The sequence below is a fragment of the Gorillibacterium timonense genome (genome assembly GCF_001457415.1).
GTDB classification, from domain to species: Bacteria; Bacillota; Bacilli; order Paenibacillales; family NBRC-103111; genus Gorillibacterium; species Gorillibacterium timonense.
Genome location: NZ_LN881721.1, coordinates 173,014 through 288,356, shown reverse-complemented (window position 1 = coordinate 288,356; position 115,343 = coordinate 173,014). Strand labels below are relative to the sequence as shown.

The 115,343-nt window shown below is 54.8% G+C and carries 95 protein-coding genes and 1 other annotated feature (2 of these 96 only partly in view); of the genes, 36 read left to right on the top strand and 59 right to left on the bottom strand.

The genetic code is table 11. The features are described 5' to 3' along the window. Positions 1-132, bottom strand: a protein-coding gene (locus BN2684_RS24145; RefSeq protein WP_234340144.1) for an IS630 family transposase (it extends 1,009 nt beyond the left edge of the window). Within the gene, positions 1-132 belong to an annotated coding region that runs on past the window's edge; the region does not span the whole gene. 115 nt (positions 133-247) lie between these two features. Between BN2684_RS24145 and BN2684_RS03415 the strand changes: the two genes are divergently transcribed. After that, positions 248-1,336, top strand: a complete 1,089-nt coding sequence (locus BN2684_RS03415; protein ID WP_058300774.1) for a bifunctional 3-deoxy-7-phosphoheptulonate synthase/chorismate mutase — start codon at positions 248-250, stop codon at positions 1,334-1,336. Positions 1,337-1,622: 286 nt separating this feature from the next. After that, entirely contained in the window at positions 1,623-2,231 is a 609-nt protein-coding gene (locus BN2684_RS03410; protein WP_058300773.1) for a hypothetical protein, read from the top strand. Positions 2,232-2,354: 123 nt separating this feature from the next. On the opposite strand, the gene BN2684_RS03405 is transcribed toward BN2684_RS03410, so the two are convergent. Genes BN2684_RS03405 through BN2684_RS03365 form a run of 8 tightly spaced genes read right to left on the bottom strand, consistent with a single transcriptional unit; the run spans position 2,355 to position 14,213 of the window. Next, positions 2,355-2,585: a tautomerase family protein gene (locus tag BN2684_RS03405; RefSeq protein WP_058300772.1), complete on the bottom strand. Its 231-nt coding sequence runs from the start codon at positions 2,583-2,585 to the stop codon at positions 2,355-2,357. Between the two features lie 41 nt (positions 2,586-2,626). Next, entirely contained in the window at positions 2,627-3,481 is an 855-nt protein-coding gene (locus BN2684_RS03400) for a diguanylate cyclase domain-containing protein (protein ID WP_058300771.1), read from the bottom strand. Position 3,482: 1 nt separating this feature from the next. Then, a complete protein-coding gene (locus BN2684_RS03395) occupies positions 3,483-5,732 on the bottom strand; it encodes a cellulose biosynthesis cyclic di-GMP-binding regulatory protein BcsB (protein WP_058300770.1) in 2,250 nt (749 codons plus the stop codon). A gap of 26 nt (positions 5,733-5,758) precedes the next feature. After that, complete coding sequence (locus BN2684_RS03390) at positions 5,759-7,009, bottom strand: glycosyltransferase family 2 protein (protein WP_058300769.1); 1,251 nt, start codon at positions 7,007-7,009, stop codon at positions 5,759-5,761. 10 nt (positions 7,010-7,019) lie between these two features. Then, on the bottom strand, positions 7,020-8,486 hold the full coding sequence (locus BN2684_RS03385; protein WP_058300768.1) for a hypothetical protein: 1,467 nt from the start codon (positions 8,484-8,486) through the stop codon (positions 7,020-7,022). After that, complete coding sequence (gene wsfD, locus BN2684_RS03380) at positions 8,483-10,021, bottom strand: glycan biosynthesis hexose transferase WsfD (protein WP_058300767.1); 1,539 nt, start codon at positions 10,019-10,021, stop codon at positions 8,483-8,485. The genes BN2684_RS03385 and wsfD overlap by 4 nt, the downstream gene beginning before the upstream one ends. 24 nt (positions 10,022-10,045) lie before the next feature. Next, the gene (locus BN2684_RS03375; protein ID WP_159065756.1) at positions 10,046-11,185 is read right to left on the bottom strand and encodes a glycosyl hydrolase family 8; all 1,140 of its coding nucleotides are present in this window, start codon (positions 11,183-11,185) and stop codon (positions 10,046-10,048) included. A gap of 46 nt (positions 11,186-11,231) precedes the next feature. Continuing rightward, the gene (locus BN2684_RS03365) at positions 11,232-14,213 is read right to left on the bottom strand and encodes an EAL domain-containing protein (protein ID WP_148449872.1); all 2,982 of its coding nucleotides are present in this window, start codon (positions 14,211-14,213) and stop codon (positions 11,232-11,234) included. A 173-nt stretch (positions 14,214-14,386) separates the two neighbouring features. Here BN2684_RS03365 and BN2684_RS03360 point away from each other — a divergent pair, with 173 nt between their 5' ends. The 4 genes from BN2684_RS03360 to thrC all read left to right on the top strand — a co-directional run bounded on the left by BN2684_RS03360 (position 14,387) and on the right by thrC (position 18,935). Further along, positions 14,387-15,232 carry an MBL fold metallo-hydrolase gene (locus BN2684_RS03360; RefSeq protein ID WP_234340143.1) on the top strand — a complete coding sequence of 282 codons (846 nt, stop codon included), beginning with the start codon at positions 14,387-14,389 and terminating at the stop codon, positions 15,230-15,232. Between the two features lie 1,018 nt (positions 15,233-16,250). Continuing rightward, on the top strand, positions 16,251-16,703 hold the full coding sequence (locus tag BN2684_RS03355) for a DUF948 domain-containing protein (RefSeq protein WP_058300763.1): 453 nt from the start codon (positions 16,251-16,253) through the stop codon (positions 16,701-16,703). A 27-nt stretch (positions 16,704-16,730) separates the two neighbouring features. Further along, on the top strand, positions 16,731-17,183 hold the full coding sequence (locus BN2684_RS03350) for a YtxH domain-containing protein (RefSeq protein WP_159065755.1): 453 nt from the start codon (positions 16,731-16,733) through the stop codon (positions 17,181-17,183). A gap of 363 nt (positions 17,184-17,546) precedes the next feature. After that, a complete protein-coding gene (gene thrC, locus BN2684_RS03345; RefSeq protein WP_058300761.1) occupies positions 17,547-18,935 on the top strand; it encodes a threonine synthase in 1,389 nt (462 codons plus the stop codon). 407 nt (positions 18,936-19,342) lie between these two features. Here thrC and BN2684_RS03340 read toward each other — a convergent pair whose 3' ends face one another. The 3 genes from BN2684_RS03340 to BN2684_RS03330 all read right to left on the bottom strand — a co-directional run bounded on the left by BN2684_RS03340 (position 19,343) and on the right by BN2684_RS03330 (position 23,019). Further along, on the bottom strand, positions 19,343-21,433 hold the full coding sequence (locus tag BN2684_RS03340; RefSeq protein ID WP_058300760.1) for a CotH kinase family protein: 2,091 nt from the start codon (positions 21,431-21,433) through the stop codon (positions 19,343-19,345). A gap of 219 nt (positions 21,434-21,652) precedes the next feature. After that, positions 21,653-22,480 carry a CPBP family intramembrane glutamic endopeptidase gene (locus BN2684_RS03335; protein ID WP_058300759.1) on the bottom strand — a complete coding sequence of 276 codons (828 nt, stop codon included), beginning with the start codon at positions 22,478-22,480 and terminating at the stop codon, positions 21,653-21,655. After that, complete coding sequence (locus BN2684_RS03330) at positions 22,477-23,019, bottom strand: PadR family transcriptional regulator (RefSeq protein ID WP_058300758.1); 543 nt, start codon at positions 23,017-23,019, stop codon at positions 22,477-22,479. Before BN2684_RS03330 ends, BN2684_RS03335 begins: the two co-directional genes overlap by 4 nt. A gap of 174 nt (positions 23,020-23,193) precedes the next feature. Between BN2684_RS03330 and BN2684_RS03325 the strand changes: the two genes are divergently transcribed. Further along, positions 23,194-23,814 (top strand): RNA polymerase sigma factor, encoded by a 621-nt coding sequence (locus tag BN2684_RS03325; RefSeq protein WP_234340142.1) that lies wholly within the window; start codon positions 23,194-23,196, stop codon positions 23,812-23,814. After that, positions 23,771-25,360 (top strand): DUF4179 domain-containing protein, encoded by a 1,590-nt coding sequence (locus BN2684_RS03320; protein WP_058300757.1) that lies wholly within the window; start codon positions 23,771-23,773, stop codon positions 25,358-25,360. The genes BN2684_RS03325 and BN2684_RS03320 overlap by 44 nt, the downstream gene beginning before the upstream one ends. 125 nt (positions 25,361-25,485) lie before the next feature. On the opposite strand, the gene BN2684_RS03315 is transcribed toward BN2684_RS03320, so the two are convergent. Then, positions 25,486-27,168, bottom strand: coding sequence for a sigma-70 family RNA polymerase sigma factor (locus BN2684_RS03315; RefSeq protein ID WP_234340141.1), 1,683 nt, complete (start codon positions 27,166-27,168; stop codon positions 25,486-25,488). A gap of 237 nt (positions 27,169-27,405) precedes the next feature. Between BN2684_RS03315 and BN2684_RS03310 the strand changes: the two genes are divergently transcribed. Beyond that, a complete protein-coding gene (locus BN2684_RS03310) occupies positions 27,406-28,098 on the top strand; it encodes a TetR/AcrR family transcriptional regulator (protein ID WP_058300756.1) in 693 nt (230 codons plus the stop codon). Continuing rightward, positions 28,095-28,892: a 4Fe-4S binding protein gene (locus tag BN2684_RS03305; protein WP_058300755.1), complete on the top strand. Its 798-nt coding sequence runs from the start codon at positions 28,095-28,097 to the stop codon at positions 28,890-28,892. Before BN2684_RS03310 ends, BN2684_RS03305 begins: the two co-directional genes overlap by 4 nt. An 89-nt stretch (positions 28,893-28,981) precedes the next feature. Here the strand turns inward: BN2684_RS03305 and BN2684_RS03300 are convergent, their stop codons facing one another. After that, complete coding sequence (locus BN2684_RS03300) at positions 28,982-29,386, bottom strand: DUF4279 domain-containing protein (RefSeq protein ID WP_148449870.1); 405 nt, start codon at positions 29,384-29,386, stop codon at positions 28,982-28,984. A 393-nt stretch (positions 29,387-29,779) separates the two neighbouring features. After that, positions 29,780-31,036 (bottom strand): stalk domain-containing protein, encoded by a 1,257-nt coding sequence (locus BN2684_RS03295; RefSeq protein ID WP_058300753.1) that lies wholly within the window; start codon positions 31,034-31,036, stop codon positions 29,780-29,782. Positions 31,037-31,145: 109 nt separating this feature from the next. On the opposite strand from BN2684_RS03295, the gene BN2684_RS24410 reads away from it, so the two are divergent. Next, positions 31,146-31,469 (top strand): hypothetical protein, encoded by a 324-nt coding sequence (locus BN2684_RS24410; protein WP_148449868.1) that lies wholly within the window; start codon positions 31,146-31,148, stop codon positions 31,467-31,469. Positions 31,470-31,752: 283 nt separating this feature from the next. Here the strand turns inward: BN2684_RS24410 and BN2684_RS03285 are convergent, their stop codons facing one another. From BN2684_RS03285 to BN2684_RS03275, 3 genes are all read right to left on the bottom strand, one after another. Beyond that, positions 31,753-32,532: a DODA-type extradiol aromatic ring-opening family dioxygenase gene (locus BN2684_RS03285; protein WP_058300751.1), complete on the bottom strand. Its 780-nt coding sequence runs from the start codon at positions 32,530-32,532 to the stop codon at positions 31,753-31,755. Positions 32,533-32,859: 327 nt separating this feature from the next. After that, complete coding sequence (locus tag BN2684_RS03280; protein ID WP_058300750.1) at positions 32,860-33,522, bottom strand: alpha/beta hydrolase; 663 nt, start codon at positions 33,520-33,522, stop codon at positions 32,860-32,862. Between the two features lie 5 nt (positions 33,523-33,527). Beyond that, positions 33,528-33,926, bottom strand: coding sequence for a DoxX family protein (locus BN2684_RS03275; RefSeq protein WP_058300749.1), 399 nt, complete (start codon positions 33,924-33,926; stop codon positions 33,528-33,530). Positions 33,927-34,099: 173 nt separating this feature from the next. Here BN2684_RS03275 and BN2684_RS03270 point away from each other — a divergent pair, with 173 nt between their 5' ends. Next, complete coding sequence (locus tag BN2684_RS03270; RefSeq protein ID WP_058300748.1) at positions 34,100-34,651, top strand: helix-turn-helix domain-containing protein; 552 nt, start codon at positions 34,100-34,102, stop codon at positions 34,649-34,651. Between the two features lie 101 nt (positions 34,652-34,752). Here the strand turns inward: BN2684_RS03270 and BN2684_RS03265 are convergent, their stop codons facing one another. Further along, entirely contained in the window at positions 34,753-35,970 is a 1,218-nt protein-coding gene (locus tag BN2684_RS03265) for an MFS transporter (RefSeq protein ID WP_058300747.1), read from the bottom strand. Positions 35,971-36,177: 207 nt separating this feature from the next. Between BN2684_RS03265 and BN2684_RS03260 the strand changes: the two genes are divergently transcribed. After that, on the top strand, positions 36,178-37,038 hold the full coding sequence (locus tag BN2684_RS03260; RefSeq protein ID WP_058300746.1) for an AraC family transcriptional regulator: 861 nt from the start codon (positions 36,178-36,180) through the stop codon (positions 37,036-37,038). Between the two features lie 106 nt (positions 37,039-37,144). Here BN2684_RS03260 and BN2684_RS03255 read toward each other — a convergent pair whose 3' ends face one another. Together BN2684_RS03255 and BN2684_RS03250 are read right to left on the bottom strand one after the other, a co-directional pair. Beyond that, the gene (locus BN2684_RS03255) at positions 37,145-38,161 is read right to left on the bottom strand and encodes an SDR family oxidoreductase (protein WP_058300745.1); all 1,017 of its coding nucleotides are present in this window, start codon (positions 38,159-38,161) and stop codon (positions 37,145-37,147) included. 183 nt (positions 38,162-38,344) lie between these two features. Then, positions 38,345-38,725 carry a winged helix-turn-helix transcriptional regulator gene (locus BN2684_RS03250; RefSeq protein WP_058300744.1) on the bottom strand — a complete coding sequence of 127 codons (381 nt, stop codon included), beginning with the start codon at positions 38,723-38,725 and terminating at the stop codon, positions 38,345-38,347. Positions 38,726-38,850: 125 nt separating this feature from the next. Between BN2684_RS03250 and BN2684_RS03245 the strand changes: the two genes are divergently transcribed. Next, a complete protein-coding gene (locus tag BN2684_RS03245) occupies positions 38,851-39,369 on the top strand; it encodes a DJ-1/PfpI family protein (protein ID WP_058300743.1) in 519 nt (172 codons plus the stop codon). Between the two features lie 92 nt (positions 39,370-39,461). On the opposite strand, the gene BN2684_RS03240 is transcribed toward BN2684_RS03245, so the two are convergent. Continuing rightward, positions 39,462-40,049, bottom strand: a complete 588-nt coding sequence (locus BN2684_RS03240; protein ID WP_058300742.1) for an NAD(P)H-dependent oxidoreductase — start codon at positions 40,047-40,049, stop codon at positions 39,462-39,464. A gap of 121 nt (positions 40,050-40,170) precedes the next feature. Between BN2684_RS03240 and BN2684_RS03235 the strand changes: the two genes are divergently transcribed. Beyond that, positions 40,171-40,599 carry a MarR family winged helix-turn-helix transcriptional regulator gene (locus BN2684_RS03235; protein ID WP_058300741.1) on the top strand — a complete coding sequence of 143 codons (429 nt, stop codon included), beginning with the start codon at positions 40,171-40,173 and terminating at the stop codon, positions 40,597-40,599. A 70-nt stretch (positions 40,600-40,669) separates the two neighbouring features. On the opposite strand, the gene BN2684_RS03230 is transcribed toward BN2684_RS03235, so the two are convergent. Next, the gene (locus BN2684_RS03230) at positions 40,670-41,731 is read right to left on the bottom strand and encodes an LLM class flavin-dependent oxidoreductase (RefSeq protein ID WP_058300740.1); all 1,062 of its coding nucleotides are present in this window, start codon (positions 41,729-41,731) and stop codon (positions 40,670-40,672) included. Positions 41,732-42,428: 697 nt separating this feature from the next. Here BN2684_RS03230 and BN2684_RS03225 point away from each other — a divergent pair. Together BN2684_RS03225 and BN2684_RS03220 are read left to right on the top strand one after the other, a co-directional pair. After that, a complete protein-coding gene (locus BN2684_RS03225; RefSeq protein WP_058300739.1) occupies positions 42,429-43,580 on the top strand; it encodes a Leu/Phe/Val dehydrogenase in 1,152 nt (383 codons plus the stop codon). A 120-nt stretch (positions 43,581-43,700) separates the two neighbouring features. Then, positions 43,701-44,618, top strand: a complete 918-nt coding sequence (locus BN2684_RS03220) for an aldo/keto reductase (RefSeq protein WP_058300738.1) — start codon at positions 43,701-43,703, stop codon at positions 44,616-44,618. Between the two features lie 1,018 nt (positions 44,619-45,636). Here the strand turns inward: BN2684_RS03220 and BN2684_RS03215 are convergent. From BN2684_RS03215 to BN2684_RS03200, 4 genes are all read right to left on the bottom strand, one after another. Then, positions 45,637-46,755 (bottom strand): IS110 family RNA-guided transposase, encoded by a 1,119-nt coding sequence (locus BN2684_RS03215; RefSeq protein WP_058300737.1) that lies wholly within the window; start codon positions 46,753-46,755, stop codon positions 45,637-45,639. A 432-nt stretch (positions 46,756-47,187) separates the two neighbouring features. After that, positions 47,188-47,952, bottom strand: a complete 765-nt coding sequence (locus tag BN2684_RS03210; protein WP_058300736.1) for an SDR family NAD(P)-dependent oxidoreductase — start codon at positions 47,950-47,952, stop codon at positions 47,188-47,190. Between the two features lie 156 nt (positions 47,953-48,108). Then, positions 48,109-50,454: an S-layer homology domain-containing protein gene (locus BN2684_RS03205; protein ID WP_058300735.1), complete on the bottom strand. Its 2,346-nt coding sequence runs from the start codon at positions 50,452-50,454 to the stop codon at positions 48,109-48,111. Positions 50,455-50,670: 216 nt separating this feature from the next. Next, positions 50,671-52,935, bottom strand: a complete 2,265-nt coding sequence (locus tag BN2684_RS03200) for an FAD-dependent oxidoreductase (protein ID WP_058300734.1) — start codon at positions 52,933-52,935, stop codon at positions 50,671-50,673. 124 nt (positions 52,936-53,059) lie between these two features. Here BN2684_RS03200 and BN2684_RS03195 point away from each other — a divergent pair, with 124 nt between their 5' ends. From BN2684_RS03195 to BN2684_RS03185, 3 genes are all read left to right on the top strand, one after another. Then, the gene (locus BN2684_RS03195; RefSeq protein WP_058300733.1) at positions 53,060-53,830 is read left to right on the top strand and encodes an AraC family transcriptional regulator; all 771 of its coding nucleotides are present in this window, start codon (positions 53,060-53,062) and stop codon (positions 53,828-53,830) included. A gap of 366 nt (positions 53,831-54,196) precedes the next feature. Beyond that, entirely contained in the window at positions 54,197-55,000 is an 804-nt protein-coding gene (locus tag BN2684_RS03190; RefSeq protein WP_058300732.1) for an AAC(3) family N-acetyltransferase, read from the top strand. Positions 55,001-55,406: 406 nt separating this feature from the next. Further along, positions 55,407-60,647, top strand: coding sequence for an S-layer homology domain-containing protein (locus BN2684_RS03185; RefSeq protein WP_159065754.1), 5,241 nt, complete (start codon positions 55,407-55,409; stop codon positions 60,645-60,647). A gap of 105 nt (positions 60,648-60,752) precedes the next feature. Here the strand turns inward: BN2684_RS03185 and BN2684_RS03180 are convergent, their stop codons facing one another. From BN2684_RS03180 to BN2684_RS03130, 11 genes are all read right to left on the bottom strand, one after another. Continuing rightward, positions 60,753-61,937 (bottom strand): pyridoxal phosphate-dependent aminotransferase, encoded by a 1,185-nt coding sequence (locus BN2684_RS03180; protein ID WP_058300730.1) that lies wholly within the window; start codon positions 61,935-61,937, stop codon positions 60,753-60,755. Positions 61,938-62,019: 82 nt separating this feature from the next. Then, entirely contained in the window at positions 62,020-62,988 is a 969-nt protein-coding gene (locus BN2684_RS03175) for an ABC transporter ATP-binding protein (RefSeq protein ID WP_058300729.1), read from the bottom strand. Continuing rightward, complete coding sequence (locus tag BN2684_RS03170) at positions 62,985-63,971, bottom strand: ABC transporter ATP-binding protein (protein ID WP_058300728.1); 987 nt, start codon at positions 63,969-63,971, stop codon at positions 62,985-62,987. Before BN2684_RS03170 ends, BN2684_RS03175 begins: the two co-directional genes overlap by 4 nt. 36 nt (positions 63,972-64,007) lie before the next feature. After that, on the bottom strand, positions 64,008-65,078 hold the full coding sequence (locus BN2684_RS03165; protein WP_058300727.1) for a M24 family metallopeptidase: 1,071 nt from the start codon (positions 65,076-65,078) through the stop codon (positions 64,008-64,010). A 58-nt stretch (positions 65,079-65,136) separates the two neighbouring features. After that, positions 65,137-66,051 (bottom strand): oligopeptide ABC transporter permease, encoded by a 915-nt coding sequence (opp4C, locus tag BN2684_RS03160; protein ID WP_082651759.1) that lies wholly within the window; start codon positions 66,049-66,051, stop codon positions 65,137-65,139. Between the two features lie 28 nt (positions 66,052-66,079). After that, complete coding sequence (locus BN2684_RS03155) at positions 66,080-67,045, bottom strand: ABC transporter permease (protein ID WP_058300726.1); 966 nt, start codon at positions 67,043-67,045, stop codon at positions 66,080-66,082. 34 nt (positions 67,046-67,079) lie between these two features. Beyond that, positions 67,080-68,252, bottom strand: a complete 1,173-nt coding sequence (locus BN2684_RS03150; RefSeq protein ID WP_058300725.1) for a M24 family metallopeptidase — start codon at positions 68,250-68,252, stop codon at positions 67,080-67,082. Beyond that, entirely contained in the window at positions 68,249-69,550 is a 1,302-nt protein-coding gene (locus BN2684_RS03145; protein WP_058300724.1) for a M20/M25/M40 family metallo-hydrolase, read from the bottom strand. Before BN2684_RS03145 ends, BN2684_RS03150 begins: the two co-directional genes overlap by 4 nt. 14 nt (positions 69,551-69,564) lie before the next feature. Beyond that, positions 69,565-70,752 carry a M24 family metallopeptidase gene (locus BN2684_RS03140; protein WP_058300723.1) on the bottom strand — a complete coding sequence of 396 codons (1,188 nt, stop codon included), beginning with the start codon at positions 70,750-70,752 and terminating at the stop codon, positions 69,565-69,567. A 2-nt stretch (positions 70,753-70,754) separates the two neighbouring features. Further along, positions 70,755-72,086 carry a M20/M25/M40 family metallo-hydrolase gene (locus BN2684_RS03135; RefSeq protein ID WP_058300722.1) on the bottom strand — a complete coding sequence of 444 codons (1,332 nt, stop codon included), beginning with the start codon at positions 72,084-72,086 and terminating at the stop codon, positions 70,755-70,757. A gap of 182 nt (positions 72,087-72,268) precedes the next feature. Continuing rightward, positions 72,269-73,978 carry a peptide-binding protein gene (locus tag BN2684_RS03130; RefSeq protein WP_058300721.1) on the bottom strand — a complete coding sequence of 570 codons (1,710 nt, stop codon included), beginning with the start codon at positions 73,976-73,978 and terminating at the stop codon, positions 72,269-72,271. 283 nt (positions 73,979-74,261) lie between these two features. Here BN2684_RS03130 and BN2684_RS03125 point away from each other — a divergent pair, with 283 nt between their 5' ends. From BN2684_RS03125 to BN2684_RS03105, 5 genes are all read left to right on the top strand, one after another. Then, on the top strand, positions 74,262-74,918 hold the full coding sequence (locus BN2684_RS03125; RefSeq protein WP_058300720.1) for a Crp/Fnr family transcriptional regulator: 657 nt from the start codon (positions 74,262-74,264) through the stop codon (positions 74,916-74,918). 101 nt (positions 74,919-75,019) lie between these two features. Continuing rightward, positions 75,020-75,237: a binding site (T-box leader), on the top strand. Between the two features lie 47 nt (positions 75,238-75,284). Beyond that, on the top strand, positions 75,285-77,144 hold the full coding sequence (locus BN2684_RS03120) for an arginine--tRNA ligase (protein ID WP_058300719.1): 1,860 nt from the start codon (positions 75,285-75,287) through the stop codon (positions 77,142-77,144). 173 nt (positions 77,145-77,317) lie between these two features. Beyond that, a complete protein-coding gene (tlp, locus tag BN2684_RS03115) occupies positions 77,318-77,527 on the top strand; it encodes a small acid-soluble spore protein Tlp (protein ID WP_058300718.1) in 210 nt (69 codons plus the stop codon). Positions 77,528-77,736: 209 nt separating this feature from the next. Then, a complete protein-coding gene (locus BN2684_RS03110; RefSeq protein WP_058300717.1) occupies positions 77,737-78,591 on the top strand; it encodes an AraC family transcriptional regulator in 855 nt (284 codons plus the stop codon). Between the two features lie 89 nt (positions 78,592-78,680). After that, positions 78,681-79,535: an aminoglycoside 6-adenylyltransferase gene (locus BN2684_RS03105; RefSeq protein WP_058300716.1), complete on the top strand. Its 855-nt coding sequence runs from the start codon at positions 78,681-78,683 to the stop codon at positions 79,533-79,535. Positions 79,536-79,671: 136 nt separating this feature from the next. Here BN2684_RS03105 and BN2684_RS03100 read toward each other — a convergent pair whose 3' ends face one another. The 4 genes from BN2684_RS03100 to BN2684_RS03085 all read right to left on the bottom strand — a co-directional run bounded on the left by BN2684_RS03100 (position 79,672) and on the right by BN2684_RS03085 (position 82,681). Next, positions 79,672-80,298, bottom strand: a complete 627-nt coding sequence (locus BN2684_RS03100; RefSeq protein WP_058300715.1) for a nitroreductase family protein — start codon at positions 80,296-80,298, stop codon at positions 79,672-79,674. Between the two features lie 128 nt (positions 80,299-80,426). Then, positions 80,427-80,852 carry a DUF1801 domain-containing protein gene (locus tag BN2684_RS03095; RefSeq protein WP_058300714.1) on the bottom strand — a complete coding sequence of 142 codons (426 nt, stop codon included), beginning with the start codon at positions 80,850-80,852 and terminating at the stop codon, positions 80,427-80,429. Positions 80,853-80,898: 46 nt separating this feature from the next. Then, positions 80,899-81,564: a YdeI/OmpD-associated family protein gene (locus BN2684_RS03090; protein WP_058300713.1), complete on the bottom strand. Its 666-nt coding sequence runs from the start codon at positions 81,562-81,564 to the stop codon at positions 80,899-80,901. Positions 81,565-81,658: 94 nt separating this feature from the next. Beyond that, positions 81,659-82,681, bottom strand: a complete 1,023-nt coding sequence (locus BN2684_RS03085; protein ID WP_148449884.1) for a YeiH family protein — start codon at positions 82,679-82,681, stop codon at positions 81,659-81,661. A 190-nt stretch (positions 82,682-82,871) separates the two neighbouring features. Between BN2684_RS03085 and BN2684_RS03080 the strand changes: the two genes are divergently transcribed. Further along, positions 82,872-83,750, top strand: a complete 879-nt coding sequence (locus BN2684_RS03080; RefSeq protein ID WP_058300711.1) for a LysR family transcriptional regulator — start codon at positions 82,872-82,874, stop codon at positions 83,748-83,750. A 12-nt stretch (positions 83,751-83,762) separates the two neighbouring features. On the opposite strand, the gene BN2684_RS03075 is transcribed toward BN2684_RS03080, so the two are convergent. The 4 genes from BN2684_RS03075 to BN2684_RS03060 all read right to left on the bottom strand — a co-directional run bounded on the left by BN2684_RS03075 (position 83,763) and on the right by BN2684_RS03060 (position 90,031). Continuing rightward, entirely contained in the window at positions 83,763-86,147 is a 2,385-nt protein-coding gene (locus BN2684_RS03075; protein WP_058300710.1) for a GH36-type glycosyl hydrolase domain-containing protein, read from the bottom strand. Between the two features lie 231 nt (positions 86,148-86,378). Beyond that, the gene (locus tag BN2684_RS03070) at positions 86,379-88,562 is read right to left on the bottom strand and encodes a carbohydrate-binding domain-containing protein (protein WP_082651720.1); all 2,184 of its coding nucleotides are present in this window, start codon (positions 88,560-88,562) and stop codon (positions 86,379-86,381) included. Positions 88,563-88,614: 52 nt separating this feature from the next. Then, positions 88,615-89,295: a DUF4956 domain-containing protein gene (locus BN2684_RS03065; RefSeq protein WP_058300709.1), complete on the bottom strand. Its 681-nt coding sequence runs from the start codon at positions 89,293-89,295 to the stop codon at positions 88,615-88,617. Then, positions 89,288-90,031 (bottom strand): polyphosphate polymerase domain-containing protein, encoded by a 744-nt coding sequence (locus tag BN2684_RS03060; RefSeq protein ID WP_058300708.1) that lies wholly within the window; start codon positions 90,029-90,031, stop codon positions 89,288-89,290. Before BN2684_RS03060 ends, BN2684_RS03065 begins: the two co-directional genes overlap by 8 nt. Positions 90,032-90,295: 264 nt before the next feature. Here BN2684_RS03060 and BN2684_RS03055 point away from each other — a divergent pair, with 264 nt between their 5' ends. From BN2684_RS03055 to BN2684_RS03045, 3 genes are all read left to right on the top strand, one after another. Further along, positions 90,296-90,973: a response regulator transcription factor gene (locus BN2684_RS03055; protein WP_058300995.1), complete on the top strand. Its 678-nt coding sequence runs from the start codon at positions 90,296-90,298 to the stop codon at positions 90,971-90,973. After that, positions 90,970-92,328, top strand: a complete 1,359-nt coding sequence (locus BN2684_RS03050) for a sensor histidine kinase (protein WP_449404107.1) — start codon at positions 90,970-90,972, stop codon at positions 92,326-92,328. Before BN2684_RS03055 ends, BN2684_RS03050 begins: the two co-directional genes overlap by 4 nt. A gap of 159 nt (positions 92,329-92,487) precedes the next feature. Further along, complete coding sequence (locus BN2684_RS03045) at positions 92,488-92,961, top strand: DUF2798 domain-containing protein (protein ID WP_058300707.1); 474 nt, start codon at positions 92,488-92,490, stop codon at positions 92,959-92,961. 129 nt (positions 92,962-93,090) lie between these two features. Here the strand turns inward: BN2684_RS03045 and BN2684_RS03040 are convergent, their stop codons facing one another. The 7 genes from BN2684_RS03040 to BN2684_RS03010 form a co-directional block, all read right to left on the bottom strand. Next, a complete protein-coding gene (locus BN2684_RS03040) occupies positions 93,091-93,348 on the bottom strand; it encodes a helix-turn-helix domain-containing protein (RefSeq protein ID WP_058300706.1) in 258 nt (85 codons plus the stop codon). Next, complete coding sequence (locus tag BN2684_RS03035; protein ID WP_058300705.1) at positions 93,345-94,007, bottom strand: sigma-70 family RNA polymerase sigma factor; 663 nt, start codon at positions 94,005-94,007, stop codon at positions 93,345-93,347. The genes BN2684_RS03040 and BN2684_RS03035 overlap by 4 nt, the downstream gene beginning before the upstream one ends. A gap of 490 nt (positions 94,008-94,497) precedes the next feature. Then, on the bottom strand, positions 94,498-94,908 hold the full coding sequence (locus BN2684_RS03030; protein WP_058300704.1) for a YjdF family protein: 411 nt from the start codon (positions 94,906-94,908) through the stop codon (positions 94,498-94,500). A 269-nt stretch (positions 94,909-95,177) separates the two neighbouring features. Then, a complete protein-coding gene (locus BN2684_RS03025; RefSeq protein ID WP_262360867.1) occupies positions 95,178-96,038 on the bottom strand; it encodes a phosphotransferase enzyme family protein in 861 nt (286 codons plus the stop codon). 254 nt (positions 96,039-96,292) lie between these two features. Then, the gene (locus tag BN2684_RS03020) at positions 96,293-98,071 is read right to left on the bottom strand and encodes an ABC transporter ATP-binding protein (RefSeq protein ID WP_058300702.1); all 1,779 of its coding nucleotides are present in this window, start codon (positions 98,069-98,071) and stop codon (positions 96,293-96,295) included. Next, positions 98,061-99,818 carry an ABC transporter ATP-binding protein gene (locus BN2684_RS03015; RefSeq protein WP_234340160.1) on the bottom strand — a complete coding sequence of 586 codons (1,758 nt, stop codon included), beginning with the start codon at positions 99,816-99,818 and terminating at the stop codon, positions 98,061-98,063. Before BN2684_RS03015 ends, BN2684_RS03020 begins: the two co-directional genes overlap by 11 nt. A gap of 708 nt (positions 99,819-100,526) precedes the next feature. Continuing rightward, positions 100,527-101,651 carry an SGNH/GDSL hydrolase family protein gene (locus BN2684_RS03010; protein WP_058300700.1) on the bottom strand — a complete coding sequence of 375 codons (1,125 nt, stop codon included), beginning with the start codon at positions 101,649-101,651 and terminating at the stop codon, positions 100,527-100,529. 215 nt (positions 101,652-101,866) lie between these two features. On the opposite strand from BN2684_RS03010, the gene BN2684_RS03005 reads away from it, so the two are divergent. The 6 genes from BN2684_RS03005 to BN2684_RS02980 all read left to right on the top strand — a co-directional run bounded on the left by BN2684_RS03005 (position 101,867) and on the right by BN2684_RS02980 (position 106,632). After that, the gene (locus BN2684_RS03005) at positions 101,867-102,325 is read left to right on the top strand and encodes a MarR family winged helix-turn-helix transcriptional regulator (protein WP_058300699.1); all 459 of its coding nucleotides are present in this window, start codon (positions 101,867-101,869) and stop codon (positions 102,323-102,325) included. A gap of 3 nt (positions 102,326-102,328) precedes the next feature. Continuing rightward, positions 102,329-103,033 carry a DUF2461 domain-containing protein gene (locus BN2684_RS03000; RefSeq protein ID WP_058300698.1) on the top strand — a complete coding sequence of 235 codons (705 nt, stop codon included), beginning with the start codon at positions 102,329-102,331 and terminating at the stop codon, positions 103,031-103,033. After that, positions 103,030-103,449: a pyridoxamine 5'-phosphate oxidase family protein gene (locus tag BN2684_RS02995; protein ID WP_058300697.1), complete on the top strand. Its 420-nt coding sequence runs from the start codon at positions 103,030-103,032 to the stop codon at positions 103,447-103,449. The genes BN2684_RS03000 and BN2684_RS02995 overlap by 4 nt, the downstream gene beginning before the upstream one ends. 150 nt (positions 103,450-103,599) lie before the next feature. Next, entirely contained in the window at positions 103,600-104,235 is a 636-nt protein-coding gene (locus BN2684_RS02990) for a response regulator transcription factor (RefSeq protein WP_058300696.1), read from the top strand. 100 nt (positions 104,236-104,335) lie between these two features. Continuing rightward, complete coding sequence (locus BN2684_RS02985) at positions 104,336-105,136, top strand: hypothetical protein (protein WP_058300695.1); 801 nt, start codon at positions 104,336-104,338, stop codon at positions 105,134-105,136. 53 nt (positions 105,137-105,189) lie between these two features. After that, positions 105,190-106,632, top strand: a complete 1,443-nt coding sequence (locus BN2684_RS02980) for a TolB-like translocation protein (RefSeq protein WP_058300694.1) — start codon at positions 105,190-105,192, stop codon at positions 106,630-106,632. Positions 106,633-106,774: 142 nt separating this feature from the next. On the opposite strand, the gene BN2684_RS02975 is transcribed toward BN2684_RS02980, so the two are convergent. Both BN2684_RS02975 and BN2684_RS02970 read right to left on the bottom strand, forming a co-directional pair. Next, on the bottom strand, positions 106,775-109,159 hold the full coding sequence (locus tag BN2684_RS02975; RefSeq protein ID WP_058300693.1) for a phosphoketolase family protein: 2,385 nt from the start codon (positions 109,157-109,159) through the stop codon (positions 106,775-106,777). A 336-nt stretch (positions 109,160-109,495) separates the two neighbouring features. After that, entirely contained in the window at positions 109,496-110,224 is a 729-nt protein-coding gene (locus tag BN2684_RS02970; protein ID WP_058300692.1) for a GntR family transcriptional regulator, read from the bottom strand. A 519-nt stretch (positions 110,225-110,743) separates the two neighbouring features. Here BN2684_RS02970 and BN2684_RS02965 point away from each other — a divergent pair. Beyond that, positions 110,744-112,132 (top strand): glycine--tRNA ligase, encoded by a 1,389-nt coding sequence (locus tag BN2684_RS02965; RefSeq protein WP_058300691.1) that lies wholly within the window; start codon positions 110,744-110,746, stop codon positions 112,130-112,132. Positions 112,133-112,282: 150 nt separating this feature from the next. On the opposite strand, the gene lgt is transcribed toward BN2684_RS02965, so the two are convergent. From lgt to BN2684_RS02945, 4 genes are all read right to left on the bottom strand, one after another. Beyond that, on the bottom strand, positions 112,283-113,068 hold the full coding sequence (gene lgt / locus BN2684_RS02960; RefSeq protein WP_058300690.1) for a prolipoprotein diacylglyceryl transferase: 786 nt from the start codon (positions 113,066-113,068) through the stop codon (positions 112,283-112,285). Positions 113,069-113,159: 91 nt separating this feature from the next. Continuing rightward, positions 113,160-113,960 carry a M56 family metallopeptidase gene (locus tag BN2684_RS02955; RefSeq protein WP_058300689.1) on the bottom strand — a complete coding sequence of 267 codons (801 nt, stop codon included), beginning with the start codon at positions 113,958-113,960 and terminating at the stop codon, positions 113,160-113,162. After that, complete coding sequence (locus BN2684_RS02950) at positions 113,957-114,388, bottom strand: BlaI/MecI/CopY family transcriptional regulator (protein WP_058300688.1); 432 nt, start codon at positions 114,386-114,388, stop codon at positions 113,957-113,959. Before BN2684_RS02950 ends, BN2684_RS02955 begins: the two co-directional genes overlap by 4 nt. A gap of 75 nt (positions 114,389-114,463) precedes the next feature. After that, positions 114,464-115,343: the 3' portion of a serine hydrolase domain-containing protein gene (locus BN2684_RS02945; RefSeq protein WP_058300687.1), read on the bottom strand. Its footprint extends 47 nt past the window's final position; 880 of the gene's 927 nt are visible here — the last part of the coding sequence; its start codon lies off the right edge, out of view; the stop codon is at positions 114,464-114,466.

Below are 115,343 nucleotides of genomic sequence, written 5' to 3'. Positions count from 1 at the left end.
ATTCTTATCGGCCGCCAGCAGAATGTGTGCCCGGCGGATGGCACGAGCGCTTGCCTTTCCTTTCGATACCACCACGGTTAACTGGTTTCGCTCTTCTTCGGACAGTGATATCGGATAGCTTATCGGTCGCATCGTATTACCTCTTTTTGCCACTACTTTACCACAGATTGCATTTTCATACTATTAGAATTGAAGAGCTACTAGCGCAAGCTTTTGGCCCCATACAATCGATAAGGAGGCGTTACGAATGGAAAACCTGGAAGCGCTCCGGGACCAGTTGGACGGCGTCAACAGCCGACTGCTCGGCCTGCTCAACGAACGTGCGGCGATCGTCCGCGAAATCGGCAAGATCAAAGAAGAAATGGGTGTTCCCAAGTTTGATCCGGTTCGGGAGCGGGAAATGCTCGACGAGCTAGTGCGGCAAAATCAAGGCCCGTTCGAGGACGCCGCCATTAAACATGTATTCAAAGAAATCTTCAAGGCCTCCGTCGGCCTTCAAGAGAAAGACCATAAGAAGCATCTGCTTGTCAGCCGAAAGAGCCAAGAGGAGAACACGGTCGTTACGGTAAAGGACGTCGCCATCGGCGGCCCGACCCAGGTGATGATCGCCGGACCCTGCTCCGTGGAATCCTACGAGCAGGTTCGCACGGTCGCTGCTGCTTTGAAGGCAGCCGGGGTTCCGATCATGCGCGGCGGAGCCTTCAAGCCACGCACCTCGCCGTATGACTTTCAGGGACTCGGAGAAGAGGGCCTGCGGCTTTTGAAGGAAGTGGCCGACGAGTTCGGCCTCGTCACGATCAGCGAGATCGTGAATCCGGCGCATATGGAGATGGCCGCCAAGTACATCGACATCGTGCAGATCGGTGCCCGCAACATGCAGAACTTCGAGCTTCTGAAGGCTGCTGGCGAAGCCCGCGTCCCCGTCGTGTTGAAGCGCGGGCTGTCGGCCACGATGGAGGAGTTCATCTTCGCGGCGGAGTACATTTACTCCAGCGGCAACGACCGGATCATCCTCATCGAGCGCGGCATTCGAACCTATGAGAAATGGACGCGCAATACGCTCGACATCTCCGCTGTGCCGATTATGAAGCAGGAGACGCATCTGCCGGTTCTGGTCGACGTCAGCCACTCCACCGGACGCAAAGATATCCTCGTCCCCTGCGCCAAGGCGGCGCTCGCGGCAGGAGCCGACGGCATCATGGTGGAGGTCCATCCCGACCCTCAGACGGCATTATCCGACGCCGATCAGCAACTCACGATCGAGCAGTTCAACACCTTTTACAGCCAGGTTCTCGCCTCCGGCCTCATGAAAACGGCAGCCGCGACGACGAGGTAAGCTCTGCAAGACGGTACTTCGAGGGGCAACGTACAGCTTCTCATACCCATTGACGCCGATTCATATCCACACGATTAGGGCTATCAGCGTACAAGTGCAACCTCCGACAACTGCCGTTTGTTTAGTATAGAGACAGGATAGAATGACAAGCCTCGCCACTCAGATGGATCTGGCGGTTTCTGCCGGAACATCCGCTTTCGATGCGGTGTGGCGTTGCACTTTCCGCTTAACTCGTAACGGTTGAGTCATCTTCCTCTCTATTATCCATATGATGGAGGTTGCGCACTTGAAAAATCACAAGCGGGTCCTCGTCTTAACCTTATGGACATGCATGCTAGTCGTTAGCGGATGCACCGTCCAATCGAATGCCACTCATACTCCCCTGAAGGAAGAAGCCAAAGCTAACCATTTTGTCGCTCAAGAGAAACTCACGCAAACCGCGCTAGTCGAATATCCGTATTATGAAACTCCTAGAGATCTGTATAATTCTGCAGATGTTATTGCACTTGTGACCGTTAAAGAGGTAGCTTCAAAAGAATTGAACATCAGCGCCAATAAACAGTCCCCTCATTATCTGGTCTATACCGTGTCGCGCGTAAAAGCCGATCAGATCATCAAAGGAGACAAGGAGAAAACCGAATTCTCCGTTAAGCAATTGGGAGGGGACGATGGGAAAACTCAATTGATCGTCGACAACATGATCTATTTGGAAAAGGACAAGCAATACCTGCTTTTCTTGGAGAGCTATCCGGATGACAAGCCTATGGCTCTTCTGAACCCTAAGCAGGCGTTTATCGAGGTATCGGGCGACGCGATCGTTTATAAAGATCCCCTGTTCCCGGATTTAGACCGTGACGACTTCATGGAATACATCGCAGCCCTTCCCCATTACTAGCAGCCGCACAGGGACGCCCTCATTCCCACCAACACAAAAAGCCCAATGGTTCCAGAGCGATTCAGCTCGGGGAACCATTGGGCTTCTATTGTTGCAAAATCATGGAAACGGTCATCTCTGCGGCTACTGAGCGGATTCCCCCGCTCCTTGTTTACCATGTCCGGGTTCAAACTTGATCGAATGCAGCGTCCCTCCAGTGGCCCAATTGTCCCGCTCGTACTCATCAAAAATCAAGGACACCCACTCTTCCCGAACGCCCAGATGCTCTGCGGCCGCCCGGGTCACGGCTTGGGCAAACCGCTGTTTTTGCTCTACGCTCCGTCCTTTGGTGAGCTTGACTTGAATAATGGGCATATCGATCAGCCTCCCTCCTTCGGGCGACCATCATCGCCCTTTTACACATCATACTCCAACTGCCGCTGAGCTTGCGAGACGAAATCGAGCGCCGACTCTACCGAGTCCTTATGGTACTCGACCGCTCCGATCTTCAGGTTTAATTGCACCTTGTACTTATCAGCGAAATCCTGGGTATTGAATTGCGAGAGCCCCGATCGGATGCGATCCATGACCACTTTGGACCCTTCTCGATCGGTAAAAAGCAGGAGGCCCCACGTCACGTTTTCCTTGTCGAGCAGGTAAAGGGTATCGTTCGTGCGGATACTGGCCTGGCTGATCTTGGTGATATCGAGCACGGCGTCGGCAAGCTCCTCGGCGCGGATGAAGCGCCGCATCTCGTTCCAGAACTTGACTTTGATCACGACGAGGGTAAGCGGAATATCGTACCGCTCGGAGATGCCCGCGAAGACCGACAGATCCTTCTGGAAGGCGAGGCTCGTCTTCAGATCCGTGCTTTCATCCAAGGTGGCCAGCCGTTCCTTTTGCTGCTTAAGCTGGTCATTCTCCGTTTGGAGCTGCCGGCTCGACCAGGTAAACACCCACACCGCGAGGGTGAGAAGAGGAGCAAGAACGATCCAGAAATAAGCGCTCGTCTGAATCGCTTCTCCGCCGGTGACCGTACGGTACAGGATAAAAGCGCCATAGGCAAAAATAAACGCCACATTGAGCACAAGTCCCGCCGTCACCGTTGTGAAATAGGTGATGATCGCAAGCAGGAAGACGATGTTGAGCAAAAACAGGTTTTGCAAATAGCGGTCCGGATCCCCCGCGAGGTAGAGAATGGTCACGTAACACAGAACCAGAAAGGCCAGAAAAGCTACATCGGACCACAGACTGCTGCGGTTTCTTCTCATGCTATCTCCTCCTCTTCTTCCCGTGCTTGCGGATGAGCAGCAGAAGCGCGATGATCGCGAGAACCAACACCGTGACGACCGTTAAGGTAAACGCAAGGGCATCGGGCCGGTGGAGAATATCTTCCACCAAGGTAGACTCTTCTTCGTTTGCTTGCTGCTTGAAGCGGAAGGCTTGAACCGTACCGTCCTTATCTGTCAAAACCCCATCGCCGTAGATGCGCCAGCGCGATTGGTCACTCCCCAAGAGCTCCGCTGCGAGCCTGTAGCCTTCCGGCTTCGGTCCGGTCACGGCGAGCATTCCCTTGCCCGCCCCATAGGGAGAAGCCAGCAGCTGCAGCGTGCCGACGGTTTGCCCGTAGCTCTCTTCAATGCTCAGCTTCTCGTTGGAGTCGATTCTCGTCCCATCTTCGCTAAACCGGAAGTACAGCTTGTCATTGCTGCTGCGGATCACGGGATTATCCCCGTAGGTACCTACGGCAATGAGATTGCGATCCTTCAGCTCTTCCGCCGTCGCACCCGGACCAAACACCTTCACATCCCCCGTATTTCCTTCGGTATAACGGCCAAACAGGTGGATCAGGTCGGATACGGCCTGGTAGAGCGTTTCGCTTCGCTCGGAAGGAAGCACGAGCCCCACCTGGTTATACACTCCGTCCCGCAAGAAGGGGTTCGGATAATTGTTGAACAGAAGCTCCGTGTTGTCCTTGGTATGCAGCAGCAGCTTCGAATCCTTCGTGAGATAAGCCCACGGCATCTGCTGCTCGCCCTTGATGCAGGAGGAGCCCTTAAGCTCCAGATCGAAGGCTACCGTTACGGTGAGATTGCCGGACACGTTCAGATTCTTCGGGACAGACAAGGTTGCGGTATCCCCATCCGCCAATTCGGCTGTCAGCTTCTTACTGCCGATAGGTGTTCCATTCAACAGCACCGTCACCATCGATCGGTCGAAGTCAAGATTCTTCGCATAGCGGAAATCGAGCAGAATCTTCCCCGAATTGGCAAGCGTCCGCCCTGCGGGAAGCGGAACGTAATAGGACAGCTCCTGGTGTCGGCTTCCCTTCACTTGATCGCCAGCAGCGGTCAACGTCACGGTCTTGCTGATTTCGACCGCGGGGGTCTCCACCTTGGTATTCGCGTCAACCTGCACCGAGGACGAAAGCGTCTCCTGCATCAGCTGTGGATTGCCGAGGAAGCGTCCCGCCTTCACCAGCAGCTCCGGGCTGCGGGAAGTGGCGACGAGCACCGACCGCTGCCCTTCGCGAATCAGCTGAATGCGGGCCGCCTGCTCCAGTCCGCTCCCGTCGATCCGCACCTGCCATTCGGCCGGAAGCTGATCGTAGAGGGCGATGAGGACGGTATTCTCCGCCGTCTTCTCCTTGTCAGTCGCGTAAGGGCTAAGCGGGATGGCTTTGTCCGCGCGAGTGTCCGACCGGGAGAACCCGGAGAGGGCGTGAACCGCGGCTTCCCACTCTTCCGCGCTCTCCTTGGAGGAGACGAGGACGAGGCTCTTTCCCGCCTCCAGCTTGTCGAAGCCCGTGAGGCGGGTATAAAAATCGCGGATCGATCCCTCCGGGGCCGTCTCGCGATAAGCGATGCGCAGCGTTGAGGTCGGATACAGATGGATCCATTCCGCCGGAGAAGCCTCCTCGTCAAGACAGATCTCTTCGTTTACCTCTGTCCGCAGGACGCCCTCCATTCTCAACAGATTGTCTCCGGTGACGAGAAGCTCGCGAGGAATCGTCACCGTGAGGCGCTGCTTGCCGGTGGCGGCCTCCTTCGGCCGCAGGGAATAGAACGGGTGGCCGTTAATCGACAGGGTGAGGCTGGTCTGTTCGGGCAAGGCCAACTGGGTAATGCGGTAATCCAGCGAGAGGGTGACCGTGTCCGGCTGCCAATAGGCGGGCAGATAGAAGTAATCCTGGCGGATGCTATCGGGTCCCTTCATGGAGACGTCCGCCGTCAGGAACTGGCTATCCCGGACGAGAACCGGATGGTTCGGATCGGGTTTCCCAACAGGCGAAGAGCCGGTAACGCCGTTCTCGCCGGGATTATCCGCTTGGACCGGGGTACCCGTCGGAGCGGGACTTGGAACTGCCGAAGCGGCAGGCGCCATTTGGAGCGTGGAGCCAGCCGAACCCGACGGGCTCGCTAGGGCCGACGGACTTGCTTGAGCCGCCGGTTCCGCAGAAACCGGAAGCGTCGGATACACAATTGCTGCGGAGAGAATGACAACGAGCAACTTTCTGATCATGGTGCTCCCCCTTATCTAGGAGCGGCTTAATACCGCTCGGTCTTGTACCACTTGATTTCGCGCTTGAAGATGGCGTCCTTGATGTACTGGTAGAGGCCGTTAGCCGCCACCACCATCCAGAGCTGGCAGTAGGAGATGTACATCAGCACGATGAGCCACAAATTGGACAAGGTCATTTCGCCTTTTTCGGTTGTGACCGTGACGAAGGTTCCTACCACGAAGAGAATGATGGCGAGCAGCCACAGGAAGGTGCTGAGGCCTGCGATGGAGGTATGGACATAGCCGAGCGCATGAAGAACGAGTAGGGCATCCGACGTCAGGAGTGCCGTGACAAGCAGGAAGTAGATCGAGACGTAGTACAGGATGTCGAAGCTGATCCGGCGAGCCGACCAACGGAAGAGAAGCGGCAGGTTTTTGACGATGACGTAAATGTTTCCCTTCACCCAGCGCGTCCGCTGCTTGAACCACACCCGGAGCGTCTGCGGCTCCTGCTCCCAAGTAACGGCATGGGGCTGGAATTTGATGCGGTAGCCCATCAGATAGATGCGGAAGCTGATCTCCGTATCCTCGGCAATGGCCTTCGTATCCCAGCCGCCGATGCTCTCGACAATCGACCGCCGCATGATGAAATTGGTTCCCGGTATGGTGCAGAGGCGGAACAGCTGCCACCTTCCCGCCTGCGCCATCCATTGATACGACAGCGTCTCAATGTTGATGAAACGAGTGAGCCAGCTTGCGTCGCGGTTGCGCGTCCGGAACTTGCCGATTACGGCGCCCAAGGTGGGGTCAGCGGTGATCTCTCCGACGAGATAACGGAGAGCAGGTCTCTCCGGGGTGTTATCGGCATCGTAAATCGCGATCAGCTCGCCTCGGCACTCGGCGAACCCGAGGTTCAGCGCGTTTGACTTCCCCTTGCCCCCGGTAACCGTGTCTGTGTTCAGGACGATGAGCTGCCGCCCCGGATTCTTCTTCTGGATGGTGCTTAGCAGCTGCGCGCTGTTATCGGATGAATTGTCGTTGATGACGATGATCTCATAGCGATCATGAGGATAATCGAGCGCAAGCAATGCCTCGACCGTCTGCCCGATCACCTTGCCCTCATTGTGGGCGGGCACCAGGATCGAGACAAACGGGGTTTCACCGGTTATCTCCGGCGGGCGCTCCCGCTCGCAGCGGATATAATAGAAGTATCCAGCAATGATGAGCGCCACATTCACGAGCAGTAGCGACCAGATGCTGATGACGGCAATGACCATGAGAAGGTCTGCGATTTCCATCCTCTCCACCTCATTTCAGGAATTTCCTCCGGTACAGCCGGCGACCGATCCCGATCAGCGCCACAAATGCGATTAGGGCCGCCACGATGATGACCAGGAAGAAGCGGTTCTGTGCGCGGAACAACCGGGCGAAGCTCACCGGGTCCTTGGTCGCGTATTCGAAATCCGCGCTCACCTGCCGCGGCACATAATCGATGCTGACCGGCTGTCCATCGAGCGTAAGGATCCCATCCGCGGAAGAAGCGATTCGACGCTCCGTCCGCACCGTATGAGCCTCGTTCTTGTAATCGGAATAATCCAGCCAGGAGGCCTTTAGCTGCCGAAGCAGCTCCTCCATCTCCTCCCTCGTCTCGGGCAGGTCATAAGCGAGGGCGGTATCGACTGGAAAAGTCGGAAGGTTCGCCTGGGATAGCTCCGACAGCGGCAGCTCCTCGGGAGAAAAGGTATACAGAGAGGAGGCAAACGCCTTCGAGCTCGGCAGGCGTTCCATATAAACCGGATTCACGTCCGGGAGGAGGGCAGCGGAGTCGAAGAAGCTCAGACCGCCCTCCGCGAATTCCCGATCATACGTCCAATACGCTTCCGATACGACTCCGAGCGGGACGATCCCTCCGTTCATCAAGGTATCCAGAAAGCCGTCCATCTTCGAGCGCAGGGTAGTGTCCGCCCGGGTCGCTGCCAGCTTGACTACCGGGGTCTGGACCAGGATGGAGCCCCCGCGGGACTGAACATATTTTAACGACTCCAGGTATCGGAGCATGGCCGGATATTCGGTATTGCTGAAGACCGGGCGCGTCGCAAGCAGGAACGGGATGCCCGCTTCGCCGAGCCGATCGGCGAATTCCTCCAGCAAGTCCAAATCGGAGAAGGGATATGCCTCCTTAATCAGCAGGTAAACGTCCCCTTCTTTCTTCACCCCGAACCACTCTCGCAGCGCATTCGCCAGCTTGAGCGTTCCATCTGCGCCCGTCGGGAGCTGCGAAACCCGACTCTCGGCCCATGTTGCGAGCGGATCGGCGGCGGAGCCTTCACCTGTGCGCGAGGCGGCTGCGCTTCCGAACAACGCGAACCGCTTTCCGGCGTACTGGTTCAGCTCGGCCAGGACCTCCTCCGATGGAGCAAGATCCGGCCGGTTCCTCAGAAGGATGGTGCGGGGATACTCCTCCAGCATTCCCGACTTGTACCGGTCAAGGCTGACCGGTGTCACGGACGATCCGAATGCGGAGAGCAGACGCTCCACTACCGGAAGAGTGCGCTCGTCCGCCGTCCCTTTTGCCAAGCTGTCATAGAGCAGCAGCACGGATTCCGGAGCGGGGGCTTCTCCGGCTGGAGCAGCTCCTGACGATGGGGCAGCGAAGACAACCATTCCGGCGCTTCCCGTGAAAGCAGCGGCGAATAGGAGCAATCCGACAAGAAGAAGCTTTCCTACCCGCAGTTTCGCTCCTTTCGGCAGCCGCATACCATTCCGAATGTTCATGTCGTCTCCCCTCCTTTCGGAGAGGCCTCTGGGCTCACGCCCGCCGCTTCCACCGTCGACCTGCCTGGACGCAGCAGTTGGCGAGAGATCGCATCCGCTACCGTGATGAAGGTCACGAGATCGAACGCGAGCGTAAATAAGAATTCATGCTTGGACAAGTCGGCGTCTCCCGCTCCGATGATCGAGACCAGGATTCCGGAGAAACCGGCCAGAAGTAAGGCGACGATCAAGAACAGCTTCTGCATCTGCCTGAAGTCCCGCTTCTTCCACGCCTGGACAAAACCGGGCAGATGCAAGCCGAGGTTGAGCACCGCCCACAACGCGATGAACCCGAACGTTTTGGGCGCTCCCTGCTTCTTGATCAAGCTGTAGGCCGAGAAAAAACGGGTTTGCGTCCCGAAGCCTTTGCCCGCCGACATCTCGTAATTTCCCATAGCGGCCGGGCGGATCGAGAACGCCTGCTTGGCGGCGACATTCAGCAGATTGCCAAGCTTGTCCGGATGAGACAGGTAATAGCCGAGAACAGAGCCAAACCCGTACTGGCTGTAGAAGTCCCGTTCGAGCAGAGGCGAGTCGACGTCGACCGTCGAGTACTGCTCATAATAGATGCTGTCCTTGAGAATGGCATACTGCTCGTTGATGTCGAACGAGCGAAGCGTCTCTTCCGGGTCCGTCGAGCCGAGAAGTACCCCCCGTGTCATCGCATGGTACTGGTTAATATGTACGAACTCCTGCGGAATGAGCACGTACGTACCCACCCCCGCGACAAAAAGCCCAACAAGCGACAGCATGACCAGAGGTCGGTAGGGGCGGCCGCGCCGCAGGAACAGAAGAGAAAGACCGAGGATGGCAAGGAGGATGCCGACAGGGGCATTTTGCTGCTTGGAGGTGGTGAGAAGCAGAGCGGAGGCTACAAACAGGCCGAGCATCACATAATCATTGAATCTTCTCCTGCACAAGAGAAGCCAGGAAGCCGCAACAAAGATCAGCGCCACCAGCATGACGCTTTCTCCGAAGAACGATTGAAAGTAGGCCGTATAAGCGGTATCCCCGAAGATAAACACGGCGAGAGCGGCGATGATCCACCCTCGCCGGCGGGATACTTTATAGGTCAAACCCTCCACCAGGAGATAGATGCCGACCGTATAGAGCACCGTGAAGATCGCAGCCTGAAAGCGCAAGTCGAAAACCTCTCCACTGTACAGCAGCTTGTTGAGAGCGAGCGCCGCACGGATGAAGAGCGACTGCGAGGTGAACACCATCGCGGAATTCTCGTTGTAGTATTGGAAGATCCCGTACGTGCGGACAAAATAGCCGAAATAACGGCTGTCATAATCGGGCAGGTGGAAGAAGAGGCCGTTCGGGTACAGGATGCGGAAGTAGTCTCCGTTGTCGGCCATTCCGATGTACGGAGGGATGAACAACGCCCATCCGGTTACGATGAGAACTCCGAGTGCGGCCAGGAAGGAAGGGGAGGCGATTCGATGCAGGAGAGTGAACCCGATCCTCTTGAGAGCTCCAATGCTGTTCATCATGCTGTCCCCTCCCTGATGTCGGTTTCAATAGGTGTACGCCAAGAGCGCCATCAGATTGTCGAAGGAATAAGCTTCCTTCGTTGTTGCATTGCCAAACCCTCCGAAGAGCGGGCTGGCCGTGTCCGTTACTCGGAACGCTTCAAGCCTTCGGAGGCTGGCCTCGTACAGCTGAGCATCGCCCCGTTCTGCCCCGATCATCGCGGCAATGGCGTAGATCGCGGTCGATTCCACTTGATTCATGGGCTTCCCATCCCGCGTATATTCGCCGTAAAGCGCCCCCTTGAGCGTCTGCTCCTTAATAAAACGGATGCTGGCTTCCCGCTCTCTGCCTACCTCGGTCAGGTGAAGGATCGTCAAAAGCGATTCCACAGTTCGAATCGACTCCGATTCATACCGCTTGTCCTTATAGTCATATCGTGTTTCATAGAAGGGAAAGTCGTCGGACAAATATCCCTTCTCTACCGTAGAGAGCGTATTCTCCAGCAGGGACTGCGGCTTCGCCGACGCAGGCAGCTGCTGCAGCGTCCGAAGATCAGCATAACACAAAGTTAGGAACGTGTTCGTCTTATGCGAAACCGAGTCATAGAAATCGCGCAAGCTGCCCGCGCTCACATTGTACTGGGCGAAGCGTTCTCCGAGCTTGTCCGCTTCCCGGGAATAGGCGGGTTCTTGAAAGGCTTCTCCCGCTTCGTATAAAGCGCGAATCATCCGGAGATCATCCACCGAAGCGCCCATGGCGTACGCCTTGTTCTGCTTGGGGCTATAGCGGTAGCTGAAGCCCCACTCCTGTTCGAACGTGTCTCGGGCCGTCCGCCACGCCGCCTCAAACCGCTCCCTCTGGCCGGTTCGGGCCGCAATGCGCATGGACAAAGAAGCGGACTCGCTCAGCACCTCATGCCCCGATGCTAGCTCTCCCGCCTGATTCGTCTCCAAGTAATTCGTATAAATGCCATATGGACCGGTCATGGCCCGCTGAAGAAAAAGATCGGTTGCTTCCCTTCCGCTATTCGCGTCCAGGCTTCCCGTATGAAGTCGTGACGAAAGAAGCGGACTCGGTTCAGGTAAGTGTAGGACCTCCGCTTTCTCCCTGCAAGCAGGCAGAGTCAGGAGAAGGAGCGCAAGGAATGCGGTTTTCCATCGGATTCGGATTTTTCTGGAACGCACGAAATCACGCCCTCAACTGCCGGTCCCATCCCCTCACGCGCCTGCATTATCCGGCTTGAGTCCCGTCATGAAAGGCGCTGTTGACCAAGAGCCAGTTGTGTACTTCCTCTTCGGGTATGGGCCGGCTGATGTAATATCCTTGTATTTTATCACAATTCATCCGTTTCAAGTCTTCTAATTGCTCTCTAGTTTCTACCCCTTCCGCCGTCACTTCAATCCCCAAATTGTGGCCGATGGAGACGATCGATTCCGCGAGCGACTCTCCCGCTTTCTCTTCTCTCAGTCCGCTAATGAAGGATTTGTCGATTTTGAGTGTCGTGATCGGCAGCTGTTTGAGGTAGCTGAGCGAGGAATAGCCGGTTCCGAAGTCATCCAGTGCAATGCTTACGCCAAGACCTCGGAGAAATTCCAGCTTGCTGATGATCGCTCCAAACGATTTCATCAAGACCGATTCGGTGATTTCAATCTGCAGCATCGAAGGAGTCAGCCCCGTCTGATCCAGAACCCGAACAACCATCTCGTTAAAATCGTCCTGCATGAGCTGAATCAACGAGATGTTCACGGAGATGCGGCAATCCTTGTTACCCCGCTCATGCACGGAAGTGATGAAGCGGCAGGCGGAGGTAAGCACCCATTCGCCGATCGGAATGATCAGGCGGCAATCTTCTGCAATCTCGATGAACTGGAAGGGAGAGACGAACCCCAGCTCCGGGCTGTTCCAGCGAAGAAGCGCCTCAAAGCCCCAAATCTGATCGTTCCCGATCACAGTAATGGGTTGATAATACAAGAGCAGCTCGTCCTTCTGCAAAGCTTCGCGCAAATGCCGCTCAATCCTCATCCGCTCGTCGAAAACCTGCTGCATCTCCTGCTCGTACAGAGCATAGACGCCTCTCCCCGCCTGCTTGGCTCTGTACATGGCCACATCGGCTTTTTGAAGCAGCTCCTCCACGGTTGTTCCGTTGTCCGGGTAGCAGGCGATCCCAATGCTGACGGAGACATGGAGCAGGCTGTCATGCAGCGAGAACGGCTCCTTGACGGCCTCGATCATGCGCTCGGCGTAATCGAGCACTTCTTTCTTCGACTGGATGTCCTTGAGGAAGATGACATACTCATCCCCGCCAAACCGGAAGTGTTCGTCGTTCGGTCCGGAAAGGCTGATCAGCCTGCTGCTGAAGGCGGCAAGCAGTTGATCTCCGAAGGAATGGCCCATCGTATCGTTGATGTATTTGAAATTATCGATGTCCAGGAACAGAAGAGCCGCTGCCGCTCGTTTGTTCTCCTCGGTGAACCGGGCCAGCGTCTCCACGAGGGAGCGCTTGTTGGGTAATCCGCTGAGCGTATCGTTGTAGGCGAGCTCGCGGTATTTCTCTTCGCTTTGGATGAGCATGGTCTGATTCTCCACCAGACGGTTGTACTGCTCAAGAAGCTCGGCCTGCACGGCCGTCAGCTCCTCGTACGTTGACTCCAGCTCCTGGTAGCTATCCTGCAGCTTGACCTCGAAATCCTTGCGATCCGTCACATCGGTCATGGAACCCGCGAACCGGATGGGTGCTCCTTGCGCGTCGCGGAGCACCATCCCCCTCACTTGAAACCATTTGTACGAACCGGATTTCGTCAGCAGCCGGTACTCGCAAAAGTAATACGGCTTCTCGCCGCTCATATGCTCACGCTTGTTTTTGGCTTCGGCTTGAACGTCATCCGGATGAATGATCGTTCTCCACCCCCCGAACTCTTCATTCAGGTCGCCGCGCTCATAGCCAAGCAGCTCGTACCAAATATCCGAAAAATAATATCTCTGACTCAGCATATCCATATCCCAGATAACTGCCGCAGAGCCATAGGTTGCAAGCGAAAACCGCTCATTGCTCTGCTCCAGCTTCTTGCGGATCCGCCTGACCTGATCGACATAGAAAATCAGGATGGCGATGAACAGGATCAAGACCGCAAACGCAGCCGCCGTCCCGATTACAAGCGAACGGTACGTGCGGTAAAAGGAAAACGGCCGGTTGATGACCTCGCTATCCTTTGGAAGCCGATTGAATGGAATCGAGAACCGTTTCAACTCGTTATAATCGAAGGCGAGTCGGGTGGTGTCGGCTGCGTAGAAGGGGATGTTGTCGACCCTTTCCCCGTTCAGGATAAGCAGCCCCAGATTCGCCGCTTCCTCTCCCTGGAGAGTGCCGCTGGCCAGGCTTCCACCAATCCCTCCGTTGTTCAGTCCGAAATTGAACAAATGATAGACGGGTACCCTGCTCTTCGTGCTCAGTTCCTTGGAAAAGGCGTCGAACTCCATCGTTTTGCCGGAGCTATCCTGAAAGTAGGTCGTCATGAGGAAGATGCTGTCCTTCATCAGCGTTCCGGCTAAATCCAGAATCTGTTCCCGCGTGAGCTGGTTCATGGGGATTCCGGTCAGCCCAGGAAAATCCGATCGAATCTTCTCCATCACGATTCTTCCGGTGGAAATTCCGCTCTCGGAATTGTCGAAGAGGACATACACCTTTTTCAAATTCGGATTCAACTGAAGGGCCGCCTTCAACGTGCCCCCGGGTTCCAGCGTCTCAAGAACCCCCGTTACTCCATGCTGACCCTTCGTCAGACGCTCCGCGCTGACTTCGTTCACGCCGCAAAAGACGATCGGTGCATTGCCCAGCAGATCATCTCGATGCTCAAGGGCGAACTCCAAGGCCATGTCGTCCGTCGTGATGACGAGATCGAACTTCACGCCTTCATATTTCGCTTTCACCCGTTCATAAAAGTGCCGGATGTTTGTCTCGTTGGGATATCTTTTCCAATCCATATACTCGGTGTATAGGGTCGTATAGCCCCTCACTTCCTTAATCCGGTTCGTGATTCCCTCCGTCTCCTCATCCGTCCATTCCATTCCCTTGTGGTAGGAATTCAGAATCAGGACCTTCGATGTAACAGGAGGTTCCGAATCGGCGGCAACAGGCAGCGCCAGGATGAGCTGAAGCAGAAGCAGACCGGCGAACAGACAGGCCAAACGACTTTTGTGCAGGTTCCTCTTCACTCCGAACAACCCCCCCCCGGTGCAGGTTCCTGCTTGCGCGCAAAAACCGTTTCTTTTCGACAATATTCTTAATTCGCTACCCTTTCTTTTCCTCCTCCCTTATTGGAAAAAAATATCTTTACATGGGTTGTGACCTTCTCGCCACAGCAGCCTACTGGGAGACGAGCAAACCCATGCTCTTATTGGCTCTGTCCTCAATTGGAACGGATGCGATGACGGCTGCCCGCTCATCCTATAGCGGAGGGGGACTCGACATGAACCGAGAAGCGATGCCAATCCATATCGACTATATGAGGACTGCCGCTTCCAATGTCATCCTGATCGGAGAGAGCGCTGGGGCGGATTGGATTCTGATCGATGCCGGCATGCCCGGCTTCGCAGCCGCGATAGCGGGCAAGGCGGCCGAGCTTTTTGCGGGACGGGCGCCGCTGGCCATTGTGCTCACTCACGGCCACTTCGACCACGTCGGCTCCCTTCCCGGCCTCTTGCGGCGCTGGGATGTCCCTGTCTACGCGCATAAGCATGAGCTTCCGTTTCTCACAGGGAAAGCCGACTACCCGGCAAGCGTCCTCGTCGGCGGAAGCGGACTCCTCTCTCGCATCGTGCCTCGCCACCCCCATAAGGGAATCGATTTGGGGGAACAGGTTCTGGCGCTTCCTCCCGACGGGTCGGTACCGGGGCTGCCGGAATGGAGATGGATCGCCACTCCCGGCCATTCGAAGGGCCATGTCTCGCTGTTCCGAGAGGATGATCGAACCCTGATCGCCGGCGACGCCATCCTTTCGGTGAAGCCGGAAGCGGCCTTCACGGTTCTTGCGCGCGAAGAGGAGGTTCACGGCCCGCCCGAGCCCTTTACCGACGATTGGAATCGCGCTGGCGAATCGGTGCAGAAGCTCGCCCGGCTGAAGCCGGAGGCCCTGTTCTGCGGCCACGGCCTGCCGATGGCTGGCGTAGCGCTGCGGGACAGCCTTGAGCGGTTCGCCGCTAACGGGCTGCCCTGCGGCTCTTCTTCCGATTAGGCCCACCCTTTTTCTTGGCAGCTATCTCAGGCTCGCCTCAAGCTCGCCGCATAGCCGTCAATGCGATAAACAAGCCAGGCATGAAGGATTTCGATTTTGTGAATCTATCCCGAGTCAATCCTGTGTCTATCCCAGGTTCGAGTTCAGTTCATCTTGTGTTCATTTCTAAGCTTGATCCAACTCAAGTCTGAGTTCGTTTCGCGGCATCCTAAGTTCGTCCATGTTCAAGCTCATCTCGCGTTCATTCCGAGTCATCTTAAGTTCGTCCATGTATCTCGCGTTCATTTCGTGGCAATCCCATGCTCATCACAAGTGTAAGCCGCTGATGGCAATGAACCAACCCGCGTTTTTCGTGTTTTGTCTTTGCGCGTTGCGCGCATTCTTATTGATGGCCTCAAGAAAGCCATTCTCAGAAATGATGACATTTATGCAACATTTCCTTTTAAAAGAGGGCTTTCTCCTTCGAAATAATGCACTACATGCAACATTTTCGCTCAATATGACCTAAAAACGTTAAAAATGTTGCATTTATTGCATCATTTTATGAATTCACTCGTTCATTCAACCGAAATCATGCATTTTGTGCAACATTCCTCCTCCTTATGCATGTTGTTCGAACGTACATATCTGATCCTCAGAAGGAAATGGATTATCCTTGACCGGAGCTGTCCTCGGCTACATTCCCTAACCAAATGTCCCGATCCAAGACAGGAATAATCGTCTCATCCGATTCGACTCATCCCATAGAGTTCTCTTCTGAGCCTGAGCCTGAGCCGCGCCCTAACGATGTTCCTTATTTGAAACGCTCTTTATATATCAATGGCAATCTGATTCAGTCATCCATAGATGACCCATTTTAAACACTCCGGAAGGTTTTCCCTGGCGCTCTACCTTTTTTTCGCCCAGAATGACTCCTATTTCCATTCCTCTCCGTAAAAAGAGGGAAGCGACGCCTCGCGGCGAATCTTATTTCGAGAGAAGAGAATGGATCGTTCATGGAAAGGAGGTGGACTTGCCAATGATTGCCCAAATTAGTGCCGCAGTCGCTGCCCTCAGCTTGCTGGCGGTATCCTGGTTCCTCATCGGCCTCCTCAAGCAGGCCAAGAGCACGATCAGCCGGATGGAGCAGACCGTCGGCGCTCTGGAGCAGCAGGTCGGCCAACTGAGCGAGGAATCGGTCAAGCTGCTGCAGCAATTCCAAGGCATCAGCGACAATGTCCAGGCCAAGCTGAACGCGGCGGACGCTTTGTTCCAATCCGTGGAACAGGTCGGCACGGCTGTGCAGCAGGTGGCAGGAACCGTTCGCCAAGCCTCGGTCACGGTATCGGACACGATTCAAGAGGCGGAGCGCAAGGTCCGCACAAATCGCAGCCGCTGGACGGAGGCTTTGGACTGGACCTCCACCGGCGTCCGCCTATGGCGGAACTGGCAGGAAGGCCGTAAATCGCATTCCGAAAAGTCGCAGGCTTGATCCATAATGAAGAGGAGAGTGGCAATGATGACAGAAGAGAAAAAAACAGGCGGTAACGGATTTCTACTCGGAGCCGTGATCGGAGCGGCGGTCGGAGCTGTTTCTGCGCTCCTGCTTGCTCCGAAGGCAGGCAAAGAGCTGCGCAAGGATATATCGGATACCGCCCACACGGCAGGCGCGAAAACCAAGGAGCTGGCTGGCGCAGCCGGAGACAAGGCTAAGGAAGCTGCCAAGCAGGTGAAAGAAACGGCCGGCGATTTGGGTGGCAAGGTTAAGGAAACGGCAATCCATGCAGCTGAAGCCGCCTCGGCCGTGAAGGACAACGTTCAATCCTGGGTTAAGGATCTCCGGGCACCCAGCATGATCGACATCACCGAGACGCGGACGGTTGAACCGGTACTTGCTTCGGTGGAGCCTCCTACGGAAGAGGCTCCTGTAGAGCAGTCACCAGAAGCAGAAGAACCGAAGGCTGCCGAGTAAGGAAAATGGAATGGAAACTCGTAATAGTCCCAAGCTTCTCCTGAACAGGAGGAGCTTTTTTTCATCGGGCACAATTGCTTCTCCTATGCTTCAAGAGTGCATTTTCGCATCGGACGCAGTTGTTTCTCTTGCTTCAAGAGTGCTTTTTTGCATCGGACGCAACTGCGTACCTGCGCTCTCACCCGCTCCCGCCAACACCTCCTTATCAGCGTGAGTTCGCCGGTGCCGATTGCCCGTTTTGATGATAGACCCGATAAGAATTGCCTATCTCGTTTCCTCCCTTGTTAGGATGTCGAAGGGTACCCGCACATGATGCTTTCTGCTACAATGATGAAAAAAGATGTGGACTAGGGGGCTGTCAGCATGAAGTTCAAAAGCACGCGGGGCGGAATCGCGGGAATCGGATTCGTCGACTCCGTCCTGATGGGGCTCGCCGATGACGGCGGATTGCTCGTACCGGAATCCATTCCTCAGGTGGATGCCGGAACGCTGAAAAAATGGCAGGAGCTGAGTTATCCGGAGCTTGCGCTGGAGGTTTTCTCGCTCTATGTGGGCGATGAAATTCCTCGTGCGGATTTGAAGGAGCTGGTAGACTCCAGCTACGGAACCTTCCGCGACGAAGCGGTGACGCCGGTGAAGCGGATTCGGCCGGACCTCGCGGTGCTTGAGCTTTTTCACGGCCCTACCTTCGCATTCAAGGACATCGCCCTGCAGTTTCTGGGCCAGCTCTACGCCTATATCTCCAGGAAAACCGGCTCGGTCATCCACATTCTCGGAGCGACCTCCGGCGATACGGGCGCTTCGGCGATTGAAGGCGTCCGCGGCAAGGAAGGCATTCGCATCTGCATTCTCCATCCCCACGGCAAGGTGAGTGAGGTTCAGGAGCTGCAGATGACGACTGTGGATGACGCCAATGTGCTGAATCTCGCTGTCGAGGGCACCTTTGACGATTGCCAGCGAATCATCAAGGAGCTGTTCGCAGACGTTGATTTCAAGAGAAGCTATCACCTTCGGGCCATCAACTCGATCAACATCGCCCGCATTCTGGCCCAAACCGTTTACTACTTCTATGCCGCACTGCAGCTCGCAAAAGAGGGCGAACAGAGCGCTCCTAACTTCAGCGTCCCCACCGGCAATTTCGGCGATATCTTCGCGGGTTATTTGGCTGGGCGCATGGGACTGCCCATCGGCAAGCTGATCCTCGCCACGAACGAGAACAACATCCTCGAGAGCTTCGTGCAGGAGGGCGTCTATCAGCCGGGCGAGTTCCGCAGCACGTACAGTCCGTCGATGGACATCCAAGTGGCGAGCAACTTCGAGCGCTTCCTCTTCTACTTGTACGAGGAAGACGCAGAAGCCACGAGCTCGCTCATGGCCACTTTGAAGACGGATGGTCGCATCGTTATTCCGGCAGACAAGCGCGCCGCTGTGCAGAACACATTCGCAGCCTATGGCGTAAAAAATGCGGAATGCCTCGAAGCCATCCGAGCCTGCCACGAAAGCACCGGCTATCTTCTTGATCCGCATACCGCCTGCGGGGTGGCGGCCAGTGAGAAACTCGCGAGCGAAGGCGAGCTCACCGTGACGCTGGCGACTGCCCATCCAGCGAAGTTCGATGAGTCCATTCGGCTTGTCGGCATCGGCCAGACGTATCCGGAGCCGATCGCCGCTCTCTTCGAAAAGTCCCGCCACGTCACGCGCGTGGACGGTTCAACGGAAGCAATCAAGAGCGAGCTGCTGCGATTCTTTTGACAAGGGTCGATCTGGCCGCGCCTTGTGCTCCGGCGATAACTTGGCCACGGCCAGTTCCAGGGCGAATTTCCCGGGTAAAATTTCCAGTCCGGATTCCGTGGCCGGACAGTGGATAAGCACGGAATCGACGGTTCTGGAGTGGAAAGCACTCTGGAGCGAGTCTCCCCGTATAGACAAGAAGAAAAACCGTTCCTCTCGAAGAATGGACACGCGTCCATGCATTCGATAGAACGGTTTTTCTTTAGATCGGACAAGTAATGAGCGAGCAGTTGAGGTTCAACCGCAGAGACTGCGGCCCTTCAGCTACGGAGGGCCGGTTCAACCGCAAGGACTACGCGGCCTTTCAGCCACGGAGACCTGATGGTTCAGCCACAGGACCGCGGCTGTTCAGCACAAAACCTTGGCAGTTAAGCCGCCGGTGAAGCCGCAGCAGCGGGACTGCTGATCCGGACGGTGGAAGTAGCGTTGTCCCAAGTGATCCGGTATCCGAGCTGCTCCACCAGGAAAGCGACGGGGACCATCGTCCGATTGCCGGTAAGGGCAGCCGCCTCCGCCATGGTCACCTTCCGGCCATTCACATCGACGGTCGCGCTGCCGATCGTGAAGGTGAGCGTTTGGTTATCCTTGACCACGGTTGCGGTCTTGTTCGAAGAATTCCAGGTGACCTTCCCGCCAAGCTGCTCCAGCAGAACGGCGACCGGTACGAGCGTGCGTTGATTGTGAAGATAAGGCTGCTGATCGGGGAAAGTCAGCTTCTTGCCATCCAGGGTTACCGAAATGCCGGAATTACCCGTCGTGGATGGCGTTCCCGGATTGCTCGGCGTAGTGGAGGTGCCCGCGCCCGCCGTCGTGCCGGAAGCGTTCGGCAGCTCCGTAACCGTCAGCCCCAGCTGCTTCTGCAGATTGACGAGACGGTTCCATGCAAAGGTCATGATGGAGCCAGCCTTCATCGTCCCCATCCCTTGTCCGCCGCCACCAGCGGGGAACTGCCCGTTCGCGGGCTCCCCGCCTTGGCTGCCATCGGGCCGTTCGGGAGGATTGGCTCCAGTAGGCGCACCGGCAGGAGGTGTTCCCGTTGGTTGTGTTCCAGTCGGAGGTGTTCCCGTCGGAGCATTTCCATCCGGAGGCGTCATCCCCGCTCCGCCTTCCGCTGCGCCGGTGGGAGGCGTGCCGCCCATGCCGCCGCTCTGCTGCTCGTTCGCCGAATAGGTGATGCTCGCTTCGAAGTCCTCCATCGTATAGAACTTCGTCGGGTCCGCTTCGACCGAAGGGCGAATCAGATCCGCAAGCTCCTCGATGCGTTCGGGAACGCCGCTGAGGAATTGCGTCAACTCCTTCACGTACTCCAAATAGCGGGTTTTATACTCCGGCACCTTCAGCAAATTGTTGATCAGCGGAACCTGGTCCATCTCAATTCCGAGAACCGGAAGGTCAACCGCCGCCGTGACCGCATCCGTATTTTTGGTGGACGTATTAGTTGGCGTATTAGTGGACGTGTTGGTGGCGGTATCCGTAGCGGTTCCCGCATCTTGTCCGCCGGGTCTTCCTCCCCCGCCGCTGTATCCGTTGAAGGACATGTTGAAGTCCCATGGGACAACCGTAAATTTGCCTTTGGCGTCACCATAGAGCATGTAGTTATGGCCCTTGTCGCCGTTGTAGCTGTCATAGTTGCCAAGAACCGCGTTGGCTGCGATATATTTCAGTGCCGAATCCACATCAAGCACACTCTCGATGCTGCCCTTTTCCCCTGCGGGCATTTCATTCAAGGTTTTGATGAAATTCTGCAAAGCGCTCTTGTTTTCGTCGGTCCCGAGATCCTCCGTAATCGTCTTGTACTCGCCGCTCTCCTCGTATTGAAGATAGCTGCCTTCCTCCGTGTCGTACAAGACCCCGTCCTTGTAAGTGTCCCCGTAGTTGCGGGCCAAATAGCTGTCGTCGATCGACTCGACTCCGACGTAGAAGCCGTATAATTCGCCGTTAATGTACAGATTGGTGAATACCGTCAAGGGTGCATCCATTCCAAGCTGCCGAAGAGCCTCGTAATGCAGGTATTCACGCAAAAAGGACGGGTCGGAGTAGCTGTTGTTGAGCGTCAGCTTATCCAGTCCCAGCAGGGTCTGGTTCTTGTCGTATTTGTCAAATTTCAAGCGGAAGCTGTACCGATCGGAGTCGGTCATGGAAGCCACGGCCTTCAAAGTCAGGTTTCCCTTGGTAGAGAAGCCGACATTGTCTAGCTTGCGCCCATCGACTTCAACCGAGACCTTCTTGTAGTCCTTGTCCAGCGGGCTCTCCAGAATGCTCTGCCAATCGTCGTCGGCAATCGTCACCTTGACATTGATAATCCGGTCGCCGCTAAAAAGGGACTCGTATTCTTGAGCGATGCCTGCGCTTGTTGAGGCGGCCTCAGCGGGAGGGATTCCTCCAAAGCCCAACGCGGCCGTCGCCACGAGAGCCGCCGATGCCGCTACAAGAATGCCTTTCTTCAGGAAGCGAATCAAGTTTTACCATCTCCTTCAAGTAGATTCGTTTCCAGCATAAGGGACAAACCTTTAATGAATCTTAACAAAACCTTTACAATCCATCCCCTGCCTGATGCCTCAACAAAAAAACTCCCGGTTCAAATCACCGGGAGAGGCTTGTAGAGTGGAGCTTGAGAGAGAATGGGCGGAATCATTCGACTGTCTCGCAGGTTGGATATCCGTTGAAAGAGTTGTTTGTTATTCGGAGAGAGTCGGCTTCGTTCCCGGAGCGCTGCCCCCGCTCTTGTCTGAAGAGAAACCGGCCCTCGTGCTTCCGTTCTTTCGAACGTCCAGGATCAGCCAGATGCAGGAGAAGAGCAGAGCAGCGACGACGAGACTGTCGAACAGAACCGACTCGGCGTCTGCGACTAGGAATTGCGTAAAGTCATGCAGGAAATGGAAGGCCATGAGCGGAAGCAAGCTTCCGTGCTTCACGAACAGAAGCGAGAGCGACAAGCCTACAAGAAGCGCGTACAACAATTGAAGTAAAGTTGCAGCCAGGTCCTGCCCGCCCATTAAATTGAGGAGATGCGTGAGTGAAAACAGCAGACTCGACACGATGACGGCGGTACGGGCTCCCTTTTGCAGGAGAATGTTCAAGATCAAGCCGCGGTAGATCGTCTCCTCGACAAAAGCCACCAGGAGAGCCAGGAACAGCAGATAAAGAACATGCGAAGTCGATACGAATTCGAAGCCATTTACGATCCCATTGGTCAGAACAACCAGGATGTCGATCACAAGCGGCAGGTAGAAGAGCAGCTCTCGTCGAGGCACTCCCGCCATGCTGCGAAAGCCATATCTTTGCCAGCGCTTATGAAGGAGCAGGTAAGCCGCGAGAACAATCGCAAACGGAACAAACGCATAGGGGACCGGGGATTGGTCTGTCAGCTCGTTCATCGTGAGGTACGCCCCTGCTGAAAAAAGAGCGAGAAACAAAGCAACTTCGATCAATACGATGGCGAGAATCGGGCGTCTGCCGGTAAATCCTGTTTTTTGCACAGCCTCATGGTTTTGTGAAGGTTTCATTTGCTCCGATTTCCTTTCTCCTGGTGGACTTGTTCAAGATCTTCAACCCATTGCCGGACCATTCCCAAAAAACGCGACCCGTACGTGAGCACCGACAGCCGGTAGACGTAATCCTCCGGATTATCGATTGTTTCGGTTTCCTTATCGACGATCTCCTGCACAGCCTTCAATCGGTGATACTCCCCTTGCAGCTTGGAGTGAAAGGCGCGAAGACGTTCCTTCCGCAAGCCCTCCTCCAAATAATCATAGAAAAAAATCTTGAGCATATGCTCGTTGCGCACTCGGGTGAGCGGTTCCGCCAGCCAGCTTAAGAAGCGTTCTTTTCCTGCCGGGAGGAGAGTATAAATCTTCTTGTTTTTGCTGCTACCGGTCTCCGTTACGGCGATGGAATCCTGCTCGGTCAACCGCTTCAGAGCCGGGTACAGGCTTCCGAAGCTTGCTGTATAGAAGAAGCCCACCGATTGGTCGATCATCCGCTTGATGTCGTATCCGCTCATCGGCCCTTCCATCAAAATTCCCAAGATAATATCATCAATCATAGGTACCTCCATTACAGAGAGGAGATTTTTTTACTCCTCCATTATGTATCAACTCGATATATCAACTTGATATGATTATTGTCGATTTTTTCCTTGCTGTCAATATCCTTTTTATGAAGTTGAAAAACTTCCGGAATCGAGTGAGAGAAATGATGTCGATCAGGGGTCTTAGTAGTGAAATACATAAGTCAGACTGTGAAAGGAGAGGAGTTCGTCGTGGAGCTGACAGACGATCATTCGATCATTGAAGCCGTACTGAAGGGCAATAAGCAGGCGTATGCGGACATCGTCCGGCGCTATCAGAATAAGCTCTACGGATTGTTCCGCAAGATGGGATCTTCCGAAGCGGACGCTCAGGACCTGACGCAAGAGACATTGCTTAAGGCTTACCGCAAGCTGGCCACACATAATCCGACACAGAGCTTTGCCGGGTGGATCTATACGATTGCCGTCCATTTGCAGAAGGACCGGGCCGGACGAAAAGGAGCGGATTCGTTGCGGGACGACCGCTATGAACGGGAAACGCCGGAATCGAAGCTGCTGCAAAAGGAGCTGCGCTCCGAGTTGGACCGCCTGCTGGAGGAACTGCCCGAGCATTATCGGCTCGTCTTGATCTTGCGCTTCACCAACCAGCTTACCCCTAAAGAGATTGCCGATATTACCGGGATGTCGATCCGACAGGTCACCAACACGGTCTTTCGGGCAAAAGCGAGCCTGCGAAAAATCGTAGAAGACAAGGAGGGACAGCGCTATGACTTTCTGGGAACGTACCGAAACAAAAAAAGCCAGTCGTAAGGCGGATAGCGGCAAACCGACGTGGGAGGACAAAAGCTGGGAGCATGCGCTGTTTGCCCAAGATCTACCGGACACGTTTACCGACCGGGTGATGCTGGCATTGGAAGAGATCGAAATCGAGCCGGTACCGGAATCATCTGCGCCTCCTAAGCGGAAAGGAAATAGCGACCCGTACGATTCGTCCATTGCCAGCCAGGTCCAACGCAATCGCACCCGCAAGCGCATGTCACGCCTCAAAGTCGGGGGAGCAACAGCGGCCATCGTCGTGCTGGTGGGCAGTACACTGCTGTATACGCAACCCACCCTCGCCGATATGGTCCGGTCGCTGTTTGCGAAGGATAGCTATGTAGACGATGGAATGAAAAGCGTCCAAAATTCGGGTCTGGTGCAGATTTCGGGCGTCAGCGCCAAGGATCAGGGTTACATCCTGAAAGTCAACGAAGTGATTGCCGACTCCAGCCGACTGATTATCGGGATCGACGCTTATGACAACAAAGGAAATGCCCTGGTCGGAGAAATCGATTATACAACTGCCGACTTCAGTGTTCACGATATCCAAAGAGGCAACTTTGGCGATGTTCCCTATAATCTGATGGTGGGAGGGGGCACGACGACCAACCGAATCGAATTCGACTTTCTACGACCTGTACTGGCCGATAAGCTGCAGCTGAATGCACGTATCCATGAACTGAAGCTCTTTAAGGACACCATGAAGGAAGGAAGTCCCATAAGCACGATTAAAGGGAATTGGGCGCTCATTATCGAGGCGGACCTGTCCAAAGCCAAAGCCCAAACCCTGCTGACGGAGATCAATCAAACCTATGAGACCCCAGGCGGCATCCAAATTCACATGCAGGGGGCTACCCGGACACCGAGCGGCGGCTCGCTCGAATTTACCACAAAGCTGACTCCGGGGGCGGCCGAACGAGCGGTGAATGGACAAAGCGGCTTCCACAAGCTTAACTTTCATCTGGAGGATGAGCAGGGGAACTTGATCGGAACAAGCCTTTCGTTTGATGTCGGTCGCCATTCCGAACTGGAGCGGTGGGGCGGGTTGACCCAATGGTTCTATCCATTCAACAATTTCGCATACGACAAACAGAAGATCCGATTCGTACTGGACAGCTATGTAATTCGGGAAAAAAGAGAAGCGTCCGTCACCTTCGACCCGGAGCAAACGTCGGCCGAGCATCCCGCCATGTTTGAAGACTCGGGCGATAAGCTTCTGCTTGAAGGGGTCAAGCTCGGTCCCAATCAGCCCGCCTACATTCCGCTTGGGGGTACTGCTAATAACGAAATCGACGAGGATACCTGGGTTGTGATCGATGAGAACGGCAAGGAGTATTCTACGTTCTTCGCTGGGGGGTTCTTGCGCGATAAATATGGTTCGGTCGGGTTGTCGGATTCTCGTCTCGTCATCGACGGTCTGGATAAGATGCCCCAGCAACTGACTATTCGCCGACTCATCGTCAACCGCCAATACAAGGATGCCGACTGGTCCTTTGTCCTTCCGCAGACCGGGACGAAAGGCGTCATTCCGGAATAATCTGGACCTGGACCTAAAGAAGATCGCCCTTCACAAGCTTTGGGCGATCTTTTCACCATCTGGGATCATAAAGCCACCCCTATAAGCTGCGGCCAGCGGCTTGATCGGGAATGTGGACGCTGACGCTATCCGCGAACCGGACCGCTCAGCCTGCCCCTATCGACGTCCCATCGCCAGGCAACGGTCCGCCCTTGCAGTTGGACGCCGCCGAACCAAGCGTCGATGCCGCATTCCGCTACGCGGTCCGAACGGCCCGCCAGAACCTCTTGCCCCAGCTCCGTGAGCGCCGCCGCTCCTTCGCCCCACGGGTCTGTTCCCTCCTGCTGCGCATAAGCCGCAGCGGGAGGTCTTCCCGTGAATGTCAGGAGAGGCTGCGGACCTGCGGAGAGGGCCGTGAGAAGATCGCGAAACGCTAAGTCCCCCATGCCAAGCAGGGGATACTGTTCGCAGACCAGTTGGAACAGCTCGCGGGGATCGCTTACTCCGTCCCGAACCCACTCAAGAACCGCCTGCTCGACGGCGCCGAGCCCATTCGTCAGCGACGGATACTGTGCCAGGTGAGCGAGAAAAGCTTCTCGTGCGTAAGGCAAGGCGGAGGTATTCTCGTCAAGTAGACTCTGGAGCGGTCCAGGCTCCGCTGCCGCATAGGCCTGCCATAGTCGGCTACCGAGGCGAAGCTCCTCCCCGCTCACCGCCTGCCAGGTCCCGGACAGCGTCGCAAGCTGAGGTCCCGACAGCTGACCAAGGCCGCGAAAATGCTCGATACCGGGGTATTCTCCGATGCAGAGCAGGCTCAGCTTCGCCTTGCCCAGATCGAGCCGGGACAGCCGGTCAAGCAGTTGGCAGAGCATCGTTTGGTCGAACAGATCATGCTCGAACCAGAGCACGACTTCCTCATAGCTGCTCAGCTTCGCCAGCAAGCGGTCCTGCTCTTCGGAATACCGCAAGTATTCCGAAGCAGGCACCCCGAGCCGCTCCTGCAAATACCAAGCGCGAATCATCCGTAGGTCTTGGTCTGTCAGGTCGGGATAGACAGGTCCGAACGGATACACTTCCCTCCATACGAATATCTCTCCCGGAATTCCAGCCTCTCTCAGCTGATCAGCGGCGTGATCGCCATTCACCAGATGCAGCATCCCTCTTCCTCCTTCATAGAGCTCGTGAAATACGGTCGTGATATCGGTTACCGGCAGCAGCGACCTCTTCAGCCTCCGACGAGCGTCGAAAAGCCGCTTTTTCAAGGTGGGAACGGGGGTGTTGAGCTGCTCCGATACTTCGTGGAGAGAGAGTCCATGGAAGTAAAAGAGATTGACGGCGATCCGAAGAGGAGCGGACAGAGCGGCAGTCGTCTCGTACAAGCGGCTCATCTGTTCCTTCCGGATCGCGAGCTCGGCAGGACTTCTGTCCGGGGAGACCAACTCGCCTGTCTCGTCCAGAGGTACGGTTCCGTGTTTTTTTCGGCGCAGGAGTCTGTAGCATTTCCTCTGCACGATTCTCTTGAACCAGCCTGGAAACGCCTCGGGTTCATGAAGCTTGCCAATCTCCTTGTAGGCCTCCACAAATGCCTCCTGAACCGCGTCCTCCGCCAGATACGGATCGCGAAGCAGCTCGTAAGCAACGGCCTGCGCCATTCCGCCGAACCGCCGGACGATCTCCCCCCAAGCGTCGGCATCCCCCCTCTGAGCCTGCTCGATCCATTCCCTCATTCCCTGCACACCCTTTCCCGTAATCCAAACCACTCGATCCGGCTCATTCCATGTCTTATATCCAGGCCGATCCTTGGCCTCCCGCTCATCCCAAGCCCACATGCCTTCTTATCCCCGCAACAACCTACGACTCCTGCGACTCATCCCCCATCCATCCCCGCATCTCTAAGTGCCACAATGGCCCCTTAACGTTACCTGTACCGAAAAAATAATCCCTGCCACCCTGTTAACGCAAGCCGGAAAAGCCAAGCCCTCATCATGTTCGACAAATCTTCACTAGACCGACCGTCGGTCTATATCATATGATGGAATTGGAAATCAGAGGAGGAATACCCGAACATGACCCGAATCGTGAAAGCCGCACCGGAGCGGCGAGCCGAAATCATGAATGCTGCCGAACAGCTTTTTATGCAAAAGGGATATGACAACGTACCGATCAGCGAGCTGCTGGCTGTGATCGGAATAGCCAAAGGAACGTTTTACCACCACTTTCCTTCGAAGGACGCACTCTTGAACGCCATTCTGGAAAGAACCGTCGAAGGAATTGGAGAACGCGCAGCCGCCATCTGCGAGCATCCGGAGATGAACGCCCCGCAGAAGCTGCACGCCGTCATGGGCGCGATCTTTCAGGGAGGCGATAACCGCCGTGGCGCCTCTCTCGATCCGGACGACGACCGGCATCTCCTGATGCATATGAAGCTCACCAACCGGTTCTACGCCAAGCTGGAGCCGGTGCTCGTGGCAATCACCCGCCAGGGCATCCAGGAAGGTATCTTTCATACCGGAAATCCGGAGGACGTCACGGCGATCCTGCTGCGCGGCATTACCGGCTTCATCAACCGGAATTTCCGGGAGATGGTCGATCCCGGCTTCGCCTCCGCACGCATGGCCAGCATCTCCCTCGTTCTCGCCCGTGTGCTGGGGATGCAGGAGCAGCCGCAGGCGTCCACCCGGCCGGACGCCTCCGGTGCAAGCTCTTCCGGAGCTTCACCGTCTCACCCATCCGACTCTAAAGGGGAATCGTCATCATGACCATGAGGCATCAACGGCTGCGCAGGGCGCTCTTGTGGACCTCGTTTCTTCTCCTCCCGGTTACACTCAATTATTTCTCGCCGTATCTCATCATCGACGGTTTATTCCGCGGCATTCTGGCCGGCTCGTTCCTCGTCTGGGCTGCTTTTTTCGTAACCTCGCTCGCCATCGGACGCGCGGCCTGCTCTTATGTGTGCCCCTACGGTGGTCTTCAGATGACGATGGACCGGGTATTCGGTCGTAAGCTGAAGGAGATCCGCTGGCTGCGCTTTTTCCGTTATGGACTCGGCATCATCTGGGCCGGGCTCATCCTCTACCCACTCATCTTCTCCGCTGTGAAAGGCTCGCTCCAATTCTCCCCCCTCTACCTCACGGAGAACGGAATCTCTGCAGACAATGCTCAGAAGCTGATCTTTACCTATTTTATCGTCTTGATGCTGGCGCTTCTCCCCCTCTTCCTTGGCAAAAGAGCCACCTGCCATTACCTATGCCCCATGTCCATCCTGAACATCGCCGGAAGCAAGCTGAAGAACCGGCTCAATCTCCCCTCCCTGCGACTCGCCGGAGACAAGGACCGCTGCATCTCCTGCCACAAATGCGACAGGGTCTGCACCATGAGCCTAAATGTCTCGAATATGGTGCGCACCGGGCGCACCGATCACACCGAATGCATCCTGTGCGGAGAGTGCACCGCTGCATGCGGAACGGGCGCTGTCACGCGAACGTGGCGTTCAAGAACGACTAGTGCGGACGCGACCGTCAAGCCGGCGGCGAGCCGTTCCCGAACGAGATAAAGGATTCTTTCTCGGAAAAAGACCGCATACCCCAGGACTAGGGATATGCGGTCTTGCCGTAACGCTCGCCGAGGAGGTCGAGCAGATCATTACGAATAAACGTAAAGATCAATATCAATTTCTGCATTTATACAATGTAAAAACTCAATGACTTGCTTATTTAAATACATTGCTGGCTTCTGATTATTCTCAATGTTTATTACTATTGAAATAATTATTTCAAGGTTGTGTATGCGCATTAATTCAATAATTTCTTTTGATTTTCCTTGAATAAGGTCAATAATTTCACTTAATTGATCGTTAATATCTAGCGACTCCTGATATTCTGTATTAACACTCCAACAAGTTTTATTTCGAATAAGTGGCTTTCCAGGAATAGTATCACCTTTAAGCCAATATTTTTTGGGTTGGATATTGAGTTTCTCTGTAATAATTTGAGGATTAAACTCATCACCATAGATACTAAAACCCACCATGACAGTAGTGTTTTCCATTCCTAACCCCTTCACTAATTGATATATTCTCCTACCTGCTTGTATCCACGCTTAGAGGATATTTGTGTATTATTCCCTGACGCTGCCTTTATTGTCACAAGCCCAAATGCTTCCGCGATTCTTTGACTGACCACCTCTTGTTGATAGAGGGCTTCTGCCTGCGTTAAAGTCAATCCTTTAAGGCTGAGATCATAGATGGTTTCATAGCTGGCTATGGTTCCACCATAACCACCATGAGCCTATATTCCGATACTCTCTAGCTGCAATTCTTTAGGCTTTTTCTTGTTTGAGATCGTGTTCGAATCAACAATAGTGATCGTTCGGACAGAGTCGGCCCTTCCAATTTCGCCTCAACAAAAAAAGGGACCAGTTTACGCCCCCCTTTCCCTCCCTCTACTCCTTCCACACCACCGTCTTACTGAGTGCCGACCAGTCCGCTTGCAGAAGGCCAAGCCTCCACAACGCGATACCCTTCAGGCCATATCGCTTGGCAAGGCCCACCTTGGCTCCGATGGTGCTGCTGTTCTCGCTGTCGGCGGAGATGCCCAAGAGCAGCTTGTCCTTCGAGGTCTGTTTCAGCGCGAGTTGAATGGCTTCGTCCACCTTAGCGAGCGGCTCCGGCGTCTTCGTCGGTCCGTAGCTGTACGCCATCAAGATCAGTTGGTCCGCTAAGATGCCGAGCGTCTTGTAATCATAACCGGTGTAGGCACTGTTCAAGGGGTGAAGAACAACCGTCAGCTTCAGTCCCGCTTGGCGAGCCTTGCCAGAGAGATTCTTCACGAAGGCGTTGTAGTCAGTACGGGCTTTGGCGATATCGCCGTTCATACCGAGGCCTTCCAGGTCGAGTGTGATTCCGCCGAAGCCTTTTTCCACCGCCGTATCCACGATAGCCTGGACCGTGCGTTCTTGAAGCGCCGGATCTTCGAGGTTTTTAGTCAGTTCGTTCTGCCCGTCTACGGAATAAACCATTAGCGACGGAAGCGTCCCCTTGCCTGATGCATCCTGAACGATGGATTCCGGCGTAGTCGCTCCATCTGCCTGTGGCCAGCGGTATTCGGCTCCCGAGGTGGTGAATTCCCCGCTGCGGTCGACCCGGCTCCAGCCGAAGGTGACCTCATCGAAGTTCGGCAGGTAGCTGCGCTCGTCATAAGAGGATAAGGCGTAGAAGGCCAATGTGTACATATCTTTGGGCGGAGACACGATGGTGACCGTTTGGGTACTCTGCGTCCAGGAGACGCTTGCGCCGAACTGCTGGCTGAAAAAGCTGAGCGGAATCATCGTGCTGCCCTGAATCACGGTAGGGGCAAGAGCGAGCGGCACGGCCTTGCCGTTCACAAGAGCCTGCTTACTGCCTACTGTAAGTATGATCGTTTTCTTACTGGTGCTATCCTGCTTGACCGCCGTGATGCGGCCCGTCTTCTGCTCCCACTGGACGCTGACCCCAAGCGCCTCCGAGATGGCACGGAACGGGACGAGCGTCGTCCCTTTTATGATGATCGGAGCAACCGGAAAAGGCAGCGGATACCCGTCGAGCAGAATCGTCACAGCACCGACGGAAGCGGAGACCGCTGCACGAGCGGGAGCAGCCACTGGCAGAATTGCTGCCGAGGCCAGCACAAGCGCAAGCATGAATCGTCCAATCCTTTTCATCTCAATCGACTCCTTTATTCTCGTAATCTAGGAAACTCGTTCATTCGGAAAGTTAACGTACGCAACAAAAGCAGAACCCCCATTTACCGAGGGGCTGTCAGTCCCCGAGTTGAAAATGATGCCTTTAGTGCAACATTTCCTCGTTCTGCTCGGTGTTTCACTCGAAATGATGCTTTTTATGCAACATTTCCTCGTTCTGCTCGGTGTTTCGCCCGAAATGATGCCTTTTGTGCAACATTTCCTCGTTCTGCTCGGTGTTTCGCCCGAAAATGATGCCTTTTGTGCAACATTTCCTCGTTTTGCTCGGTGTTTCGCTCGAAATGATGCCTTTTATGCAACATTTCACGACCCATTCAACATCAGGGTTGGGAAAGCTCGTCCGCATGGAGGAACACAGTTAGGTTGGAGTAACTGTACTTTCTACACCAACTAGAGCGGACTTAGACTACGCTTCAAGCGATGTGTGACTCTATCACAATCTGGGCATCACGCTAAGTCTACCATACAAGACGCTGGAAGATAAGGAAGGGTTACACCTGTATAAGTAAAAACAGACCCGGAAAGCCATCGCTTTCCGGGTCTGATCGGTTGAAACATTTCTAGCGCTCGGCTTTCTGCCGCTGTATTAGCCTCGACGATCCAGTCGGGAGTGCGCTGTTGCCCCGTGCATGATCCTGCATCATGCCTATCGCATTACTCCCCGAAGCGGGCCGCCCTCAGCTAAACTGCCAGGCCGTCAGGCTCAGGCTGCCCCATTGGTAGCTGCGGTGCAGAAGCTTCGCTTCGCGGCTTGCATCCCCGCTGCCCATCGCCAAGAGGACCGGAATGAAATGCTCGTTGGTCGGCACGGCCATGCGGGCGTTCGGCGCAAGTTCATCATAGCGGAAGAGTTCGTCCGTGTTCCAAGTGGTCAGCCGTTCCTCGATCCACTTGTCGAATTCCATCGCCCAGGAATCGATGCTGTTCGGACCTGCTCCCCAGGAAATCCGCCGCAGGTTGTGAACGATGCCGCCGCTGCCGATGATCAGGATGTCCTGCTCGCGGAGCTTGCCGAGCGCTTTGCCGAGCTCGTATTGCTGCTTGTTCGTCAGATGGCGGTTAACCGACAAGGCCACCACCGGAATGTCCGCCTCCGGGAAGATCAGCTTCAGCACCGCCCAGGAGCCGTGATCCAGCCCGCGCTCGGTATCCAGGCGATTGGCGATGCCGGAGCCGAGCAGCAGCTCCGAAACCTGAGTGCTCAGCGGCTTATCGCCGGGGGCCGCATAGGTCATCCGGTACATCTCATCCGGGAACCCGGAGAAGTCGTAGATCGTTCCGTAGGAATCCACGGAGCCGATCTCTTGGATCATGCTTTCATAATGAGCGGAGAAGATCACAATTCCTTTCGGCCTCCGGGGAAGCGTACTGGCGAATTGCTTGAGAAAACGCGTGTACTCGTGGTCTTCAATAACGAGAGACGGAGCTCCGTGTGCGAAGAAAAAGGATGGCATCATGAAAATCACTCCTTATGGTTGTTGTTATTCCTTGTATGCTCGTTCATTTCAGCAGCATTTAGTAAGAGCCTGTATTCAAACCAGATTCCGGAAGGTCGGCCAAGAGAGTTACGCCTGATCAAGAGAGTTAAGCCTGATAGGAGCTCTTCGGCTCTTGTTCAAGCCGTGTGAATCGCCCGTTTCGATCCTCTCAGTGGTACGAAACCACGTTATTAATGCGCAGTTAGTTCTACTCGTGTAGATGTGAATTGCGTCAATGGGTATGGGACGATGTGCGGAAACCACGGTTTATTAGCTGACAGCGTACATATCAGTCATCGTCAAGCTCTACTTCTCTGACAGCCCGCTGTCCTGCAAGAGCCATTGCAGCAGATCGCGCTGATTGGCTGCGGTCACCTCATGACCTCCCGGATACAGATGGAAGGTAGTTCTTTCCGTGAGAGTTCGCATATAGGCTGCGGTCTGTTCGCCGATAATCGCCGGGAATACTTGATCGTATTGCCCGTGGGAGACGAATGCCGCTACCTTATCCGTTCCGGAGCCGAGGGGATACTCCGTCTTCACGAAATCGGGAACGTAACCGTTCAGAGCGACGATTCCCTTGAGCTTATCGCCCAGAGCATGGGCCAGCGTGAGCGCCAGGATCGCGCCTTGGCTGAAGCCGAGAACGTAGCGGCGGGAGCTGTCAATCGCATACTCCATGTCAGCGAATTCGATGAAAGCCTCCAGGTTACGGATCGCCCGGTCGAATTGCTCGCGGATCGGATTGCCGAGGCTCTTGAGCTCATAATACTGATAGCCCGGGCCGAGCGGAAGATCGCCGCGGATTCCGATAAGGATGAACTCTTCCGCGAGAGGGCTCACGAGCTGCAACAGATCTTGCTCGTTTGAGCCTTTGCCGTGCAGTACGAAGATCACCGGATAGCTCTTCGATTTGTCATAGGCGTCCGGCAGATGGACAGCATAGGAATAGGGAACGGGATTGGTCATCGGTCTCACCCTCTCCTTCCGAAGATCGCATGATCGAGAGACAACGGTGAGCGGTCCGCAAACGCGAGGTAGAAGGCAACCAGGACAAAGGCCAGATCCAGTTCATAGCCTGCGCCCTGTCCATTGCCGAGGAGTCCCGCCGACAGCTTCGCGGTAAAGATCGCACCGGCAAGCACGGCGATCAGCACGACCGAAACGATGCGGGTGAACAACCCGGCGATGAGCAGAATCCCGCCAACCAGCTCAATCGTTGCCACGATGTAAGCCATAAACGAAGGAACGTGAATGCTCTCAAACCATTGTCCGACGTTGCCGAGGCCGGTTTGGAATTTGTTGATTCCATGTGCCAAGAAGAGAATGCCGAGAACAATTCTCATTATAGTGGTGACAATGTTCATCTTCATGAAGAAAGCTCCTCTCATTTATAAGCAATATAGATTTTTTATTTGTAACAATAAATTAACCCTTTCCCACTAGAATGTCAACAAAAATATTGCTAATATAGAATTGTATTTATTATCACTTATATTCTCTTATCAGTTGATCTCATTCCATTTCTCATAAGAAGGTGAAGCTCATGGATATAGGTTCTGCAATCCGCGCTATCCGTAAACGCAAAAACATCACCATCGCCCAAATCTGCGAGCGAACCGGGCTGTCTCAAGGATTCATGAGCCAGGTCGAAACCAACAAGACGTCTCCCTCCATCAGCACCCTGGAAAATATCGCGCAAGCGCTGGAGGTTCCGCTCGCTTATCTCCTGCTTCGCAAGGACGAGCGAATGAGCGTCGTCCGCAAGGGGGAACGGCGGCAAACGACGAGCGGCCCCGATCAGCTTAGTGTCTCCCAGATCGGCACGACTCGCCACATGCGCATGGTGCTCGTGGAGATCCCGCCCGGGCAGTCGACGGGGGACATCCCTCATGCGCACGAAGGCGAGGAGGTGCATCTCGTCCTCGAAGGCCGCGTCTTAGCCGAGCAGGGCGAAGACCGCACGGAGCTGGAGGCTGGCGACTCCTTCAGCTGGCACGCCTGCACCCCTCACAAGGTCGAGAACATCGGAGAGGAAACGGCGCTCATCCTGATCTCCGTCTACACGGAGGAGCCGCATGATCTGAAGATGGTGTAAGACGCTCATAAGAGCAATCGAACAGCAGAGCAGCAAAAAACAGAGCTGTCTCGGTCACTTTTCGTGATCTCAAGACAGCTCTACTTTTTTTAACACCCTATTTAGTGAATGACAGCGGTTCTCTTGGCGGCTTCCGCATCCGGCTTTCGATTCGTTCGCTTCTTCAGGCGATAGTTGCCGACCGTAACCAGGCAAGCAATCAGCGCAAGGAAAGCCGCGGTCCAGGAGAGATGACTTACTCCGAACGTAGTGACCACTACCCCGCCTATGGATGACCCGATCGCAATCCCGATATTGGCGCCTACCGGAAGAAGGGAAGAAGCGAGGTCTCTTGAAGCCGGAGAATGCTCGACTGCAAGCTCAACAAGGTTCAACTGAGCGGTTACGTTATAAACACAAGAGAACAAGGAGATGGCCGTGAGAAGAAGCAGCCCGGCTGCGGGAATATCGGCCGCAAAGGAAAAGACGAGATAGATGACCGCCTGGGCAAGAAAGACTCCTCGCAGCTTGCCGACCGCATTGCCGGAAGCCAGCCTTCCCCCCAACCAGTTGCTGCCGATGGCCGCTATCCCATACAGCAGGAGAACCAAGCTGATCGAATAGAGAGGAAGCCCCATCACGTTCTTAATGATAGGGGTGATGTACGTGTAAAAGCTGAAGACGGCCGCCGTTCCCAGAACGGGGATAAGGAAGGCAAGCACGATCCGATAATTCGTCAGCAACCCAGCCAGCTCACTCCAGGACCCTTTTTGCTTGGACAGGTTAGACGGAATATAAAGCCCAACGAAGACGAGCACAACGATTCCGATCACGGAGTTCAGAACAAATGCGGCCTGCCACTCCAGGTGCTGGCCCACAAAGGTTCCGATCGGCACCCCCAGCACATTGGCAATGGAAAACCCGCTCAGCACCCATGAAATGGACTTGCCGACGTTTTTGCGGTTTACGGCTTCATTAAGCACAGACAGGGAAATGGAGAGGGAGGTTCCGCATAAGACCCCAGTTAAGATCCGAATCGCCAACAGAAGCAGGTACGAGCCGGATACGGCGCCGACCAAGTTTAATGCGACAATCAGGGCGAGAATACCCAAGATCGCCGTTCTCTTGGAAAAGCGGCTCAGCAGCACCATGAGGATGGGGGTGCCGACCGCATAGGCGATGGCGAATCCGGACACGAGGCTACCAGCTGCAGCAAGGGTAATGCCAAGCGAGCTTGAGATTTCGGGCAGAAGCCCGACAATGATATATTCCGTGGTGCCCAAGAAAAAGGACATGCATGTAAAAGCAAGGATAAGGGCACGTTCGTTGAGTGTGCGCATGATGCCTCCTGTAGTAAGCACCGAATCGGAATCGAGCTTAATAATAAATGTTGTTTCATGTCGAAATTCATCATAAGATTTAGGTATAAAAATCACAAGTAACGATGTTGGCTTTCTTTTGCAACATGTGATAGATCTTGCTTTATTGGCGCGTAAGCCTGGGAGCGAAGGAAGGGGGCGATTCGAATCAAGGACGGTAGTCCCAATTTGTTGTACATCGGCAAGCTCAAAGAGGACCCTTCCTGGAAGTTCCCCAACCATAAACATGAGAATGTTAGCGAGATTATCTATGTTCTCCATGGAGAGGGAACCGTAAGAATCGACGGTCAGATGTACACCGTTCAATCCGGCGATCTGCTCATCTATAATCAAGGAATCCTGCATGAGGAGTCCTCGTCTTCTCTCCATCCCCTGGAAATGTACTATTGTGGTGTGACCAATGTCTCTCTAGAAGGAAATGAGCCTAACAATCTCATCCCCGAAGGAGCGACCCCCTGCATCACGGCCAAGAGCTATGCCCATCAGATCGAAGCCTTATTTTCGATGATGTATGAAGAATCCCTGCTGCAGAGCACGGGCTATGAGACCGTGTGCAGCCGTCTTCTTGAGGTCCTGCTCATCATCATCCAGCGTCTCGCCCAAGCGCCGAAACGGTCTGCCAAGCAAAGCTCCGAGGCTCTCGCCGAACAGATTATGGATTACCTGGAGCAGAACTATTTATGCCATCCATCCTTGAAGGACCTCTCCCGAGCTTTTCATATGAATCAGTATTACATTCTCCATACATTCAAGAAAAAGTATAACGACTCCCCCATCAACTACATGCTGCAAAGAAGAATGGGAGAAGCGAAGCAACTGCTGATCAATACGAACATGAAAGTAAAGGATATCGCGAAGCAGTTGGGTTACGACAACGCCAATTACTTTACCGTGATTTTTACGAGGACGATGGGAGAATCCCCTCTGGAGTATAAGAAAACCACGAAGAAAGAGCGTGTCAATCTGTTTGAAGCCAAGCCGCAGCGAAACCGTTCCTCAAGCCAAAAAGAGGCGCCCCCCAAGCAGTAGAACTGCTCAAGGTGACGCCTCTCTTCTATTTGCAAGACGAGGAAGCGGAATGCTGGCGCTCGCTATCGAAACCCCTATCGGGGCCATTGAGCGTTATCCCTTCACGTTATCCCTTGACTGCAGCAGCAGCCGCTTCCAGCGCCGACACGACCTTGTCGCACCACTCGTCGAACTCCGGATCATCCTTTTGCAGCTCGGGGTGGGCCAAGATATGGGCGACGGTTTCCTTCAGCCCTTGATCAAAGCGGGTGGTAGCGGTGAAGCCGGGAACGAGCCGCTTCAGCTTGGAATTATCGAAGACGACGGTGTTTGCCTTGTCTCCATGCAGCGGACCCCAGAAATCGCCCTTCCAGCAAGAGGCGAGAAAATCGGACGAGACATGAACGGCGTTCAGCTTCACGCCAAGCGCATCCGCGAGGATCGCGTAAATTTGGTTCCAAGTGAGGGATTCGTCCGAGGTAATCTGAACCGCTTCGCCGATCGCATGGATATTGCCCATGAGGCCGATGAATCCTTTGGCAAAGTCGCGGCTGTGCGTCATGGTCCACAAGGAAGTGCCGTCTCCGTGGATGAGGATGGGCTTGTTGGCGAGAAGCCGCTTCGCTACCTGCCAGGAGCCGTTGTCCCCATGCAGCCCGAGCGGAATGGAGCGTTCACTGTAGGTATGGCTCGGACGCACGAGGGTCACGGGGAAGCCTTCCTCCCGGTACAGCTTCATCAGATAATCCTCGCAAGCGATCTTGTTTCGCGAATATTCCCAGTAGGGGTTGGATAGAGGCGTTCCTTCGGTGATGCGGTAATCGGACAGCGGCTTCTGATAAGCCGAGGCCGAGCTGATGAAGAGAAACTGCTTCGTCTTGTTCTTGAACAAGCGGTAATCCCGCTCCAGATGAGCCGGTTCGAAGGCAATGAAATCCGCAACCACATCAAATTCGAGCTCGGCGATAAGTGCCGCAATCTCTTCTTCCTGATAGATATCTCCGGTTAAGATATGAACTCCAGCCGGAATGTCTTCCGTACGATTGCCGCGATTCAGAAGGTACAGCTCCCAGTCCGTGTCCGTCAGCTGACGGGTAATGGCCGCACTGATCGTTCCGGTGCCGCCGATAAATAACGCTTTCATCGATCCACCTCCGTAGGGTATGCCGCTTCCGCCTTTTAGCCGGGTCATTCAACCCGATATGCGCCAGGCAGAATCGCTGCTTTCTCCCCCTAACGATAGCATGGACCTGCGTGGAAAGACAAACGAGGATCATGAGGTCCTGCGTGGAAAGACAAACGAGGCCAGCTTTCGCCGACCTCGCCTTCAGGCTTCCTGCTCTATCTGCCGCTTGATGTCCGCCATCCGCATCTTTCCCCACTCGTACATCATCTCCACGATTGGCAGCAGCGTCATTCCCAGCTCTGTCATGGAATATTCCACTCTCGGCGGAACGTCGGGATAGACCTCCCGATGCACGATCCCATCCTCCATCAATTCTTTCAGCTGGTTCGTGAGCATTTTGTGCGAGATTTTGGGGAAGAGCTTCTGAAGCTCGCTGAACCGGTGCGGCCCTTCGACTCCCAGATGCCAAAGAATCACCACCTTCCACTTCCCGCTCAGAATGGACAGGGTCAGCTCCTTCTCACAGTTGAAGTCTCCGTTTACGATCTTTTCTTTGATTTCTTCTCTCAGCTTATCCGTCATTTCGTTCGCTTGCCTCCGGACCTTACTTACCTGCCGGTAACCTTCTTACAAAGAAGTGCATTCTTCACAGAGCTGCTGACAGGAAGTACGATGATAGTAACCCAAGTGTACAGGAGGAATGGAGAATGAGCAAAAAAGCACTTTTGATCATCCCGCCCGAGCGGTTCAACGAGGACGAATTGGTTAAGCCGAAGGAAGCTCTGGAACAAGCCGGGGTGGCCGTCACGATCGCCAGTACCAAAGTCGGTGCAATTACGGGAGACTATGAAGGCAAAGCCGTGGCTGAAAAAGTGTTCACCGACACCGCCGCTTCAGACTATGACGTCATCTCGATCATCGGCGGGGCCGGCCCGAACGATTATCTGTGGGGTAATGCCGAGCTGCAAAGCTACATCCTTAAAGCGCATGAGGACAACGTTCTCGTAACGGGAATCTGCGCCGGCTCCGTCGCAATCGCGCAAACCGGACTGCTCTCGGGAAGAGAAGCGACCTGCTACCCCATCGACCTGCAAAAGGACCAGCTCCAAGCAAACGGCGTCACCTATGTTGAGAAGCACACCGTTGCGCACAAAGACATCATCACCGGCGACGGTCCGCAGGGAGCCGAAGAATTCGGCAAGGCGCTGGTGAACGCTCTCTCGTAAGAGACGGCTCGGCAGAACCGCCGCTTCGTTCCTTTATCAGCGGCAAGGACAACGGAGGCATGCCATTCAGCCGGAAGAGGAAGTCAGGCCCATTACCGCGCTACGGTCCGGAAATACTTCCGGATGCGGGCCAGTTTGGCAGCATGACGCCCCTTCCGGCTTTCCATGCTTCCGAACTCGAAGAACTTGACCGGCCGAATCCCGACATAGCCGAGGAGCGCCCTGCGCATGAGCACCTTATGGGCATTGTTCAGCCAGAGGAGCGGGTAATGGGCCGGCCCCTTCATGACGGAGATGATGACGGCGGACTTCCCCTTCAGGAGCCCTTCCGGCACGAGCCCCCCTTTGTCCCGATAAGCAAATTCAGAGGAAAACATCTGGTCGATGTAGCCCATCAGCATCGCGGGCGGCCTTCCCCACCAGATGGGATAGATGAAGACGAGCTTATCCGCCCACAGAAGCTGTTCCCGGTAGCGGGCGAAGGCGGGATCGCGGTGCATGTCTCTCCTACGCTTTTCCTTATGGAAGGTCAGCACGGGATCGAACCCCTCCGCATACAAATCCAGCACCCTCACCTCCTGAATGGCGGAATTCTCCCGGCTCCCTTCGAGCACCTCCTGCAAAAAGGCATAGCTCAAGCTTTCGTGATTAGGATGAGTGAAGATGACGAGCAGGTTCATGGGTCCCCCTCCATTTTATTATCATTTGATAACAAACATCCTACTCCAGGGGCATTTAGTTGTCAAATGATAATTGTATTCGGATAACCAGTTTGTTATGGTAACGGATGAGGTGATTTCAATGGACATGACCGGCCTGTTCCGGAAGTTCGTCGACTTTACGACTGCCGTCCACGATGTGAAGTATACCCTTACGAAAGACGTTAAGGCGGAGAGCCTTCCCGCCGTGCAATACCGGATTCTCGAATACCTGGCGGTCAGCCCGCCGGTTACCCCAAGCGAAATCAGCGAATGCATGCACCTATCCCTGCCCAATACGAGCCGGGAATTGAGAAAGCTGGATGAAGCCGGCCTCTGCGAGCGAATTCCGGATACAGAGGACCGCAGAAAGCAGTACATTCGGCTTTCGGATAAAGGGACCGCGATGATGGAAGAAGCGTTTGCCTGGATTCAGGTCCGGTTTGAGGAACGCACTGGGCCGCTTACCGATGAGGAAAAAAAAGAGATCGAGCGAGCGCTCGACCTCCTGCAGCGAAAAGTTTTTTATTGAGCACGTACCCCTCAGGCCGGATCGCGACAAACGTCGTTTGTCGATCCGGTCTTCGTCTATCTTCTCTCGGTTACTCTGCCCCACCACCAGCCGCTTCCCAGCGGGCGATTTCCTCCCGCACCCGAGGTGCAACTTCCTTGCCGAGCAGCTCAATGGCCGCCATCACATCCTCGTGCGGCATCGTCCCGAGCGGCATGTGCAGCAGGAAGCGCGTGATGCCCACATTCTTGCGCAGATAAATAATCTTCTCCGCCACGGTCTCGGGATCGCCGACATAGAGCGCCCCCTCCAGAGTGCGGGCCGAATCGAACGAGGCGCGGGTATAGGGCGGCCAGCCCCGCTCTCTGCCGATGTGATTCATCCGGTCCTGGGTCGGAGGAAAGAATTTATCCGCGGCCGTCGCGGTATCCCGGGCGAGAAATCCGTGCGAATGCGACGCCACCGGCAGCTTGGCCGGGTCGTGTCCCGCCTTGGCGGCCGCCTGCTTGTACAGCCGGACGAGCGGAGCGAACTGCTTCGGTTGGCCGCCGATGATGGCGAGCGCGAGCGGCAGGCCGAGCATACCGGCGCGAATGACGGACTCCGGATTCCCGCCGCTGCCGATCCACACCGGCAGCGGATTCTGCACCGGACGCGGGTACACGCCGAGGTTGTGGATGGCCGGGCGATGGCCGCCCCGCCAGGTTACCTTTTCCGATTCGCGCAGCTTGAGGAGCAGCTCCAGGTTTTCATCAAACAACTCGTCATAATCATCCAGGTCGTAGCCGAACAAAGGGAAAGACTCGATGAAGGACCCCCGCCCCGCCATGATCTCCGCTCGACCGTTTGAGAGCCCGTCCAAGGTCGCGAAATCCTGAAAGACTCGCACCGGGTCAGCCGAGGACAGCACCGTGACCGCACTCGTCAGCCGGATGTGGGTCGTCTGCGGCGCTGCCGCCGCAAGAACAACGGCGGGGGAAGACGCCGCATAATCTTCCCGATGATGCTCGCCGACGCCGTAAGCATCCAAGCCCACCTGATCCGCTAGGATGATTTCCTCTACTACCTCTCTAAGCCGTTGAGCATGGCTCATGACTTCTCCCGTCACAACGTCCGGCGATGTTTCCACAAATGTGCTGATTCCGATTTCCATGAGCATCCCTCCTCGGTCTTTTGAGACAGCTGCGTTTCTTTTTGCGCCACATGCGGTTCTAGGCTGCGAGCGTCATCGCATGGCGATCCTTCAACCAGAGCGGCGCGCGGCATCGCTTGGCGATCATCAGCTGAAACCGCTCAGCCAGTCGGCCATCGCTATCAGGCATTAGCTATCAACCCCTGCTGCCCGACATCGACATCAGACTTCCGCTGAACTGCATTTTGTGAGTACCTCCCGCTTCCTTTCCTTTAGTCGCTTACCCTCGCTTTCAGTTTACCTGCTTCTTAAGCGTGGATGCAAACCGGATCTCCGACCCGTTCAGTCGATTCATTTGGGCTTCGAGGAGTCGAAAGGTTCAACTACCGGCGATTCTAGTCTGCCCTTTCGGTCCTACAAGAGGGTCGCAAGCATGCTCCAGCCGGAACACCAGCTGATTCGAGAAGCCCTTGCACCGATGGCCCTTCGCACATCCTCAGGCAACCAGAGGCGCGAGCACAAGTACGCTGTTAGCCCTAATCGTGTGGATACGAATCGGCGTCAATCGATATGGGAAGTTGTGCGGAGACCGCGGTGTTAAAGCTGACAGCGTACTAGCCCAACTGCACTTTGCGGCCTCTCGCCTCATACTCTAGGAAAAGGAAGACATGGAGAGACCGGGCATGAAAGCAGCCAAGACAAGGAGGGAGAACGGCGGATGGAAATCTGGGCGGAGATGGAACGCGAGGGCTGCGAGCAGCTCGTCTTCTTTCAGGATGCCGACAGCGGCATGAAGGCGGTGGTCGCCATTCACAATACGAAGCTGGGACCGGCGCTCGGCGGCTGCCGCTTGCGGAGCTATGCATCAAGCGATGAGGCCGTACGGGATGCTCTGCGTCTCGCCAAAGGGATGACCTATAAGTCGGCGCTGGCCGGCCTGCCCTACGGGGGAGGCAAAGCCGTGGTGCTTGAGCTGCCTGACCCGCAGAAGCGTTCAGCCGGGTTCCGCTCCTTTGGCCGTTTCCTTGAAAAGCTGAACGGGACGTATGTGACCGGTCTCGACCTTGGAACCACCGTGACCGATATGGACCTCATCCGCGAGGAAACGGATTATGTGACGGACACGTCCGGCTCTCTCGGCGCAGTCGGCGACCTGACCGCCAAAATGACCGCTTACGGCGTCTTTCTTGCGATTCGCGAAGGCCTTGCTTACCTGAATCGCACATCGGAGAAGCAGGAAGGATCGGACCCTCCCCTTGGTCCCGGCTCCGCGCAGGAGTCACCGATACCCGCCTCAGCCTCCCCGGAGCGAAACACCGACCTTGCGGGGATCACGGTCGCCGTGCAGGGTGTAGGCAAGGTCGGGTATTTTCTATGCCGCTATCTGCACGAAGCAGGCGCAAAGCTCATCGCCTCCGATGTGGATGCGTTCCGTTTGGCTCGGGTCGCGCATGAATTCGGCGCCGTCCCGGTCTGGCCAAACCGCATCTATGAGACGGAGTGCGACGTCTTCGCGCCATGCGCGCTCGGCGGCATCCTGAACGACACCGTGCTTCCCCGACTGCGCTGCCGGTTGGTGGCGGGAGCCGCCAACAACCAGCTGCAGGAGCCGCAGCACGGCGCCAGGCTGCACGGGCGCGGAATTCTCTACGCGCCCGATTATGTGATCAACGCCGGCGGGATCATCGTAACGGCCGCCGAGCTCGACGGCCGCAGCGCCGATTCCGCCAAGCGGCAAGTCGAGCGCATCCCGGACACTCTGCGCCGGGTGCTCGCCAAAGCAGAGGCGTCCGCCATTCCCCCCGCCGAGGCGGCGGACCGGCTGACGGAGCGGATTCTCGAGCGCGGCTTTCACCGGGAGGGCGGGTAACGCCCCCCCTCCACTAGCTTGCTATCTTTTTCCTCCCTATGCGACAATAAGACCGACAACCCGGCCTGTCGCGGTTGAGCTTCGGGCGGACCGGGTACGAGTTAAGGAGGGATACAACACGTGAAAACGATGAAACTCGGAACCAGTTCACTGGAGGTGCCGGTGATCGCCGTCGGCTGCATGCGGATCAACTCGCTGGACAAGCCTCAGGCAGAACGCTTTGTCCAGTCGGCTCTCGATGAGGGCGCTACCTTTTTCGACCATGCGGATATTTACGGGGGAGGGGAATGCGAATCGATCTTCGCGGATGCCATTCACATGAACGCATCGGTCCGCGAGAAGGTCATTCTCCAATCGAAATGCGGGATTCGCAGCGGTTCGTTTGACTTTTCCAAGGAGCATATTCTACATGCTGTGGATGGAAGCCTAAAGCGGCTGAAGACGGATTACCTCGATGTGCTCCTGCTGCACCGGCCGGATGCGCTTGTGGAGCCGGAGGAAGTGGCGGAAGCGTTCGACCTGTTGGCTTCTACGGGTAAGGTCCGCCATTTCGGTGTCTCCAACCAGAACTCGATGCAGATCCAACTGCTGCAAAAGACAGTTAAGCAGCCGCTAGTCGCCAATCAGCTGCAACTCAGCATCACCAACGCCAACATGATCTCGAACGGCATTAACGTAAACATGGAGAACGCGGCCTCCGTGAACCGGGACGGCAGCATTCTCGACTTCTGCCGCCTGAACGACATCACCGTCCAGCCCTGGTCCCCATTCCAATACGGCTTCTTCGAGGGCGTCTTCCTCGGCAGCGACAAGTTCCCGGAGCTGAACCGGAAGATCGACGAAATTGCGGATCAATACTCCGTCACCAATACGACCATCGCGATCGCCTGGCTGCTCCGTCACCCCGCACACATGCAGCCGGTAACCGGAACCATGAACATCGAGCGCTTGAAGGACTGCTGCAAGGCGAGCGAAATTCGGCTCACCCGCGAGGAATGGTACGAGATTTACCGCGCGGCGGGCAACGTGCTGCCGTAACAGAGACAGCATCGGACCGACCCGCCTCATTGAGCCGGCGAGCCGTGAGACCCAACATCTTCTCTCGCGCAAGAAGCGCGCGGTGAGCCGTGAGACCAGCCTCCTTCTCTCGCACAAGAAGCGCGCGGGGAGGCCGGGCAGCATGGTACCCTGGCGTCAGGCTGCCTAGTGAGTAAGAATTGATCGAAAGTCTATTCTGATTGGTCGGCTAAGCTTCGATTCGCTAAACACGAAAATGAGGCTGTCCAAAAAGCCGTTTTCATCGGTTTGGGTACAGTGCCTGATTGTTGGAATAATGATGTAGAGGGGCGAGTCAAGCGGTGGGAGTCAACAGATTGATTCGCTCCCTTTTCGGATCGATTGCTTCCCTCCCGAGCCCCCTTTAGTTGTGCGAAAGCCACTGATCGATAAGGGGAATGCCTACCTAGACATCGTCGGGCTTTCCAATGGCAAATCCAAGGGGTTACTCCAAGGCTGCTCGGGTGCTGTTTTTTCTAATGGCGGCCACCGCTGCTATTTCGCCAATAAGCAGGGGTTTGAAATTCTAACGGAACAGCACGCCACAAATGGGAGCCAATCGCTGATCATCACGTCAAAGGAAGTCCAATAGCTGCATCCATTTCCGTTGCTATGAACGTTTTAGTCAAGCCCTTCATCATTTGCATTTATTCAACTTAAGCACTAAGCGCAGGAGCAAATATGCGAGCGACGGTCGGCACGCTGCTATCCGTGGGTTGGGTACCACATGTAATGCCTTCGTCAGGGAGAGCAAACGCTAGCTAGAAACGCACATTCGACGATGACTCGTCTAGTGCAAACGGAAGTCGCGAATTCTCTCCTGAAACCTTTCATTTGCTCCTGGGCTTAATGCTCGAGTGGGAGCTTGTCAAGTGGATTCCTTGACAAGCGGTTGTTCTGCAGGTAACACTGTCGTTCCTTCCAACAGCTTGCTGTTGGAGGTGCCTCACGGCGAGTGTGGGGGTGCAGGGGGCGAGTCCCCTGCGTTTCCCCTTAAGGGTTAAGCCGTCGGCGATGGTTCCACCGTCCGCGCAACCGCCCATACAAACCCAACCAGTTCTCGCGCAACCGCACCGATCGCTACATTTTTTTGCTTGTTCTTGCCAAACACCAAGTACCGATATTTGCGATGTAATCGTTCCTGTGCTTTCCATGAAAGCATTTGGACTTCACCCGACAGCCCATCCAAGCGTTTCTCAAGCTCCCCTTTTACTGCGGGACGATAGCGGTAACTCCATGCTGCTTCAATGAGGACGCGTCGCAAATGGCTATTGCCCGCTTTGGTCATCGATCCTCGACGTGTGCGCTGTCCGGTTGAATACTCGCGAGGAACCAATCCTAAGTAAGCCATGAGTTGGGCGGGGGAACGAAAACGAGCGAAGGAACCGATCTCTGCCGCAATCGTAACGGCTGTGAGAAGAGCGACGCCGCGCAAAGATTGAAGGACCTGAATGACGGGAGCCTTCGCTCCCTTCGTGGCTTGTACGAGCAGCGCTTTTTCCAAGCGGGCCATGCGCTGATCGACTTCATCGATCGCATGGAGCATTTCCGTAAAAGCAACTTGCATTCCCTCATGCTCGAACGTGAGCTGAGTCAGCCATTCGCGGTACTTTTTTGTCCACCTCCGTTTGATGGTAACTGGCGGATGGATGTGGTGCCGAAGCAGAAACTTCAACAGGCGCTGCCTGGCACGATGGATATCCTCCCTTGCTGCTTCGCGCGTGCGGACAAGGTCACGTAAGGCTTCATCTTCTCTTGTCGGCACGTGAACGGCTGTCAGTTCCCCTGCGCGGAATAGTCGTGCCAGTTGCTCGGCGTCCCGGCGATCTGTCTTAACGTGGTCTCCTGCCCGTTTGGGGATGAGTGAGGGAGCAATAACCGTGCAGCTGGCACCCATGGATTCAATCCAGCGATGGGTTTCGTACCCGGTGGGTCCCGCTTCGTAACAGAACGCCAAGCTATTCGCCGGCCCAAGCTCCTTAAGCAGCTTCCGTATTGCAGCTGGGGTATGCGAAATTGTGCCGTAATAACGGGGGGCTTCTGTTCCCGCATCTGCAATTGCCACCGCTATTTTTTCTTTTGAGACATCTAAACCAATATATTTTGTGGTAAACTTCATGGTATCAGCATCTCCTTTTGCTTGTAGCTCTGAAATGGTGGGGACAACTCCATTTTAACCTACGATTCGAGCAAATTTGGAGGTGCTGTTTTCCTTTACGTTCATCATAGCTAGATGGATGAGAGTACCATTTGGAGCTAATTAGCGGCTACTGCTTCCGTTACAATCATATCAGCCAGATAATAGCAGAAGCTTGAGCGGCTCCTGATTCCATGCTTACCGGACGTAATCCTGGAGATCGGAGAACTTTCCCCTGCCTGCACCTGCTGATGCAAAAACCAAGTAGCTAAGCGGCTTGTTCTCGCTTAGCTACTTTGGTTTCCCTCCAAAAATCACCTTATGGGGGTTCTAAGGGTGTTCCAAGGTTACCTTTTGGGGTATCTTCTTCGTTTATGCCGGTACTTTCGGGTCTTCAGCGTTCCATCTACCTGATCAATTTTTCTTGGCGAGGGACTTGGCGAATTTCGCGGCCGCGCTTCTCGGGATGAATTTCGTTCCGAAGATGCTCAGCCGGTTGAGGGTTCCCGTGATGATCACGCGCTTGCCTGTCTTCATCGCGGCGTATCCTTGACGAGCGACTTGATCGGCTGACATGGCTCTCTTGAACAACCGAGATCCTTCCGCGTTGGCTGCCGCCCCGAATTGAGTCTTCGTCGGTCCTGGGCACAGCGTCGTCACTGTGACAGCCGAACCGGCAAGCTCCTCGGCCAGCGCCTCTGAGAAAGACAGCACATACGCCTTCGAGGCATAATAGACCGCCATCAGCGGTCCGGGGAGGAAGGCCGCCATGCTGGCGACATTGAGGATGCTGCCCCGGTTCCGTTTCTTCATGCCGGGGAGAACCAGACGGGTGAGCTCCGTGAGCGCCCCGATGTTCAGTTGGATCATCTCCATCTGTTGATCGAGCTCCAGTTCATCAAAGGCTCCCATCAAACCGAACCCGGCATTATTGATCAAGACATCCACCTCGATTTGCTGTCGCACCAGCTCCGCAAAGACCTCCTTCGCGGCATGAGGAAGGCTCAAATCCTTGACCAGTATGACGCTTTCGACGCCAAGCCCGCTCGCTTGCAGCTGCTTCAGCTTCTCTTCGCTGCGCGCAACCAGCACGAGGGTATAGCCATCCTTCGCCAGCAGCTTCACGAATTCCAAGCCCAATCCGCTTGTTGCTCCGGTGACGAGAGCCGTCTTGTTCATGGCGATATCGCCCGCTTTCCGTAGGGAGTGTTATTCTTTATTGACTCGAATGCTGAGGTTGCCCCCATCATAGCCGTCCGACCGCTCCCCGTCAACGCGAACAGCCAGTCTCGGATCGCGCAAAGGATCAAGACTGGCTCTGTCTATGAAGATAACCTACATTTCCAGCGTGAGGCCGAGGCTGACGTTCAGCAGGCGCAGCAGCATGACGACCGCTTCGGCGCGAGTCGCAGGGGCATCCGGCTCGAAGCGGTTCCCGCCTTTGCCGTTCACGATCTGCGCTCCGGCGAATGCCGTGATCGCCTTTTCGGCCCAGTGACGGTTTACATCGATGAAAGTCGGCGTGGCCTCTACTCCTTCAACCGTTGCCACTCTCGCCAGCATGGTGACAATCTCCGCACGGGTAATTCGCTGCTCCGGACGGAAGGTTCCATCCCCGTAGCCTCCCGAGATTCCATGTGCAGACAGAGATGCGATGGCGGATTTGGCCCAATGCTTCTGCACATCGGGAAATGCTGCTTTCTCCGCAGACGGAAGCGCAAAAGCCTTCATCAGCATCTGGGCGAACTCGGCCCGCGTCACCCTAGCATCCGGCCGGAAGGTTCCGTCCTCGTAACCCGACACGAAGCCAAGCCGGGCGGCAGTATGAATCGCTTTGCTGCTCCACAGCGTGTCGGGAACGTCCCGGAAGTGTCGCTCGGGTGCGGATGCTGATAATTGAACGGCTGACCGGATGGCATCCTCGCGGGCGACCGTCCCGTTCAGAGAAGCGGGCAATCCCGGTGCAGTTGGCGTAGCCGTAGGGGCGGGAGCTGGCGAAACGGATGTCGGAGCCGAAGGCGTCGGGACAGCGATGCCAGGAAGCGGCGCGGCCGGATATGGCGCGGGAGCCGGGCCGGGTGCGGCGCTCGGGCTCACTGCTGGCGTCGGGCTTGGGCCTGCTCCAGGTGCCGCGCTCGGGCTCACTGTCGGCGTCGGGCTCGGGCCTGCTCCAGGCGCGGCGCTCGCTCCAGGCGCGGCGCTCGGGCTCACCGTCGGCGTCGGGCTCGGGCCTGCTCCAGGCGATGTGCCCGGGCTCACCGTCGGCGTCGGGCTTGGGCCTGCTCCAGGCGATGCGCCCGGGCTCACCGTCGGCGTCGGGCTTGGCGACGAGTTCGAATCTGTTCCGCCCGCCGGAGTGGAGGCAGGGTCTGTTGGGGTGGGGGTTGATCCGCCGCCAGGACTCGGTACCGTGGCGCCTCGGACAAGAACCTCCGTAGTCAGCGTAACGCCTCCATAAGTAAACAGAACGGTGCTCTGCCCCTCGCCTACAAAGTTGACGATTCCTTTGCGGCTCACCGTTACTATGGATTCGTTGCCGCTCTCCCAGAGACCCAAATCGGTGGCATCCACAAATTCTCCGCTGCTCATCCGCGCAACAACCGCAATCGCAATTTGACCGCTACCCACAGCAGCGTCAAGGCGGTCGCGGCTCGGCATGAGCTCCTCAACGTGAAGAACTCCCGGATTCGCCGCTTTTACCGTCAGCAGAAATTCCTTCGTCTCGATAGCCCGATTGTTTGCGATCGTCGCCGTAAAGATGACCGTAACATCAACATCATTCGGAGGAGTAACCGTTCCGTCATCCGCCACGACAGCGGGATTGCTGCTCCGGTAAAAGATCGCGGACCCGTGAGCTCCTTCGGTGATGAGGCCAAAGGAACGGGTGACCGAATGGCTCGTATCCGACTCGACGAAGGCAAGCTCCAGCTCCTGCTTGTCTTGCGCGACCCGGTCGGCATCCGTCTCCTCCAGCTTGAGAACGTTCACGGCAAACGATCGAAGGAGCGGCTTTTTCTGCCCGAGGCTCAAAGCTGCGGTCAAGGTGACGGGCGCATCGCCCAGGAGATAGGCAGGCCGGATGACATGACCCATTTCCGTAACAACTGTGGGATTACTGCTCGACCATTTGATCGATACTTCATCTAGAGAATCGGGCAGCAGAAGATTCTGCGTAACAGCAGCTTCGCTGTCGCCCGAAACATAACCAATGGTTAACCGTTGAGAAGCCTCCTGAAGAAGCTGAGCTTCCGCAGCGTCCGGCTCCGCCAAATCTACATGAACGGAATAATCAGCTCTCAAGCCTTGATAGACGGCTGTGATAACAGAGATCCCGGGAGATACCCCCGTTACGGTCCCTGCCGCAACAGCTGCGACCGCCGAATCGGACGATGACCACTCCACCCAGAAGGGGTCGATCTCTTCGGATGCTCCCGATGCGGAGAGTGTCTCCGGCTTTATGGCTAAGGTTTCTCCTACGGCTAGGGTATTTATATCGGCTGAAAGATCGAGGCTCGTCAAGGGATCGTCCACAGGCGCTTGTTCCTCTGCTTGAGGATGAACTGCAGCGACTCCTTCCTGGGACGGACCGTATGCTGCGGCAACTCCGCCAAAGGCGGTAACGACAAGGGCAAGGGTGAGAAGCTGCGACAACAGACGTTTGATCAATCGGCCTTGCTTCATGGGTTTCGAAATCCTCCTGGTTCGGTGCCTATCTGACACGGCTGCGTGAGACAGCACCATAATCTACCATCATTCTACAAGAGTCAACCGCTCAAACCTGTGAGAAATCTTCCTTTTTTGTTGATTTTGCAAAATTGTCTCGAATTTGTTCGTTTTTGCGCACAAGCGATAGCTCTCCATGCAAAAAGGCACCCTCTCGGGTGCCCACAAACTCGTTCAATCGGTATCCGGTCCGTAAGCCCGGATTTCGATAACCTCGCTGGTCCGGCTGCCGGAAGTCGCCTCCACCAAGAGCCGCAAGGCTTTTGTCTTAACCAGCTGCTCAAGCCGATGAATCACCTTTCGCTTGCGGTTTTCCGCCTCGTGAACGACCTTCGTCCACTCGCCATTCCCATTCAGGTACTCCAGCCGGTATCGGCTCACAAGCTCCGGGATGATGCGAAACGGGGTGACATGATGATGCAGGTTGATCAAGTCGTCATTGACGTCGTCATTGAAGGTGAGGTGGATTTCAGACAAGCTTTGCTCCATCTCCCAGTCCAGCCGCAGCCACTCGGGTTTCCCCTCCTTCATAGGAAGCGACATCCACTGCTGCGGACCTCCATAGGGTCGGTGATAGCCGTTTGTCACATGATCCGCCTGATAAGCGTTGGTAGGCTCGCCCGTACGGAAGCAGAACGGCTGACGCGCCATGCGGCGCATGCCCCAGCGAGTGACGAGCTGATCCGGGGAATAGTCGCCCAGATCCGGATTTTTGTCGGAATCTTCGTTTCGAAAGAAAATCAGAACACCGCTGAGCGGTTCTGTCGAATGGTACAGGCTTAAAGAAGGATTGGCCTTGATGATTACAAAAGCGTTCTGCGGTTCATCCGGCTCCCAGCGGATATCGACGCCAACCCATTGGCGGCTCCCGGCAGCAACCGACACCTTCCGTTCTCCAATAAGGTCGTGGGGAATATAGTTTTCCTTGCGCCCGGTGTCCCACAGCTCGACGATGAGCTCTGTCGCCACCGCCGCGTCGAGCAGAAATTCGATTCCGTCGAGACGCGGATTTACCGGCAGAAGCAGGGCGACGTCGCCCGCGAGCGGACAAGCATCTCCAGGCTGCTCCACGGCGAGCCGGGTCTGAACACTGGAAGCGGTGACCTTAGCTTGCCGGGCCGCGTCCCGCTCGTCGGTGCTGCGCAGGCCGATGATCGAAGCGTCCGCCCTTAGAAGCGTCTGCCGCAGCTCGGCGAGCTTCTCCTGATAGAGCTGCCGGGGAGTCAGCCCATATTGGATGGCAAGAGCGGCCCCAATGCCGGCGGCCTCTCCGATTGCGGCACAGGTAGCCATGACGCGCGTCGTGCCGAAGGCGACATGGGAGGCGCTGATGTCGCGCCCGGCCATGAGCATGTTAGATACATTGGCGGAATAGAGCGAGCGGAAGGGGATGTGATAGATACCGTCCGGCTGCAGATGCTTGGAGCCGCTCGCCTCGGCATACATGCCTTGGGGCGGATGCAGGTCGATGGACCAGCCTCCGAAAGCGACTCCATCCTCGAATTCGCGCTGGGCGACGATATCGTTCTGATTCAGCACATAGTCTCCGGTGAAACGGCGGTATTCCCTTTTGCCCGGCAGAGAGCCGACCCATTCTAGCGTCAGATTGTCCGCGTCAAACTGACCCGAGTTCTTGATGTAGTCCCATATCCCGTAAATGACCGACGCCAGCTCGTCGCGGATCATCTCGTTGTCATGAACCGTGTCATGCTCTCCGCCCCATTCGATCCACCAGTAATGGCAGCCCGAGTCTCCGCTTTGGATGACGCGGCGGATTGGGATCGAGGTCGCGGTGATGTCCTTGGAGAAGCTTGGCGGAAGGAAGCGGACCGGCTTGCCGGTGTCCTTGGTATAGAACAGCATGGTGCTGCCGAGCGTGATGCCGTCGGCCACCTCAGGTGCCCATTCCTCTTGAAATTGACTGCGGGCTTCGCGCCCGATCATGAAGTCCGCACCGGCGAGAAATCCGATCAGCCCATCTCCCGTACAGTCGATGTACATCGGGCTCTTAAAGGTGATCCTGCGTTCAGCCCCCATCATCCAGCCAGTCACGGACTTGATCGTACGTTCTTCCCTGCTGCCCTGAGCTTCCACTTCGTGCACATCTGTATTCAAATAAAGGGTGATGTTCTTCTCCGCGTTCACCGCTTCCAGCACAACCAAATCCCACAGATACGGGTTGCCTTCGGGGTTACGGTATTGATTCTCCACGAACAGCTCGCCCATAATGCCGGTTTCCCGGGCATATCGGTTCAAGCCGTGCGCCGTTGCGCCGCAAACCCATACTCGAACCTCGCTGCTGGAATTGCCTCCAAGCACCGGTCGGTTCTGCACAAGCGCAACGGTTCGTCCTTGTCTCGCCGCCGCAATGGCGGCGCATACGCCTGCAAGCCCTCCGCCAATGACGGTGAGATCGCATTCCACTTGTTCAAGCCTCATGTCGAGGAATCCTCCTTCGAAATCGCTTCCATATCGATAATTTCATAATAATCATTATGATTTTCATTTAAAATGCACTAAACTATCATTATTCATATACTTTATTTCAAGAATGGAGCCCGTCATGAGACTGAGAAGCCACATCTATTGGCAGCGCAAAGCGGCATTCGCTATGCCCGTCGATCGCTACGAATCCTGGGTGATCTTCGGAGTGGAGAGCGGTCAGTTCCGCTATTCGATTGGAGAGAAGCGCGGAATCGCTGCGGAGGGCGATTTGGTGGTTTGTCCCCCGGGTGTCGATTTTGCCAGGGAAGTCGTGACGCCGCTCACCTTTCACTTCCTGCTGTTTGATCTGGAACCGGGTGACCCGCCCGAGCTGGCCCCGCCATCCGGCAAGGGTACGCTGAACGACCGGAAGCGACTGGCTTCCGATTATGCCTACCTGCGGCAGCTTGCCGATAGCAGCACCCCCGGGAGCCGATCCTGGGAATGGAAAACCCATCTCGTAGCCGATCTTCTGCACCTATATGCTTTGGAGCGCATCCTTGACGAGCAGAGCGCACTTCCGAGCGACGATCTCCTGATGGCCGAAGCAGCTCATTACATGGAACGGCACTTCGGAGAAGCGACCCAGCTGCAGAAACTCGCCGGACAGTTCGGCTTGAGCGCGGTTCAATTCACCCGCCGGTTCCGAGAGGCGTTCCAGGAGACCCCCTCACACTACTTGAAAAAGCTACGTCTGAGAAAAGCTTGCACGCTGCTGAATGAGACGGACCTGAAGCTTTCGCAGATCGCGGAGCTGTGCGGATACGAGAATGGCTTTTATTTGAGCCGGGTGTTCACTCGGGAAATGGGCGTGAGCCCCTCCGAATTCCGCCGGCTGAACCGGCTGTGACCTCTTGCCTCCTTTGCCGCCATCTTTTCCTGCTAATGCACGATACCCGCAACCGCTTCATCTTGCCGCTCGCATTCACCGTCATTGCCCGCATTCATGGGTGAACATCTCACAGGTACGGCAGTCCGCCGGACTGTCATGTGGTGTTGTTCTCCGAAGCTTACAGGCTTCCGCCGTTGTGATGAAAGCTGTCCGTGGATTTCAAAAGCAGAGCATCCGGCACCAAATTTTGATGGGAACCTCCTGCCTTCTGTGGTATAATCTAGGAAACCATTCAATTGAAGGGCAATGCTTTTCCGGTTATCGCCGGAGACAACCCCGCAGCTTTCTGCGGGGTTGTTTTTTTATTCCAAAGGAGGTATTCCTGTGACCGAACTGCAAGAACCAAGGCCGATCTTAACCCAAGAAGATCTGGTCCGGCAGTTGAAGGACTGCGGGCTGAAGGAAGGGCAAACCTTGATTGTCCACGTCTCGCTCCGCAAGCTGGGCTTTGTCGTGGGAGGAGCCGAAACCTTGATTCGGGCTCTTCTTGAGATCGTAGGCGAAGAGGGAACCTTGATGATGCCCTCTCAAACCTGGAAAAATCTCGACCCATCGACGGGTGTACATTGGGAGGAGCCGGTGGAATGGTGGCCGATCCTCCGCGAGCATTGGCCTGCTTACGACAAGGAGGTAACCCCCGCCATCGGCATGGGCGTAATGGCCGAGATGCTGCGGAAATGGCCGGGAGCGAAGCGCTCCGACCACCCTGCTCGATCCTTCGCCGCCGTGGGCAAGCATGCGGCCTATCTGACGGAAAACCATGATCTCCGCAACATTTTTGGCGAGGGTTCTCCATTGGACCGATTGTACAAACGGAATGGGCATGTCCTGCTGATCGGCGTAGGCTATGACAAGAATACCTCCCTGCATCTGGCTGAGACCCGGGCCGATTATCCTGCGAAGCATGAGGTGGAGGAGAGCAGCGCAATCCGAGTGGACGGAGTCCGCGAGTGGGTGACGTATTCGACCTTGGCTGTGGATGACGGCGATTTTGTCCAATTGGGAGACGAGTATGAGAAAGAGAAGGGTGTGAAGGTACACCGGGTCGGAAATGCTGAAGTCCGCCTCTTAGAGCAGCCTCAGTTGGTTGACTGGGCCGCCGCATGGATGGAAAAGCATCGGATCTGACGATGAAAGAGGCACAAGCCGATGATAAGGCTCGCATTCAAGAACAAGCGGGACGGACATCTATAACCGATTGAAAGCGGCAACATGGAAAAGGAATCAAGCCGAACAGCCGCGATGTCATGAGCATTAGGCTGGAAGAAGCGCCCGGCTGTCGAAACCGAAAAGGCTATTCCCCGTCTTCAAAGACCTGGGAATGGCCTTTTTTGCGCGTCTAATTATGCTTCATGAACCCATTCCCGCGAGGCTTGTCCCTCCTTCACTCAGCCGACCTTTACATTTTCTTCATATGATCCTTACGGAACGATAACATTTTATCTTTATTCTAAATAAGGTTAAGAGTGTCGGATTAGTAGAAAACCTGTAGAAATCCGTCGAGAAAACGACTGGATTCTGCAAAATGAGGAGGATGAAGAAATTGGCTCAGCTTGATCACAAACAGCCGCCAAGCACGAACGACAACGACGAACGGGAACGCCTGTCACTCCATTCGTCCGCACCCGCGGTCAGGAAGTCGCTGCGCCGCCTGCCTTGGAAAAAATGGCTGGCGGGAAGCCTGGCGTTAAGCCTGATGATCGGCCTGCTGCCTTCAGGGGCTCAAAAGGTTTCTGCCGCTGAGGTGAATGCAACGGGCGCCCCGGCTCAAGCCGTCATCATTACGGAGATCCTTCCCGATAATACTGGGACGGACAATTTCGAATTTTTTGAACTGCATAACGGTAGCAGCGAATCCCAGAATGTGACCGATGCGGTGTATTATCGGTATACAGATGGCAGCGGCAAGCCGGACGTGAAGATCACCCTTCCGGCGGAGAGCGTCCTGAATCCCGGAGAAACCAAGGTATTCTGGTACAATAACGCTAATAAGTCGATCACCGACTTCAACTCCTTCTATAAAGTGAACCTGACGGATACTCAACTGGTTCAGGTGCCAGCTAGCGGAAACAGCTTTCCGGGCTTCGCCAACGGCGGCGACCGCGCTCTCGTGCTCAAAAGCGGCGGAGTCGATACCGCTTCGGCCTCCTATCTGGGCAGCGACATCGGAGCCAATAAAGGAGTCCAATACCGGCCCTCCGGTCTGCCGGAGGAAATCAAGCTGGCCGTGCTGAGCGCCCCGACTCCCGGCACCATAACGCCGGAGCAGTTGGTCCCCCCCGCTCCAGCGGTTAACAAACCGGTCATCGGCCATACGCCGATTCAATCCGCACCGGGAGGCACGCCTCTGCAACTCACGGCCCAGTTGACGGATGGAAGCGGACAACCGCTCGCAAACGTCACAGCAGCGGTCTATTATCGCAGCCTCAGCCAAGCGGTCTATCAACAGGCACCGATGGTCACGACGGACGGCAAGAGCTACTCCGTCGAGATTCCCGGTGACGCGTTGAATGAACCGCAGCTTCTGTACTATATCCAAGCGGACAGCGAAGGCGGACGCACCTTGACGGACACGTATCCGGTTCAGGTTGAACTGGGTGAGGTAGATACCGACCGTCTGCCGGAGCTTCTCGTAACCGAAGTCGTGCCGGACTCGACCAATATCGGTGGCTCCGACGGGTATGAGTTCATCGAGATCTACAACAATACGGATCGCACCTTGAATTTTGGCGATTACAAGCTGTATTACCGCTACCCCGACAAAGGCCCCTCCGCCGATCTCACCTGGGCAACGAACCCGGAAGAGATCCTGATTCCTTCCAAGGGCAGCATCGTGCTGTGGGTCATCAATGCGGAAAACACGGCCGCAACAGCAGCCGACTTTAATGCCAATTACGGTTCGGCGTTGATTGAGGGACAGAATCTGTTCCGCATCAACAGCGCCGGCATGGCAAACGGCTCCCCGCGCGCACTTGTCGTCGGCACCAACACCCATGTGGATGTGTCCGTCGCCTCCTATATCAAGGATGACGTCAAGGTGAACATGGGCATCCAATACCAGTATCCGGTGGACGGCAGCAAGAACATGCTCAAGGTTCGTCCCGGAACGGAAGCCGCGACTCCCGGCCGTGTAGACGCTTGGCAGCTCCCCGCTCAGCCGGTCCACGTGTCGGACGATACAGAGAAGCCCGTCTTGACGGACCATACCGGCGCTGTCACCGCCGATCCTTCGAAGGATCTGGAGATCCGACTCGAGGCTACCGACAACCGGAGCATCAAATCCGTTCAGTTCAGCTACCGTACGGATCGCCAAACCGAACCGACGAAGATCTACCTAACTCAAGATTACAACGATACCTTCTATCACCAACTGATTCCGGCCGCCGATCTGATCGGCAAAGAGTATGTGGAGTACTCGGCTGTCGTATCGGATGGACAGAACCGGACCGAACTTCCTGCCGTTCGCGTAGAGGTGAAGGATAACCGGGACAAGTCCCCGCTGCGCCTGAACGTACAGGACGGACAGTTTATCCGGGGCTCCTTCGTACTGAAAGGGACAGCGGAGCAGGAGCTTCCTGGCCAGCTTCAGTTAGCCATCGATGGTACTGTTCTCACACAAGGAACGTACCAGGCGTTGGAGCAGGACGCTTATCTCGCTTTCGACGCGAGCGGAGTGGATTACTATTTCAAAAACGCCGTCACGATCGGCGACGAAATTCTGTATACGTTCATGGACCCGATTCCTTCCTGGAAAACGCTGCTGTTCCCGATCAACGACGAACGGTTGATGGCAGGCGAGAATGGCATCTGGATCCGTTCCGGCTCCAAGTCGGGACCGTTTGACGACCGTCCCGAGGAGAACAAGGACGACTTCCAGATCCGCAATGTTCGCTTGATTCTCGCAGACGGAACGGAGATCTACGATCCGGCGTTCGCCGATCGCAGCAAGGTTCTGGATATGGGCGATTCCGCCGGCAAGCATGTCGGACTCGAGTTCAAGTTCTCGCTGCTTCAAGAGCAACTGCGCTCCCGCACCTATGCCTGGGACACAACCGCCCTTGCCGATGGACCTCACAGCGTATCGGTGACAGGTGCATCCGGCACCATCAACGCAGATGTGATGATCGACAACACCGCCCCGGTCATTGAGCCGACGGTTGCGGATGGCAAGGAATACCGCGGAGCGTTCACGCTGGATGCGACGGTCAGCGATGCCTTGTCCGGCATCAAGTCCGGCACCGTCTCCGCCACCCTGGACGGCAAGCCGCTGCAGATTCCGTATGCTACAACTAGCGCAGCTCTCGGCGAAGGCACACATGTACTCGCCATCTCCGCCGAGGACAATGTCGGCAACAAGTCGGAGCGCACCGTCCACTTCCAAGTACCGGACGAAAATCCGTTGGCGCCTGAGCTCGTATCGCCTGCACAAGGTTCCACGGTTCAAGGAACTACTGCTGCTTTGACCGTGCGGGTGACCGACCCTACGGGCGATCCGATGAAAGTCGGCTTCTATCAAGGCTTTCTGCACAGCGCCGCTCATCCCGAATCCTTCAAGGCTTTCACCGGGCAGGCCGCTATTGAGCCTCCACCCGTGCTGAAGCCGGAAGGCGAGCGCGAGCTGACGCAGCAAGAGTATGCCTCCATCGCCGCAGGCGACGGCGACAAGCTGGTGAACGATTCGACCGATGCGTTCCCTTATCACCGCTTTGAGATCAAGCTCGACGCTTCCGTCCAGCCGAAGGACGAGGTCAAGCTGGAGTGGACGGGCAGCTCGCTAGCCGGACGCAAAGTATCGCTGTATGCCTGGAATTTGGCAGATAACAAGTGGGAGCGCCTCGCTCAGCACATTCCAGCCGATGAAAGCTCGTTCACGCTCCAAGCCTCGGTAACCGCAGGAGCCTACTCCTTGAACGGCATCGTGAACGTCCTCGTACAGGACGAGGTAGCTGCGGGAGACAAGGATTATGACTTCTCCTTCGTCTGGATGTCCGACACCCAGTATTATTCGGAGAGCTGGCCGGAAATCTATGAAGGCAATACAAAATGGGTCATGGATAACAAGGATGCCATGAACATCAAGTATGTCATTCATACCGGCGACATCGTAGACAACGCAAGTAAAGTGACTCAGTGGGAAAATGCGCAGAAAGCGATGAAAGTATTCGATGACGGAGGAATGCCTTACGGTGTGCTCGCAGGCAACCACGACGTCGGCCATCAGAATTCCGACTATACGGAATACTGGAAGCATTATGGCGAAGACCGCTTTAAGGACAAGTCCTACTATGGCGGCTCCTACCAGAACAACCGCGGCCATTACGATCTGATCTCGGCCGGGGGCAATGATTTCATCATCGTGTACATGGGCTGGAACATCGGAACGGAACAGATTCAATGGGTTGACGATGTGCTGAAGCAGTATCCAGAGCGCAAGGCGATCCTTGCTTTCCATGAATATCTGTTGGTCTCGGGCAACCGTGCCCCGATCGCAGATGAAATCTACGAGCATGTGGTGAAGACCAACAAAAACGTATTTGCCGTCCTGTCCGGCCACTATCATGACGCTGAGACGCTCGTCGATGAAATCGACGACAATGGAGACGGCGTGCCGGATCGCAAGGTCTATCAGATGCTGGCCGATTATCAGGGAGCGGAGAAAGGCGGCCTTGGCTACATCCGCTTGATGCAGTTCAACCTGGCGGAAAACAAGATCAATATCAAGACGTTCTCGCCTTATCTCAACGAATACAACTACTACAAGCCGGACGAATACCCCGGCAAGGATGAATTCAGCCTGAACGTGGATCTGACTCCGATGGTTAAACGGGTCGCAACCGATTCCATGAAGGCAAGCGTGTATACAAACTCGCGCATCGGCGAAGTCGCGAACATCGCAAGCGGCGGCGAAGCCAGCGCCATCTGGACCGGCCTAAGCGCCGATCGCACCTACCAATGGTATGCCGTTGTCGAGGACGACAACAGCGGATATGTGCGTTCGGATATTTGGAACTTCAAGACGGCAGGAGAAGCCGTAACACCGACGCCTTCTCCGAGCGTGACGCCTTCGCCAAGCGAGACACCGTCCCCGAGCGAGACGCCTTCTCCGAGTGCGACGCCTTCTCCGAGTGCGACGCCTTCTCCGAGTGCGACGCCTTCTCCGAGTGCGACGCCTTCTCCGAGTGCGACGCCTTCTCCGAGCGAGACGCCATCTCCGAGCCCCGCGCCGGAATTCAACGACGTGAAGGCGGGCCATTGGGCAAGCGAAGCTATCGCTCGCGCAGCGGAGCTCGGAATCGTCAGCGGAGATGGGGATGGCAGGTTCCGCCCTGACGCCGGTGTGAGCCGGGCCGAACTGGTCACCATGCTCGGCCGTGCATTGGGCTGGACGAATGACAGCAGTTCGCCCAACAGCTTCAAGGACGCGGCTTCCATTCCCGCCTACGCCCGCGGGTTTGCAGCACAGGCAGCGGCAGCCGGTATTCTGAGCGGCTACACGGATGGCAGCTTCGGCCCGAGCCGAACGATGACCCGAGCCGAGCTGGCCGTGCTCATCTCCCGCGCAATGGGATTAAGTCCGGAAGCCGGATTGAAACCAAGCTTTGCGGATGCCGGGAAGATTCCGGCCTGGGCGGCAGCCCATGTGGCGGCCGTGCAGAAGGCCGGACTCATGAATGGAATCGGCGGCAACCGGTTTGCCCCAGATGAGCAGGTTACGCGCGCTCAAGCGGCCACGCTGCTCATCCGACTGATCGATAGCGGTGCAGTCGAAAACTAAACGAAAGCAAATCAGGCGGCTTCAGAAGCGGGATGACTCCCGCGGCTGAAGCCGCCTTTTTTCATACTCTTTATTCTACTGTCCGGATACAGCCTAACCCGCCATTCAGTCCTTCAAGGGCAGCTTGCTGAGCGACTCCTTGATGCGCAGGATCGCTTCCTTATATCTCTCCGTATCCTTCATCGTTCCGTACATGATGCGCAGGAAGCCTTCCCCATTCGCTCCGAACCAGGTGCCCGGAGAGATTCCCACATTGGCATCCTTTGCGAGATAATCACGGATTTCGACCGAGGTGCCGAGCTTTGATATATTGATCCAGAAATAGAAGCCCGCATCCGGCGGAAGAACCTCCACCCCGGGGATCGAGCTCAACTGCTCCAGGCCGAAGCGACGGCGTTCGTCGTAGATCCGGTTCCAATCGTCTACATAGGAAGGGTCCTGCAGAGCGGCGACCACTCCATACTGGGCGAACGTGTTAGTTGGGCCGACATAGTTGAACGTGGCGACCTTCAGCATATCGATGATCGGCTTCGGAGCAACCATATATGCGACACGGTAGCCGGTGAGCCCGAAATCCTTCGAGGTGCCAAACACGGAGATGGTCCTCTCCTTCATACCGGGCAGCGTAGCGAAGGTGATGTATTCTTTCTCGTCGTAGATGGTCCGCTCGAAGCTCTGGTCGACGACGACCATCAGGTCGTGCTTTTCCAGAAAAGCAGCCAACTGCTCCAGCACTTCTCGCGTATAGACCGTGGTCGTCGGGTTATTCGGATGCGTCAGCACGAGGCAGCGGGTATGCGGGGTGACACGCTTCTCCAGCTCTTCTATGCGCAATTGAAAGCCGTCTTCCATATAAGTCGGGACGCTGACGCTGATTGCGCCCATCTGGTACACATCGTTGAAATTTTCAGCGAAGCCGGGATCAATGTTGAGCACTTCATCGCCTTGATTCGGCCGGATGCAAATGCGAATGCCGACAAACAAGCCGAAGGCCGAGCTCGGAACGACGATCAGCTCATGCTCGGGGTCGACATCGAGGCCGTTAAACTCCTTCAGCTTCTTGACCAGCGCTTCCTTCAGCTCCGGCACCGCGTAGCTGTTGTCGAGTGCGTAATGCGTCTTGCCTTCGTCGAGCGCCCGTTTCGTCGCTTCAATGACATGCGCAGGGATGCACGGATCGGGAAAAAAGGGATCCGCCCCGAGCAGCATCAGCTTCTTGTCTGGGTCCATTCCGTCGTAAGCCGAGAAATCCGGCGATTTCAGCTTCAGCCAACTCTCATCAAACTTCATGTCCAAATATCCTCCTGTCATCTCGGTCGCCCAAGCTTTTTATGGCCCTTATCCGCTCACTGAAAGCGTAAACGGTACAACCTTATCTGTAATGGCAAGCCACGTGATGGCCTCCCCCTATGTCCCGGAACACCGGTTCTTCAAGCGAGCAGCGTTCCGTCGCCTCCGGGCAGCGGGTGCGGAAGCGGCAGCCGCTCGGGGGATTGACCGGGCTCGGCACATCGCCCTGCAGAATGATCCGCTCCCGCTTCGCGCCTGCAATCGGCTGCGGAATGGCCGAGAGCAAAGCGCGCGTATACGGGTGCTGCGGGTTGCTGTAGAGCGAGCGTTTGTCTGCAAGCTCGACCATTTTGCCGAGATACATAACCCCGACCCTGCTGCTGATGTGCTTGACGACCCGAAGGTCGTGGGAGATGAAGAGGTAGGTGAGGCCGAGCTTGTCCTGCAAGTCTTTCATCAGGTTCACGACCTGCGCCTGGATCGATACGTCCAGCGCCGATACAGGCTCGTCGCAGACGACGAATTTCGGCTGTAGCGCAAGAGCGCGGGCGATGCCGATCCGCTGCCGCTGGCCTCCACTGAATTCGTGCGGATACCGGGTGATGTGCTCGGGCCGCAGCCCGACGACGGCCAGCAGCTCTCGAACCTTCTCCTCCCGCTCGCGGGCCGACAGCTTCTCATGCGCCTTGAACGCTTCTCCAATGATGCTGGCCACTGTCTTGCGCGGATCGAGCGAGGCGTACGGGTCCTGGAAGATGATCTGCATCTCGCGGCGCATGCTGCGCATATCGCCGCGGTTCAGCTTCAGGATGTCCATCCCCTCGAACAGCACCTCGCCATCCGTCGGCTCGATAAGACGCAGGAGAGCGCGGCCGGTTGTGGACTTGCCGCAGCCGGATTCCCCGACAATGCCGAGCGTTTCCCCTCGGTTAATCGTAAAATCGAGGCCGTCTACCGCCTTCACGTACTGGCGGTCACGCCCGAACAGCCCTCCCCCACCCACCGGGAAATGCACCTTCAAACCGTTGACTTCAAGCAGCGTCTCGCTCATTGGGCATCCTCCTCTACGGCGTCGCTGTGCAGGAAGCACCTGACCTTGTGCCCTTTGCTTTCCGTAAGTGCGGGCTGGTGCTGCGTACACTTCTCCATCGCATGCTTGCAGCGGGGAGCGAACCGGCAGCCGGACGGCATCGCATAGACATTCGGAACGAGTCCCTCGATCGTCTCCAGCCGCTCGACCTCCTCGTGGATATCCGGAATCGAGGCCAACAGTCCGAGGGTGTAGGGATGAAGCGGATTCGCGAAGACGGCGCTCACCTCTCCGTGCTCCACGACCTTGCCCGCGTACATGACCATCACCTCGTCGGCTACCTCCGCCACGACGCCCAGGTCATGGGTGATGAGCATGATCGCCGTTCCGAGCCGGTCCTTCAAATCCTTCATCAGCTCCAAAATCTGCGCCTGGATCGTCACATCGAGCGCCGTCGTCGGCTCGTCCGCGATGAGCAGCGCGGGGTTGCAGGCGAGCGCCATCGCGATCATGACACGCTGCCGCATGCCGCCGCTGAGCTGATGCGGATACTCGTGCACCCTTTTTTCCGGCAGAGGAATCCCGACGAGCCTCAGCATCTCGATGCTCTTCAGCGTCGCTTGCTGCGTGGTCATGCCTTGATGCAGCTTGAGCACCTCATTGATCTGATTGCCGACCGTGAAGACGGGATTGAGCGAGGTCATCGGCTCCTGGAAGATCATCGAGATGCGGTTGCCCCGGATCGCCTGCATGTCCTTTTCCGATTTCGCAAGCAGGTCCTCCCCGCCAAAGCGGATTTCACCGGAGACGATTTTGCCTACGGGCTCAGCCACAAGCCGCATTACTGACAGGGACGTCACGCTCTTGCCACAGCCTGACTCGCCGACGATGCCTAGAGTCTTGCCTTTATCGAGAGCAAAATCGATCCCATCCACCGATTTCGCAACGCCTTCTTCCGTAAAAAAGTACGTTTTGAGCCCTTTGACCTCAAGCAGCTGTTCCATGCGATTTTGCCTCCTTCACCTGCTTGTTCGATTCCCTCAGTGGATTTGGAGCAAGCGCGGACACCGCGTCAGCACCTCGCATCCACCCTCCGTAACCCTTACGATATCTTCTATGCGCACGCCGCCAACATTCGGAACGTAAAGCCCCGGTTCGACGGTGAACACCATTCCCGGGACAATCACGTCCCGGCTATCCATGACGACGCGCGGCTGTTCATGAATCTGCAGGCCGACGCCATGACCGAGCCCTCGCAGGCTGTAGGCTTCCAACCCTTCTGCCACAAACAGGCTTCGATGCACCGAGTCGAGCTCGCCGCAAGTCATACCGGGCTTGATCGCCGCGATGGAATCGTCCAGCGCCTTGTTCACCAGATAATAGAGAGCGAGAATGTCCGGCTCCGGGACGCCGACCCATAGAGTCCGCGTCATATCGCCGTGATAGCCTTGATACGTGGCGCCAAAATCGACGACGACCATCTCCCCCGGCCGGATCGCTTTGTCCGTCGCCGTTCCGTGCGGAAGTGACGAGCGCTTGCCGGAGGCGACGATGGTGCCGAATGCTGGCCCCTCGCTGCCCAACTGGGCCATCCGATACTCCAGCTCGATCTGGATATCCCGTTCGGTGATACCGGGCGACAGCTGCGGAACAAGCTGCTGAAGGGCGCGGTCTCCGATCTGGATCGCTTTTCGGATGCAGGCGATCTCCTCTTCGTCCTTCACGGCCCGATTCGCCAAGCCGAAGTCCTCCAACGGCACCCATTCCACCTCCGGAATCGCCGAGCGCAGCCGAATGACGGCGGCATCCGTCAACAGCTCCGAAACATAGCCGATCCGACCGGCCTTGAGCGTGAGTGCTTCTTCCCGCAGGGTCGGCATGGCGTCGAGGCCGTGGGTGACGATCCGCCACCCCTCTGCCTGCGCTTCGGCTTGCTCGGTATAGCGTGAGTCCGTGATCAGGACCTCCTTGTCCGCCGTGACAAACAGGTGCCCGTTGCTGCCGGTGAAGCCGGAATAGTACACCCGGTTCTCCTCGGATGAAAGATAGACGCCATCCAGCTCGCGATGAGAGAGCATGTCCCTGATCTTGTCCAATCGTTGCTGCTTCATCGGATTCCCTCTTCTTTCGCTATCTTCGTCCACGCACTTCCTTCTCTTGCTTCTTCGCTTACTTGCGTCCTTTCAACTTCGGATCAAGCGCATCCCGCAGGCCGTCACCGATGAAGTTGATGCTGAGCACGGTGAGCAGGATGGCGATCCCCGGATACATCCAGATCCAATACTTAAAGCGCAGCACCATGATCGACATCGCTTCGTTCAGCATGTTGCCCCAGCTTGGCGTAGGCTGCTGCACCCCGACACCGAGAAAGCTTAACGCTGCCTCTGTCAGGATGGCGTCCGCCGTCATCAGCGTCGCCTGAACGAGGATCGGAGCCATGATATTCGGCAGAATGTGCTGGAGGATGATTGAAAAGTCGCTGACGCCGAGCGCCTTGGATGCCTGAACGTATTCCAGCTCGCGCACGCGGAGGATTTCACCCCGTACGAGCCGCGCGGTGCTCGTCCAGCTGACGAGCCCGATGATGATCATGACGTTGTAAATGCTCGGCTTGAGCAGCGTGGAGACGGTGATGATGAGGAACATGACGGGAAAGCAGTACACCACGTCCACGACCCGCATGATGATCGAATCCGTCCACTTGCCGTAATAACCCGCTAGTGAGCCAAGCAGCACGCCGAGCACCGTCGAAATCGTCACCGAAACGATGCCGACGCTGAGGGAGACCCGGCCGGCATACAGCAGCCTCGACAGCACATCCCGGCCAAGGCTGTCGGTGCCGAGAATATAGGTATTCGAAGGCTTGGCCATAATATCCAGGCCGCCTGCCGCGTTCTTGATCGACTGAAACGGGTTGTGCGGCGCGAGCAGCGGAGCAAGCAGCGAGGCGAGGATCAGCAGGCCGATAAAGCCGAGGCCAAACACGGCCAGCTTATTTTTCTTGTACCGCCGCCATGTCTGATGGCCTGCTCCCGCCGCTCGGAGCTGCTTCTTCGTCTTTGGAATTCCGCCGTCTTGAATCATATCCACGGTCAATTCCCTCCTCTCTCGCTTATTTGGTTAGGCGAATCTTCGGATCGGCCACCGCGTACAGAACGTCGGCCGTAAGATTGCCCACGAGCACGAGCAGGGAGGTGAAGAGGTTAAGGCCCATGATCACCGGATACTCCCGTGCCGTTATCGCTTGAATGCCCAGACTGCCCATACCCGGCCAGTTGAAGATCGTCTCGGTGATATAGGCTCCGCCGAACAGCGTCGGAATCGAGATGCCGAACATCGTGATGACCGGGATGATCGCATTGCGCAGCGCGTGCTTGTATTTGACCATCCCGCCGCCCAGTCCCTTGGCGCGAGCGGTGCGGATGTAGTCGTTGGTCAATACCTCGATCATGCTCGACCGGGTGAAGCGCATGATGACGGCGAGATTGGGCAGCGCCAGCACGATTGCCGGCAGCACGAGATGCCGCAGCTTGTCGAGGAAGATCGCCCCCGCTCCCCCCTGCAGGTTGATGGTGGCAAGCCCCGAGGTCGGAAACCAGTTCAGCTTGACCGCGAACAGGTAGATGAGCGCGATCCCGAAGAAGAACGAGGGGACCGAGATACCGATGAACGAGAATATGGTGAGGCCGTAATCGCGCTTGGTGTACTTGTTCGTTGCCGAATAGACACCGAGCGGAACGCCGACGATGAAGCTGAGCAGAAAAGCCGTAACCGTCAGCAGGAGCGTAGCCGGCAGGCGCTCTCCGATCATGGTGGCCACGGACTGCCCTGTCTTGACGGTATACCCCAGATTGCCCTGAACGATCTGCCCGAGCCAGCGAAAATACTGCACGATCAGCGGATCATTGAGGCCCATCCGCTCCTGCGCCCGCGCCAGCTCCGCCGTTGAGATTCGCGGATCGATCATCGTCTGCATCGGATTGCCGGGAGTGATCTGCATGATGAGAAAGGTGAGCAGCGTAATCCCGACCATGAGCGGCAAGGTCGACAGAATCCGTTTGATCAAATAGTGTTGCACGGTGGTTCCTCCCTTCTGACGAAACGGCTCCGCCTCACGAGCGGATGAGAACGAGGCTCTCTTGACGTGTGCTCAAATACTCAGACCCATCGGAGGTGACGACGAGATTCTCTTCCAAGAGAATATAAGGCGGCTTCCCCGGGAGGATGGTCGGCTCCAGCGTGAAGATCATATGCTCTTCCACGGTGCCGTAAGGCGACCGGCCATACCGGTCCCAGCGGGGACCGAGCAAGGTGCCGCCGTCATGCGTCTCGCGCCCGATCTGGTGGCCCGTGGCGTGACTGATCTCCGGCATGCCGCGGTCCAGCAGGAACTGGCGGGCGACCGCGTCCACCTCATGGCCGACGGCCCCGGGCTTCAGCGCCCGCTGCGCCGCGCTGATCGCATCGAACGCCGCCTGGAACGCATATTTAGCATCCTCCGGCGCGTCCTCTTCATCCGCCTTCAGGAAGTAGACCGTTCGTGCGATATCGGAGACATACCCCTCGTAATCGATGCTGTAATCGAAGATGACCAGGTCTCCCGGTTCAATGACCCGGTCGGACGGCTGCCGGTGGGCGATATTCTCCTTGAGCACCATCGGCATCGACAGCGTGCGGTCCAGGCCGTTCACCACTCCGCGCTCCTGCATTTCCACGAGAAAGAGCTCGCCGGCTTGTTTTTCCGTCATGCCGACCTTCAACTTCTCGAATACCGCATCGTAGATGTCGAGCGTGACGTCGATCGCCTTTTTCACCCGGCGGATTTCTTCCGGCGTCTTGATGCTCCTAAGCTCCGTCAGGAACGATTCGGAGGAAACGAACTCTCCGTCGTATTCCTTCAGCACCTCCAAGAGCCAGCGATATCGGCCGAGCGTCAGCCCGTCGCACAGATGCTCATCCTTGGAGTAATTCAAGGCAATATGACTTGGGGCGAGCTTCAGCACAAGCGCTCTAAGCGCCTCGTCCAGATTGTTCGTATATTTGACGACCTCATGGAACAGGCCGCTTTCTTCAATGTCCTGCGCGTCGATGGAGCTGCAGACCGCGTAGCGTTCCCCGCTTGCGAGGATCAGAAAAGCTCCCGGGCCGACCGTGCGCACTCCTGTCACGAGCGGCAGACACGGATCGCTTCCCTCGCTGGTCAAGATCAGCCACAGTGCGATTCCCCGGTCGCTCAAGGCCTTGGAGGCCTGCTCCATCTTTTCCCGATTCACCGAATAATTCATTTCGCACCTCCGTTAGTGAAGCATAGATCAAGCAATGTCTTGGACAGCACCTTAGCCCCGAACAAGTAGGAGTCGCGGGTGATCCGCTCGTCATGCTGATGGACCCGCTCGAGAACCGCTGCGAAATGATCGGTCAGGAGCGTCGGCGAAAAGCCGTAGATGCTATCCGTATAAGGCCCCAGGAACCTTCCGTCAGTCCGGCCGAGCGCCAGGAACGGGATCAGCTTCGCGTCGAACCCGAATGCCTGGCAATTGCGTTCAAACAGCTCCAGCAGCTCGTTCTCCATGCTGCTCTCGTAGCCTTCTTCGAAGCTGACGATTTCCCATTCCACCTCTGCGCCTTTCATGAGCTTCTCCATCAGCCGCTCGATGTCCTGAACCGTCGTTCCGGGCAGCACGCGGAATTCGATCTCCGCCTCGGCCTTCCCGGCAATGACATTGATCCGTTCCCCGGCGTTGATCTCATTGATCATCAACCCGTCATGGAGCATGTATTGCATCAAATTGTTGTAGGTCGATTCAATGACCTGCTTGCTGTTCGGACTGAGCCCGGTCTCCAGAATGAAGCGGCGGGAGAGCGCCGTGTATTTCTTCGGAAATTTGTATTCAGCCAGCCTGCCGAGGGCTTCGCCAAGGCGGAAGACCGCCTGCTCCCGGGGCGGGCAGGACGCGTGTCCCGAAGGACCGGTTGCACGCAGCATCACCCGGCAGACGCCCTTCTCTCCCGCCGCGCAGAGAATGAGGCTGCGGCCGCTCAGCAAGAGCGGAAAGCCGCCGCCCTCGCTGATCACATACCCGTCGTTCTGCAGCTCCGGGAACCGCTCGATCACCTGCGCCATGCCGAGGTGGCTGCCCGCCTCCTCGTCCGCCGTAGCGACCAGATAGACAGTCCGGTCAAGCTCCGCTTCCCGTTCCTTCAATTGAAGGAACGACGTCAGCTGCATCGCCGTCAGCTGCTTTGTATCGAGGGTCCCGCGCCCATAGATGACGCCGTCGACCTCCTTCGCCTCAAAGGGAGGATGGCTCCACTTCTCGGCATCGGCGGCCACGACATCCAGATGGGAGAGCAGGATGACGGCCGGCTTTGGCCCGGCCCCGAGCTTCGCGATGAGATTGGCCCGGCCGGGCTCCGGCTCGAACACTTCGCTGGCGATTTCCCTCGCTGCGAGCTCGGCGCGGATGAAGTTGACCGCTTCGAGCTCTCTTCCGGGAGGATTGGATGTATCGATGCGAATGAGTCCGGTAAAAAGCTCAAGGGTTTGCTTCTCCCATTCGGGAGTTCCGATCGGCTCCTCCATCAGCCTCCCTCCTGTCAGCATGGAATGGTGACCAGCTCCACCTGCCGCTTGCTCAGCAGCTTCGGGCCTTCCTCGGTGATGACGATGTTCTCCTCGACCAGCATGCAGGGCAGCCCGCCGTCCTGGATGACGGTCGGTTCAATGGCGTACACTTCGCCAACCTTCACGATCCCGCCGGAATCCTCCTTATGCGGCGGGCCAAGGCGCGTTCCGCCGTCATGGCACTGCCGGCCAACCTGGTGGCCGACGGAGTGGCGGATGGTCGGGTAGCCTCCCGCCTCGATATGGCGGCGGCCCGCTGCATCGACCTCATAGCCCTTCTTGCCCGCTTCGATGAAGCCGATGGCGGCGCTGATCGCCCCGACAGCCGTATCGAACGCGTGCTGCACATCTTCCGGCGGCTGCGTCTCCCCAGGCTTCAGGAAGTAGAGGGTGCGGGCGACATCGGAGCAATAGTCCCGATACTTCACGGACATGTCCATGATGACGATGTCGCCCGGAATAACGGCGGTATCGCCCGGCTTGCGGTGGGCGAGCCCGGCGCGGACGATGCAGACGAGCGGCGGATCGAACGGATGGTCGATTCCGTTCGTGACGCCGCGGGCTTTCATCCCTTCGACGAACAGCGCGCCGATCTCCCGCTCGGTCATGCCGCAGCGGACCTGAGCGGCTACCTCGTTGAAGATCTCTTGGGTATAGTCGACAGCCTGCTGAATGCGCTCCAGCTCCGCCGGTGTCTTGATGCTGCGGATTTCCTTCAGCATCGCTTCGCTGGACACCTCAATGGCGGTCAGCTTGTCCTTGCCTACCGCCTGCTCAAGAATCTGGTATTGCCCGACCGTCATCCCGTCGCAAAGATGGTCGTGCAGCGAGAAGTTTAATGCGAGCTTCTGCGGATCAAGCTGCTTGAGAAGAGCGCCGAGCGCCTCCTCAAAGTTTTTCCCGTAGGGAATCACTTCGGCAAACAAGCCGCCGTTCTCAAAATTTCCCCGGTCGCTCTCGGATGCCAGGATGACGTGACGCCCGTCTGGCTTCAGGATGACGGCCGCCTCGTGAATCGAGGTCGTGCCAATGAGCAGCGGCAGGGAAGGGTCGCTTGCTTCCCGGTTCAGAATCAACCAGGCGTCGATGTTGTTCTTGCTCAGCAGCTCCGCCGCCGCTCTCAATTTCTCATAAGCGACGCGGTATTCGTCCTTGATCATGTTTATCCCCTCCGTTCTAGATAATTTCTAACGGTTTGATGGAGCGTCGATGCTCCAAACTCTATCGAGCTGCAGGCGATTCTCTCGTCGACGCCGTGCACCAGGGTGACCGCCTGCTCAAAGGTCATATCCTCCGGAAGCACAGGCGAGAACCCGAATACCTTGCAGTTGTAGTCGCGCAAATAACGGCCGTCGCTCGTTCCCGTTGCGATGAACGGAACCAGCCTTGCACCGGGCATCCGCTCGGCAATGGCCTCCGCCATCGCCTCATACAGCTCGCCCTCGCAGCCGGAATCGTAGCCTTGCTGGCAGGTGAGGATCTCCCACTGGATGCCGAGGCCGTCGCACAAGGTGTCCAGCTTGCTCTCGACCTCCTCCCGGCCGACTCCCGGTAGAAGGCGAATATCCGCCATCGCCTCGTATTCTCCGGCCAGCTCCCGGCGGCTCCTTCCGCCGCTCCACAGCGTAAGCGCGATGGTGCTCTCGGTCATCGCCTTGATCATGGTGCCGAACAGGGGGCTGACCTTCACCTTCAGCGCTTCCGCCTGTTCGGAAAGCGTCCGGCCTTCCGGAGCTTCGCCGCTTGCCTTCATCAATTCCGCGATCAATTTGCGGGTGGTCTCCGGGATCACTCCGTCCCAAGAGGTGGAAGATATTCGGCGAAGCAGCTCCGAAAACCGGACCAGCCCGGTGTTTTCCGGGTAAAACGGGTTGCGGTTCGGGACTCGCGGATACGTAAATTTCACTTGGCACAAGCCCTTCTGCCCCACTTCGCAGAGGTAGAAGACGTGCCTGTTTACCACAATGGGAAATCCGCCGCCCTCGCTCACGACATCCGCCCCCCGGAACAGCTCGCCATGCGTCTTCAGCAGCGATTTGAGACCGTATTCGCTCCCGCTCTCTTCGTCGGCCGTGGCAATCAGGTAGATGTCCCGCTTCGGGACCACCTTCTCTCGAGCGAGAAGCAGCATCGTCATCATTTCCATTGCCGTAAGCTGCTTGGTGTCGACGGTTCCTCGTCCCCAGAGATACCCATCCTCGATGACTCCTTCGAAGGGCGGGTAGGTCCACTCCTCGGGATTTGCTCCCACCACATCCAGATGAGACAGCAGGATGAGCGGCGGACCGACCTCTCGGCCCGAAAGCTTCAGCAGGACATTACCTCGGCCCGGAGCCGTCTCGACGATTTCGGCGGGAATGCCCTCCGCTTCCGCGATTTCGGCGAGATAACGGGCGGCAGCCAGCTCGCCGCCGGGCGGGTTGGCGGTATTGATTCGGATCAAGCTCTGGAGCAGCTTCGTGGCTTCTTGTTGAATGGCATCGGCCTTGTTCATAGGTCTTGTGCTCCTTTGTGCTGCAAAAGGGGAATAATGGGAAACATAGAAACCCAAAGGGGCTCTATGCTTCCCAACCCTAAGCATGTCATGCGTTTGTCAGCCTTGCTCGTGCGGTGCGAATATTCATCAGCCGGCAGAAGCGTTGAGGCGTGGCCCCCGCTTTCCCTTGGGGCTGCGAATTATTCGCTCACACTCCAATCCTTGGCGTCGAAGCTTACACCGCGGAAGTCCGGATTGAAGTTCTGCACTCTCTTGTTCGCCGTAAACACGGTCTTCTGTCCATAGATCGGAATCCACGGAATGTCGTCCGAGAGAATTTTGCCGATCTCGTGGAAGGTCGCCGTGCGCTCGTCCTGATTCGTCTGGGACAGCTCCTTCTCGAACAGCTCGTCCATCTTCGGGTTGCTGTAGCTGACGAAATTGTAGCCGTTCGGCGGCATGAACTTCGAGCTGAAGTACGAGCGGTATTCATCCGGGTCAGCTTCAACACCGAATCCGAGGATATACGCATCGTAATCGTCAGCCTTCACCGCTCTTTGCTTGCCGTCGCTTCCGGTCGGAAGCAGCTTGGTTACCAGCGTCGAGAAGTCGAGCGAGATGATTTCGACGTTTACGCCGATCTCGCCCCATTGCTGCTTGAGCAGCACGCCGGTTTTCTCGCGCTCAGGCTTGCCGGTCGGCACGTTCAGGGAGAATTTCAGCTCCTTGCCGTCCTTTTCATAGAAGCCCTTGCTGTTCAGCTTGAACCCGTCTTCCTCCAAAAGCTGCTTGGCCTTCGCTTTGTCGTACGGGTACTTGGTGACGTCGGGATTGTGCGACCAGTGGGCGTTCGGGAAGAGGTCGTCGCTCACTTCTCCGTATTCGCCGATGACGCTGGAGACGATCAGGTTCTTGTCCGTGCCGTAGGAGAGCGCCTGCCGTACCTTGAGGTCGGAGAAGAACGGGTTCAGCAGGTTGAAGCCGACGTAGTAAACAGACAGGTCGTTCGCCGCTTTCACATCCGCGAAATCCAGCGTCTTGATGGAAGCCACCTGATCCGCTGCAACCGGAACGATGTCGATTTCCTTGTTCATGAATGCGGCCAGCATCGTGTTCGCATCCCCGAACCGTGTGATGATCTTGTCCAGCTTCGGCGCTCCGCCGAAGTAATCCGGGTTGGCGGCCACTTCAATGTACTGACCGGTCTCCCATTTCACGAACTTGAATGGGCCCGTGCCGATCGGATTGCGGTTAAAATCGTTCTTCGCCCAATCGGCGGGAGAGACATCCTTCAGAATGTGCTCGGGGAGCACTCCGATGAACAGGCTCGCCAGGAAGGAGGCGTTCGGCTTCGTCAGGGTAAAGGAGATCGTGTGTTCATCGATCACCTTGATGCCGGACACGCTGTCAGCCTTGCCGCTGTGGAATTCTTCCGCGCCGGCTACCGGCTGTACGCGGCTATAGGCGCCGCCGTCGTAGCGAGCATCGGCCATGGAAGTGAACGTGAAGGCGACATCGTTCGCGGTGAACGGCTGCCCGTCATGCCATTTCGCATTCTCCTGCAGGTGGAAGGTATACGTGAGGCCATCCTCGCTGACGTCCCAGCTCTTCGCCAGGTCGCCGACCATCTTCAGCTCAGCATCGGGCTGCACGAGAGAATCAAAGATCATATGGGTAACGTTCGTATCGCTTGTCGTCGCGTAAATGAGCGGGTTCAAGTTTCCGGGCTCCGATGCTTGCGCCACGGTAACCGACCCGCCGGTCTTCGCAGGAGCGGCCGATGCGGTCGCTGCTGCTTCCGAAGAAGACGGTGACGGAGAAGACGTGCTGGAACTGCTGCTCGAGCTGCATGCGGACAGTGCCATGCTGATGCCGAGGATGAACGTGAGTACGGCCGATCCTTTTTTCATTCGAGTGCTCCCCCCGATAGTGTTAGTTTTTATCACATCGGTACCAACGTGATAATTAATTATCATTCTAGCGACCCTTTTTCCGAAATGTTGTAGCGCGCGCTACATAAAAAGAAACTGAAAGCGATTTTAATTTTGAAAATTCAATCTGTCGGACGTTATAATAAATAAAACGAATTTTGTCGAAAAAAAGATTTCATCTGTGTTCTACTTGCATTTTTTCATCGCCATCCTGATTCATGGCATAATTACTGACACAAGTTCGGATCGGAGGGCATCATCCATGTCGAAAACCCACTATGTCCAAAACCACCTGTGGAGCGATCATTTTGCCGACTGTCCCGTCGTCACCATGAGCAAAAACCGCCTGATCGCTGAAGAAGGCACGGTGATCAACCAGATCTATTACATTGAGTCCGGCCGGGTGAAATTCTCGATCACGACGCCCGACGGGAACGAGAAGATCATGTACATCGTGAACAAGGGAGAGCTGATCGGGGATCTCTGGTCCGCATCCAAGCGGCCCTACTTCATGTCCGCTACGACACTGACCAAATGCTCCTTCCGCGTCATGGAACAGAAGGCCTTCCTGGACGTGCTGTTCAGCAACCGGGAGCTGGCTGAGAGCTGGATGGGCAATCTCTCGGAGATCGTCGAGTTCCTCGTCGACCATGTGACCGAGCTGGTTTTTCTCGACAAGGAGCAGATCATCATCAAGTACATTTACCGGCTGAGCTTCAACTACGGCGTGGAGACGGACAGGGGCATCAAGATCAACACGAAGGTCACCCATCAGCTGTTCGCCGATCTCATGGGCTGCTCGCGGATCACGGTGTCGAAGATCATGAGCCATCTGATCAAAATGAACATCATCAGCCGGGAGGACGGCTATATCTATATCACCGATATGGATGAGCTGAAAAAGATGCTGAAAGGGTAAGGCCAACGCCCGCGTGGATAACAGCACCAATTGGGATGGGAAGGGCCGTTTTTTCTCTTTGACTTTTTCCGAGAGTTCGCTATACTGGTAAAAACCATACAGCATCTTCCATGACAGGGACAGTAGCTGCGGAACAGAAGGCCAAGCGAGCCGGGAGAGTGAGAGCCGGTACGACGTCCGTTAGTGAAGCGCACCCGAGAGATCGGCTTCCGAATGAAGGGTAGGAAGCCGCGGCCGAGACCGTTATCTCGATCAAGGGGTTATACAGTCGTATAACAACAAGAGTGGTACCGCGAATGCACATGCCTTCGTCTCTTTTTAGAGACGGGGCTTTTTTATTTCATGCGAAAGAGGGAGAGAAAGGAAATGCCGACCTTAAGCGAAACGATCATTCAAGGGCTGAGCAATGCGGTGCATCAGATTGTGGAGAACGGCGAGCGACGCGATCCCCCTCCCCTCGTTCTGCATCTGGAGCAGCCCACCTATCTGGAGCACGGCGATTATTCCACCAACGCGCCTCTGCAGCTTGCCAAAGTCCTGCGCCAGCCCCCGCAACAGATCGCTCATGCGATCAAAGCCAAGCTGGAAGCGGACGGCTATTTGGATCATCTCTTATCGAGGATCGAAGTGGCTCCGCCGGGATTCCTCAACCTATTCCTGGACTGGGAGCAGTGGGCTGGACGGGAGTTCACCGTTCCGCAGAATCCCGGAGAAAAGGCTGTGATCGAGCACACCTCCATCAATCCGAATAAATCCGCCCATATCGGACATCTGAGGAACTCGTGCATTGGAGATACGCTGGCGCGGCTCATGCGGAGAGTCGGCTATCAGGTCGAAGTGCACAATTACATCGATGACCTCGGCAATCAGCTGGCCGATACCGTGGTCGGGCTTCTTCACCTTCCCTATGAACACGATCACAGCCGCTTTGGCGACTACTGCTGGGATCTGTATGCGCGCGTAAACCGGGAATATGAAGCATCCCCCGAGCTGGCTGCAGAGAGGACGAACGTCCTTCATTCCTTGGAAAAAGGGGACGATAATACCGCCTGGATCGGACTGCTGGCGGCGGAGAGGATCGTTCGAGAACATCTCGACGAGATGAAGGCCTTCGACGTCGGATACGACTTGCTTGTTTGGGAAAGCGAGATTGTCCGGGAGGGGTTTTGGGATTCGGCATTCCACCTCTTGCAGCAGACCGGCCACTTTTATCAGGAATCGGCGGGGGCCTTGCAGGGCTGTTGGGTTTTGACGCAGGGAAGCTCGGCAGCGGGAACGAACGATTCCGAGCATATCGCAGATAAAGTTCTTGTGCGCTCCAACGGAATCCTGACCTATACGGCCAAGGATATCGCCTATCACCTCTGGAAGTTCGGGCTGCTAGACAAAGATTTTCGCTACAAAGCCTTTGCGGACGGGATCGGCTCCACCCACCGCGCAGGAACGACTGGCGAGTTCGGAGGGGCGGATCTCGTCGTAAATGTCATCGATTACCGCCAGCACTATCCTCAAGCCATGGTCAAGCAAGCCTTTGAGCTGCTCGGCTTCCAAGCTCAAGCCCAGAAGCTGCGCCACGTCAGCTACGGCGTTGTGTCCCTCAGCCCCGCCGCAGCCGAGGAACTCGGAATCGACACCTCAGCGGGCAAACCCTCCTATGCCATGTCCGGCAGGCAGGGAATCGGAATCAAAGTCACCGAGCTGCTCGACCGCATGGAGGCCGTGATCGAGACCAAACGCTCCGACAAGCAGGGGCTGCCTAGCCGCACCATCGCCGCCGCAGCGATCCGGTATTACCTCCTCCGCTTCAGCCTTCCCACCGAGGTGATCTTCGATATCGGACAAGCGACGGAGACGACAGGCAATTCCGGCGTATATCTCATGTACTCCCACGCCAGAGCGGCCAATCTGCTGAGCAAAGCCGGGATTACGTCGCCTCCCGCCCCCTCATTTCCAGCTCAGCCCGTCAAGGCGGAGCTTGCCCTGCTGAAGCAGCTCGCCCATTGGCCAGATACGCTTCATCTGGCGAGCTGCGAGCTGTCGCCAAGCTTGATCTGCTCCTACGCTCACGAGCTTGCGGTGCTGTTCAATGCTTTCTACGGCGCAGTTCCGATCTTGAAAGCGCCCGACGGCGAGTTGGGCTTCCGGCTCTGGCTGACGTCAAAGTTCCAAGAGACCATGGCCGACGCCTTGTCGGTGCTAGGGCTTCCGGCTCCTAATCGGATGTAGGCGATACGGGCAGCGACATGGACCTGACATGCTGTCAACCTTAGTCGTGCAGATAGGAGTCGATTTCTATCGGTATGGGAATTGGGTACATCTGCATAATTATATCCGGCCGCGCTCAAGCTAGTGGGTAGCGCTCGCTCCATGAGCGCTCCAATCCCAGGAGGTGCGAAGCAATGGCCAAACCGGACAATCGGGCAGACAATGTTGAGCATTTGCAACAGAGCATTCAGAACACCTTGGAGAACCTGAATGAAGCAGAAGATTACCTGAACGAGTTCTCCTCCGAGATCAGCGACGAAGAACGCAGCCAAATCGAGAAGAAGAATGAACGTCGCAAGGAGAGCATCCAAGGCTTCCAGGAGGAAATCAAAGACGAAGTCTAATCTCCACTAAGGCGTGGTATCAAACCCAACTGGCCGAAATTCGGTTTGAAAACACACCATAGTCTTTCTCTCGGCCACTTTCCGGGACCCCTGAGACCACCCGCTCTTCCCGTGGGAAGGCGAGTTGCCCTCTATTCCGTGAAAGTGGCTCTTGCACGTTCGGGGAAATCGAATATAGTCAGAGATAGAAGGATCGTGGAGGCCCCGCCATGAACTATTATCAAGAGCGAATCGAGACGGATTCGATCATCCCCGCCAAAATCTATATCGGCAAACCCCAAGACACTACCTGCCATTACCCCTTGCACTGGCATACTCATCTGGAGTTCGATCTTGTGTTGGAAGGCAGAATAAGCGGAAAGATCAACGGGAAGCAGACCGAAGCCCGTGCCGGAGAATTCTTCTTCGTCAACAGCGGCGACTTGCACGAGACGGCTGGGTATGATCGAGTAACCCCCATGTGCTCCATCACGATCTTGCTCTCTTATCCAATGCTAAAGGACTATTGTCCCGATGTGGATTCCTATTATTTCGACTTCACCGGAAACGAAAAGGCACAGGCAAACGTGAAAGCGCTCATCCTTCGGTGTGCGGAACTCTATGAAGCAAAGAAGGAATTCTATGAGCTGGAGATTTCCATCGCTTTAAGAGAGATATGCCTCGTTCTGTTACAAGCTTGCAAGAAAAAGAGGCAGGACCATCTGTTCGGCAGGTATGAGCAGAAAAGCATGTTCCACTTAAAAAAAGCCATCGCCTATCTGGAGACTCATTATGAGAACGACATTTCGTTGAATGAGATCGCTGACGAGGTCGGGATGTCTCCCACTTATTTTTCGCGCTTTTTCAAGAAAACGACCGGCGAAACCTTCTACCATTATCTCACGGCGATCCGGCTCTATTATGCCCATCAGGAGCTGATGAACCGGGATGCTTCCATTACGGAAATCGCCTTAAACAACGGCTTTTCCAATGTGAAAGCCTTTATCGAGGCGTTCAAAAGGGTATATCACGAGACACCGGCCAAGTACAAAATCCGAATGGAACGCGATTATGCGAAAAGATAAGATTTGACAAGAACAGGTTAAAAATGAACAAGACTTCCCCGCCTTGATCCCGTACGATGACAGTAGAGACAAGGAAGGGAAGTGCTTTCATGCACAGGGACCTGGAGGCTGCATTCGATCGCGTGGTGAACCTCTTGCAAAAGGATCCGCGTTGCAAGGGCGGTTGGCACTACGGATCGATAAGCCGAGCAGAGCAAGACGTTTATTCGGATTACGACCCTGTCTTTCTGGTGGCGGATGAAGACTTTGAAGACTTTGCCGCGGATGCGCCCAAGGTGCTTGCCGAGGCTTCGGACGAGCTGTTGATCTTCTGGGGCGAAAGCTTTAATGATGCGCATTTCAAAAATTACTGCAGCGTGATTCGCTTGGGGGATAACCTGCATCAGTTTGATTTTTTTATCATTAACGCCGATTATCCCGAGGAATGGATGTGCCGGCAGCATTGCAAGGGCTGTTCACGGGAGCAGATCATCTTTGACAGAGACGGGGAAGTCGCGGAGTTTCTCGATAGAGGCTACCGGACCGATAACCACATCCCCGATGCGGTCAGGGCGATGGACACCTACTGGTTTCATACCGAGATGCTGATCAAATACTTCAAGCGCCAAGACCGGTTTAAGCTGCTCAAAAATATCGATGTCCTGTTTCACGCGCATGTGGACCTCTTGCTGAGCCAATACGACACGCTGGATTGGGGCTCTTGGGAAAGCAAGGTCAAGTATTGCGTTCCGGAAGAGAAGCAGCAGCATGTGCTGGGTTATTTTGCGAAGGCGGAATTTGCTGATCTGGAAGCTGCGATAAGAAGCAGCATGCTTCTATTCCGGCAGGATGCGGAAGAGCTGTGCAAAGCCAAAGGAATCGATTATCCGGACACCATCGCGCGGCAGGTCATCTCCTACTTTGAGAAGAGGATGAATGCGGACGATTCGGAGAATTGGGGATAGACGCCAAGAACCGGGAGACGGATGCCCCCGGTTCTTGGTCTATATAGGCTAAACGTAAGAATGTTGCGGATCAGGCCGATTGACGCCGCATTGTATCCACACGATTCGAGTGGTGAGCCGGCGAGGATTCCCCTGCTTACAGGGTGTTGTAGCTGACGAATTCCGCTACTGGCTTGCGGTAGCCGCGCGGTCTTTGCCGGGAAGTATCTTCCTTGCCCAGGGTGATAAGCATGGTCGGCACGAGCCGGTCCGGCAGCTGCAACGCTTCCTTCAGGCTCTCCGGGTTGAATCCGATCATCGGGCAGGTGTCCCATCCTTTGTCCTTGGCGACAAGCATGAAGAGCATGGCGGACAAGCTGCTGTTGCGGATCGCCTCTTCCCGTTTGAAGGTATCCCCGCCCTCCTCGTAAAATCCGAGAACCGATTCGACGGTCATGTCGTATTCCTGCTTATTGATGACGCCCAACTGGAGCAATCCTTGGTTGATCTCCCCAACCTGCTTGTAGGCATCCAGATCGCCCAGCACCACGATGACCGCGGATGCGGTCTTAACTTTGTACTGCTGATTAGCCGCCTCGTAAACCTTCTCCTTAAGCTCGGGATCGGTCACCACGAGGTAACGAGTATGCTGCAAATTGAATGCCGAAGGAGCAAACTTGACCAGATTGAACAGCTCGTCCAGCTCCTCGTTGGAAATGCGAACCTCCGGTTGAAACTTCATTGCGGATCTTCTGTCTTTGACGACAGCGGTCACTTCAGCCATGTGGATTTCCTCCTATGTATAAACCATGTGATAAATGGTACATGCCGATCTGCACTTCATGGAAAAAACGAATCATCCTTGCCATTGGCTTATTATACATTAGTAGATTCCTTTTTGGAAGTCAAAAATCAAGGGTTATCCGGGTAGGTTTCCTGAAGAAACGTTACTGATTGGTTGATCAAAGCCTTCAGAACGTCCAGGTCAATGTCCGCAACTTTATTGATGTAGATACACCCTTTGCCAGAGGTGTATTTGCCGAAGCCCTTCAGCAGTTCCTCCCGCTGGTCGTCTCCGGTAGCGAAGTACAAGCTGATCTTCGCTTTCCGGGGCGAATAGCCGACGAGCGGCGCGTCCCCTTCATGGCCTGAGGCATATATATAATGGTACGAGCCGAAGCCGATGATGCTCGGTCCCCACATCTTCGCCGGGTAGCCGGTTGCCTCTTGGAAAACGTCCAACAGGAGATAGGCGTCCTCGCGTTTTTTGGGGGATTCGACCTGCTCGATGAATTCGATCACGCAGTTCTCGGTTTCCTTCGTCTTCAGCTCAGCCAACGTTACCCCTCCTATACGCTCATGATGTCGGATCGAATCCACCCTGCTATCTTTTTCGATAGAGCTCTATGCTCTTATATCCCGCTCCCAAGACCTCGATCATTTCTTCTCGGCGCTTGGCCCGCGTTTCTTCCTGGACGGCGCTGTACACATAACGCGCCCAATCCTTTCGGTACCCTGGAGTAAGCGATTGATAAAAGTGGAGCGCTTCGGGGCTGCCGCTTAAGTCCTTTTCCACCTCGGGAATCAGGACGATGTAATCGTCGACTCTTTGGCTCGGTTTTGTTGAAGCCTGTGTTTGTTTCCGTGCTTCTTCCTTCAGGCCGACCACCGTAAAGACATCGTCATACCCGACCATGCGGGCGAATTTCAAGCTGCTTGTCCCAATGTAACCGTCCTCGTCGGCGCCGAGTCCCTCGAAGAGCTGATCGCGATGAATGTAGGTCGGGTATACCTTGTTTCCTTTTTTCGGATACGCCGCGAACAGGTAGCCGCCCTTCATAAGAGAGTCGTGCTCGATCACTTTCCTCACCAGATCCTGCAAGGATTCCATGTCGAGAACGAACGCGAAGATCAGGTCATAGCTGTCCGTGGTCAGTTCCGTATCGTACGGGCTTAGCTCAGCAAAAGCATCCTCGCTCTCCGGCTTGTTGAGCACCGCCGCCTTTTTGAATTTGTGCAAATTTAATTTCTCTACGATCGTCTTGGACATGGGTGGCCTCCTCGGAAGATGGGATCATCGATGGAATTGTGACTTTTGCCAGATAAGCAAACCGTATCATGTTTAGAGCGAAATAGAAAGTGCACTAGTTCAACCCCAGCGCAAGCACGAGAATATATCCCATGACCGAAAGCACGACAGACCCCAGCAAACCAGCGGCGAACGGCTTCATTCCCAAGCGTCGAAAGGTCACCAGGTCTACATTCAGGCCAAGTCCGGCCATCGCCATGGCAATCAGCATATACGCGGCCGTGATGAGCCCGGCCGTTGCGCCCTCCGGTAAGATCCGAGCGGTGTTGACCCCGCTCATCAGCAGAAAACCCACTACGAACCAAGGGATCGGGATTCGTTTCCACCCTCCCTCGCTCCCTTTCTCCCCCTCGAGTGCTTCTCCCCGATGGGTCCAGGCACCGATGACGATGGCCACCGGTACTAAGAGGGCGACCCGCGTCAATTTCACCACAACCGCCGGATCGACCGCGGCTTTGCCGACGGGGTCGGCCGCCGCAACAACATGAGCGACCTCGTGCAGCGTCGCCCCAGAGAATACACCGTAGCCATGGGGCGTCAGACCGAGCACCGGGTAGAGAAACGTATAGAGAAGGGTGAAGAGGGTCCCGAGAATGGCCACCGTCGCCGCCCCGATCGCAATCTCATCATCATCCGCCTTGACTTGCGGCGAGATGGCGACAACCGCGGCTGCCCCGCAAATGGCAGTCCCGCAGGCGGTTAGAATCCCAAGCGGCTTGCGCACCTTGAGCAGACGAGCGGTTCCATAGACGACCGTTATCGTCACCCCAACGTTCACGACGGCGAGCAGCAGGATTTTCGGGCCGGCTTGAACGATATCCTGTAAATTCAGCCTCATCCCGAGCAGGATGATTCCGTAACGAAGAAGCCTTTTGCTTGAGAAGGAGGCTCCGCTCATCACTTGCGTGGGAACACCCAAGCTCGCCCTCCAGATCATCCCGAGCAGGATCGCGATCACGAGCTGTCCCATGATCCGCAGAAAAGGGAGATCCGCCAGCTGCTTGGCAGCGGCTGCAAGCAGCAGCGTCAAACCAACGCCCAGCGCGAATTTCACTCCTTGGCCTGTTCTGCCCGACATTCCTTCCTCTCTTGCCATTCTTCTCACTCCCGCTTTCCGTAGCAATTGGATCAATTTCGCAGAACTAACTATACGTCCACTTGAACGATAAGTGAAATGACAATAAACTATGATTATCATGAGGAATTCTTATGATTAAGTGGATCGGAAGCACCGGGAGCCATTCCCGCAGATCGAGGAGGGCGAATCGATGGTCGCAGAAACTCTGCGTGTTTTTGTCACCGTAGCCGAACAAAGGCATTTCTCCAGAGCGGCCGAGCTGCTGAACCTGTCTCAGCCCGCCGTATCTCTCCATATCCGCAATCTGGAGCATGAAATCGGTGCGAAGCTTCTGCATCGCTCCCCGAAGCAGGTGAGCCTCACGGAAGCCGGGGATATTCTGTACAAGCGTTCTAAGGAAATTCTGGCGCTCTATGACCAGGGGAAAGAAGAAATCCGCCTGCTGCACGAACGAGTGTCGGGGGTCATCCATATCGGAGCCAGCTTCACCATCGGGGAATATCTTCTTCCGCGTCTGTTGGCTGATTTTGCCCGCCAGTATCCGGAGGTCGAGATCGAGGTCACCATTGCAAATACGGAGGAGATTGCACAAGCGTTGAAAGCGAACGTACTCGACATCGGAGTCGTAGAGGGGGAGGTGTCGCCGGAGAAATTCCAGCTTACCTTTTACCAAAAGGATGAAATGCTGCTTGTGGCCTCCAAGGATCATCCCCTCCATTCCAAAAAATCCGTAAGGCCGGACATGCTCCAGGACCAAGTCTGGGTCTTTCGGGAGCACGGATCAGGCACCCGATCTTACAGCGATCATTTCATTCGGGAGGCAGGGCTGCGGGTGAAGAAGGCCTATGTGTTCAACAGCAGTCAGGGAGTGAAAGAAGCGGCGGCAGCCGGTCTTGGCATCTCCCTTCTCTCGCGCTGGATTATGCGCAAGGAATTGGAGTCCGGCGAAATGCTGGCCCTCCCTCTCACTCCCCGATTGCCGAAACGTGATTTCTGGATTATCCGAAACAAGGATCATTCCTCAACGCTCGCGGTGGAGATGTTCATCCGCAAGCTGCTACAGGCGTGAACCTTCTTGGCATCAGCTCGGAAGCTTGACGACCACACGATAGTCCGTACCTGGTCTCAGCTCCTTCAGGAGTCCGTCTTGAAGGCGGACATCACCCGCGTATACTTCCATCTCCTGAACACCCGGCTCCCGGCTCATCTCGATATGAAGAGTCGCCCCTCGAAAGCTGCGCTTGATCGTAGCCGAATTCCAATCGGAAGGAAGCTGAGGCCGGATGCGAATGCCTTCGGGAGTACCCTGCACGCCGAACAAACCGTCGATCAGACAACGGTACACCCACGGAACCGTTCCCGTATTGAACAGGTGGCTGGACCGCCCGGCCGTGCGCGGGTACTGCCGGTAGGCGCCGCGGTAATAGTTCGGGATGAACACCGGCAACTGACCCCGTTGAACGAGATCGTCCAAGTCGGGTCCGGGAAGCATCTTCCGCAGCAGGCGGTACGCATCGTCCGGTTCCCCGACCGCATACAGGGCATAGATGTAGAAAGCTGCCGCATGGTTATAGACGGCACCATTCTCGGCAGTGCCGGGATGCTTCTGCGTCACCCGGCCCACATCCTCCCGCATGGCGGTGAAGGAGGGAGCCAGCTTCTCGACCCCGTAAGGCGTCTCCAGCTGTTCGCGAACCGCCCTCATCAGCTTCTCGCGCTTCTCCTCGTCCGCCGCTCCACTGAGCAGCGACCAGCCTTGGGGATTGAGGAAGATCCGGCCCTCCGGATCGGCGCTGATCCCGAAGACGACATTGTCATCCGTGATGCCCCGCGCATACCATTCGCCGTCCCACAGATGGGCATTTACGGCTTCATTCGTTGTCTTGGCGGCGCGACGGTATTCCTCGCCGGCTTCATGCCTTCCGCTGGCATCACATATATCGGCCCATACGAGAAACGCATAGGCCGTCGCGATGGTGAGCCAGCCAGAGACGCCCTTCCCTTTGTACCCCACCATGTTCATCGGGTCGCACCAGTCGCCCTGGTTGATATAATTCAAGCCCCGCTCGTCCCGGTCGCGGGCAAGCCAACGCATCGCCCGGTCGATATGCTCGTGGACGGCGCCGATCTCGCTCCCGTCCGCATAAGGAACCTTTTCCTCTAAGATCGAATAGTCGTTCGTCTCGCTTAAGTACGTGCTGAGGCAGATGGGCAGCCAGACGCAGTGGTCCGTATGCGGCACCTGGTTGATGTATTTCAACTCCGCATCCCTATGCAGCAGGATACCGTCCGGCATAGCTCCGTTTACCTGCTGCTGGCTCACGGCAAGGAGGAAGGCTGCTCTCGCGGTCTGCGGCTTGATGTAGCTCATCCCCATATGGTCCTGCAGGAAATTGCGCGTTTGGGGATCGGTCGTAAGGCGGTTCGTCTGTCCGTGATAATACATCTGCCGGGGAAGCCAATGATTCACGAAGGTATCGAGCTCAGGATCGGGGGTCGTGATCTCGATGCAGCCGGCGCCTTCTCTTATGTACTGCTCATAGTCCCGCTCCGCCGCCGCGAAACCGTCCTCTCTGTCCTCTTCGTGCGAAGTCACTCCGAGATAATCCCTGCGGATCTGAGCGATTTGCGCTTCGTCCTTGGCTGGACCGAAGAGAAACCGGCAGCTCGCCTCTTCCCCCGGAGCAAGCTCGATCCGGTATTGCAGAGCGGCCGCCGGAGTTTCGTACCGGGCATCTCCTTTAGCCAGCTCCTCCTCCAGAAGCGCGGACGGCTGCATGATGCCGCCCTCACCCTCGAATGCCTCCTGACTCACTTCCCAAGCGGTGGGCGTTCGATCTGCAAGCAGGAAGGTTTTGTCGCGGAATTCCTTGATTTTGTCGTAATCCTGGTATTTCTGATACGGCGTAATCGAGCTGCACACGATGGCTTGAAGCTCCTCGTTATACTCGCCGGACTGATTCATCCACGACATATATCCGACTGTAAAATACGGATAGACACTCAGCCGCTTGCTCGCATTCGTAAGATTTCGGACCTTTACGCGCCAAAGCTCAATCGGCTCCTCCCTCGGCAGAGTCAAGCTCATCTCCACCTCGATGCCCTGATAAGCGACTGTCCATCCGACGCGGCTCTTTCCCACCGAAAAGGTATAGTGATCGGCCGGAACCCGGGTCGGTTCATAAGGAGCGGAGAAAAGCTCCCCGCTTTCCTCGTCCTTCACATATACAAAGCGGCCGGGGTGATGGGCGTAATACGGCTGCTCCGGCTGCATGAACGACTTCGCTTCCAGATTTGGCGCATGCGCATACTTGCTCGGCTCCGGCTGCATAAACTGCGCCACCGCATACCCGCGGCAATTCACATGAATCATCATCTTCTCATTCCATAGAAACCCCGACGCCTTGGGCAGAAGGGTCGGACTTGTCAGCTCGCAAAACTCCTTATCATCCGATGCTCGGATCATCGCTATACCTCTTTTCGTGTGCGTTACCTGTATTATACAATGCATGACCGCTGCGCGATGCCGAAATTCCTTACCCTATGATCTTGGCAGAACCGTCATCAGCCTGTCGGCGGCGGAGTCAACCCTTCACCCAAGCGAAAAAGGGCCGGCTCCGGTGTGCGACCGGAACCGACCCTCTCTTGGAGTCCAACCCTCCTGCTCTTCTACCCTTGATTCATTCTCCGCGCTCCCTTAGGTTCCGCTCGGACTCGTGCTCGGGGCCGCTTCCGGCGGATTCCCACCGTTGCCCGTGGGGCCGTCACCGCCTGGGACGCCTTCCGGCGGGGTGCCGCCGTTGCCTGTGCCGCCTCCTTCGCCTCTGCCGCCACCACGGTTGCCGCCGCCGAAGCCGCCTCCTCCGCCCGGACCTCCGGTCTTGGCTGTGGTTACGCCGGATTCGTTCAGCCAGGTGACGCTGCCCGAGATATCAAAGCCGGTTACCTTGGTGCCGCCTTGATACGTTCCGTCGGCATAGAGGCCATCCTTGGCCGTTCCGGTTGCGGTACCGCCGGAATACAGCGTGTAGCTGCCGCCGGTCTTCAGCTCGGGTGAGCTGACCACTACCGATTGATACGCTTTGGCAGGAGCGAAGGTCAGGATGCTCTTGCCCTCGCTGTTTTCCAGATGAACAAGCGTCCCGGCTTGCTGGGTTTGCGGGTAGGTCATGATGATCGAAGCCTGGCTCGAAGCGTCCGATGTCGCCTGGGCCATGCCCGAGCTTCCCGCCGCCACCAGGAATCCGCCGGTCATCTCGAAGGTCGCGTCATAATCGAGCGGGCCGTTGCCGTCATTGGTCGGGCCGTTAACGATGACCGTTCCGCCGCTCATCGTGATCGATCCGTTCGAGTCGAGTCCGTCGCCTCCGGCATTGAGCGTTACATAGCCGCCTTGAATGATCAGCTGATTGTTCGTACCGTCGTTCCCCGAAGCGTTGATTCCGTCGTCGGAGGTGACGAGATGAATCTCGCCGCCGGCAAGGGTAATGGTCGCCGCTTCCAGTCCTTCATAGCTGTCGGTGATGTTGACCGTTCCCCCGCTGATCGTCAGCGCAGAATCGCCATGAATGCCATCATCGCCGGTCGCGATCGTAAAGTCTCCGTTCGTGATCTCTACCGTGTTGTTGCTGTGAATCGCATCGTCCGCCGAATCGATCGTGAAGCTGCCGCCCGTAACGAACAAGCCTGCTCCAGCTTTCAGCCCTTTGGTGCTGGGCGTATCCGCCGTTTCCTCCGTTGTCGTGGAGTTCGCGGATGTCTGATCCGTCCCCGTCTGCTGCGTAGATGCTGCGCCTTGTGTTCCTTCAGCACCTTGCTTCGATCCTTGGGTGCCTTGGGTGCCCTGGGTGCCTTGAGCACCTGGCGCCCCTTGCGCTCCCATGTCGGGACGCTGGCCCATTCCGCCGCCGGGACCCATCTCCTCCGTCTTCTTCTCCGCATTCGTGTGGCCGCCGCCCGTTACCAGGGTGTACGTGCCGTCTTGGACGAGCAGCGAGGTCTCCGCCTGCACGGCGTCGCTTCCGGCTTGAATGTCATACGTGCCTCCGGCGAGGACGATGATCCCTTTGTCCGCATCGGTATCGTTGGTCGATTTGATACCGTCTCCCTCCGCCTTGATGGTGAAGGTTCCTGCCTGCACCGCGACGAGGTCCTTGCCGACCACGCCGTCATCCGCGGCCTGAATCTCGAAGGTCCCGCTCACGATCTTCAGGTCGTCCTTCCCGGTAATGCCGTCGTTATAATTCGCGGTAACCGTCAGCTTACCCGTTCCGTTGATCGTCAGGTCATCCTTGCTGAAGATGGCGGCGGATGGCTCATCCGTGTCCGCATCCGGGAACGTGTAGGTCTTGCCGTCCGATACGGCGTTCACCGTGCCCTCCTGAAGCGTGATCACCGTCTTGTCAGCCTTCTGAACGTAGATCGCGGCGCTGTCGCTGTTTGCGATCTCCGCTCCGTTCAGCACGAGATGAACGGTTCCTTTCTCCTCGACATTGACGGCGATCTGTCCATCTGTGAGCTTGCCGCTCAGGACATAGGTGCCGGCTTTCGTGATCGTTACCGTTCCGTCTTGATACGCTGCTCCGGAGCCGGTAACCGTTGCGGCCGTCCCGTTCAGTTGAATGGCGGTGGAGCTGTCCGCGCTCCACTCCGTGAGCTTATCCTCGTCATCGAAGGTCACCGCCTTCTCCAGCTCCTCGCGGCTCACTGTGACAGCAGCAGTCGTACCCGAAGCAGTCGTATTCCCACTTTGCGCGGCCGTGGCCGCCGCCTCCTTCCCGGTGGCAGCCGTACCATTCGTCGTCCCGTTGCAGGCGGTAAGCAGAGCGGCGCACAGAAGTCCCAATGCCGCCGTCTTGCCAATATCTATAATTTTACTCATTTTACATCTTCCTTTCGTCTCCCGAACCTCGAAGCGGATTCGGTCATTTCTTTTAAAACTCCGTCACAGTCGGACTCATGGTCAGCGACAGGTCCAGGTTGCCGTTGCGGCACCGGATGGCGTCGAGAAATTCCTTTTGATTAACTTCGTTCTTCAAGGTAACGGCGTACACCAGCTCGTACAGGCTGCCAAGCTCGGTGGTCCGGATCTTTTTCAGCTCATAGCCGACTTGATAGCGATCAAACACCTCAGCGAATGCTTCCTCGTAACCGAGATTCTCCGGTATGGTGATCTTCAACGTCTTCTGCGCCGTCTTCCGCACGCCGAAATTCGTTCGGCTGAGCACGGCCATCAGCACACAGAGGATGAGAGTAAAGAACACCGCGTATCCGAAGGCTCCCACTCCGCAAGCCAGTCCAGCGGCCATGGTGAACAGGACGAAGGTGATATCCTTCGGGTCGCCAGGCGCGCTTCGGAACCGAATGATGGAGAACGCGCCGGCCAGGCTGAACGCTCGGGCGATATTGCTGCCAATGAGCAGAATGATGATGGCGACGATCGTCGGCAGCAGCACCATCGTGAGGGTGAAGCTCTGCGTATAGGAAGCGACATTCGTCTTCATATAGGTGAAGCTGATAATCCCGCCGAGAACGATGGCGACGACGATGGTCAGCATGGCATTCGCAAACGTAAGGCTCGTGCTGGTCGTGGCGGTAAATAAGGAATCAAGCATAGCGGACACTCTCCATTTCAGACTGTTTCGAACGAATCGTCTTCTTGTACTCATTGCCGTATTTGGAAAACCCGGTGCGGTACATCCCGTGCTCCGAAAGCATTCGGGACAGCCAGAGGGGAATGGTGTTCTCGGCCTTCACTTCCATCAGCCATTGTCCGCGCTCCAGCAGCGGATCGCCGTAGGTCCCATTTTCCAGCAGCAGATCGTGGCGGCGGCAACGGATGTTCGTGTCGAAGGTGATGCGCAGATCCCGGCTTTCCTTGCTAAAAAGCGCCTTGCGGTCGTACGACAGATACACCATCGGAATCAGTTCATACTGCTGAAGGAAATACGAGATCTCGTGCAAAACCTGGCGGTTCATGTAGTCCTTGTACTCCGGCTCCACTCCGGTGCGGACAAAGTCATAGGCTTCGTTCAGCGTAAGCGCCGTTCTTCGCTTGTTGACCAGCCCGACCACCTTTTTCTTGATTTCGAGATACACCTTCGAATCGCCATTCGGCGTTCCGTAAGCCCGGAGGCGAAGCTTCTCCTTGTATTTCGGCTTCGACAGGCTGTTGCGGATCAGGGTGTTATGCTCGGTATCGTAATACAGGTTGGTGATGGTGTAGAACTCGTGCCGTTTGTTGTACTCGTCCGGCTCCATATGATGGAGAAGTTCCCTGTAGAGGTCGGCATAAGCCGCGGTATCGAGCAGGTACTTGTTCTCATAACGGTTGAAAACTTCGATGGCCATTTGGGGTCACGTCCTTTCGGTGGGGAAGGGTTCGGTTGTTCCATGCCTGTATCGTAGCCCCTGAACCTTTAGTGAAACTTAAATGAATTTACGAAACCTTTACAATTCGAACATGGCTCGCAGCCCGTCCCGCAGCCCGTCCCTCATGATGCCCGGTTAAGGTTCACTAAAGGTATTTCGGTTATAATGACCGAAGAAGGGAAGAACCCCTTTAAGCGGTAACTACCTTATTTGAAGCAATATGAAGCAAAGGGTGAACCCACCATGAGAATCCTGATTGTCGAAGACGAGCTTCATCTAGCCGAGGCTCTGACCCATATCCTGCGAAAAAACAACTATTCCGTAGACGCTGTGCATGACGGCCGGGCCGGTCTCGATTATGCGCAGAGCGGGATTTACGACCTGCTCTTGCTCGATATCATGATGCCGGAGATGGACGGCATCCGCCTGCTTCAGACGCTTCGGAGCCAGGGCGTATCCACGCCGGTGATCTTCCTCACGGCCAAAGGGGAGATCTCGGACATGGTCGCGGGGCTCGATTACGGGGCCGACGATTACATCGCCAAGCCGTTCTCCTCGGAGGAGCTGATGGCGAGAATCCGCGCGGCGCTGCGGCGCAAGGGCGAGACCGTACAGGACGACACGCTGAGGTTCGGGGATATCGAGCTGAGTCCGACCCATCTCAAGCTGGCGTCACGCGGCAAAGAGCTCAAGCTCAATCTGAAGGAGAGCGAGCTGCTGGAGCTCCTGATCCTGCGCAAGCAAGGGGTCACGTCCAAAGAGCAAATCATCGAGAAGCTGTGGGGCTTTGATTCCGAGGCGGAGCACAATAACGTGGAGGTCTACATTTCGTTTCTGCGGAAAAAGCTGACCTTCCTGAACTCGACCGTCCGCATCAACACGATTCGCGGCGTAGGCTATGTATTAGAGGTGAGCGGATGATGTTTACGAAGCTCCGAAATCGGTTCCTGCTCGTCAATCTGGTGAGCATCACGATTCTCATGCTGGTTGCCTTTACTTCGATCTACACGATTACCTACCGCGATGCGTACAACGAAACCAACCGCGAGCTTCACCGGCTGACAGAGTTTTATCAGAAGGTTCCGGGCGGTAGAGATACCGTACCCCCTTCCTCTCTTACCGGTAATACGGATCCGTCGCTTGGAGCCCAGACCGGCAATACGGATCAGCTTCCTGCCGGGAAGAACGGCGGCCAAGCGCTGAACCCGGCTTCCGACCTCCGGCCCGCGGACAAAGGAGAGGGCCCACCGGAGCGGTCGGTCTCCTTCCAGGTGCTGGCGGACAAGTCGCGGACATTGACGCAAACCTCTTCCGCTTTGGACTTGGATCAGGATCAAGAATTTTACGAAACCGCTCTGCAGAAGGCCATCTCCGCGAAGAAGGACATCGGCCAGTTCACCCTCGATGAGACCCGCTGGGCTTACATTGTTCAGCCGACAAGGGACGGCTACCAATACGTTTTCCTAGACGTAAGCGCTCAGCAGGCGATCCTGACGAAGCTCATCTACACCTTTTCCGCGGTGGGCTTGGCGATGCTGCTCGTCATTTACGGTATCAGCCGGTTCTTCGCGAATCGCTCGATCGCCCCGATCCGGGAAGCCTTCGAGAAGCAAAAGCAATTTATTGCCGACGCTTCCCACGAGCTGAAGACGCCGCTCGCCATCATCAGCACGAACGCGGATGTGCTTCTGGCGAATGAGAACGAACCGATCCGCCAGCAGGCCAAATGGCTGCATTACATCAAGTCCGAGACCGAGCGCATGAGCCGGCTGACGAACGATCTGCTCTATCTGACCGAGCTGGACGATTCCCGAACGGCCATGATCTTCTCGCCGTTCGATCTGAGCGAATCGGTGGAAAGCATCATCCTGACGATGGAAGCCGTGATCTTTGAGAAGCACCTATCCCTGACTTATGACATCGAGCCGAACCTGATGGTGAACGGCAGCAATGAACAGATCAAGCAGGTGATCCTCATCCTGCTGGACAACGCCATCAAATATACCAATCCGAACGGAACGGTGACCGTCTCCTTGAAAAAGCAAAGCCACGGCGTGCTCCTCAGCGTCTCAAACACTGGAGAGGGCATCGCACCGGAGCATCTTGCGCGCATCTTCGACCGCTTCTATCGCACCGATGCCTCTCGCACGCGCAAGCAGGGCGGCTATGGACTCGGCCTCGCGATCGCGAAGTCGATTGTGGAGCAGCATAAGGGGCGAATCTACGCCAAGAGTGTGGTTGGGGAAAGCACGACCTTCTCCGTGCAATTGAGTTGAATCGCGCAGGGCTGCCGGCCTGAGAAGCCGTCAGCCTATTTGTTCGCCACCAACCCGCTCAGTCTCCGTCAACCATTCTTCGCAAAATGTTCACTTACATGAGATTTTCGGTCATGTCTATACTGAACAGGCACACGAAGAAGAAGGGATGGAGACCATTTGCCTGCAACAAAGAGAGAGAGTGTATGGTTTTGTTTCATGATGTGCTTCGGAATGGTTATGGGGATGACCGTTTATAATCTGATTCTAAATGGCGCGATCTCGACCATAACGATCGGAGAGGCCTTGCTGGAGTTTGCGATCGGCTTTCTCATCGCCTTTCTCCTGGATCTGTTTCTTGTCGGCCCTACAGCTAAAAAGACAGCCTTGAAATTGCCGTTCCCTAAGTCCAACAAAGGGTACACCATCCTTGCCATTTCCACCTGCATGGTGCTGGGAATGGCGATGTGTATGTCCGTTTACGGCTTGGCGATCGCCCATCTGACCGGAGGGTATGACGGCGGCTCGCTTATGAGAAGCTATTTTCTAACCTTCGGCAAAAATTTTATCATGGCTTATCCGCTGCAATTGATCGTTATCGGCCCGCTCGTCCGTTTCTTGTTCCCCAAGCTCAGAACGCTGCTGATCAACTGAGGCGGCATCGGATAATGGAAAGGCAGAGCCGCCCATCCGGGCAGCTCTGCCTTTGTCTGTTTGGCAGCCATTCAAGCACGATGTCCGGCGTCATGGCAGCTTAGCGGCTCCACTCCATGCCAGACCCACTCACAATCCCGAGTCCCAATTGGTCGAGATCATCTCGATGAACGCGGAATAATCGGGAACCGAAGCCAGATCGTACTGCTTCACCGCGACGATCACCTTCTCCTTCAGAGCCTGCCTGAGATCGTTCCGTTCGTTCGGATGAGCTTGCAGGCACACCCGGTTGATGGCCGGTTGAAACAAGTCGATAATTTGTTCCATCGCCTCCCGATCACCGGATTTTGCTCGTTCCACCCGCAGGAATAAATCATCCGGAATCATGGTCTCTTCTGTACCTCATAACCTGAATCGCGTTTTTCCGCGATCTGAAGGCCTCTGCGCATTTTGTTCAAGGCGGTTATGCGGGTTTTGGTTACCGCTTGCTGGGAGACATTTAACCGGCTGGCAATTTCGGTGTCCCGTTCGCGCGCCGAATACGACAGCGTGACGACAAGCTTCTGCCGATCCGTCAATTTGGAGAAGGCCTCGCATAGATCGGGATTGTCCAGCTCCGCCTGAAAGGCCTCCGGGCTGCCGCTGGCCGAACACCCCGGGGACTCGGGAAGCTTGGTCAGCAAATAGTCGCCCATGGACATCTCGCTGTCTTCCCCAAGGGGAGAATCGAAGATGAGTCGGTTTCGGCTTTCGTACTTCTTCCGCCTCCGATGGTAATCGATGTCCGAATAACGAATCATAGAGCCTAAATACTTGGTAAATCGAACGCCGAAAAAGAACCTTTGGAAGGCCCTGTCCAATTCCTTTCTGTTCTCTGGAGTCGGATGTCCCATCGCTCTTCCCAGCAAGACGGCATTCTCGTCATTATCGAAGAAGGCTGAGATCAAGCTATTATCAAAAAGGGCCGGATGAGCAGAACGATATTCCAGAAAACTAGCGATCTCGTGTTGATGAGGAGAGGACTTACGGGAGATTTCGGTTGCCAATGGAGATCACTCCTATCCATTCATAGTCATTTCCACTAAGTAAAGTGAACTTGTACGACGATTATACAACGAAAACAGGAACATGTGTTCCTGTTTTTTCGAATTTTTTCCCAACGTTGTATTTTCCTTGAACAACGACACTTTATCCGATACAGACTCCACAAAGGCAGGGATGGATCATGGGGGAGAACAACGAGTATATGAAGAGGATGCTGGACTTGCGTTGCCAGCTCAGTGATTTCTCGGACCGCATATCGGATTGCGCTCCGGAAGATGCGGAGTTCTATTGCTGCATAGCTCAGCAATACGCCGCCTATCTTCATAAAATCCAATGCGATTACCTAAAATCGCCTGCATGAGCGCGATCCGAGGGAAACGGTTATCTTCAGTCGGGGGAAATCGATCACCTGGCTTTATCGGATTGGCTCAGCTTACCGCCCATGCCGGGCGCACATCGAAAAAGGGGCTCCCGTTGGGATGCCCCTTTCCTCTAATGGCCGCGATGCTTTTCCTTTGCTTTCCGAACCTTGACTTCCCGCTTGAATTCCTTTGCGGCTTCACGCCGCTGCTTTGAATCTGTCTGCTTATCTTGCTTGCGTTTCTCATACTCCAATCGCATAGCCTCTTGCGCATAGGTGGAAACGCCCTTGCTCCTTACTTCTTTCGAAACGAGCCTGGCTACTCGTTTGGGGTTCCTCTTCCTGCTCTCCGGAAGCTGAACATCCACCCCTTGAGACAGGTGGTCTACCAGCCTAGACAGGTCATTTCGGATAAAATCCAAAACCTCTTCATCCTTCGGCTCCGACCCAAATATGAATCTTACGGCCTTCAGCCTTGCCTGGTCTTGCTCTTCCAAAATTCCTACCCAGTATTGCCCGTCGTGATAAATCGTCAGCTTCATATAAATCCCCCTCTGCTCAATCAGAACGACGGACATCCCGAGGGGGGGAAGGCTACTGACAAGGAGCCGTCGATAAGCACCTTGCGCTTGGACTACCAACCAAGCCGTGTTTTCTCGTTCTGGTACTTAGTATAGCGTTCCGGCCGAATGGATACTACCCCTCCAAGCGGCACTCATGACGAGAACATCCATGTTTCGATCTTCCTCTCATCACAAAAAAGAAGCGCTCCAAAAAGCGCCTCTCCGACCGATCCTCATCAGCCAATGCCCTATAATTCTATCTCGCAGCCGTCAAACCGTTGTCCATTCTCGATAAAGGAGACCGCGTAGTCTATGCCAGCAGACTGATATGGGGTCAGATGGCTCTCATCCCCGTCCCAGTCGCTAAGCCACCAGAAGTAGGAGCAGCTCTTCCGATAATCCATAAACATAGGAATTTGCCGGATCCAGTAGGAATCCAATCGATTCTGCTTGTCGTACCCGGCTAAGAACTCATCCAAGAAACGTTTGGCAAATTCATTCCTAGAGCTTCGATCCTCCGCCGGCGACCCCCACCATACGGCATGAGCGGCTGCTATTGCGATATCGAGTGCAAACCAGCCGTAGATGCTGTCATCGAAATCGAAGACCGTGATATCCCCCTTCTCGATGTGGAAATTGAAGGGGTGCAAGTCATTGTGGATCATTCCATACGATTGACGATCCTTCGGCAGCGATGCGATCTGCCTCTCCAGCTTTTGTTGTTTCTTCAGCAGAATGTGGTAGCGACCCTGCTGCAGATGAGGATTGGAGATGTTCCAGATCCCCCATTCGTTTCGTTTAACCGCAACCCTCGCAGCATCGTAGGATTGGGTGAGGAAATGCATTCTCCCCATCGTCTCTCCCCATTTGCGGAATAACGCGGGACCCCAGAGCTCGGGATCGTTCTTGTCAAAGCACCGTCCGGGTGCGGCATGGAATGCTGTCGTGATGAAATACTTCTCCTGCTCTTCATACACCGCGATTAGCTGGTGATCGTTCGTTAAGATTGGCAGCGAAGCATGTACGCCATTTTGCGCCAAGTAATAGATCCAATCCATCTCCGCCCTGACCTTCTCTGCATCCGCAAGCGGCTTTTCCGATAAGCGCAGGATGTAGGGCTAATCGTCTTTGGTGAACCGGTGCACTTCATTGCACGACTTGCTGATGAACACTAAGGTTTCCGGATCAAATCCAAAGGATTTCGCTGCTTTCGCCAATAGGTTTTGGTTTGCCATATGGAACCTCGCTTCTTTCGCATTCCCGGCCGGGTATAATTCCAGATTACCTCTGTTTTCCAAAAAAATATAGACTTATCTTATTCCTTGAAGTTCCTGCTCCACCTCTTCTTTGTTCAGTTGTTCCATCACCTGCTATACCATTCCGCCTGGGAAAGAAACATCGAGGCATAGACACCGTCTTTCTTCATTAATTCCTCATGCGTACCATCCTCTATGATCCTGCCTGTTTCCATAACAATAATTCGATCAGCAAGTTTGACTGAGCCGAGCCTATGTGTGACGATTATCGCTATTTTCCCTTCCGACATCTGAATGAAACGATCATACAAATGAGCTTCTTCTATCGGATCAATGGCAGAAGTCGGTTCATCGAGTATAATCATGTCGTTACTTCGATAAAATCCCCTGGCAATCGCTAAACGTTGCCATTGCCCGCCCGATAAGTCTATTCCTCCAAATTCTCTTGACATCATCGTTTCCAATGAATCCAATTGCTCGATTTTGCTATAGTCAAAACCGGACGTTTCCATCTTGCTGATGATTTCTTCTTCCTTAGCTTCTTTCTCAATATCACTTAGTATCACATTTTCCTTCAGCGTCAGTTTATACCGGCCAAAGTTTTGAAATACAGCCGAAGTTCGGGAGAATGTACTTTTCGGGGAAATATCTCCTATATCAATATCGTTCAATAGCACACTTCCCTCATTCGGTTGCAGCAACCCGCTAAGAAGCTTAACTAAGGTTGATTTGCCTGCCCCATTAACTCCAACTATGGCTAACTTCGTACCTTTTTCGATTTCAAGAGAAACCCGGTCCAAGGAACACTTATTCGCGTACGGGTAGGAAAACGAAATGTTGTTTAAAGTTACTTTTTCAACCGAAGAGAATGTGTGGTCTCTTCCGCTTCTTTCCGGAAGATCCAGAAAGTCGTACAGCTTGCCGGCAAGACTTGAGTTTTGGTAGATGGAGCCGAATAATTCAACCATATCCTTCATCGAACTCATTAGCTTATTCAAAGAGTAGTATATGGCAGTGAAAATACCGATTGAGATCGTACCGTCCATAAGGTATTTGACTAACAAGAGAAAGGAGCCTACATAACCTAAATAGGTGAAACAACTAAGAAAGAGATCGATATAAGCGATTTTACGTTCCGTATTCCATTGTTGCGAATTGTAGCTTTGTAATGCTTCGTTATATCGCCGGATAAAATAAGGGGTGCCTCTGTACGTTTTCGTTTCCTTGAAATATTCTTTATCAACTAGGCATTTTTGAAAATAATCAAATTCTCTTTTCTTATCCGCAAGTTTCTCTTGAATCTGATATATCTTTGAACCCCTTATCATTTGCGAGACGAACTTGGGTATAAAAATCAAGAAGCATAATAGCACCAGCGTTGGTTTAATCGAAAAGAAATAGATCGTTACACTAATGAAGAATGAAACGTGGAAAATCACTCCGTTCAATAAGGAAATCGTTGATTTTATCGCATAATTGACGCCGCCAATAGCCATATTTATTTTTTGATATAATTCAAGCGATTCATAGTCTACAAGGTCTAGTTTCCCCGCCTTGGCGTTCATGTCCTTCAGTATTTTACTCATAAATTGCATGAAATAATTCTCGCTAAAATATCCATGAATTCCTTTAAGTATATTACTTACGACCAGTACCGCTCCTGTAAGGATTACCAGGTTAAATGTAGACTGAGTCCAATGGCCTCCTGTAACCGCGTTGGAAATCACATCAAACATTTTTTGGAGTATATAAATAGATACAAAATTAACACATGAGAGCATCAGCGAGAGAAGGATATAGATAAAAAAATACGCCTTCAGTTTCTTGTATCCATATGAAATCGTTCTTTCGATGACTTTATGGAACGGTAACGAATTATGCCTCATCATACCACTCCTTTTGTATAGTAAACATCTCTTTATAGATTCCATTTTCATTCATTAGCTGCTCGTGAGATCCGGAAGCAACAATTTGTCCATTATCGAGCACCATAATAACGTCCGCCAATTTGGTCGAACCTAATCGATGTGAAATGAATAATGTCGTTTCGTTCTTAGATATTTGCGAGTACTGTTTGTATAGTCTGCTTTCTTCAATCGGATCAAGAGCCGATGTAGGTTCATCAAGAATTTTAAATGTATTCTCTTTCATCAACGACCTTGCTAATGCGATTCTTTGCCACTGCCCACCTGAGATGTCCACTCCACAAGAAAGCACCTTTCCTAGAGGGGTATCGAATTGATTCGGAAGTTGATTTATGACATCCTTTACGCCAGCAAATTCGGCTACTTCCTCGATTCTGTTCCTATCATTCATCTGTTCGATATGCCCAATGCCGATATTGTCCTTGGCAGGTATCGAATACTTCGCGAAGTCTTGATACACAACTGAAAATAACGAATAAAGTTGGTTTCGTCCGAATTCATTAATATTCTTCCCATTAATCAAAATCGAACCTTGGTCAACGTCATATAGCCCAAGCAAAAGCTTCGTAATTGTACTTTTCCCTGATCCGTTTTTTCCCACAAAAGAATAGTGCCCGCCTTTTTTCAACGTAAAAGAAAGTCCTTTTACTATCATTTGTTCTGTTCCTGGATACTTGAAATAAACATCTTTAAATTCGATTGTTTCGATCTCGAGATTGTATTCATCCGCATCTGGTTCTGCTTGATTCTGCTCTTCAAGTTGAACAAAAGCAGATAAGTCTCGAAAATATCCACTATTCTCTGATAATGATCTTACCGTTTCAGGGATGTTTGTTACGAGGTTATCCTGCATTTGGTACACAGCCGTTACAATTGAAATGAAAAAACCGATTGAGATCATATTGCTTTTTAGCAAAGGTAGAAAGGCCAGCGTTACGATGACCCCGGTAACAATTATTGCAAACGCCGCCGCTTTATCACGCCACAGCCATTTGCGCTTTACATCCTTGGTGAATTTGATCGCTGTCTGAATATATCGATCGAATTTCTCGTTGAAATATCCAGAGTAACCAAATAAATTACGTTCAGCCGCTAAATCTCTTCCTCTTAATACGTCAAATTCAATATAATTCGACTTCCTGGCAATTTCGCTATTCCATCTCAGCGATTTATATGTATCGATTCCGGTTAAATATGAAACAACAATTAAAGGAAAAGACACTAGAATCATAAGCGGGAACAGCCACCATTGATGTGAAATGAGAAGTAACGCTATGCTGCAAAGCTGAATACCTAAGGTCACAAAGCTTGTTAAGCTAATAAATACGGCATGTACTGCATTCATTCCCGGGTTTTCCACAACCCGATTTACTAGATCGCATGTATTTGAATCTTCTATGTATTGATACTTCATCCGGACCGATTTTCTGATGATCTTCGTATGAAAATGACTTCTTAAACCCATGAGCAGCCTAACATTCAATAATTGCGAAAAAACGCCAATAACGTAACTTACCAGAAATAGGAACAGCAATCCAAGCAAAGGCATATAGATCAAACTTCTACTTGAATGATTGTTGATATACGCCAAAACAGAATCGATAAACCGGCCATTTACCTTCACTAACAAATACGGTATGAAACCGCCGATAATCGAAAAAAGAAGTGATAATAAGACAATGATGGGATTCGATTGCAGACAAATCATAATGGATGAGAAAAGATTGTATCGTTTATTTTTCAACAAAATAAAATCACCCTTCATGTTGAATTAATTGTTCACAATGGCGAATCTTCAGGTGGACTGTAAATATTTGCATTCCTTACTTTACATTCCATATCACTTCTCTCACTTTATTTTTGGAGTCGCTCAATAACTTTTCCTAGCCCATATCAAGAGTATAAAAAAAGAAGTATGACAGGTGTATGTCATACTTCTTTTTTTAGTTATCTTCTTTAAAAATATCTACTAGACACGCTCTAATGATTTAATCCCCTTCCATTGCAACGATTTCTCGAACATTGGTGAACCGATTAAAATCCCATGGGCATCCTGTAACAAGACACCTTTGCGAACCCCTGACCTCATCGCTGCCAGCGATGCGCTCTCCCAGCTGAGCTAGTTCCCCATCCCTAAAACTTGCGCTGGTATTCAATTCTTTGGGGCAGTGTTACCGACAACGGTGGACTGCCAAATGAGCTGTATCACCAGCTCAAGCTGGAGCTGTCTTCCGTACAAGCCGAAGTCGAACGAAAGGTCTTGGACGATTACCGGGATCATCTCTTTGGATGAGAGGGTATCGCGGCTGCCGGGAATGAACGCAAAAACGGAGCGGTCCTAAAAACAGGTTTTCACCTGCTTGGGGGACAGCCCCTGACACATCCTACATTACACACGATTAAGGTTGACTGCGGGCTAGCTCAAAATCTCCCGGAGATAACCGGTCAGCTCCTTGGCTGCTCGCTCATGGGCCAAGGCACCGGGATGGGTTCTCGAACCGACGGTTTCCTCGGTGGTGTTGGGGAGCTGGAACACGGACACCTTCCGGTCCCCCGTCTTGGACTTATAAGCGTCTACCGCACGGTAAATAGCCGGCATCATCGGCAGCCCCAGCATGCCGTAAACCCAGACGATCTGGGCTTTGGGGTTGAAGGTCCGAAGCTTGCCGAGGAACTTCACCACTGCCTCCTCAAAGGCGCGCAGGTCCTCATCATGGAAGGTCCCGTCCTCATTCAAGCGCTGCTTGTGCGTCTCTCCGGTAGCTTCATCTTTCCATTCCGGTGAATGGAAGGCGCCGCCATCGTTCGTTCCGAGGTTGACCACAACCACATCCGGCTGCCAAGAAGCGAAGTCGTTGTCATTCCAAGCACCCAAGGCTTTGTTTCTCTCGCCGGTCAGGAGTCCGCACACTTTCTCATAGTAGTCCGGAAGATTGGAATGCGGGTTATTGTCCCAACTGGTCAGAACCCCCCAGCCGCTTTGCGAGAGAATCCGTACCTCAGCGTCCAAGGCCTCCCCGGTCAGTGCCGCATAATTGTGAATCGCGCTGAACCACATGGGGACCCAATCGACCTCGGCTTTTGCTCCGATGGCCCCTTCTCCAGAAGTTATGCTGTCTCCGATAAATTCAATCTTATAAGGCTTATCCTCTACGGGCAAAAGGTCCCCGTCGCTCTTCACCGCATGAATCTGCAGCCGGCAGCCGGGGTCTCCGCTCATGGCCTGCACATCCTTGGTGACCCGAACGTTCTTCACGGCTTCAGCGTTCGTTCCCCGGAACAAACAGATCCAATGCCTTCCCGCTGTCACCATCTGCCGGCTCACCGGAGCCGAGTTGATCACGATGCTGATCCAGGGCTCATACGTATCATAATCGGCTTCGACCTCAATCCATAGCTCCGACCCTCTGGCGTTTAATTCAATTCCGCTGCCTGTCCAAAACAAAGTCAGGGGAGATCGATTCTCCGTCGTTCTTCCGTGAACCTTAACATTCTCAATTTCGGATAAGGCATATACCTTTGTGTTTGCATTCGTCGTCATGAATGGGCTCCCTCGCTCGCATGAAATAATCTCCCCCTACTATACACCAATAAAACACATCCCGGTAAGAGAGAGGATTTTATGATACCAGCGAAGCGGAAATCAAAAAAAAGGGTTGATGGAATCAAAGGATGTGGGTATAATTGGTACATAATTTTAGTTGTATATACAACGTTTAAAGTTATTGTAGAGCAGTCATCAACTTAGGAGGAATTATGCCCCAGAACCGGCAAGGCGGCTTTTTGATCTCAAAAATCCATCAGCTGGCGGGACGCGTCTTTACGAGGAAGCTGAAGAGCTACGACCTTTACGAGCTGAATTCGGCACAGGGAAGAATCATCTTTGTTTTGTGGCAAAACGACGGCATTTCCATTCAGGAATTGGCGAAGAAAACCGCTTTGGAAAAGTCCACCCTTTCCCGCATGCTGGAGAGGCTTGAACAATCCGGGCATCTACAGAGAATTCCCTCCCCCGACGATCGTCGCAAAATCATCATCAAGCTCACCGCCAAGAATGAACAGCTCAAAGCCGCTTATGAGGATGTATCGAACGACATGCTGGACTTGTTTTATCACGGCTTCGCGGAGCACGAGATCGATATGTTCGAAGATTATCTTACCCGCATTTATGACAATCTGTCCCGGCTCGAGCTCCCTGCCAAGAAAGGAGAATGATTTATGCCGGATGATAGCCGCCACTATTTCCACGGCTTTTCCCCTGCTGCCATCGAGTATTTAAAGGATCTGACTGTTAACAACAACAAGCCATGGTTTGAGGAGCACAAGGAGGACTACAAGAAGCTGCTGCAGGAGCCCCTGCAGGGACTGGTTATGGAGTTGAGCGAGTTCATGCTATCGATCGATCCCTATTTCGATGTCACTCCGGGGAAGGCCATCTCGAGAATCCATCGTGACACCCGCTTTTCCAAGAACAAATCCCCGTATCGAGATACCATGTGGCTAACCTTCAAGAGATCGGCGAAGGAATGGAGCACGAACCCAGCCTTTTTCTTCGAGCTGTCCCCTCATTCCTATCGGTATGGCATGGGCTACTTTTCCGCAGACCCCGAGACCATGGAAGGATTCCGGGAACGCATGGATACCTCTGTGGAGGAGTTTAAGAAAGCTATCGCTTTTTATCCCCAGCAGCAGATCTTTACTCTAGAAGGGGACAAGTACAAACGAGTGCTGGATAAAACCAAGCCGGGGGAGTTAGCCGATTGGTACCAGAGAAAGAATCTGTACCTGGTATGCCTGAGGGAGATCGACGGCCGTTTGTTCAGCAGAGAGTTGGCCGCCGAGTTGATCGCAAACTTCCAAATCATCTCTGGCTTCTATCAGTACCTGCTCCACATCAAAGACAGGAGGCGGCAAGCCAAATGAATCAAGAAACGGCGAAACAACTAGCACGGGAACTCATGAATGACAGTAAATTCGCGATGGTAGGGTCGAACGGAGAGGAAGGGTTCCCTCACATCAAGTCCATGATCAAAATCGAAACGGAAGGTCTCCGCAAAGTATGGTTCAGCACCAACACATCGAGCAAACGGGTGGCGCAATTCCGTGCGAATCCCAAAGCGAGCGTCTATTTTACCGACCAGGTGAAATGGACCGGCTTGATGCTTGTCGGACACATGGAGGTGCTCGACGATCCGGAGATCAAGGAGAGATTCTGGTCGGATGGCTGTGAAATCTACTACCCGCTCGGCGTGACAGACCCGGATTACAGCATTTTGTGCTTCACCGCCGATTGGGGAAATTATTATGCGTCCCTAGTCAACACCACCTTTGAGGTGTAGACAAGGTAAACCAAGAAGAAGATGGACCGCGGTCTGGTGGCTGCGGTCCTTTTGCTTTCGATAACAACTATGAAAAAAGTCATATCAAAACAAGAAAACTCATCCGTATAATTCATTTTATAGAAATATTTACTAGTGGGTGAATGTCCCTTGGCCCTTCTTTCCGTATTGGTTCTAACGGAAGATCTTGCTCTAGCTGAGCTGCTTGTCTCCATCCTCTCCTCCATGCCTGGCATGCTGGAGCTTTTTCAAGCTGCCACTATTCCCGAAGCAATTAAACAAACTCCTATCAGTTCTCCAAACTACCTCTTTCTCGATACAAATGTACCCGGCTTGGATGCTCCTTCGATCATGAAGCTATTCCTTCTATGCCCCTCCTGCCGGATTATCGCCATGCTCCCCTCCGCCGAGCCGGTTTCAAAGCTGATCGACCTCTTCCAGTCGGGTGTGCGCGGATTTCTTAATCGAAATGACATCACGCCGGATGTCATCCAGTCGACTTGCTTCAGCCTTCCGTGGAATCTGATCCCCTTATCAACGGACGTTCTTACCTCTTCCTCTTCCTCCCTTGGAGCTTCGCTTGAGGCCAAATTGACCACCACTGAAAAAGCGATCCTTCAAGCGATTTGCTCCGGATTGACAAACGAGCAGATCGCCCGCAGCCTTTTTATCGGTAGAAGAACCGTGGAAAAACATCTAACGTCTATTTATGGAAAGCTTCGAGTCCAAAGCCGAACAGAAGCCGTTGTGAAATGGATCCACCAGCAAGGAATGGCGATTGGATAACCGCTTCTCGTAATCATGCGGACTTCCGCCCTATCCCTCTTCTCTTGTATTCCTCATAATAGAAAATATGATTAATATTTCTAGTTGAGGAGGTACTAAGATGAGATTTAAACCTTGGCTCTGTCTAGCAGCCGCATTCCTTCTTCCCGCTATCTCTCAGCAATCCTTTGTCTTTGCCAATTCGGAGTTATCTGGCCTTCAAACACAAGCCGTCACCACCCTGGTAGATCCGGCTGCATTGCAGGGCTTCCTTGCAACCCATACCGGTTTGAGCCAAACGCAAAAAAATGCTCTCAATGCCATTAACAATTACTCAACCAATTCCGTCCTTAAAACGAAGTACATCGATCAATCTTCCTCCGATCCCCTTGTCATTCTGTTTGAAGGAGCGGGTTCATATGCCTACCCTCCTCTAACGGATACCCTGAAAAAGTATGAACCCTATCATGTGCAAGGCCGATTTCAAGCGATGGCCGTCGTGGTCAAAAGTCATATGATTTACAATGTCTTTCTCGATGCAAGCACCATGCCGGACCAACCCGAGAGCGATTCCGTAGCCACAACCAAGAATACCAACTCCGATGGATCACTCCCCCCTTTTAATAGCGGGCTCCATAGCGGGTCTTACGCGGCCTTGCTGCTAAATAACAATGGGAGCGTGCCCGCGACGTACGGGTCCAAAAAGGTAAGCAAGACCGCAACCGCCATTCAACTCCATAAAGGGTATAACCAAGACAATCCGTCTTCACCGACGTCACTGGGATGCTTGATCGTTCATAAAGATACCTATGGCTCCTTTGCCTCAACGGTAGGCTACATCAACGATGCCAGTTCAGTCGGCACGAGCTATAACAACGTCAATGGATACATGATTATCGACCGATCTTACCGGCCTTGGTAGTGACAATCGGGTGAGCGATTCTTCTTACTATGAATAGAGAGGATGAAAAAGCATTGAAGAAATCGAGGGTATTATTCATTCTTGCCCTATGTTTACTGCTGGTGGCAACAGGCTGCGGTCAGGCGAAGCGATCTGGCGCCGTCTCCGGGGATTCGGATAAAATCTCTGTTCCTTCCCCTGTTCACACTTCCCCTTCTGACTGGTTGTGGTTTACGTCCGGCGATGAGCATTATCTGCTCAATCTCACTGATGCCCTTGCGGGAAAGGAAACCGCGTTTGACTATAAGGAGTTCACCCGCTCCTTATTTCGAGAGTCCTGGGCGAACAGCCTGTATCCGGAGGAATTCTCATCCGACGGAAATTGGGTCCACTATGGCATTCAAGGACCCGACACCTCCATTAAACCGTTCTATTATCATTTCGCCTCTTCCAGCAAGCGAGCGGAGGATGAAATCGGCAGCGTTTCGAAGGAAATGGCCTCCCCGCTCCGCTATACCGGCGACCAAACCTACGCCTATGAACAGAACGGCAGCTTAATTCCGTTGAAACTGAGCCCGGATGACCAGGTCAAAGGCGATCTAAACCGAATGGCGTATTCCCCTGACCGTCAAAGAATCGCTTACCAAGGCGAGGACGCCGATCACGGCAAATATTTGCTGATCTACGATCTGGAGCAAGGGAAAATCACCGATCAGATCAAGGTCGGCCGGGATCTTTCGGAGAGAGACTTTTCGTTCTATATCTCCCAGTGGCATTCGAACGGCTCCATCCTGCTGACGATCAATCATGAAGCCTATCGATACGACACGTTGACCAAGCAGCTGCTCTCCCTCGGGACCTATCTGTTCTATCCGCTCCTAACACCGGATGGATCCCATTTGATTTATTCCAAACCGATCAACTCTGTCTCTGAGGACGAAGTGCTGACCCAGCTTCCCGATTACGGGGAAACGGGGTTGTTTATGAAGGACCTCCAGGGGGATGCGCCCCCGCGGAAAATCTTGGACCAAGACGCCTTGCAGATTGCCGATCAGGATATTCAGCCTCGGCAAATTTTCCAATCGTCTATGATCGTCGATCCAGGCTCCAAGGATTCCGCTGCAATACCAAAGATCGTTACCATGAAGGATTTGCCCAAAGATCCGGTTGACCTGATCCCTGCCTTCTTAGATGCGTTCGCTCAGGGAGTGGAGAGCGGCAATCCGTCGCTATTCTCCAGCTACCTCATCTCCGGTTCGGACTTGACCCCTGTTCTGGATCAGATTGTGAAGGACGCGCATTCTCATGCGGTTACCTATAAGGTAGTCAAGGAGGAGCTGACCGTCGGCGCAGCATCCGATCAGGCGGGAGAACAGCATGTCCCCTTTCGCGCTGTGCTCTACCGCGATGGCAAGAGTACGATAGAGAGAGTCGAGCTGAACAGCACCGCCATCCTGAAAAAGAACCCCGAAGGGGTTCTGCAAATCGCCGACATCGAAGATTTCTTGAAGAAGTAAACGAGCTTCGTTTGAGCAGGAAAAAGGCTCCCCCATCGACAGCAGGCATTCTCTTTCGCCTGTCTGCCTTTGGGGGAGCCTTACTTTTTGGAGATCATTCACCGTTGCTGTTCTTCTGTTCGTTCGAAAAGGGTGGCGTTCCTTACTTCAAATCCTGCCATACCCATTCTTCGACTTCCGGAAGGTCGAAGCCTTCTTCGCGGATGAAGACATGGTGCTTCGCGATGATGGCATCCATTTCCTCTACGATGGCGGTGTGCTTGGCTGCATCGGGCAGGCTGAGGACGGCTTCCTTCGCCAGGTCGAAACGGTCCATCTGGTTCAGGACGCGCATATCGAACGGCGTCGTGATGTCGCCGTTTTCCCGGTAGCCGTGTACATGCAGGTTGTGATTGTGGCGATCGAAGAACAGATCCTTGATCAAGCCTTCATACCCGTGGAAGGCGAAGATGACCGGCTTGTTCTTGGTGAAGTAGCGATCGAACTCTTCGTCGGACAGGCCGCGGGGATCCAGCTTTTGGCTTCTCAGCTTGAGCAGATCCACTACGTTGATGTACCGAATCTTCAGATTCGGCAGCTTCTCATGCAGGATGGAGATCGCAGCCAAGCTTTCCATCGTCGGTTCGGTACCCGCCGAAGCGATGACGACGTCAGGCTCTCCGCCCTTATCCGTGCTTGCCCAATCGATGATCTTGAGACCCTTGTCGACCAGCTCCTGGGCTTCTTCCGCCGAGAACCACTGCGGGCGCGGATGCTTGGAGGATACGATCAGGTTGATCTTCTGACGATCGTTCAGGATCGTGTCGAAGACCGCCAGCAAGGTGTTCGCATCGGACGGCAGGTATTCCCGGATGAATTCCGGCTTTTTGTCAGCCAGATGGCCGAGCAAGCCCGGATCTTGGTGCGTATAGCCGTTATGGTCCTGCTGGAACACAGTAGAGGTCGCTACCACGTTGAGGGAAGGAATATCCGCACGCCAGCCTTGGTCGGTCGCCTTGCGCAGCCACTTGAAGTGCTGAGTCAGCATCGAGTCCACCACTCGCAGGAATGCTTCGTAGCTGGCGAAGATCCCGTGACGGCCGGACAATACATACCCTTCCAGGAAGCCTTCCGCTTGATGCTCAGACAGCTGGGAGTCGATGACGCGGCCGTACGGAGCGAGGAATTCGTCGTTCGGCTCCTTGATCTCATCCAGCCACTGCCGCTTGGTCACTTCGAATACCGGGCTCAACCGGTTGGACATCGTTTCATCCGGCCCAAAAATACGGAAGTTGCGGTTGTCTTCGTTTAGCTCGACAACGTCTTTCAAGTATTTTCCAAGGACCAGCATGTCTTGGGCAATGATTTTGCCGGGAGTGGAGTTGTCGAGTGCATACTTGCGGAAATCCGGCAGCTTCAATTCCTTGGTGAGCAGACCGGCGTCGGAAACCGGGCTCTTGCCCATCCGCTTGCTGCCTTTGGGCAGGATTTCGGCGAGCTCGGCGATCAAGCGGCCATTCTCGTCAAACAGCTCCTCGGGGCGATAGCTGTTCAGCCATTCCAACAGAGCCGGGGCATGCTGCATATGCTTCTGGTCCACAGGAATCGGAACCTGGTGAGCGCGGAAGGAGTTTTCGTTCGGAACCTTATCCCATTCCTTCGGCCCCGTCCAACCCTTCGGAGAGCGGAAGACCAGCATCGGCCAAGCCGGGCGGATGGTATCGTTGTTTTCGCGCGCATTCTTTTGGATCGATTGGATCTTCTCGACGATGGCATCCAGCGCCTTCGCCATGGCTTCATGCATGTAGGCCGGATCTTCGCCTTCGACGAAGTAAGGCTCCCAGCCGAGTCCCGTAAAGTAGGCGGTGATCTCTTCCTTCGATTGGCGGGAGAGAATCGTCGGGTTGCTGATCTTGAAGCCATTCAAGTGCAGGATCGGCAGCACCGCGCCATCCGTGATGGGGTTGATGAACCGGTTGGAGAACCACGAAGCGGCAAGCGGTCCGGTTTCAGCTTCGCCGTCGCCTACGACGACAGCCGAGATCAGATCCGGGTTGTCGAGGATCGCACCGACACCATGGGACATGGAGTAGCCCAATTCGCCGCCTTCATGGATGGACCCCGGCGTTTCCGGAGCAGCGTGGGAAGCAACCCCGCCCGGGAACGAGAACTGCTTGAACAGCTTCTTCATTCCGTCGATATCCCGCGTGATACCCGGATAGATTTCCGTATAGCTTCCGTCGAGATACGAGTTCGAGACCATAACCTGGCCGCCGTGTCCCGGTCCTTCGATGTAAAACATGTTCAGGTCATACTTGGTGATGACCCGGTTCAGATGGGCATAGATGAAGTTCTGTCCGGGAATGGTTCCCCAGTGTCCGATCGGCTTCACCTTCACATCCGAATCCTTCAAGGGTTCCCTCAGCAGAGGGTTATCCTTCAAGTAAAGCTGCCCCACCGAAATGTAGTTCGTCGCACGCCAGTAGGCGTCGAGCTTTTCCAAATACGTTTTCGACGAGTAATCGACTTGCACCGCTGATGTTGGCATTCGTTCCACTCCTATTGGTTGCTATCTATTATTTCTACTAGTTCATCATACCGATTAAAACAAAAAATACAATCTTATTTTAAAGTGATACGTATCAATTTTGTGAAATTAGGAACATTTCATGTCTTTCGCCTCTTTTTTATCGTCAGATGAGGGTAGTATGCACGTCCGCGAACAAAAAAAATAAGGCCAATCGGAGTTGGCCTTAAAGCGCGTTTTCAAGCCGATATCGGACGGGCCCAGCTTGAAGCTTTCCTCTGTACGAGCTCCTTAGGCTCGATTTCCAGGCGATCATTCTCGTTCCCTTCGTTCGTTACAACGGTTTGAGCTCACGCTCTACTTCGATTGAACCGATACGAAGGTGTTGAATTTCAAATAGTTGTAATGGAACCGCATGTGCGAGAACTCAAAGGGGGTTCCGTTATCCAAGAAGAAAATGCCTTCCATGATACCCACCGGCTCGTTCGCCTTCAAGTGCAAAAGCTCTTGATCCTCCGGATTGGACGGCTCCGCAAAGATCGAAAGAAACGATTTGGTCACGGCCAGGTTGCGCGAATCTTCCAGGTAATTAAAGATCGATCCCTCGATGATCGTGTGGTCCAAATCCTGAACGATCTTGATCGGGATGTACCCCGTTTCGATCATGAAGGGCTCCTCGTCGAACAGCCGCAAGCGAACGATTTTGTACACAAACTCATGGGGCTTCAAGAACAACTCCTGTTGCAGCTCTTCGGTAGGCGGAATGACCTCGAAGCTCAACACCTTGACCTTGGGCTTCTTCCCGTTCATTTGAAAGTTGTCCGTGACGCCCAGATTCGAGCCTTCGTAATTGAAGATCGATTCGTTTTTTATATACAGGGGGTTGATGTAGGTTCCGGAACCGCGTTTCTTGAAGATAATGCCCGCATTCTCCATCTTGGTGAGCGCCCGTTTCACAGAGCTGAGGCTGACCTCGTACGTCTTGGCAAGACTCCGTTCATCCGGCAGCCTCATATCCGAATATTCCCCGGCGAATATCTTCTTCTTCAGATCATCCATAATTTGCTTATAGATCAATTGTGCCATGGAGGGCTCCTTCTACTCGAATACTCGCTGACGGAACGTGTTACATCCGCAATTACCACTATACCATTTCTTACACCCCCGGAGTAGTGCTGCAGCCTGGCATGCGAGTATGAGGGTTCGGAATTGGGGCATACCGATCATGCCGCCGCTTAGCCTAGGAACCGCTCATGCTCGTCCGAAGGTCTCTGCGAATACCCGCTTGAAACTTGCTTCATTTTCCGGTACGATTACCGCAACGGTATCTATCGGCAGTGATGGACCAATAGTACTTGATCGGCTTGCTTCACAGCGATCCGGGGGCGGTGGAAGCCCGGAAGCAGCGTCAGGGAAAAGGCAGTCCGGAGCCGAAGCGTCGGCAAAAAAGAGGGCGACCGCCTCAGGTCGTCAACTAGGGTGGAACCGCGGGTGCATACAGCTCTCGTCCCTGGGCATCGAAGTTGGATGCCTATGGGATGAGGGCTTTTCTCATTGTTCCACGGGCAACAACGCCAAAAAACAGACCAAAAGGAGTCGTCAAACATGAGCACAAGCAAAACCATGGATCAAGTCGTCGCGCTGGCCAAGCACCGCGGATTTATCTTCCCGGGGTCCGAGATCTACGGCGGGCTCGCGAACACGTGGGACTACGGCCCTCTCGGCGTTGAGTTGAAGAACAACGTCAAGCGCGCCTGGTGGAAGAAATTCATCCAGGAATCTCCGTACAATGTCGGCCTCGACGCCGCAATCCTGATGAACCCCAAGACGTGGGTGGCATCGGGTCACGTAGGCAACTTCAACGATCCAATGATCGACTGTAAGCAATGCAAAGCTCGTCACCGTGCAGACAAAATCATCGAGAACGCCTTGGATGCCAAAGGGATCGAGCTCGTCGTCGACGGCTTGTCGTTTGACCAGATGAAGGCTTTGATCGACGAGCACCACATCGTCTGTCCGGACTGCGGGAGCCAGGACTTCACGGAGATCCGCCAGTTCAACCTCATGTTCAAGACGTTCCAGGGCGTAACCGAATCGAGCGGCAACGAAATCTTCCTGCGTCCCGAAACGGCGCAGGGCATCTTCGTCAACTTCAAGAACGTCCAGCGCACCATGCGGAAGAAGCTGCCGTTCGGCATCGGGCAGATCGGCAAGAGCTTCCGCAACGAGATCACTCCCGGCAACTTCACCTTCCGGACGCGCGAATTCGAGCAGATGGAGCTTGAATTCTTTTGCAAGCCAGGCGAGGATCTCAAATGGTTCGAATACTGGCGCAGCTTCTGCCGCGACTGGCTCTTGACGCTCGGGATGAATGAAGGTCATATCCGCCTGCGCGACCACTCGGAGGATGAGCTATCTCACTACAGCAACGGAACGACCGATATCGAATACCGCTTCCCGTTCGGCTGGGGCGAGCTGTGGGGAATCGCAGACCGGACCGATTATGACCTGAAGCAGCATATGGAGCATTCCGGAGAAGATTTCAACTTCATCGACCAGGATGCGAACGAACGCTACGTTCCGTATTGCATCGAGCCTTCCCTCGGAGCCGACCGCGTCACGCTGGCCTTCCTGATCGACGCCTACGAGGAGCAGCAGCTGGAAGGCGAAGACAGCCGCACGGTGCTCCGCCTTCACCCCGCCCTCGCTCCGTACAAAGCGGCCATCTTCCCGCTTTCGAAGAAGCTGGCGGAAGGCGCGGGCCGCGTATTTGCCGACCTCGCCGCTGATTTCATGGTCGATTACGACGATGCCGGCTCCATCGGCAAGCGGTACCGCCGCCACGACGAGATTGGGACGCCGTTCTGCATCACCTACGACTTCGAATCGGAGACCGACGGCCAAGTCACGGTACGCGACCGCGATACCATGTCGCAGGTCCGCATGCCGATCGCCGATCTGAAGAGCTTCCTGCAGGAGCGCATCAAGTTTTAATTTGATCCACCCCGAGTAAACCATAAGGGCACTATTGAAAACGGCAATAAGCAGTTCTCCTGCTTATTGCCGTTTAACGTTTATATAGAAAAACTCAGTGATCACTTTACCAATGTAATATTGTGGAATCAAGTAGTCAACACGGCCTTATTAGGATATCGGCTCCCTACCTTCGGTCCGGCTGCGGATCACCAGAACCAGGCCAAGCAGCAGGCTGATCGCAATGACCGTCATGCTTGTCCATTGACCGGCCGTCCAGCTGAGGGCATACCGCGGAGAATCGCCCCGAAGAAGTTCAAGGAGAAACCGGGCGACCGAATACAGGATGTTATAGGTCAAAAACAAGCAGCCCTTCGGCCATTTTCGCGATTTTAAAAGAATTAACAAAACAAATACAACGATATCCCACTGCCCTTCCCATACTTCGGCAGGCCAAAGAGGTTGCGAGCCGTATGTATCGTACGCCATCGTTCCCGGAGGATAGACGATGCCGAAGCCGGAGCCGGTCGGCGATCCGAAGGCGTCCCCGTTTAGAAAGCAGGCGATACGGCCGAGGCCTTGGCCCAAAGCAATAGCGGGAGCCAAGGTATCCGCCAACTCCCAAAACGAAAGCCGGTATCGCCGTACATAAACAGCTGCAGCAAGAAACCCGCCTGCCAAGCCTCCTTGAATGGACAGGCCACCGTTCCAAAACTTTGGGATCTCGGCTAAACGGCTGGAGTAATCCTCCCATTGAAAGAAGAAAACATGCCAGATCCGCGCGCCAAGAAGCGCCCCCACGATGAGATACAGCATCAGATTTGAGATATGCTTCTGATAAGGGGTGTCTTTGGCCAGAAAGGTCGCCATCCCCATCGCCAAGAGTACGGCCAACGCCACGACAAGCCCGTAAGATCGAACGGCATAGTCGCCAATCATGAATAAAGTCACTCTCATTTGTCTTTCCTCCTTGGTAGATAACCTGGTTACTCGGATTGTTACCAATCATACTACACAGTGTAGTATATTTATCCACAAAAAAACGGGATCAAGAGCTCCCGCCAAGCATCATCAACAGCAAGAAGCAGCAGGTAACCAGCAGCGGTCGATAAAGCCGCAGCGGAACCTTCACCACCTCATCGGGCTCGATAATCTGCATCATCCGATAATCAATCGCTGTCTCCATGAAATGAAGCACCGCTCTGCGCTGCCGGATCACCCCCAGTTGGATCATCTTCCACAACACGCTGCCCAAATGCAAGGATGTTCCCATCTGCTCGATGGCATAGCGATCGGCGAACAGCTCTCGCCATGTCTTCGCGTAAGCAAGAACCGGTTTTATGATCGGCAGGTAGCCGAATGCATCTGCGAGAAGCGTAGAGAGAAACAGCTTCAGATTATCCCGGCTCTGGCAATGATGCCGCTCGTGCAGCAGAATAGCCTCCACCTCTTCCTCGGTAAACCGTTCCAGCACGCCGGTGGACAAGACAATGCGAGGACGCCTCAGCCCGATCGTGAGCCCAACAAAGGCATCCTCTCGCACTACGATGATCTCCGTGTTCCAATTCCTGTATTTCTCTTGAAATTGCTTCGATAAGAGAGCATCCTCATGAGCACGGAACAAACGTAGTCCGCTTCTCATTCCATACCCCTGTCTGGCAGCCGACCACAAGATCCGAATCAAGGTATAACCCAGAAGAAGGTCGAATAAAAGGATGGGAATCCTCCATATGTGGGAATGGATCTCGCCCTGATGATGGATGACAACCTCCGCCATTCGGAATATAACAGCCGCGACAATGAACAGCATCAGCCCATAGCTGGCCTTCACTTTGGCGGCCGGTCTCATGGCTTATTCCCCCGCTTCATCTCGTTCAGTTTCTGCTCCAATTTGGCGATGATCTCCGCGTCGGCGTCTTCCAGCACATCGATCATATGCGTGACAACGAGGCTTCCATATTCCTGAATGAGCCCCTGCGACACGGCCTTCATCTGTTCATCCAGAAACTCTTCCTTGGCCTGCAACGGCCTGAATTTGGCTCCACGCGCTCTTCCGATTCCACCCGCCGTCTTCGTGAGATGCCCCTTCTCGCGCAGCCGGTTCATCACGGTCATGACCGCATTGATCGAGATCGGCGTGTCCTGAGTCAACACAGACTGAACCTCTCGGATGCTCAATTCCCCGGACGACCACAGCAGCTCCATGATCTTGGCTTCTAACGGTCCAAAGAAGCGGGTCAGTCCCTCGCCTTGTACATTGATTTTCTTGATTTGCATGTTATTCACCTCAATATACTACGTATTGTAGTATATCTGTACAACAAGATCAATTCCCTTGCCGTTCCTGTTGGCTTACAGGTGATCCACAAGAGTCTTCCAAGTGAGCTCCAATATTCCCGTCATGTTTGTGGGTTCGTTGGAGACGTAGGTAACGACCGCATTTTTGTCCGGGAGCATGACGACATATTGCCCGAACATCCCATCCATTCGATAAGAATTCGGATAAGCATTCCGCCATAACTGATACCCGTATCCCTGCTTGTGGTCGACCGTCGCAAAAAACTCCTGGAAATCGGACGTATCGATTTGCGATCTTGTCGCCTTAGCAATGTACTCCGCAGGGATGAGCTGCTGTTGTCCGTTCCAGCTGCCCTTGTTCAACAGCAGCTGGCCCACCTTGGACAGCTCGCGTGCGGTCAGATAGAGCCCATTGCATCCAAACGAGATGCCATGGACATCTGCCTCCCAGTACGGCTGGGTGATTCCTAGCGGCTGATACAGACGAGGCCGCAAATACTCATTCACGCTCACTCCGGTTGTCACGCTAATGAGCTTCGACAGCATATACGTCGCAGCATTGTTATAGACAAAATGAGTTCCGGGCTCGTAGACCACCGGTTCTTCAAAGAAAAGCTTGCTGATATGATCAAAAGGCCCATGATCCCGGATGACCTTCTCCATCGGGCACTTGGCATGTCCGGTCCCCATACACAGCAGATCATGCACGGTCATTTTCTTCAGGCGATCATTCGTCTCGGTTACTTCACCAGCGAAATGATCGACAATTTTATCATTCAGACTTAAAAAGCCTTCACTTTGTGCAATTCCGATGGCCATGGAGGTGAAGGTTTTGCTAACCGACCACATTAGCGTAGGCTTCGGTGCTTCAAAGTCATGCTCGGCAAGTACTTCTCCATCCTTTCGTACCACTACGCTGAGCACGTGAAGATTC

Bases quoted from the DNA above. Each gene is read 5' to 3' on its own strand.
- BN2684_RS03255 (WP_058300745.1), bottom strand. From the start codon at position 38,161: ATGAAAGCGTTATTTATCGGCGGCACCGGAACGATCAGTGCGGCCATT.
- BN2684_RS03080 (WP_058300711.1), top strand. From the start codon at position 82,872: ATGGTCGCAGAAACTCTGCGTGTTTTTGTCACCGTAGCCGAACAAAGG.
- BN2684_RS03125 (WP_058300720.1), top strand. From the start codon at position 74,262: ATGTCGAAAACCCACTATGTCCAAAACCACCTGTGGAGCGATCATTTT.
- BN2684_RS03215 (WP_058300737.1), bottom strand. From the start codon at position 46,755: ATGAAGTTTACCACAAAATATATTGGTTTAGATGTCTCAAAAGAAAAA.
- BN2684_RS03225 (WP_058300739.1), top strand. From the start codon at position 42,429: ATGGAAATCTGGGCGGAGATGGAACGCGAGGGCTGCGAGCAGCTCGTC.
- BN2684_RS03385 (WP_058300768.1), bottom strand. From the start codon at position 8,486: ATGAACATTCGGAATGGTATGCGGCTGCCGAAAGGAGCGAAACTGCGG.
- BN2684_RS03135 (WP_058300722.1), bottom strand. From the start codon at position 72,086: ATGAACAAGGCCGATGCCATTCAACAAGAAGCCACGAAGCTGCTCCAG.
- BN2684_RS03335 (WP_058300759.1), bottom strand. From the start codon at position 22,480: ATGAAACCTTCACAAAACCATGAGGCTGTGCAAAAAACAGGATTTACC.
- BN2684_RS03085 (WP_148449884.1), bottom strand. From the start codon at position 82,681: ATGTCGGGCAGAACAGGCCAAGGAGTGAAATTCGCGCTGGGCGTTGGT.
- BN2684_RS03250 (WP_058300744.1), bottom strand. From the start codon at position 38,725: ATGACGGATAAGCTGAGAGAAGAAATCAAAGAAAAGATCGTAAACGGA.
- BN2684_RS02985 (WP_058300695.1), top strand. From the start codon at position 104,336: ATGAGATTTAAACCTTGGCTCTGTCTAGCAGCCGCATTCCTTCTTCCC.
- BN2684_RS03240 (WP_058300742.1), bottom strand. From the start codon at position 40,049: ATGAACCTGCTCGTCATCTTCACTCATCCTAATCACGAAAGCTTGAGC.
- BN2684_RS03055 (WP_058300995.1), top strand. From the start codon at position 90,296: ATGAGAATCCTGATTGTCGAAGACGAGCTTCATCTAGCCGAGGCTCTG.
- BN2684_RS03065 (WP_058300709.1), bottom strand. From the start codon at position 89,295: ATGCTTGATTCCTTATTTACCGCCACGACCAGCACGAGCCTTACGTTT.
- BN2684_RS03175 (WP_058300729.1), bottom strand. From the start codon at position 62,988: ATGAGCGAGACGCTGCTTGAAGTCAACGGTTTGAAGGTGCATTTCCCG.
- BN2684_RS03010 (WP_058300700.1), bottom strand. From the start codon at position 101,651: ATGACGACGAATGCAAACACAAAGGTATATGCCTTATCCGAAATTGAG.
- BN2684_RS03355 (WP_058300763.1), top strand. From the start codon at position 16,251: ATGATTGCCCAAATTAGTGCCGCAGTCGCTGCCCTCAGCTTGCTGGCG.
- BN2684_RS03230 (WP_058300740.1), bottom strand. From the start codon at position 41,731: ATGGAAATCGGAATCAGCACATTTGTGGAAACATCGCCGGACGTTGTG.
- BN2684_RS03105 (WP_058300716.1), top strand. From the start codon at position 78,681: ATGCACAGGGACCTGGAGGCTGCATTCGATCGCGTGGTGAACCTCTTG.
- BN2684_RS03305 (WP_058300755.1), top strand. From the start codon at position 28,095: ATGACCATGAGGCATCAACGGCTGCGCAGGGCGCTCTTGTGGACCTCG.
- BN2684_RS03415 (WP_058300774.1), top strand. From the start codon at position 248: ATGGAAAACCTGGAAGCGCTCCGGGACCAGTTGGACGGCGTCAACAGC.
- BN2684_RS03110 (WP_058300717.1), top strand. From the start codon at position 77,737: ATGAACTATTATCAAGAGCGAATCGAGACGGATTCGATCATCCCCGCC.
- BN2684_RS03360 (WP_234340143.1), top strand. From the start codon at position 14,387: ATGCTCTTATTGGCTCTGTCCTCAATTGGAACGGATGCGATGACGGCT.
- BN2684_RS03000 (WP_058300698.1), top strand. From the start codon at position 102,329: ATGCCGGATGATAGCCGCCACTATTTCCACGGCTTTTCCCCTGCTGCC.
- BN2684_RS03315 (WP_234340141.1), bottom strand. From the start codon at position 27,168: ATGTGGGCTTGGGATGAGCGGGAGGCCAAGGATCGGCCTGGATATAAG.
- BN2684_RS03400 (WP_058300771.1), bottom strand. From the start codon at position 3,481: ATGAGAAGAAACCGCAGCAGTCTGTGGTCCGATGTAGCTTTTCTGGCC.
- BN2684_RS03050 (WP_449404107.1), top strand. From the start codon at position 90,970: ATGATGTTTACGAAGCTCCGAAATCGGTTCCTGCTCGTCAATCTGGTG.
- BN2684_RS03180 (WP_058300730.1), bottom strand. From the start codon at position 61,937: ATGAAGTTTGATGAGAGTTGGCTGAAGCTGAAATCGCCGGATTTCTCG.
- BN2684_RS03185 (WP_159065754.1), top strand. From the start codon at position 55,407: ATGAAGAAATTGGCTCAGCTTGATCACAAACAGCCGCCAAGCACGAAC.
- BN2684_RS03235 (WP_058300741.1), top strand. From the start codon at position 40,171: ATGGACATGACCGGCCTGTTCCGGAAGTTCGTCGACTTTACGACTGCC.
- BN2684_RS03210 (WP_058300736.1), bottom strand. From the start codon at position 47,952: ATGAACAAGACGGCTCTCGTCACCGGAGCAACAAGCGGATTGGGCTTG.
- BN2684_RS03070 (WP_082651720.1), bottom strand. From the start codon at position 88,562: ATGAGTAAAATTATAGATATTGGCAAGACGGCGGCATTGGGACTTCTG.
- BN2684_RS02995 (WP_058300697.1), top strand. From the start codon at position 103,030: ATGAATCAAGAAACGGCGAAACAACTAGCACGGGAACTCATGAATGAC.
- BN2684_RS03170 (WP_058300728.1), bottom strand. From the start codon at position 63,971: ATGGAACAGCTGCTTGAGGTCAAAGGGCTCAAAACGTACTTTTTTACG.
- BN2684_RS03310 (WP_058300756.1), top strand. From the start codon at position 27,406: ATGACCCGAATCGTGAAAGCCGCACCGGAGCGGCGAGCCGAAATCATG.
- BN2684_RS03300 (WP_148449870.1), bottom strand. From the start codon at position 29,386: ATGGAAAACACTACTGTCATGGTGGGTTTTAGTATCTATGGTGATGAG.
- BN2684_RS03030 (WP_058300704.1), bottom strand. From the start codon at position 94,908: ATGAAGCTGACGATTTATCACGACGGGCAATACTGGGTAGGAATTTTG.
- BN2684_RS03395 (WP_058300770.1), bottom strand. From the start codon at position 5,732: ATGATCAGAAAGTTGCTCGTTGTCATTCTCTCCGCAGCAATTGTGTAT.
- BN2684_RS03060 (WP_058300708.1), bottom strand. From the start codon at position 90,031: ATGGCCATCGAAGTTTTCAACCGTTATGAGAACAAGTACCTGCTCGAT.
- BN2684_RS03165 (WP_058300727.1), bottom strand. From the start codon at position 65,078: ATGAAGCAGCAACGATTGGACAAGATCAGGGACATGCTCTCTCATCGC.
- BN2684_RS03075 (WP_058300710.1), bottom strand. From the start codon at position 86,147: ATGATCCGAGCATCGGATGATAAGGAGTTTTGCGAGCTGACAAGTCCG.
- BN2684_RS03320 (WP_058300757.1), top strand. From the start codon at position 23,771: ATGACTTTCTGGGAACGTACCGAAACAAAAAAAGCCAGTCGTAAGGCG.
- BN2684_RS03145 (WP_058300724.1), bottom strand. From the start codon at position 69,550: ATGGAGGAGCCGATCGGAACTCCCGAATGGGAGAAGCAAACCCTTGAG.
- BN2684_RS03040 (WP_058300706.1), bottom strand. From the start codon at position 93,348: ATGATTCCGGATGATTTATTCCTGCGGGTGGAACGAGCAAAATCCGGT.
- BN2684_RS03100 (WP_058300715.1), bottom strand. From the start codon at position 80,298: ATGGCTGAAGTGACCGCTGTCGTCAAAGACAGAAGATCCGCAATGAAG.
- BN2684_RS02955 (WP_058300689.1), bottom strand. From the start codon at position 113,960: ATGAGACCGGCCGCCAAAGTGAAGGCCAGCTATGGGCTGATGCTGTTC.
- BN2684_RS03390 (WP_058300769.1), bottom strand. From the start codon at position 7,009: ATGGAAATCGCAGACCTTCTCATGGTCATTGCCGTCATCAGCATCTGG.
- opp4C (WP_082651759.1), bottom strand. From the start codon at position 66,051: ATGATTCAAGACGGCGGAATTCCAAAGACGAAGAAGCAGCTCCGAGCG.
- BN2684_RS02975 (WP_058300693.1), bottom strand. From the start codon at position 109,159: ATGCCAACATCAGCGGTGCAAGTCGATTACTCGTCGAAAACGTATTTG.
- BN2684_RS03285 (WP_058300751.1), bottom strand. From the start codon at position 32,532: ATGATGCCATCCTTTTTCTTCGCACACGGAGCTCCGTCTCTCGTTATT.
- BN2684_RS03330 (WP_058300758.1), bottom strand. From the start codon at position 23,019: ATGATTGATGATATTATCTTGGGAATTTTGATGGAAGGGCCGATGAGC.
- lgt (WP_058300690.1), bottom strand. From the start codon at position 113,068: ATGAGAGTGACTTTATTCATGATTGGCGACTATGCCGTTCGATCTTAC.
- BN2684_RS03405 (WP_058300772.1), bottom strand. From the start codon at position 2,585: ATGCCCATTATTCAAGTCAAGCTCACCAAAGGACGGAGCGTAGAGCAA.
- BN2684_RS03275 (WP_058300749.1), bottom strand. From the start codon at position 33,926: ATGAAGATGAACATTGTCACCACTATAATGAGAATTGTTCTCGGCATT.
- BN2684_RS03205 (WP_058300735.1), bottom strand. From the start codon at position 50,454: ATGAAGCAAGGCCGATTGATCAAACGTCTGTTGTCGCAGCTTCTCACC.
- BN2684_RS03195 (WP_058300733.1), top strand. From the start codon at position 53,060: ATGAGACTGAGAAGCCACATCTATTGGCAGCGCAAAGCGGCATTCGCT.
- BN2684_RS03005 (WP_058300699.1), top strand. From the start codon at position 101,867: ATGCCCCAGAACCGGCAAGGCGGCTTTTTGATCTCAAAAATCCATCAG.
- BN2684_RS03140 (WP_058300723.1), bottom strand. From the start codon at position 70,752: ATGATCAAGGACGAATACCGCGTCGCTTATGAGAAATTGAGAGCGGCG.
- BN2684_RS03015 (WP_234340160.1), bottom strand. From the start codon at position 99,818: ATGATTTGTCTGCAATCGAATCCCATCATTGTCTTATTATCACTTCTT.
- BN2684_RS03350 (WP_159065755.1), top strand. From the start codon at position 16,731: ATGACAGAAGAGAAAAAAACAGGCGGTAACGGATTTCTACTCGGAGCC.
- thrC (WP_058300761.1), top strand. From the start codon at position 17,547: ATGAAGTTCAAAAGCACGCGGGGCGGAATCGCGGGAATCGGATTCGTC.
- BN2684_RS02965 (WP_058300691.1), top strand. From the start codon at position 110,744: ATGAGCACAAGCAAAACCATGGATCAAGTCGTCGCGCTGGCCAAGCAC.
- BN2684_RS03270 (WP_058300748.1), top strand. From the start codon at position 34,100: ATGGATATAGGTTCTGCAATCCGCGCTATCCGTAAACGCAAAAACATC.
- BN2684_RS02950 (WP_058300688.1), bottom strand. From the start codon at position 114,388: ATGCAAATCAAGAAAATCAATGTACAAGGCGAGGGACTGACCCGCTTC.
- BN2684_RS02970 (WP_058300692.1), bottom strand. From the start codon at position 110,224: ATGGCACAATTGATCTATAAGCAAATTATGGATGATCTGAAGAAGAAG.
- BN2684_RS03245 (WP_058300743.1), top strand. From the start codon at position 38,851: ATGAGCAAAAAAGCACTTTTGATCATCCCGCCCGAGCGGTTCAACGAG.
- wsfD (WP_058300767.1), bottom strand. From the start codon at position 10,021: ATGATGAACAGCATTGGAGCTCTCAAGAGGATCGGGTTCACTCTCCTG.
- BN2684_RS03150 (WP_058300725.1), bottom strand. From the start codon at position 68,252: ATGAATTATTCGGTGAATCGGGAAAAGATGGAGCAGGCCTCCAAGGCC.
- BN2684_RS03265 (WP_058300747.1), bottom strand. From the start codon at position 35,970: ATGCGCACACTCAACGAACGTGCCCTTATCCTTGCTTTTACATGCATG.
- BN2684_RS03295 (WP_058300753.1), bottom strand. From the start codon at position 31,036: ATGAAAAGGATTGGACGATTCATGCTTGCGCTTGTGCTGGCCTCGGCA.
- BN2684_RS03090 (WP_058300713.1), bottom strand. From the start codon at position 81,564: ATGTCCAAGACGATCGTAGAGAAATTAAATTTGCACAAATTCAAAAAG.
- BN2684_RS03020 (WP_058300702.1), bottom strand. From the start codon at position 98,071: ATGAGGCATAATTCGTTACCGTTCCATAAAGTCATCGAAAGAACGATT.
- BN2684_RS03120 (WP_058300719.1), top strand. From the start codon at position 75,285: ATGCCGACCTTAAGCGAAACGATCATTCAAGGGCTGAGCAATGCGGTG.
- BN2684_RS03280 (WP_058300750.1), bottom strand. From the start codon at position 33,522: ATGACCAATCCCGTTCCCTATTCCTATGCTGTCCATCTGCCGGACGCC.
- BN2684_RS03200 (WP_058300734.1), bottom strand. From the start codon at position 52,935: ATGAGGCTTGAACAAGTGGAATGCGATCTCACCGTCATTGGCGGAGGG.
- BN2684_RS03130 (WP_058300721.1), bottom strand. From the start codon at position 73,978: ATGAAAAAAGGATCGGCCGTACTCACGTTCATCCTCGGCATCAGCATG.
- tlp (WP_058300718.1), top strand. From the start codon at position 77,318: ATGGCCAAACCGGACAATCGGGCAGACAATGTTGAGCATTTGCAACAG.